The 97,313-nt window shown below is 65.9% G+C and carries 89 protein-coding genes and 1 tRNA gene (1 of these 90 only partly in view); 57 read left to right on the top strand and 33 right to left on the bottom strand.

The window, feature by feature from the left end:
- A protein-coding gene (locus AC1DYL_RS17480) for a TetR/AcrR family transcriptional regulator (protein WP_477174147.1) crosses the window boundary here: on the bottom strand, positions 1-6 show its 5' portion. Its footprint begins 627 nt before the window's first position; 6 of the gene's 633 nt are visible here — the first part of the coding sequence; it begins with the start codon at positions 4-6; the stop codon falls past the left edge of the window.
- 112 nt (positions 7-118) lie between these two features.
- Here AC1DYL_RS17480 and AC1DYL_RS17485 point away from each other — a divergent pair, with 112 nt between their 5' ends.
- The 13 genes from AC1DYL_RS17485 (at position 119) to hrpB (ending at position 15,338) form a co-directional block, all read left to right on the top strand.
- Positions 119-1,306 carry a Tm-1-like ATP-binding domain-containing protein gene (locus tag AC1DYL_RS17485; protein ID WP_477174148.1) on the top strand — a complete coding sequence of 396 codons (1,188 nt, stop codon included), beginning with the start codon at positions 119-121 and terminating at the stop codon, positions 1,304-1,306.
- Positions 1,307-1,314: 8 nt separating this feature from the next.
- A complete protein-coding gene (locus tag AC1DYL_RS17490; protein WP_477174149.1) occupies positions 1,315-2,151 on the top strand; it encodes a phosphoenolpyruvate hydrolase family protein in 837 nt (278 codons plus the stop codon).
- Between the two features lie 181 nt (positions 2,152-2,332).
- Positions 2,333-2,743: a cupin domain-containing protein gene (locus AC1DYL_RS17495; RefSeq protein ID WP_477150647.1), complete on the top strand. Its 411-nt coding sequence runs from the start codon at positions 2,333-2,335 to the stop codon at positions 2,741-2,743.
- Between the two features lie 80 nt (positions 2,744-2,823).
- Positions 2,824-4,587, top strand: coding sequence for an adenylate/guanylate cyclase domain-containing protein (locus tag AC1DYL_RS17500; RefSeq protein WP_477174150.1), 1,764 nt, complete (start codon positions 2,824-2,826; stop codon positions 4,585-4,587).
- Positions 4,588-4,687: 100 nt separating this feature from the next.
- The gene (ppk2, locus tag AC1DYL_RS17505) at positions 4,688-5,611 is read left to right on the top strand and encodes a polyphosphate kinase 2 (protein WP_477174151.1); all 924 of its coding nucleotides are present in this window, start codon (positions 4,688-4,690) and stop codon (positions 5,609-5,611) included.
- Between the two features lie 171 nt (positions 5,612-5,782).
- The gene (locus tag AC1DYL_RS17510; RefSeq protein WP_477174152.1) at positions 5,783-6,376 is read left to right on the top strand and encodes a TetR/AcrR family transcriptional regulator; all 594 of its coding nucleotides are present in this window, start codon (positions 5,783-5,785) and stop codon (positions 6,374-6,376) included.
- 94 nt (positions 6,377-6,470) lie between these two features.
- Positions 6,471-6,947 carry a tautomerase family protein gene (locus tag AC1DYL_RS17515; protein WP_477174153.1) on the top strand — a complete coding sequence of 159 codons (477 nt, stop codon included), beginning with the start codon at positions 6,471-6,473 and terminating at the stop codon, positions 6,945-6,947.
- Positions 6,948-6,974: 27 nt separating this feature from the next.
- The gene (locus AC1DYL_RS17520; RefSeq protein WP_477174154.1) at positions 6,975-7,142 is read left to right on the top strand and encodes a hypothetical protein; all 168 of its coding nucleotides are present in this window, start codon (positions 6,975-6,977) and stop codon (positions 7,140-7,142) included.
- 155 nt (positions 7,143-7,297) lie between these two features.
- Positions 7,298-7,585, top strand: a complete 288-nt coding sequence (locus AC1DYL_RS17525) for a GlsB/YeaQ/YmgE family stress response membrane protein (protein ID WP_477174155.1) — start codon at positions 7,298-7,300, stop codon at positions 7,583-7,585.
- A 371-nt stretch (positions 7,586-7,956) separates the two neighbouring features.
- The gene (locus AC1DYL_RS17530) at positions 7,957-9,201 is read left to right on the top strand and encodes an aminopeptidase (RefSeq protein WP_477174156.1); all 1,245 of its coding nucleotides are present in this window, start codon (positions 7,957-7,959) and stop codon (positions 9,199-9,201) included.
- Positions 9,202-9,353: 152 nt separating this feature from the next.
- Complete coding sequence (locus AC1DYL_RS17535) at positions 9,354-11,858, top strand: sensor domain-containing protein (protein WP_477174157.1); 2,505 nt, start codon at positions 9,354-9,356, stop codon at positions 11,856-11,858.
- A 70-nt stretch (positions 11,859-11,928) separates the two neighbouring features.
- Positions 11,929-12,813 carry a PAS domain-containing protein gene (locus AC1DYL_RS17540; protein ID WP_477174158.1) on the top strand — a complete coding sequence of 295 codons (885 nt, stop codon included), beginning with the start codon at positions 11,929-11,931 and terminating at the stop codon, positions 12,811-12,813.
- Positions 12,814-12,893: 80 nt separating this feature from the next.
- Positions 12,894-15,338: an ATP-dependent helicase HrpB gene (gene hrpB, locus AC1DYL_RS17545; RefSeq protein WP_477174159.1), complete on the top strand. Its 2,445-nt coding sequence runs from the start codon at positions 12,894-12,896 to the stop codon at positions 15,336-15,338.
- A 1-nt stretch (position 15,339) separates the two neighbouring features.
- Here the strand turns inward: hrpB and AC1DYL_RS17550 are convergent, their stop codons facing one another.
- From AC1DYL_RS17550 to AC1DYL_RS17600, 11 genes are all read right to left on the bottom strand, one after another.
- Positions 15,340-16,113, bottom strand: coding sequence for an N-acetyltransferase family protein (locus AC1DYL_RS17550; RefSeq protein WP_477174160.1), 774 nt, complete (start codon positions 16,111-16,113; stop codon positions 15,340-15,342).
- Between the two features lie 40 nt (positions 16,114-16,153).
- Positions 16,154-17,977, bottom strand: coding sequence for a DNA helicase RecQ (gene recQ, locus AC1DYL_RS17555; RefSeq protein WP_477174161.1), 1,824 nt, complete (start codon positions 17,975-17,977; stop codon positions 16,154-16,156).
- Between the two features lie 196 nt (positions 17,978-18,173).
- On the bottom strand, positions 18,174-18,974 hold the full coding sequence (locus AC1DYL_RS17560) for an alpha/beta fold hydrolase (protein ID WP_477174162.1): 801 nt from the start codon (positions 18,972-18,974) through the stop codon (positions 18,174-18,176).
- Between the two features lie 247 nt (positions 18,975-19,221).
- Positions 19,222-19,656, bottom strand: a complete 435-nt coding sequence (locus tag AC1DYL_RS17565; RefSeq protein ID WP_477174163.1) for a YdeI/OmpD-associated family protein — start codon at positions 19,654-19,656, stop codon at positions 19,222-19,224.
- Entirely contained in the window at positions 19,653-20,153 is a 501-nt protein-coding gene (locus tag AC1DYL_RS17570) for an SRPBCC domain-containing protein (RefSeq protein ID WP_477174164.1), read from the bottom strand. The genes AC1DYL_RS17565 and AC1DYL_RS17570 overlap by 4 nt, the downstream gene beginning before the upstream one ends.
- Positions 20,150-20,821 carry an SRPBCC family protein gene (locus AC1DYL_RS17575; protein WP_477174165.1) on the bottom strand — a complete coding sequence of 224 codons (672 nt, stop codon included), beginning with the start codon at positions 20,819-20,821 and terminating at the stop codon, positions 20,150-20,152. Before AC1DYL_RS17575 ends, AC1DYL_RS17570 begins: the two co-directional genes overlap by 4 nt.
- 26 nt (positions 20,822-20,847) lie before the next feature.
- On the bottom strand, positions 20,848-21,192 hold the full coding sequence (locus tag AC1DYL_RS17580; RefSeq protein WP_477150662.1) for an ArsR/SmtB family transcription factor: 345 nt from the start codon (positions 21,190-21,192) through the stop codon (positions 20,848-20,850).
- A 12-nt stretch (positions 21,193-21,204) separates the two neighbouring features.
- Entirely contained in the window at positions 21,205-22,014 is an 810-nt protein-coding gene (locus AC1DYL_RS17585; protein ID WP_477174166.1) for an alpha/beta fold hydrolase, read from the bottom strand.
- A 5-nt stretch (positions 22,015-22,019) separates the two neighbouring features.
- Positions 22,020-22,568 (bottom strand): SRPBCC domain-containing protein, encoded by a 549-nt coding sequence (locus AC1DYL_RS17590; RefSeq protein ID WP_477174167.1) that lies wholly within the window; start codon positions 22,566-22,568, stop codon positions 22,020-22,022.
- A gap of 79 nt (positions 22,569-22,647) precedes the next feature.
- Complete coding sequence (locus tag AC1DYL_RS17595) at positions 22,648-23,238, bottom strand: hypothetical protein (protein WP_477174168.1); 591 nt, start codon at positions 23,236-23,238, stop codon at positions 22,648-22,650.
- Complete coding sequence (locus AC1DYL_RS17600) at positions 23,231-24,391, bottom strand: hypothetical protein (protein ID WP_477174169.1); 1,161 nt, start codon at positions 24,389-24,391, stop codon at positions 23,231-23,233. Before AC1DYL_RS17600 ends, AC1DYL_RS17595 begins: the two co-directional genes overlap by 8 nt.
- A 158-nt stretch (positions 24,392-24,549) precedes the next feature.
- On the opposite strand from AC1DYL_RS17600, the gene AC1DYL_RS17605 reads away from it, so the two are divergent.
- The 18 genes from AC1DYL_RS17605 to AC1DYL_RS17690 all read left to right on the top strand — a co-directional run bounded on the left by AC1DYL_RS17605 (position 24,550) and on the right by AC1DYL_RS17690 (position 42,800).
- Complete coding sequence (locus AC1DYL_RS17605) at positions 24,550-26,145, top strand: OpgD/OpgG family glucan biosynthesis protein (RefSeq protein WP_477174170.1); 1,596 nt, start codon at positions 24,550-24,552, stop codon at positions 26,143-26,145.
- The gene (locus AC1DYL_RS17610) at positions 26,142-26,285 is read left to right on the top strand and encodes a hypothetical protein (protein WP_477174171.1); all 144 of its coding nucleotides are present in this window, start codon (positions 26,142-26,144) and stop codon (positions 26,283-26,285) included. Before AC1DYL_RS17605 ends, AC1DYL_RS17610 begins: the two co-directional genes overlap by 4 nt.
- A gap of 43 nt (positions 26,286-26,328) precedes the next feature.
- Complete coding sequence (gene mdoH, locus AC1DYL_RS17615; RefSeq protein WP_477174172.1) at positions 26,329-28,071, top strand: glucans biosynthesis glucosyltransferase MdoH; 1,743 nt, start codon at positions 26,329-26,331, stop codon at positions 28,069-28,071.
- The gene (locus AC1DYL_RS17620) at positions 28,064-29,293 is read left to right on the top strand and encodes an OpgC family protein (protein ID WP_477150670.1); all 1,230 of its coding nucleotides are present in this window, start codon (positions 28,064-28,066) and stop codon (positions 29,291-29,293) included. The genes mdoH and AC1DYL_RS17620 overlap by 8 nt, the downstream gene beginning before the upstream one ends.
- Before the next feature lie 311 nt (positions 29,294-29,604).
- Positions 29,605-30,435 carry a S1C family serine protease gene (locus AC1DYL_RS17625; protein WP_477174173.1) on the top strand — a complete coding sequence of 277 codons (831 nt, stop codon included), beginning with the start codon at positions 29,605-29,607 and terminating at the stop codon, positions 30,433-30,435.
- A gap of 25 nt (positions 30,436-30,460) precedes the next feature.
- Complete coding sequence (locus AC1DYL_RS17630) at positions 30,461-31,480, top strand: AAA family ATPase (RefSeq protein ID WP_477174174.1); 1,020 nt, start codon at positions 30,461-30,463, stop codon at positions 31,478-31,480.
- Complete coding sequence (locus tag AC1DYL_RS17635) at positions 31,455-32,387, top strand: DUF58 domain-containing protein (protein WP_477174175.1); 933 nt, start codon at positions 31,455-31,457, stop codon at positions 32,385-32,387. The genes AC1DYL_RS17630 and AC1DYL_RS17635 overlap by 26 nt, the downstream gene beginning before the upstream one ends.
- A gap of 20 nt (positions 32,388-32,407) precedes the next feature.
- On the top strand, positions 32,408-33,505 hold the full coding sequence (locus AC1DYL_RS17640) for a VWA domain-containing protein (protein ID WP_477174176.1): 1,098 nt from the start codon (positions 32,408-32,410) through the stop codon (positions 33,503-33,505).
- Between the two features lie 165 nt (positions 33,506-33,670).
- Entirely contained in the window at positions 33,671-33,838 is a 168-nt protein-coding gene (hemP, locus tag AC1DYL_RS17645; protein WP_477157798.1) for a hemin uptake protein HemP, read from the top strand.
- A 76-nt stretch (positions 33,839-33,914) separates the two neighbouring features.
- On the top strand, positions 33,915-34,631 hold the full coding sequence (gene tolQ / locus AC1DYL_RS17650) for a protein TolQ (protein ID WP_477174177.1): 717 nt from the start codon (positions 33,915-33,917) through the stop codon (positions 34,629-34,631).
- Positions 34,631-35,065 carry an ExbD/TolR family protein gene (locus AC1DYL_RS17655; RefSeq protein ID WP_477174178.1) on the top strand — a complete coding sequence of 145 codons (435 nt, stop codon included), beginning with the start codon at positions 34,631-34,633 and terminating at the stop codon, positions 35,063-35,065. The genes tolQ and AC1DYL_RS17655 overlap by 1 nt, the downstream gene beginning before the upstream one ends.
- Position 35,066: 1 nt before the next feature.
- Positions 35,067-36,155, top strand: coding sequence for an energy transducer TonB family protein (locus AC1DYL_RS17660; RefSeq protein ID WP_477174179.1), 1,089 nt, complete (start codon positions 35,067-35,069; stop codon positions 36,153-36,155).
- 8 nt (positions 36,156-36,163) lie between these two features.
- A complete protein-coding gene (locus AC1DYL_RS17665) occupies positions 36,164-36,961 on the top strand; it encodes a HugZ family pyridoxamine 5'-phosphate oxidase (protein ID WP_477174180.1) in 798 nt (265 codons plus the stop codon).
- Complete coding sequence (locus tag AC1DYL_RS17670) at positions 36,958-37,455, top strand: invasion associated locus B family protein (protein WP_477174181.1); 498 nt, start codon at positions 36,958-36,960, stop codon at positions 37,453-37,455. Before AC1DYL_RS17665 ends, AC1DYL_RS17670 begins: the two co-directional genes overlap by 4 nt.
- Positions 37,456-37,590: 135 nt before the next feature.
- Positions 37,591-39,888: a TonB-dependent hemoglobin/transferrin/lactoferrin family receptor gene (locus AC1DYL_RS17675; protein WP_477174182.1), complete on the top strand. Its 2,298-nt coding sequence runs from the start codon at positions 37,591-37,593 to the stop codon at positions 39,886-39,888.
- 62 nt (positions 39,889-39,950) lie between these two features.
- The gene (locus AC1DYL_RS17680; protein ID WP_477174183.1) at positions 39,951-41,660 is read left to right on the top strand and encodes an ABC transporter ATP-binding protein/permease; all 1,710 of its coding nucleotides are present in this window, start codon (positions 39,951-39,953) and stop codon (positions 41,658-41,660) included.
- A gap of 10 nt (positions 41,661-41,670) precedes the next feature.
- Positions 41,671-42,375, top strand: a complete 705-nt coding sequence (locus AC1DYL_RS17685) for a hypothetical protein (protein WP_477174184.1) — start codon at positions 41,671-41,673, stop codon at positions 42,373-42,375.
- Between the two features lie 98 nt (positions 42,376-42,473).
- Positions 42,474-42,800, top strand: a complete 327-nt coding sequence (locus AC1DYL_RS17690; protein ID WP_477150684.1) for an NIPSNAP family protein — start codon at positions 42,474-42,476, stop codon at positions 42,798-42,800.
- 195 nt (positions 42,801-42,995) lie between these two features.
- Here the strand turns inward: AC1DYL_RS17690 and melA are convergent, their stop codons facing one another.
- From melA to AC1DYL_RS17710, 4 genes are all read right to left on the bottom strand, one after another.
- Positions 42,996-44,312: an alpha-galactosidase gene (melA, locus tag AC1DYL_RS17695; protein WP_477174185.1), complete on the bottom strand. Its 1,317-nt coding sequence runs from the start codon at positions 44,310-44,312 to the stop codon at positions 42,996-42,998.
- Positions 44,313-44,365: 53 nt separating this feature from the next.
- Entirely contained in the window at positions 44,366-45,241 is an 876-nt protein-coding gene (locus AC1DYL_RS17700) for a carbohydrate ABC transporter permease (RefSeq protein WP_477174186.1), read from the bottom strand.
- Positions 45,238-46,128 carry a carbohydrate ABC transporter permease gene (locus tag AC1DYL_RS17705; RefSeq protein ID WP_477174187.1) on the bottom strand — a complete coding sequence of 297 codons (891 nt, stop codon included), beginning with the start codon at positions 46,126-46,128 and terminating at the stop codon, positions 45,238-45,240. Before AC1DYL_RS17705 ends, AC1DYL_RS17700 begins: the two co-directional genes overlap by 4 nt.
- Before the next feature lie 90 nt (positions 46,129-46,218).
- A complete protein-coding gene (locus AC1DYL_RS17710; RefSeq protein WP_477174188.1) occupies positions 46,219-47,472 on the bottom strand; it encodes an ABC transporter substrate-binding protein in 1,254 nt (417 codons plus the stop codon).
- Positions 47,473-47,646: 174 nt separating this feature from the next.
- Between AC1DYL_RS17710 and AC1DYL_RS17715 the strand changes: the two genes are divergently transcribed.
- From AC1DYL_RS17715 to AC1DYL_RS17725, 3 genes are all read left to right on the top strand, one after another.
- Positions 47,647-48,567 carry a helix-turn-helix domain-containing protein gene (locus AC1DYL_RS17715; protein ID WP_477174189.1) on the top strand — a complete coding sequence of 307 codons (921 nt, stop codon included), beginning with the start codon at positions 47,647-47,649 and terminating at the stop codon, positions 48,565-48,567.
- Positions 48,568-48,667: 100 nt separating this feature from the next.
- On the top strand, positions 48,668-49,807 hold the full coding sequence (locus tag AC1DYL_RS17720) for an alpha-D-ribose 1-methylphosphonate 5-triphosphate diphosphatase (RefSeq protein ID WP_477174190.1): 1,140 nt from the start codon (positions 48,668-48,670) through the stop codon (positions 49,805-49,807).
- Positions 49,808-49,931: 124 nt separating this feature from the next.
- Complete coding sequence (locus AC1DYL_RS17725; protein ID WP_477174191.1) at positions 49,932-50,729, top strand: alpha/beta fold hydrolase; 798 nt, start codon at positions 49,932-49,934, stop codon at positions 50,727-50,729.
- On the opposite strand, the gene AC1DYL_RS17730 is transcribed toward AC1DYL_RS17725, so the two are convergent.
- Positions 50,726-51,757, bottom strand: a complete 1,032-nt coding sequence (locus AC1DYL_RS17730; RefSeq protein WP_477174192.1) for a LacI family transcriptional regulator — start codon at positions 51,755-51,757, stop codon at positions 50,726-50,728. The genes AC1DYL_RS17725 and AC1DYL_RS17730 overlap by 4 nt on opposite strands.
- A gap of 283 nt (positions 51,758-52,040) precedes the next feature.
- Here AC1DYL_RS17730 and AC1DYL_RS17735 point away from each other — a divergent pair, with 283 nt between their 5' ends.
- The 9 genes from AC1DYL_RS17735 (at position 52,041) to AC1DYL_RS17775 (ending at position 64,658) form a co-directional block, all read left to right on the top strand.
- The gene (locus AC1DYL_RS17735; protein ID WP_477174193.1) at positions 52,041-53,360 is read left to right on the top strand and encodes an extracellular solute-binding protein; all 1,320 of its coding nucleotides are present in this window, start codon (positions 52,041-52,043) and stop codon (positions 53,358-53,360) included.
- Between the two features lie 91 nt (positions 53,361-53,451).
- Positions 53,452-54,339, top strand: a complete 888-nt coding sequence (locus AC1DYL_RS17740; protein WP_477150694.1) for a carbohydrate ABC transporter permease — start codon at positions 53,452-53,454, stop codon at positions 54,337-54,339.
- Positions 54,339-55,151: a carbohydrate ABC transporter permease gene (locus AC1DYL_RS17745; protein WP_477150695.1), complete on the top strand. Its 813-nt coding sequence runs from the start codon at positions 54,339-54,341 to the stop codon at positions 55,149-55,151. The genes AC1DYL_RS17740 and AC1DYL_RS17745 overlap by 1 nt, the downstream gene beginning before the upstream one ends.
- Positions 55,152-55,155: 4 nt before the next feature.
- The gene (locus AC1DYL_RS17750; protein ID WP_477174194.1) at positions 55,156-58,338 is read left to right on the top strand and encodes an alpha-mannosidase; all 3,183 of its coding nucleotides are present in this window, start codon (positions 55,156-55,158) and stop codon (positions 58,336-58,338) included.
- Between the two features lie 303 nt (positions 58,339-58,641).
- On the top strand, positions 58,642-59,952 hold the full coding sequence (locus AC1DYL_RS17755) for an ABC transporter substrate-binding protein (protein ID WP_477174195.1): 1,311 nt from the start codon (positions 58,642-58,644) through the stop codon (positions 59,950-59,952).
- Positions 59,953-60,050: 98 nt separating this feature from the next.
- Positions 60,051-60,956: a carbohydrate ABC transporter permease gene (locus AC1DYL_RS17760; protein WP_477174196.1), complete on the top strand. Its 906-nt coding sequence runs from the start codon at positions 60,051-60,053 to the stop codon at positions 60,954-60,956.
- Positions 60,953-61,792, top strand: coding sequence for a carbohydrate ABC transporter permease (locus AC1DYL_RS17765; RefSeq protein WP_477174197.1), 840 nt, complete (start codon positions 60,953-60,955; stop codon positions 61,790-61,792). Before AC1DYL_RS17760 ends, AC1DYL_RS17765 begins: the two co-directional genes overlap by 4 nt.
- 21 nt (positions 61,793-61,813) lie before the next feature.
- Positions 61,814-63,565 carry a glycoside hydrolase family 36 protein gene (locus AC1DYL_RS17770; protein ID WP_477174198.1) on the top strand — a complete coding sequence of 584 codons (1,752 nt, stop codon included), beginning with the start codon at positions 61,814-61,816 and terminating at the stop codon, positions 63,563-63,565.
- 13 nt (positions 63,566-63,578) lie between these two features.
- Positions 63,579-64,658, top strand: a complete 1,080-nt coding sequence (locus tag AC1DYL_RS17775) for a LacI family DNA-binding transcriptional regulator (protein ID WP_477174199.1) — start codon at positions 63,579-63,581, stop codon at positions 64,656-64,658.
- 161 nt (positions 64,659-64,819) lie between these two features.
- Here AC1DYL_RS17775 and AC1DYL_RS17780 read toward each other — a convergent pair whose 3' ends face one another.
- Together AC1DYL_RS17780 and AC1DYL_RS17785 are read right to left on the bottom strand one after the other, a co-directional pair.
- Entirely contained in the window at positions 64,820-66,139 is a 1,320-nt protein-coding gene (locus tag AC1DYL_RS17780; RefSeq protein ID WP_477174200.1) for a mandelate racemase/muconate lactonizing enzyme family protein, read from the bottom strand.
- Positions 66,140-66,181: 42 nt separating this feature from the next.
- Positions 66,182-67,105, bottom strand: coding sequence for a dihydrodipicolinate synthase family protein (locus AC1DYL_RS17785; protein WP_477174201.1), 924 nt, complete (start codon positions 67,103-67,105; stop codon positions 66,182-66,184).
- 213 nt (positions 67,106-67,318) lie between these two features.
- Here AC1DYL_RS17785 and AC1DYL_RS17790 point away from each other — a divergent pair, with 213 nt between their 5' ends.
- Positions 67,319-68,338, top strand: coding sequence for a hypothetical protein (locus AC1DYL_RS17790; protein ID WP_477174202.1), 1,020 nt, complete (start codon positions 67,319-67,321; stop codon positions 68,336-68,338).
- 16 nt (positions 68,339-68,354) lie between these two features.
- Here the strand turns inward: AC1DYL_RS17790 and AC1DYL_RS17795 are convergent, their stop codons facing one another.
- The 3 genes from AC1DYL_RS17795 to AC1DYL_RS17805 are packed head-to-tail and all read right to left on the bottom strand — an operon-like array spanning position 68,355 to position 74,784.
- On the bottom strand, positions 68,355-70,991 hold the full coding sequence (locus AC1DYL_RS17795; RefSeq protein ID WP_477174203.1) for a glycoside hydrolase family 38 N-terminal domain-containing protein: 2,637 nt from the start codon (positions 70,989-70,991) through the stop codon (positions 68,355-68,357).
- A gap of 25 nt (positions 70,992-71,016) precedes the next feature.
- On the bottom strand, positions 71,017-73,641 hold the full coding sequence (locus AC1DYL_RS17800; RefSeq protein WP_477174204.1) for a glycoside hydrolase family 38 N-terminal domain-containing protein: 2,625 nt from the start codon (positions 73,639-73,641) through the stop codon (positions 71,017-71,019).
- Between the two features lie 45 nt (positions 73,642-73,686).
- The gene (locus tag AC1DYL_RS17805; protein WP_477174205.1) at positions 73,687-74,784 is read right to left on the bottom strand and encodes a lactonase family protein; all 1,098 of its coding nucleotides are present in this window, start codon (positions 74,782-74,784) and stop codon (positions 73,687-73,689) included.
- A 143-nt stretch (positions 74,785-74,927) separates the two neighbouring features.
- On the opposite strand from AC1DYL_RS17805, the gene AC1DYL_RS17810 reads away from it, so the two are divergent.
- The 7 genes from AC1DYL_RS17810 (at position 74,928) to AC1DYL_RS17840 (ending at position 81,990) form a co-directional block, all read left to right on the top strand.
- Positions 74,928-75,713 (top strand): SDR family NAD(P)-dependent oxidoreductase, encoded by a 786-nt coding sequence (locus AC1DYL_RS17810; protein WP_477174206.1) that lies wholly within the window; start codon positions 74,928-74,930, stop codon positions 75,711-75,713.
- Between the two features lie 7 nt (positions 75,714-75,720).
- Positions 75,721-76,944, top strand: coding sequence for an enolase C-terminal domain-like protein (locus AC1DYL_RS17815; RefSeq protein WP_477174207.1), 1,224 nt, complete (start codon positions 75,721-75,723; stop codon positions 76,942-76,944).
- An 8-nt stretch (positions 76,945-76,952) separates the two neighbouring features.
- Complete coding sequence (locus AC1DYL_RS17820; RefSeq protein ID WP_477174208.1) at positions 76,953-78,041, top strand: ABC transporter ATP-binding protein; 1,089 nt, start codon at positions 76,953-76,955, stop codon at positions 78,039-78,041.
- A gap of 60 nt (positions 78,042-78,101) precedes the next feature.
- Positions 78,102-79,313 (top strand): ABC transporter substrate-binding protein, encoded by a 1,212-nt coding sequence (locus tag AC1DYL_RS17825; RefSeq protein ID WP_477174209.1) that lies wholly within the window; start codon positions 78,102-78,104, stop codon positions 79,311-79,313.
- Positions 79,314-79,375: 62 nt separating this feature from the next.
- Positions 79,376-80,320, top strand: coding sequence for a carbohydrate ABC transporter permease (locus AC1DYL_RS17830; protein WP_477174210.1), 945 nt, complete (start codon positions 79,376-79,378; stop codon positions 80,318-80,320).
- 7 nt (positions 80,321-80,327) lie between these two features.
- Complete coding sequence (locus AC1DYL_RS17835; RefSeq protein ID WP_477174211.1) at positions 80,328-81,215, top strand: carbohydrate ABC transporter permease; 888 nt, start codon at positions 80,328-80,330, stop codon at positions 81,213-81,215.
- Between the two features lie 7 nt (positions 81,216-81,222).
- Entirely contained in the window at positions 81,223-81,990 is a 768-nt protein-coding gene (locus AC1DYL_RS17840) for a GntR family transcriptional regulator (protein WP_477150714.1), read from the top strand.
- A 52-nt stretch (positions 81,991-82,042) separates the two neighbouring features.
- Here AC1DYL_RS17840 and AC1DYL_RS17845 read toward each other — a convergent pair whose 3' ends face one another.
- The 6 genes from AC1DYL_RS17845 to AC1DYL_RS17870 all read right to left on the bottom strand — a co-directional run bounded on the left by AC1DYL_RS17845 (position 82,043) and on the right by AC1DYL_RS17870 (position 88,258).
- Positions 82,043-83,227: an NAD(P)/FAD-dependent oxidoreductase gene (locus AC1DYL_RS17845; RefSeq protein WP_477174212.1), complete on the bottom strand. Its 1,185-nt coding sequence runs from the start codon at positions 83,225-83,227 to the stop codon at positions 82,043-82,045.
- Positions 83,224-83,934: a class I SAM-dependent methyltransferase gene (locus tag AC1DYL_RS17850; protein ID WP_477174213.1), complete on the bottom strand. Its 711-nt coding sequence runs from the start codon at positions 83,932-83,934 to the stop codon at positions 83,224-83,226. Before AC1DYL_RS17850 ends, AC1DYL_RS17845 begins: the two co-directional genes overlap by 4 nt.
- Before the next feature lies 1 nt (position 83,935).
- On the bottom strand, positions 83,936-85,018 hold the full coding sequence (locus AC1DYL_RS17855; protein ID WP_477174214.1) for a type III polyketide synthase: 1,083 nt from the start codon (positions 85,016-85,018) through the stop codon (positions 83,936-83,938).
- Between the two features lie 136 nt (positions 85,019-85,154).
- Positions 85,155-85,231, bottom strand: a tRNA-Arg gene (locus AC1DYL_RS17860).
- Between the two features lie 102 nt (positions 85,232-85,333).
- Entirely contained in the window at positions 85,334-86,743 is a 1,410-nt protein-coding gene (locus AC1DYL_RS17865; RefSeq protein ID WP_477174215.1) for a sensor histidine kinase, read from the bottom strand.
- 81 nt (positions 86,744-86,824) lie between these two features.
- The gene (locus tag AC1DYL_RS17870) at positions 86,825-88,258 is read right to left on the bottom strand and encodes a dihydrolipoyl dehydrogenase family protein (protein ID WP_477174216.1); all 1,434 of its coding nucleotides are present in this window, start codon (positions 88,256-88,258) and stop codon (positions 86,825-86,827) included.
- Positions 88,259-88,535: 277 nt separating this feature from the next.
- Here AC1DYL_RS17870 and rpmH point away from each other — a divergent pair, with 277 nt between their 5' ends.
- The 5 genes from rpmH to yihA are packed head-to-tail and all read left to right on the top strand — an operon-like array spanning position 88,536 to position 92,346.
- Positions 88,536-88,673, top strand: coding sequence for a 50S ribosomal protein L34 (gene rpmH / locus AC1DYL_RS17875; protein ID WP_477150720.1), 138 nt, complete (start codon positions 88,536-88,538; stop codon positions 88,671-88,673).
- 10 nt (positions 88,674-88,683) lie between these two features.
- Positions 88,684-89,079 carry a ribonuclease P protein component gene (gene rnpA / locus AC1DYL_RS17880; protein ID WP_477150721.1) on the top strand — a complete coding sequence of 132 codons (396 nt, stop codon included), beginning with the start codon at positions 88,684-88,686 and terminating at the stop codon, positions 89,077-89,079.
- Positions 89,079-90,938, top strand: a complete 1,860-nt coding sequence (yidC, locus tag AC1DYL_RS17885) for a membrane protein insertase YidC (RefSeq protein ID WP_477174217.1) — start codon at positions 89,079-89,081, stop codon at positions 90,936-90,938. Before rnpA ends, yidC begins: the two co-directional genes overlap by 1 nt.
- Before the next feature lie 18 nt (positions 90,939-90,956).
- Positions 90,957-91,658, top strand: a complete 702-nt coding sequence (locus AC1DYL_RS17890; RefSeq protein WP_477174218.1) for a hypothetical protein — start codon at positions 90,957-90,959, stop codon at positions 91,656-91,658.
- A 37-nt stretch (positions 91,659-91,695) separates the two neighbouring features.
- A complete protein-coding gene (gene yihA / locus AC1DYL_RS17895) occupies positions 91,696-92,346 on the top strand; it encodes a ribosome biogenesis GTP-binding protein YihA/YsxC (RefSeq protein ID WP_477174219.1) in 651 nt (216 codons plus the stop codon).
- On the opposite strand, the gene AC1DYL_RS17900 is transcribed toward yihA, so the two are convergent.
- The 5 genes from AC1DYL_RS17900 to AC1DYL_RS17920 form a co-directional block, all read right to left on the bottom strand.
- Positions 92,343-93,047, bottom strand: a complete 705-nt coding sequence (locus AC1DYL_RS17900) for a type 1 glutamine amidotransferase (RefSeq protein ID WP_477174220.1) — start codon at positions 93,045-93,047, stop codon at positions 92,343-92,345. The two genes, yihA and AC1DYL_RS17900, sit on opposite strands and share 4 nt — an antisense overlap.
- A gap of 124 nt (positions 93,048-93,171) precedes the next feature.
- The gene (msrB, locus tag AC1DYL_RS17905) at positions 93,172-93,675 is read right to left on the bottom strand and encodes a peptide-methionine (R)-S-oxide reductase MsrB (RefSeq protein ID WP_477174221.1); all 504 of its coding nucleotides are present in this window, start codon (positions 93,673-93,675) and stop codon (positions 93,172-93,174) included.
- Between the two features lie 148 nt (positions 93,676-93,823).
- Positions 93,824-94,387, bottom strand: a complete 564-nt coding sequence (locus tag AC1DYL_RS17910) for a fasciclin domain-containing protein (RefSeq protein ID WP_477150727.1) — start codon at positions 94,385-94,387, stop codon at positions 93,824-93,826.
- Positions 94,388-94,707: 320 nt separating this feature from the next.
- Positions 94,708-95,418 (bottom strand): anti-sigma factor, encoded by a 711-nt coding sequence (locus tag AC1DYL_RS17915; protein WP_477174222.1) that lies wholly within the window; start codon positions 95,416-95,418, stop codon positions 94,708-94,710.
- A complete protein-coding gene (locus tag AC1DYL_RS17920) occupies positions 95,415-95,963 on the bottom strand; it encodes a sigma-70 family RNA polymerase sigma factor (RefSeq protein ID WP_477150729.1) in 549 nt (182 codons plus the stop codon). Before AC1DYL_RS17920 ends, AC1DYL_RS17915 begins: the two co-directional genes overlap by 4 nt.
- Positions 95,964-96,104: 141 nt before the next feature.
- Here AC1DYL_RS17920 and argB point away from each other — a divergent pair, with 141 nt between their 5' ends.
- Positions 96,105-97,013 (top strand): acetylglutamate kinase, encoded by a 909-nt coding sequence (gene argB, locus AC1DYL_RS17925; RefSeq protein ID WP_477150730.1) that lies wholly within the window; start codon positions 96,105-96,107, stop codon positions 97,011-97,013.
- Positions 97,014-97,313: the final 300 nt, after the last annotated feature.

The following is a 97,313-nucleotide window of genomic DNA, read 5'->3' on the forward strand; positions in this document are numbered from 1 at the left end:
GTCCATATCGAAATGATACGCACATCTCAAAATGCTTTGCAATGGCGGCGGGGCTCTGCCATGACATGGCGGCGAGAGCATCGACGGGGTGACCTGAAACGGTGTCGGGAGGGGTGCGATGAAGCGCATCTACGTGGTCGGGACAGCCGACACAAAGGGCGAGGAACTTGCCTTCCTCGCGGAGAGAATTCGCGCGCTTGGCGCCGATCCGCTGGTGGTCGACGTGGGGACGCGCGCGCCGACGATCCCGCCCGAGGTCGGCGCGGCCGAGGTTGCTAAGTTCGGCGCGCCGGACCTGCTGGAGGGCAACGATCGCGGCGTCGCCGTGGCCGGGATGGCGGAGGCCTTCGCACGGTTTGTCATAACACGTGATGACATCGGGGGAATGGTGGGTATCGGCGGTGGTGGCGGCACCTCGATTGTCACCGCCGGCATGCGCAAACTGCCGATCGGACTGCCGAAAGTGATGGTCTCCACCCTCGCCTCGGGCGATGTCGGGCCCTATGTCGGGGTGAGCGACATCGTGATGATGCCCTCGGTTACGGACCTGGCCGGGCTCAACCGAATATCACGTGTTATCTTGTCGAACGCAGCGCTCGCTGTCGTGGCCATAAGCGCCAATCCGACGATGGTGGAACCCTCCACCAAACTGGCCGTGGGGCTCACCATGTTCGGGGTGACGACGCCGGCGGTGACGCAGATCGTCGAGTTGCTGACCGGGGCCGTCGAGCCGCTGGTCTTTCACGCCACGGGTACGGGCGGCAAGACCATGGAAATGCTGGTCGATTCCGGCCTCGTCGGCGGGCTGATCGACGTCACCACGACCGAAGTCTGCGACTATCTGCTCGGCGGCGTGCTGCCGGCCGGGCCCGAGCGGCTCGACTGCATCTCGCGGCGACCGGTGCCTTATGTCGGCTCGGTCGGGGCGTGCGACATGGTCAACTTCTGGGCGCCCGAGACGGTACCAGCGCACTATGCGGACCGCCTGCTCTACTCGCACAACGCCAACGTGACGCTGATGCGCACGAGTGTCGACGAGTGCCGGGCGATCGGGGAATGGATCGGCGGCAAGCTCAATGCTGCCATCGGGCCGGTGCGGTTCCTCATTCCGCTGCGCGGGGTCTCGGCGCTCGATATCGAGGGTGGCGCGTTCCGCGATGCGGAAGCCGATGCCGAACTGTTCGATGCGATCGAGCGGACCGTGCAGTGGGGGGACAACCGGCAGTTGATCCGGCTCGACTGCCATATCAACGATCCCAGCTTCGCCGAGGCGGCAGTGCGCGCCTTTCAGGAAATCACGTCATAGGAGACAGCATGGCTGCCATCGCGCGCGCCGAAATCCTCAGGAAATTCCACGATATGGTGGCCCGCGGGCAGCCGATCGTGGGCGGCGGGGCCGGCACCGGTATTTCGGCCAAGGCCGAGGAGGCCGGCGGCATCGACCTGATCATCATCTACAATTCGGGGCGCTATCGCATGGCCGGGCGCGGCTCGGCGGCGGGGCTGCTCGCCTATGGCAACGCCAACGAGATCGTCAAGGACATGGCGCGCGAGGTGCTACCGGTGGTGAAGCGCACGCCGGTGCTGGCGGGGGTGAACGGGACGGACCCGTTCGTCTTGATGCCGCAGTTTTTGGCGGAGCTCAAAGCCATGGGGTTCTCGGGGGTTCAGAACTTCCCGACCATCGGGCTGTTCGATGGGGTGATGCGGGTGAGCTTCGAGGAGACCGGCATGGGCTATGGGCTCGAGGTGGACATGATCGCCGAGGCGCACAAGCTGGACCTGTTAACGACGCCGTATGTGTTCAATCCCGACGAGGCGGTGGCGATGACCAAAGCCGGGGCGGATATCATCGTCGCGCATATGGGGGTGACGACGGGTGGGGCGATCGGGGCGAAAGCGGCAAAGACGCTGGAGCAGTGCGCGGCGGAGGTCGAGGCGATCGCGGCGGCGGCGCGCGGGGTGCGAGGCGAGGTGATCGTATTGTGTCACGGCGGGCCGATTTCGATGCCGGAGGATGCGAGGTTCATCCTCGACCGGGTGAAGGGGTGCCATGGGTTCTATGGCGCGAGCTCGATGGAGCGGCTGCCGGTGGAGGTGGCGATCAAGGCGCAGGTGGAGAGCTTCAAGGGGTTGCGGACGGGGGCGTAACCCGGGCGTTTGAGCGTAACGCACCCCCCACCCTAGCTTTGCTACGGCCCGTTGGGCCTAGCGGCGCTACCCTCCCCGCAAGGGGGAGGGTGGAGCGTGGGGCGCTAGCAGTCGTCTCCCTCCCCCTTGCGGGGAGGGATCAAGGGTGGGGGGTGGGGAGCCCCGATTTGGAGGAGGAACAATGACCGAGAACAACTTCGTCTATCCGCGCGATGTCAGCGCGTTCGGGTTCGATTGGGGAAAGCTGTCGCTCACCGTGGCGCCGGAGGTGAATGGGGCGAAGCGGTTTTCGGGCGGGGTGGTGGATCTGCCGCCGGGCCAGGGGCATAGCCGACACAACCATCCGGGGGCCGAGGAGATCATCTTCGTGATCTCGGGCGAGGGCGAGCAGATGGTGGAGACGCCCGAGGGCGTGCCGGTGGTGCAGAAGGTGGGGCCCGGGTGCACGGTGTTCGTGCCGGAGGACCGATTCCACTCGACGCTCAATACCGGGACCGGACCGATGCAGCTGTTCGTGGTCTATTCGCCGGCCGGACCGGAGCTCGGATTGCGCGATTTGCCGGATTTTCGGCTAATCCCGAAGGGAGAGTAGTGCTAACGTTTCCACTTCCAAGTAACACTGCCACGCTTTACCCTTCGACAGGGCGCGGAGACTCCGCCTAGGAAGCGGAAATGGAACAAGTTTTGTCTCGCCGCCTGGTGGCGGTGTTGTGTGCGGACATAGCGGGATACAGCGCCCTGATCGGCGCTGACGAGTCCGGCACCGTCGCTGCGCTGAAGGGACATCAGACGGCAGTGCTGCAGTTGCTCCAGCGCTATGGCGGTCGCGTCGTCGACCTCGCCGGCGATGGCATCGTCGCGGAGTTCAGCAGCACCGTGGGCGCCGTGGAGGCCGCCGTCGCCATGCAGGCGCTGATGGCGGAGCGGAACGCCGACGTGCCGGTCAACAAGCGCATGATCTTCCGCGTCGGCGTCAACCAGGGCGACGTGGTGCACGACGACGCCCACATCTACGGCGACGGCATCAATGTCGCGGCGCGGCTGCAGCAGATTGCCGAGCCGGGCGGGGTCTACGTTTCGAGCAAGGTGTTCGAGGAAGTTCGCGACCGGATGAAGACCGGGTTCCGCGACCTGGGCGAACGAGAGCTGAAGAACATCGCGCGGCCGGTGCGGGTGTTCGAAGTGGTGACCGGCAACGCCCGCAGCACGAAATCGCCGGAATTCGGCCCGGTGACGCCGCGGCGGCCATCCGTCGCCGTGCTGCCGTTCGCCAATATGGGCGGCGATGCCGAGCAGGAGTATTTCGCCGACGGGGTGGTGGAAGACATCATCACCGCGCTGAGCCGGTTCCGCGATTTCGCGGTGGTCGCCCGCAATTCGAGCTTCGTCTACAAGGGCCGCGCTGTCGACGTGCGGCAGGTGGCGCGCGAATTGGGGGTGCGCTACGTGCTCGAAGGCAGTGTTCGGCGGGCCAAGGATCGGCTGCGGATCACCGCGCAGCTGGTGGACGCGGCGACGGGCGCACACCTCTGGGCCGAGAAGTTCGACGGCAAGCTGGACGACGTGTTCGAGTTCCAGGACCAGATCACCAGCAAGGTGGCGTCGCTGGTGGAGCCGACCATCCGCTGGGCCGAGATCGAGCGCTCGCGGCGCGAGCGGCCGGACAGCGTCGAGGCCTACGATCTCTATCTACGGGCGCTGCCGATGCACCTGTCGCAGACGCGCGACGCCAATGCCGAGGCGATCGCGCTGCTGCTGAAAGCGATCGACCTCGAGCCGAACAACCCGACCTACCTGGTCTATGCCGGCAACGCCATGCTGCACCGCTCGACCATGGGTTGGCCGGCGATCGGCAATGACGACACCGCGCTCGGCATCGAGCTGGTGGAGCGGGCGCTGGCCAATGCGCGCGACGACGCGGTGGCGCTGTCGCTCAGTTCCATGATGCTGATCCATAACCTGCGCGACTACGATCGCGGGCTGGTGCTGACGCAGCGCGCGGTGGAGACCAACCCGAACAACCTGACGGTGATGATCTTTGCCGGCATCACCCACCTGCACCTCGGCAATCTCGATGACGCGATCGCCTTCAGCGAGCATGCGATCCGGCTCAGCCCCAGCCTCGACGGCGCGCACTGGCCGCTGACGGCAATTGCACACGCGCAACTGGTGAAGGGTAACTACGAGGAATCGCTGAACTGGGCAAAGCGCTCGGTTTCGGCCAATCCGAGCTTCGTCTGCACTTACTGGATGCTGGTCGCGGCAAACGCGCATCTGGGGCGGATGGATGAGGCGAAGCGGCACCTCGCAACACTGAAGCGATTGTCGCCGGGTGTCACCGTGGCCCGGGTATGGGCTGCGCAGCCGCAGAAGGATGCGTCGCGGCTCGAAGCGATGCTCCAAGGGCTGCGGCTGGCGGGCTTGGCCGAGGAATAATCACGCCAAAAGGCGCCCGCGGGCCAAGGCCCGGCATACGGTCACAATAGCTTCATATGGAACGGGCACCCCTCCCGCTACCAATCCATGGGTGCCCACAATGAACGACCAAGAGACCAAGACGCCGGCCGAGCTCGAGCGGATCAAGCAGGCGATCGCCGACGATTTCGACGAAGAGCTGGAAATGCAGATGGAGGACGACCGGCTCGACGAGCTGGTCGCCGAGGGCATGCAGGGTCCGGTGGGCGACACCATCGATCGCAAGGTGTATTTCCGCGAGCTGTTTCGGCTGCAACATGAGCTGGTGAAGCTGCAGGACTGGGTGGCCTACAAGAAGCTCAAGATGGTGGTGATCTTCGAGGGCCGCGACTCGGCCGGCAAGGGCGGGGCCATCAAGCGGGTGACGCAGCGGCTCAACCCGCGGGTAGCGCGCGTAGTGGCGCTGCCGGCGCCGACCGAGCGCGAGCGGCACCAGTGGTACTTTCAGCGCTACGTGCCGCATCTGCCGACGGCGGGCGAAATGGTGCTGTTCGACCGCTCCTGGTACAACCGGGCGGGCGTCGAGCGGGTGATGGGGTTCTGTACGCCGGACGAGCTCGAGGAGTTCTTCCGCACAGTGCCGGAGTTCGAGCGCATGCTGGTCCGCTCGGGCATCATCCTCGTCAAATACTGGTTCTCGATCACCGACGAGGAACAGGAATTCCGCTTCCAGATGCGGCTGCATGACCCGCTGAAGCAGTGGAAACTCTCACCCATGGACCTCGAAAGCCGGGTGCACTGGGAAGAATACACCAAGGCCAAGGAAGAGATGTTCGACCGCACGCATACGGCCGAAGCGCCGTGGTGGGTGGTGCAGGCGGTGGACAAGAAGCGGGCGCGGCTCAACTGCATCGCGCACCTGCTGAGCCAGGTAAACTACGAGGATGTGCCCAAGCAGGAAGTGGAGCTGCCGGCGCGCGTGCGGCATGCGGATTATGTGCGCCATGCGGTGAAGCCGGAGCTTTATGTGCCGGAGGCGTACTGAGGAGTTGCCCCCCACGCTCTGACTCTATTGGGCCGTTTCGCGCCAAGGGCGGACGGTGGCATGGGCCATCTCCGTTCCAAGAAAATCCCGAGCAAGCCAAACTGCACTACAGTGAATTAATGCACTGAAAGGCATATTTACACCGCGTGCAAAAAATGCCATGTCACGGCCATGGAACATGACGAAGTGAAGCGGGATGGCCTTCGGGAGCGGAAGCGTCGGGAAACCCTCAAGCGCATCGCCGACAAGGCGATGGTGCTTTTTGCTGCCAACGGCTACGAGGCAACGACGCTGGATGCGATAGCGGACGCCGCCGACATCTCGCGACGGACAATCTTCCACTATTTCCAGTCGAAAGAGGAAATCCTGCTTTCCTGGCAGAACGGGCTGGTTGAGGCAGTTCGCAGCGCGGTCCTCAGTCAGACAACGGAGTTGTCTCCGCTGGAGACGCTTCAAGCCGCACTTCTCACGCTGACGGCGCCTTTCGACTCCGAGCGGACCATCACCATTGCCCGCATTTTACGCTCGACCCCACAGCTGCTCGCGCGCAACCAGACGAAATACCTGATGATCGAACAAGCCGCGTTCGACGCACTTTCCCAATTGTGGCCAGACCCGGCACGCCGCATGGCGCTACGCATCGTGGCGATGGTCTGTATTGGCGCTATGCGCATCGCCGTCGACAATTGGTCCGATGACGGAAGACGAAAGCCTCTCGAAGGACACCTCAAAGAGGCGTTCGCAGGCACCAGGCTCCAACTCTAGATCCAGGTCCAGATTACCCCGCGGATCATTCCGGCCCTGCCTGGCAGGTACGGTCTGTCGCCCCATTCTTAACGATCGATGCAAGGAGAATATCATGACTGTCATCACCGTGAACGCCCCCAAGGGGCGCCTGACCCTGGAGCAGCGCCGTGAGCTGGCGGAGACGTTAACGGACGCTGTACTCGTACCGGAAGTCGGGCAGCATGCTCCGGCCGCCCGGCCCGGGTTCCAAGTGCATTTCGTCGAGCGCGAGCGGGACATGATGGCCATCGGCGGGCGGCTGCTCTCTGATGCCGACTCGGAACTCGACGTGATGGTGATCGACATCGCGGTCATGGATGCGGCCTGGCAGGAGCCTGTGCGGACCGAGGTCATCGAGCGCGTTCTGGCCGCGCTGGCAGCGGCCTGTGGATTGGAGAAGCCGGCGCCGTCCTGGTGGGTTAACTTCCGTGTAATCGACGAGGGTAGCTGGGGATCGTCCGGCGGCGTGCTATCCGTCATACCGCTCCTCGCGAGCGGGGTGTTTACGGACGAGAGGATCAAGGCGGTCCGCGCAGCGCTCGGCATCTGAACTGGTGGAGCTCCGGGCTGGACGCGGATGGGCGGGCAATGGCCCGAGGACGAGGCGGTGGATCGGCTCGCGGCCAAGCGGGCCTGGCTGCTCGGGATCGGTACACGGATCGAGACCGGCGATGACGAACTCCGGCATCTCGCCAGCTTGAAGGCGGTGGAAGCGAAGCTGTCCAGCGACGCAATACGCAACTGATTGTCTACGTGTTCTGACAACGTCGAGGCTGGAACGAAAGCCTGGTCTCCAACGTTCTCTACGTGACCTTTCAGGTCTACAGACCCCACGCCCTCGGGGACCTGTCGCCGCTCCGCCACCCGCGGGGCGGCTTTCTTCCATGTGGGGTTGGGAACATGCAAATGAGCACTGAAAGTCTGTTGGTCATACTCCTCGTCGGCCTGATCGCTGGGTGGTTGGCCGGCCTGATCGTGAAGGGTTCTGGCCTTGGCTTAATCGGCGACATGGCCGTCGGTATTGTCGGTGCATTGATCGGTAGCTGGCTGCTCCCGCAACTTGGCATCGCCCTGGGATCCGGCTTGGTCGCAGCCATAGTGAGCGCGACTATCGGTGCGGTCATCCTTCTCGTCATCATCGGGCTCGTGCGGCGCGGCAGTGGCGGTGGACTGTTTCGACGACGTTAGCCTTTGGGGGCTCGCAACGTCCGCTTCGGGCCACAGCGGGCACCCACACCCTGACCTCGGGCGTTGGCGCCCTGAATGTCCTCGCGACCACCAATCGGATGCCGATGCGCGTCGTCTGATGTCGATTCTCCAAAAACCAGCTCGACCATCTCTTGTGAGCACCACAGGAGATGGTCGATGGACTGGACGCGGATGGGTGGCCGGTGGCCCGAGGATGAAGCGGTGGAGCGGTTGGCGGCGCGGCGGGCTTGGCTGTTCGGCGCCGGCACGAGGATCGAGACTGTCGATAACGAACTCCGGCACCTCGCCAGCTTGAAGGCTGCGGAAGGCGGGGGTAACAGTCTTGCCTCCACTTTTGCGAAGGTTTTCCAATGGCTCAGGGTAGCTCCCCCATCGACCCCGTCAAACTCGACAAGCTCGCCGAGGTCGCGATCAAAGTGGGGCTCCAGCTCCAGCCCGGGCAGGATCTCGTCCTGACGGCGCCGATGGCGGCGTTGCCATTGGTGCGGAAGATCACCGAGCATGCCTACAAGGCCGGCGCCGGCGTGGTGCAGCCGATCTTTTCGGACGAGGAGATTACGCTGAACCGCTACCGCTATGCGGCGGACGCCAGCTTCGACAAGGCGCCGGGCTGGCTGTTCGAGGGGATGGCGAAGGCGTTCGACGGCAACGCGGCACGCCTCGCGATTTCGGGCGACAACCCGATGATGCTGGCGAACGAAGACCCATCGAAGGTGGCGCGAGCCAACCGCGCGACGTCGATGGCCTACAAGCCGGCGCTGGAGAAGATCACCGGCTTCGACATCAACTGGAACATCGTCTCCTACCCCAATCCGAGCTGGGCCAAGCTGGTGTTCCCGGACGATGCCGAAGACGTGGCGGTGAAAAAGCTCGCCGATGCGATCTTTGCGGCGAGCCGGGTCGATGTCGAGGATCCGATCGGAGCCTGGAAAGCACACAACGCCAAGCTGAAGGAGCGCTGGACCTGGCTCAACGGCCAGCAGTTCGCTTCGCTGCACTACACAGGGCCGGGCACCGACCTGACGATCGGGCTCGCCGACGAGCATCGCTGGAAGGGTGGCGCGTCGGAGGCGAAGAACGGCATCACCTGCAACCCGAACATCCCGACCGAGGAGGTGTTCACCACCCCGCACTCGCAGCGGGTGGAAGGGTATGTGCGCTCGACCAAGCCGCTGAGCCATAACGGCACGCTCATCGCCGATATCGAGGTGAAGTTCGAGGGCGGGCGGATCGTCGAGGCCAAGGCTTCGAAGGGCGAGGCGGTGCTGCAGAAGGTGCTCGACACCGACGAAGGCTCGCGCCGTCTGGGCGAAGTGGCGCTGGTGCCGCATTCGTCGCCGATCTCGAAGAGCGGCATCCTGTTCTACAACACGCTGTTCGACGAAAATGCCGCCTGCCACATCGCGCTTGGCCAATGCTACGCCGACTGCTTCATCAACGGCACCAAGATGAGCCAGGAAGAAATCGCGGCGCGCGGCGGCAACAAGAGCCTGATCCACATCGACTGGATGATCGGTTCGGGGCAGATCGACATCGACGGCATCAAAGCAGACGGCAGCAAAGTGCCCGTTATGCGCAAGGGCGAGTGGGCCTGAGATACACAGGTTTGCTGAGGACTACATTCAGCTAACCTTAACCACCGGGGAAGTTGCCTGTGCGGGGGCGGTCATTCGCCCCCGATCCGTATGATGCGATTAATCTTTTGGCCGACTTCGCTGCTTAGCATGCGGGCGAGGCTGAGGATCGCATGGGCAACAGAGGCACTGCGTCGACGGACGCGCAGCGAGGGCGGAGCGCAGAGGCTGCCGCCGAGACGCTGCGGCAGATCGGCAGTGCAACCGGCATTTCCGTGTGGACCTGGCACGGGGTGACTGACCGGGTCTTTCACCCGGCCACCGGCATCGGCGAGGCGGCCAGCAACCAGGGCGTGCCGCTGACCGACATGCTGGCAAGGCTGCATCCGTCGGACCGAGCGCGGGTGCGGCGGCGGCTGCATGCAGCATTGCGGAGCGGCAAATCCGGGACGTTCCGGTTTCGCGGCCTCCCCGACGGCGACCTGACCCTGCAGTTCAGCGCGGCGCACTTCCCGCTCGGCCCCGACGAAGTGCAGGTCATCGTGCAGGACGTTACGCGGACCACGCTCGCCGAACAGGCACTGCGCGAGAGCGAGGATCACTACCGCACGGCAGTCGACCTGAACCCCGAGGTGATGTGGCTGGCCGACCCCGAAGGCAACATCATCGAGTTCGGGCCACGCTGGCTCGAGATGGTGGAACTCAATGCCGAGGAGACGCTGGGCCAGGGCTGGGCCAATGCACTCCACCCGGACGACCTGGCGCCGACGATGGCGGAATGGACCCGTTCGCTCCGGAGCGGCGATCCCGTGGACCTCACCTATCGCATCCGGCTCAAGAGCGGCGAATATCGCTGGATGCGGGCGCGCGCCTCGCCCCGCCGCGACAAGCTGGGCCGGATCCTGCGCTGGTACGGCACGTTGGAGGACATTCACGACCGACGCATGGCCGAGGCGGCACTGCGGGAGAGCGAAGCGTTCGCGCGCTCGATCCTCGAGGCGAGCAACATGGCCATGGAGGTGCTCGATAAGGAGGGCCGGCTGATTTTCATGAACGGCCCGGGCATCCGGATCATGGAGGTCGACGACTTCGAGGCGATCAAGGGGCTCCCGTTCGAGCGGTTCTGGCCGAGCGAGGAGAGGCGGGCCATCCAGGCGGCGATCGCCGCGGCGCTGCAGGGCGAGACAGCGCGGCGTACGCTGTTCGGCCCGACCGCCAAGGGCAAGCCGCGCTGGTGGGATATCTCGATCTCGCCGATCCTCGATGGCGACGGCAATGTGACGCGACTGCTGGCGCTATCCAGCGATGTCACCGAGGCCAAGCAGAATGAGGCCGAAGTGGTGGCCAGCGCCACGCGCCTCGACTACCTGGCGCGGCACGACACGCTGACCGGCCTGCCCAACCGCATGCACTTCCAGGAAGGCATGGACCTGGCGCTGCTCAAGCTGCTCAACGGGATCACGCTGGCGGTGCTGTCGATCGACCTCGACGATTTCAAGCTGGTGAACGATACGCTCGGGCACCTCGCCGGCGATGTGCTGCTGCGCGAGGTGGCTGGACGGCTCAACCGCTGTGCCGGCGAGCGGGACCTGGTGGCACGACTGGGCGGTGATGAATTTGCGCTGCTGCTGGAAGTGAGCCAGCCGGAGGACGCGACGGCCACCGCGCAGGCGATCCTCGCGGCCCTGGCGACACCATTCGAGATCGACGGCGAAACGGTAAGCGTCGGCGCCAGCATCGGCATTGCGATTGCGCCGCGAGATGGGCGCGATGCGGACAGCCTGCTGCAATATGCCGACGTGGCGCTGTATCGCGTGAAGAGCGACAAGGGCCGGGACTATCGCTTTTTCGAGCCGTCCATGGACCAGGAGCTCCGAGCGCGGCGCGAGATGAAGCGCGACCTGTCGCTGGCGCTGGGGCGCGGCGAGCTGTCGGTGGTGTACCAGCCGCAGATCGATATCGGCAGCAACCGGTTGACCGGCTTCGAGGCGCTGCTGCGCTGGGACTGCGCGGGCCGCGGCTCGGTGTCGCCGATGGTGTTCATCCCGCTGGCGGAGGAAAGCGGGATCATCGACGCGATCGGGGCGTTCGTGCTGCAGCAGGCTTGTGCCGAAGCGGCGCGCTGGCCGGAGACCGTGTCGCTGGCGGTGAACCTGTCGCCCGCGCAGTTCCGTAACCGCGCGGTGGTGCAGGCGGTGGCCGCGGCGCTGGAGCAGACCGGGCTGGCGCCGGAAAGACTGGAGCTCGAAATCACCGAGTCGGTGCTGTTCGACGAAAGTGCTGAAGCGCTGGCGGCGCTCGAGGAACTGCACCGCATGGGCATCAGGGTGGCGCTGGACGATTTCGGCACCGGCTACTCGTCGCTGAGCTATCTGCGCCGCTTCGCCTTCGACAAGATCAAGATCGACCGCTCGTTTGTCGCCGACCTGCCGGGCGCCGAGGACTCTGCGGCCATCGTTCGGGCGATCATCGGGTTGGGGCGGTCGCTGAAGACGCGGGTGACGGCCGAGGGGGTGGAGACCTGGGAGCAGCTGCTGATGTTGCGCGCCGAGGGCTGCAACGAAGCCCAGGGCTACCTGTTCAGCAGGCCGCTGCCGCAGGCCCAGGCGCGCCGCCTGGCCGAGACCGGATTGGTGGCGCAGCCGCGGGCCGCCGCGGAGCAGCGCCAGCACGGCTGATACGAACCAATACTTAACTGCCGCAAGGCTAGCTTTCGGCTGCCACCATTCCTGCCCGTTACGGACCCCTATGTTCGACAAGCAGTTGATCGCCACCTCATCGCAGTCGCTGGCTGACGTGGAACCCATTCCGGCATTGACCGACGCGGACCGCGCGCTCCAGCTTTATGAGCTGCACGAAAGCTACGGACAGTGGAAGGTGATCTTCCCGGGCACGGTAGTGCTGTCGGACCGGGTCGCCGAAATGTACGGCCTCGTGCCCGATGGGTCGGTGCCACTGCAGGACATGGTGAAGCTCTATGTGCCTGAAGATCGCGGCAAGCTGCTGACGCTGATCGCCCAGGCACTGCAGGACCGGCGCGGCTTTCGCTGCCGGCTGCGGATCGAGCGGCGCGACGGCGCCCTGAGGATGATCGAGACCATCGCTGACCTGAGGGTGCGCGACGGCCGGGTAATCGAGCTGTTCGGCGCCAGTCGCGACGTGACGCAGGACATGGAGCGTGAGCTGCAGGTGCAGGGTCGACTGAAGCTGGTGCAGGACCTGGTCGCCGACATGCCGGCGCCGATCGCCGTGCTGGACGAGAAGCTCCGCGTGCTCGACTGCTCCGTGTACTGGCTGAAGGCGCACCGTTTCGTCGAGCGGCGCGAGGTGATCGGCAAGACCATCGCCCAGCTGTTCCCGGATACGCCGCCCGAGCAGATTGCCGAATATGAGGCGGCACTGAAGGGGCAGACCGTGAAGACGCGGCGGACCTTCGCCAGCCCGACCAGCGGCGCGGCGGTGCAATTCGCGACGGTGCTGACCCCCTGGTACGTGGCCGATCGCAAGGTCGGTGGCATCACGGTTGTCGTGGGGTGGTCAGAGATTGCCACCACCAAGCGCGCGGGCCCCGCACCCGCGCCCGTCGAGGACTTCGACGGCTCACTGCTCGATATGCTGAAGAACGTGAGCTGACGGGGCTGAGTTGAGGGGCCGGTGGCTGCGGACCCCCGCACCGGCTTGCGTCATACGCCCTTTTCCCCGATTGAAGCGGCATGAAGCTGCCGCCCCTCCCCATCGATGAGGCCCTGCCCCGGCTGACCGCTGCGCTGGCGGCCGGACCCTATGCAGTGCTGGTGGCGCCGCCCGGGGCTGGTAAGACCACGCGGGTGCCGCTGGCGCTGCTCGATGCGCAGTGGCGGGGTGACGGCAGGATCGTGATGCTGGAGCCGCGGCGGCTGGCGGCGCGGGCGGCGGCGCGGCGGATGGCGCAATCGCTCGACGACGAAGTTGGCGGCGTGGTCGGCTATCGCGTCAGGCTCGATGCCAAGGTGAGCAAGCGGACGCGGATCGAGGTGGTGACCGAGGGGGTGTTCACCCGGATGATCCTCGACGATCCCGAGCTCAGGGGCATCGCCGCGGTGCTGTTCGACGAGTTCCATGAGCGGAGCCTCGACGCCGACCTCGGGCTGGCGCTGGCGCTCGACGCGGCGGCGCTGCGCGACGACCTGCGGGTGCTGGTGATGTCGGCGACGATCGACGGGGCACGGGTGGCCGAACTGCTCGACGGGGCGCCGGTGATCGTCTCGGAGGGACGGGCGTTTCCGGTGGAGACGATCTGGCGCGACCGCGATCCGCTTTTGAAGATCGAGGATCAAGTGACGAGCGTGGTGCTGGAGGCGCTGCGGGCGCAGCCGGGTTCGGCGCTGGTGTTCTTGCCCGGGCAAGCCGAAATCGGGCGGGTGGCGGAGCGGCTCGCCGGCCGAGTTGCGGCGGATGTGGATATCGCGCCGCTTTACGGTCAGCTGACGCCGGAGGAGCAGGATCGCGCGGTGCAGCCAGCCCCGAGGGGACGCCGCAAGGTGGTGCTGGCGACCTCGATCGCCGAGACCTCGCTGACCATCGAGGGGGTGCGGATCGTCGTCGATAGCGGGCTCAGGCGTGCGCCGGCCTACGAGCCGGCGACTGGGCTATCGGTGCTCGAAACGCGGAAGGTGTCGCGGGCCTCAGCGGATCAGCGGCGGGGGCGTGCGGGGCGCGTTGAGCCGGGGGTGTGCTACCGGATATGGGGCGAGGGGCAGAATGCAGCGCTCATGGCGTTCGATGCGCCGGAGATGCTGGAGGCGGACCTTTCTGGGCTGGCGCTGGACCTTGCCGGCTGGGGAGTGAGTGATCCGGCGCAGCTGAGGTTTCTCGATCCGCCGCCGGGGCCGGCTTGGAACGAGGCGGTGGGGCTGCTGAAGGGGCTCGAGGCGCTGGGCGATGACGGGCGGATCACCGCGGAGGGCAAGGCGCTGGCGCGGCTGCCGCTGCATCCGCGGCTGGGGCACATGATCCACCGCGCGGCGGGCGAAGATGATGCGCTGACGGCGGCGCAGCTGGCGGTGCTGATCGGCGAGCGCGGGCTGGGCGGTGACGGCACCGACCTGACGCACCGGCTGGAGCGGTTCGGGCGCGAGCGCGGCAAGCGGGCCGACGAAGCGCAAGGGCTGGCGCGGCGCTGGGCCGGGATGGTCGGCAACACAGGTTCCGGCGGCGAGGTGGGACGGCATTTGGCACGGGCTTACCCGGATCGCGTGGCGCAGCAGGCGGGCGCGCGGGGACGGTTCCGGCTGGCCAATGGGCGGCAGGCGAGCCTCGAGGAGAGTGATGGACTGGCGAGCGCGCCATATCTTGTGGTGACCGACATCACCGGCGCGGCGGCGACGGGCCGGATCCGGGCGGCGGCGGCGATCGAGCGGGCGACGATCGAGGAACTGTTCGCCGGCGAGATCGTCGACGAGGTGGCGATGGCGTTCGATCGCGCTTCGCGCAGCGTGCGGGCCCGACGTGTGCGGCGGCTCGGGGCGCTGCGGCTGGATGAGGCGCCGGTGGCGATTTCCGATCCGCTGGCGGCGGCGGAGGCGCTGGCGGAGGGGATCGCTGGGCTTGGGGTCGGCGTGTTGCCGTGGACCAAGGAGCAGAAGGCGCTGCGGGAGCGGGCGAGCTATCTACGGGCGACGCTCGGCGAGGAGTGGCCGGACCTCTCGGATGCGGGGCTGGCGGCGGACATGGGCTGGCTGGTGCCTTCGATCACCGGCAAGACGGCACTGGCGGAGATCGGGGCGGACGACCTGGGCGGGGCGCTCGAGGGGCTGCTGCCGTGGGCGCGGCGGCAGGAGATCGAACGGTTGCTGCCTTCGCATTTCGATGCGCCATCGGGATCGCATCTGCCGATCGACTACGGGGCGGAGAACGGGCCGGCCCTGGAGGTGCGGGTGCAGGAGCTCTTCGGGCTGGACCGGCATCCGAGTGTTGCAGGTGGGAAGGTGCCGCTGCTTTTGGTGCTGCTGAGCCCGGCGCGTCGGCCGATCCAGACGACGCGGGATTTGCCGGGGTTCTGGCGGGGGAGCTGGAAGGATGTGGCGAAGGATTTGAAGGGGCGGTATCCGCGGCACTATTGGCCGGAGAACCCGCTGGAAGCGGCGGCCACCGCACGGGCGAAGCCTCGGGGGACTTGAGCTAGCGCCCGGGCGCGACCGCCAAGCGCAGCACAGTATAGCGCTCTCTCACCACCGTCGGCTCGAAGCCGCGGGTTTCGTAGAGCGAACGCGGGCCGCGGAAGTGGCCGGCGTCGTTCTGCTCCGGGGTATTGTGCGGGTAGGCCTCGACCCAGCCGGCGCCGCGTTCGGCCGCGTCGGCAATCACGCGATCGAGCAGAGCAGACGCAATGCCGTGCCGCCGATATGGCGGGGCGATGACGAAGCACGAGACGCCGATGACCCGGGCTGGCTCCGGCCCCGCCGGATCGACATCGCGATAGAGGCCATAGTCGGCGCGCAGCGAGGCGTTGACCCAACCGGCTGGCCGGCCATCGACGTAGGCGAGATAGCCGAAGGTGCCGCCACCGCGGAAGCGTTCGGCGAGGGTTGCTCGGGACTGGCGCCACGGGCGCTCCGGCATTTCGGGTGGCGCCGGAATATGCGGTTCGAGGCAATAGCAGGAGGCCCAGTCCGGATTACCGGCGAAGGCGTCGTGATCGAAGTAGCGCAGCCAGTCGTCGATGCGGTCGGTGGTGACCGCATGCACGGACACCTCCCCGATCTCGGGCAGCCGCTCGGTGTCGCCGCCGAGCCGGTCCACCGCTTCGGCGAAGTTGCGGGCATAGTTGCGGACCGCCTGCTCGGGGTAGGACCACGCATGCACCTCGGTGCCATGCGCGACGAAGGCGTCCTCGACGGCATCGGCAGTTGCGGCCTCGATTAGGGTACTGCACTCGAAGCATCTGGCCTGCACAGGCTCCTCCTCAGCAGAACCGGCACACTAACAACAGACGTTACGGCCCGGCCGTTCGCAACACCGCCAAAAACTCCGCCCCGTAGCGCTTCAGCTTGGTTTCGCCGATGCCGGGGATGGTGCCCAGCTCGGCCATGGTCTGCGGGCGTTCCAGGGCCATGGCGCGGAGCGTCGTGTCGTGGAACACGACGTAGGGCGGCACTCCCTGGGATTTGGCGATGGCGGCGCGTTCTGAACGCAACGCCTCGAAGAGGCCCTGCGCGGCGGGCGGCAGCGCCACGGCGTTCTGCAGGGCACGGCGAGTTTCGGTGGCTTTGCGCGGGCGGTCGCGGCGGAGGGTGATCTTGCGCTCGCCCTTGAAGACGGGGCGGGATTCCTCGGTGAGGTGCAGGGCGCCGAAGGCGTGGTCGACGATGATCAGGCCCATGGCGGTTAGCTGGCGGAGCACCGATTGCCAGGAGCGCTGGTCGAGGTCCCTGCCCTGCCCGAACACCGGCTGGTCCTGATGGCTGAACTGGGTGACCTTGTCGGTGACCTTGCCCATCAGCACATCGATGATGTGGCCCGCGCCGAAGCGCTGGCCAGTGCGATAGACGGCGGCCATGGCCTTGATGGCGGCGTCCGAGCCGTCCCAGGTTTCGACCGGCACGAGGCAGGTGTCGCAGTTGTTGCACTGGCCAGGGTGAGCCTCGCCGAAATGCGCGAGGATGGCCTTGCGGCGGCATTCCGGGGTTTCGCAGACGGCGAGCAGCGCGGTGAGCTTCAGGCGCTCGACGCGCTTCACTTCGTCGGGGGCGTTGCCCTCGTCGATCATGCGGCGGCGCTGCGCCACGTCGGCCATGCCGTAGCACATCCAGGCTTCGGCCGGCAGTCCGTCGCGGCCGGCGCGGCCGGTCTCCTGGTAGTAAGCCTCGATCGAGGACGGCAGGTCCATATGGGCGACATAGCGCACGTCAGGCTTGTCGATGCCCATGCCGAAGGCGACCGTGGCGACGAGGCAGAGGCTTTCCTCTTTCAGGAAGGCGTCCTGGTTGGCAGCGCGGTCGCGGGCGTTCATGCCGGCGTGATAGGGCAGCGCGCGGATGCCCTCCTTGTTCAGCCATTCGGCTGTGGTGTCGACCTTGGCGCGGCTGAGGCAGTAGACGATGCCGGAACTGCCGTTGTGGCGGGCGAGGAAGCTCTTCAGCTGCGAGCGGGCGTTGTCGCGCTCGACGATCGAGTAGCTGATGTTGTGGCGATCGAAGCTGGTCGTGAAGATGCGGGCATCGGTGAGGCCGAGCCGCTCGATGATATCGTCGCGGGTGGTTGGGTCGGCAGTGGCGGTGAGCGCGATGCGCGGCACGCCGGGATAATCGGCGGCGATCGAGGCGAGTTCGCGATATTCGGGGCGGAAGTCGTGGCCCCACTGCGAAACGCAATGCGCCTCGTCGATGGCGATGAGCGAGATCGGTACGCCCTGCATCATCGACTTGAAGCCGGGAAGCACCAGGCGCTCGGGGGCGACATAGAGCAGGTCGAGCTTGCCGGACTTGAGATCGCGGAAGGTGCGGGAGGATTCCTCGGACGAGATCGAGGAGTTGAGCGTCGCGGCGTTGACGCCGGCCTGCTTCAGCCCCTCGACCTGATCGCGCATCAGGGCGATGAGCGGCGAGACGACGATGCCGACGCCAGGGCGCGCCAGGGCCGGCAGCTGGTAGCACATCGACTTGCCGGCGCCGGTGGGGAACAGCACCACCGCATCGCCGCCACTGGTAACGTGGCGGACAACGTCCTCCTGCTGGCCCCGAAAACTCTGGTGACCGAATACGGTACGCAGGATTTCAGCGGGGTCGCGCGCCGGCGTGTCGAAGAGCGACTCAAGCATGGCGGCATAGAGCCGGGACCCGGGGGGTGGGGTCAAGGGTTTGTTAAGAATGTGAGGGGGCGCCGGCGCTCATCGCGCACCACCTCCGAGCTTCGCTAGTTCGCTGCGCTCACAAGCTACGCTTGCTTCCCCCGTGGAGGGGGAGGTTGGGGGCCGGTGGGTGGGCGGGACGGTGCCTCACCCGCCGGCCTTTCCGTCACTTCACGTCGATGAACGCGAGGGCGGTTTCGGCGAGCTTGGGTGAGGTCATCATGGTGTAGTGGGTGACGCCGGGGAGGATGGCGAGGCGGTTCTGGTTCATGCCCGAGCTGTCCCACAGGGCATCCTGCAGGCCGCCGCCGAGCAGCTCGAAGAACTTCGCGGCGTGGCTGGTGCGGACGGCGTCCCAGTCGCCGTAGACCAGCTGGGTGGGGACCTTGAGGTGCGGGACATCGGCCGAGAAGTCATAGTCCTGACCCATGTACTGCATCTGGTCGAGCAGCTTGGGGAAGTTCACCTCGGGGTCGGGGTTCACGGCGGCAAAGCCCTGGTAGAGCGGCGAGGGCTTCAGCATCTCGAACTGACTTGCGTTCAGCCCGCGCATGCCCTGCTGGTTGTAGTCATGCCAGCCGGCGAAGGCGAAGGGCGCCGAGGCGATGACCAGCTTGTTGACCAGCTCGGGGTGAGCCAGCGCCAGGCGCAGGCCAATGGTGCCGCCCATCGAGTAGCCGACGACGTCGACCTTGGCGTAGCCGAGCGACTTGATCACCTCGGCGACGTCGGCGGCCATGTTGTCGAAGCTCATCGGGCGGTCGAGCGGGCCGGTGCGGCCGTGGCCCTGCGCCTCGATTGCGATCACCTCGTGGGTTTTGGCGAGGGCGGGGAGGACGGGGCCGAAAGTCTCGATCGTCATCAGGCCGCCGTGCAGAAGAACCAGCGGGGATCCGCTGCCATAGGTGGCGTAGTAGACCTTGCCGCCGTTGACGGGGACGTAGCCGGACTTGGTGGGGGTGGGCATGGGAGCAACTCCTTGTTGGGCAATCGATGAAGTAACCGGCGACGCGAGAGCAAAGCTGGCGAGGACGGCGATGGCAAGGACGGTTCGGCGTAGCATTGGAAGTCTCCGGGTTGGATATGGCTCCGCCGGTCCCGCGGGAGTGCGGGTTGGTGGAGGGTGATCACTGAGGTTTTGGCCGCCCCCTCCACCAGCTTCGCTGGTCCCCCTCCCCCGCCACGCGGGGGAGGATCGGGGAGAGGCTGGTGGCTTAGGTCGTCAGCATTTCGATGGCTTTCTGGACGCGGCGGAGCCTCGTCTCGGGGGCCTTGGCGCCTTCGATGGCGGTGACGTGGGCCTTCTTGTGGCTGGGGGCCAGCTTGTTCCAGGCGGCCAGCGCGACGGGGTCGGCGTCGAGGGCGGCCTGCAGGTCGCCGGGGGCTTCGACGATGCGGGGCTGGTCGTCGAGGGTCAGCTCGACCTCGTGGGTCTCGCTGCCTTTTACGCCGGTGATGCCGCGGATCTCAGCGCTGACGCCGACCAGCAGCCTGTCGCCCATGGTGGCGACCTTGCTGCGCCAGGTGTGGCCGGCGAGGGTGACGACGACCAGCGGGTTCTTGCCGCCGCCGAGCTCGTCGCGCACCGCCGATGGCACGATGATGCCGGTGTTGTTGCCGGACCGCAGGATGGTGGTGGTGAACTTCATCGGGGTTCTCCAACGGTGGCGAGGTGTGCAGCGAGCTTGTCGAAGCTCTGTTCGGTGCCTTCGCGGAAGCCACGGCGAATGACGGCGTCCTTCTGGTCGGCAGTGTCGAAATAGGCGTTGAGCGTCAGCCGGGTGCGGCCGTTGCCGATGTCGTCGAGGGTGATGACGCGGACGAAGCTCGGCGGCGGGTTGTCGCCGAATATCTTCGGATCGGCCGCTGCGTTGCGGTAGACGATCCGCTCAGGTGGCGTCACCTCGATGAAGACGCTGTCGGTCGGCAGTTCCTTGCCGTCGGGCGCCCGCATGACGTTGTGCCACTTGCCGCCGACGCGCAGATCGATCTCGCAGACCGGATTGGTGTAGCCCTTCGGGCCCCACCACTGGCTGAGATGATAGGGATCAGCGAAGGCCATCCAGACCAGCTCGCGCGGGGCATCGAACTCGCGCTCGAGTTCGAGCCGGCGGTCGGAGGGCGTGGCGGCAAGCGAGTCGATCATTTCGCGGTTTCCTGTAGCTCGGCGAGCAACTGGTCCATGACCATGAAGCCGTGGCGCATCCCGATCTCCATGCCGGAGGCGACCATGCCGTCACGATCTTCGATGCTGTCGTAGTTGGAGACTGATTTGTAGTGCGTGATGGCTCCGTCTTCCTCGAAGGTGTGGGTTTCGACCAGGGTCTTGCCGAGGAACATGTTCTCCACGCCGAAGGTCCAGACGAACTTTTCAGGTGCGGTGACCTCGCGGTACTCGCCGGTGAAGATGTAGACGTTGCCATCGGGCGCGTGGGACTCGACGCGCCACTTGCCGCCCGGGCGGACGTCGAACGAGGTGATGACGTTGCGCTGGCCCTCCATGCCCCACCAGCGGGCGACGTGCTCCGGCTGAGTCATGACCTTCCAGACGAGGGCGCGCGGGGCGGCGAAATCACGGGTGGCGATGACGATGGGCTCGTTCGCCGGGGCTTCGATCTTCAGGTTGTCGAGTGCCATTTTCAGCTCCTTGAGTTTCATCAGGTAGGCGTCGAGGCGATCGAGGCTTTCTTGCCAATATCGCCAGTAAAGTACGAACCAGTGTTCCGTTCCGGCGCCCTGCCCCAATCGGCGCAAGGCTTCGCCGTCGCGCTGCCGGCGGTAGTCCGAGAGCGCTATGACCTTGGGTCGCTGCATTGTTGTTTCGGCCTGACGGCCCCGGGCTAGTTCCGGGAGCCGCCGGGGTCGCCCTTCTGTAGTTCGGCCAGGTAATCGCCGAGGCGATCGAGGCTCTCTTCCCAGAAGCGGCGGTAGTTCTCGACCCAGTCCGCGACCTCCGCCATGGGGGCCGCCTCGAGCTTGCAGGGACGCCACTGGGCTTCCTTGCCGCGGGAGATCAGGCCGGCCTTTTCCAGCACCTTTAGGTGCTTGGACACGGCCGCCATCGACATGTCGTAGGGCTCGGCCAGTTCACTGACCGTCGCCTCGCCCAGCGACAGCCGGGCGAGGATGCCGCGGCGGGTCGGGTCGGCGAGTGCGGATAGCGTGGTGGACAGGTGGTCGGTCATTCTCGTTGGTCCTCAGGCGGCGAAGCGGATGGCGTCGGCGCCGGTAAAGAAGTCGATCAGCACGGGGGCAACGATCTCGGCTGCCGCGTCGTGGCTCTGGCCGGGCAGCGAGGCGAAGCGGGCGCCGCGGATGGTCTCGCGAGCGAGGCGCACCGGCTCCTTCAGTTGCTTGAAGGTCTTGTCGCCACTCATGACGATGGTCGGGACGCGGATCGAGCGGGCGGCCTCGGTGGGGAAGCCGTAGCCCTCCATGACAGCGGTGTCGTGCGGCAGGCTGGGGGCGTTGTGCAGCATCGCCTTCCAGGCCGGGTTGAGCCGCATCAGCGGCATCATGATCGCGGGCATGCCGATCATCTTGACCATGAAGAACTTGGCGAGATCGGGCCGGCGATCTCCGGCGACGAGACGCTCGACTTCCGCCTGATAGCCCTTGGGCATCGGCTTGCCGCCGGGAACGTCGGTGAAGGGCGGCTCGAACAGGGCGAGCCGATCGACCGGCAGGCCGCGGGCTGCGGCGAACAGGGCCAGCGCGGCGCCGGACGAGGTGCCATAGAGGCTGGCGGAACCGCCGGCGATGTCGATCAGCGCGGCAAGATCCTCGTATTCACGGTCGGGCGAATAGTCGGTCGAGAGGTCGCTGTCGCCGCGGCTACGCCGGTCATAGTTGTAGACGGTGAAGTGCGGAGCGAGCAGCGGTGCGAGCTTGGGCATGGGGCCCATGTTGCGGCCGCACCAGGCGCCATCGATGAGGATGACGGCGGGACCGGAACCGCGCACGTCGTAGGCGATCTTCGTGCCGTCCTTGGAGGTGAAGCTGTTCATGGCGGTTACTCCTGCTGGAACGCCGCGGTGGCGCTGAGGGTGAAGAGGTAGAGGTCGAGCTTGTCGCTGCCCTGGCTGACGGTGGTCGCGAAGCCCTGCTTGACGGCCTCGTCGCGGGCGAGCAGCGAGGTGAAGCGGACGGTTACGGTGACGCTGGTGCGGCCACCCTGCTCGCTAAGGAACATCTCGGTGACCATGACCGCGGGCGGCAGGTCGTCGCCAAAGCGGTAACTGTCGGGGGCATCGCGCCAGACCAGCCGGTCGACCGGGGAGATTTCGAGATAGGCGCTGGTGTAGCCGTACTCATTGCCGGAGGCGAAGCGCATCACCTGTCGCCAGGCACCGCCGACGCGGAGGTCGACTTCGCTGACCGGATTGGTGGCGCCCTTGGGACCCCAGAAATGTACGAGGTGCTTAGGCTCGGTGTAGCAGCGCCAGACCAGGGTACGCGGCGCCTCGAAGCTGCGGGCGATCACGATCACCGGATCATTGGCCGGAGTGGTGATGGTCGACACCTTGGTCGGTGGGGCACCGGTGAGTTCAACGCAGTCCATCGCTCAACCCTTCAGTTGATAACTTATTGGTTGAATACTCCTCCCAATAATGGTTGTCAACCGATCGGTTAAGGAAAGTTCAGGTGGGGAGGAGAGCGGCGGAAAGCAGCTTGATCGAGCGCAGCCGGTTGTCCGGATCCGTGGGTCCCATCTGCACCGCGTCGGGGAAGCGCAGTTCGAGCTCGAGCTTGCCGTCGGCGGGAGCCGGGATCGGCAGGGAGACATCCTGCGGCGTGGGAGCATCGAGTGTCACGGTATCCACCAGGGTGCCGTTGGCGACGATCTCGACGCGCTGGGTGGTGAGTTGGCCGTCCTTCTGCACGGGGACCATGCTGAGCTTCAGGGTCAGGGCGGTGGCCGGCTCGGCATAGGCGAAGCGCAGGCGGGCGCTGGTGCCGACAGTGTGGGTGCCGTCGCCGGTGGGGCGCTCCCAACCGCAGACGCGGATCAGCTTGGCGGCATCGCGGCCCTCGGGGGTGAAGGGGACCACGGTGCCGAGGGTGTAGGTGCCGATGACCGGCTGGTTAAGGCAGGTGGTGGTCTTGTCGATGTAGTAGGCGCGGTAATCGGGCGTGACGTTCGGGTGCAGCATCAGCCACAGCACGACGAGCTCGAACAGGGCGAGGAGGCCGACCAGCAGATAGGCACCGAGGCGGAGGGGGTTAGACAAGGCTGAGATACCCCGTGAGCCAGCCGATCGTGGTGAAGTAGCCGGCGGCGAGGAGGCCGAGCAGCGCGACGGCGAACAGCCAGCGGCGGCGGGCCAGCAGTTCGGTCAGCATTAGCGGCATCGGCGCCAGCGCGGCGGTGAAGCGGAGCACCGAGGCCATGCCGGCGAACAGCGGCAGGGTCAGGCAGATCAGCGCATAGACGGCCATGCCGTAGCGCTTCTTCACCAGCAGAATGATGGAGAGGACGTAGCCGATGATCGTCGCCACGGCGAGCTGCTGCGATGGAGTGGGGATCCAGCCCTCCTTGGGGAAGCTGGTCAGCGCGTTCCAGACAAACACCAAGGGGTTGCCGGATGGCCGGGACCATGCGCGCTGCACATGGCTGAAGGCCAGGGCGTCGCCGATGTGGACGTGGAGGTACGCCATGTAGGCGAAGAGACCGAGCGGGGCGACGAACAGCGCCAGCAGGTGCGTCGGCTGCTTCAGCACGGCCGGCACGAAATCGCGCCAGCTGCCGCCGGCGGCGCGGTGCGGCTGCCAGATCTCGATGAGGATGGCGAAGACGATGAACACGCCGACGATGCGGGTGGCCGAGAGCAGCGCGGCGAAGAGGCCGGCGAGCAAGAACTGCTTCTTCTGCAGCGCCGCGAAGACGCAGAGGGTCAGCAGCAGGAACAGCACCTCGGTGTAGAAGGTGGTGAACCAGATCGAGAACGGCCCGGCGAGGAGGAAGGCTGCGAACAGGGTGTAGGCGCGCAGGTCCTTGCCGAGCAGCGGCCAGGCGACGCGGGCCGAGACGATGCAGAGGAGGATCGAGAGGCCGGTAGCGGCGACGATGGTCTCGAGCCCGGTCAGGGTGCGGACGATGGCGACGAGGATCGGATAGAGCGGGAAGAAGGCCCAGTTGCCGGCATTGATCATCGTCGGCACCGGGAACGGATCGTAGCCGGTCTGCGACAGCTTCACGTACCAGGCGCAATCCCACCGGCACATGCCCTGGGCGAAATTGGCGAGCGATGCGTCATGGACGGTGGCTGCAAAGGCCAGGTAGCGGATCGCCAACCCGGCGATCGCAAAGGCGAGCGGGATGAGCACCAATACAAGGCCTAGGGGTAGCGTTCGCGCGGGGCGCAACGCGACGGCGTCGCTCATCGGCTAAATCCGGGCAGGGAAACTGCCAGAACTCGTAACGCAATGCGGCGAAATCATATCCATTCCGTCGGTGCATAGCTCCTATGCGACAACTTTCGGCGCTCAACGGCGTTGCGGAATTCGTGTTTGGTGTCCCGATCCCTCCATAGCGACTGTGCATGTATTCTATTTCTCACCATCGGCTCGGTCGGCGAGCCTTTCTCCGAGCCGCCGTTGCCACGGCTGCGCTCCTGTCCACCACCTCCCTCACCCGCGTCGCCTTCGCTCAGGAGAGCGCAGCGGAGGCCTTCGACTATGAAGTGCTGACCGAACGCATGCGGGCGAAGGCGGCCGAGCCGTTCAATGCGGCGGTGCCGGAGCTGCCCAAGCTCTTCGCGGGGCTCGACTACGACGGCTACCGCAAGATCCAGTTCGACGCGCAGCACGCGCGCTGGCTCGACAACAACTCCGGCTTCCAGGTGCATGCCTTCCCGATGGGCTGGCTGTTCAAGGAGCCGGTGGGCGTGTTCGAGGTGGTCGACGGCAAGGCGACGCCGTTCGGCTTCTCCAACGCCGATTTCATGTTCTATGACGCGGTGATGGGCGAAGAGGCCGCTGCCGAGGCATTCCCCGGCATCGCCGGCATGCGCATCAACTACCCGGTGAACGAACCCGACAAGATGGACGAGCTGGTCTCGTTCCTCGGCTCGAGCTACTTCCGGGCACTGGGACGCGGCAATATCTACGGGCTCAGCGCCCGTGGCCTCGCCATCGACTCGTGGCAGGCAGGGCCGGAGGAGTTCCCGCGCTTTTCGGCGTTCTGGCTGGAACGTCCGACCGAGGGCAAGCCGCTGGTCGCCTATGCGAGCCTCGAGGGTCCGAGCGTCACCGGCGCCTACCGTTTCGAGATCACACCGGCCAGCGACGCGGCACAGGAAACGGCGATCGACATCACTGCCCGGCTGTTCTTCCGCGCCGATATCGGCGAGATCGGCATCGCGCCGCTGACCTCGATGTTCCTGTTCGCGGAGGCCAACCGCGCCGGCTTCGATGACTTCCGGCCGCAGGTGCATGACAGCAACGGCCTGATCATCGAGCGCGACGGCGGCGAAGTGTTCTGGCGGGCGCTCAACAACACGGCGCAGCTGGGCAACTCGTACCTGTGGGAGAACAACCCGCGGGCGTTCGGGCTCTACCAGCGCGACCGCAGCTTCGAGACCTACCAGGATGCCGGGGCGCATTACGAGCGCCGTCCGTCCGCACGCGTCGAGCCGGTCGGCGACTGGGGCCAGGGCAGCGTGCGGCTGATCGAGGCGCCGTCGCGGCTCGAGGCCGAGGACAATATCGTGGCGTTCTGGATCCCGGCCGATCCGATCAAGGCCGGCGCCGAACGCGAGTTCCACTACCGGCTGATCTGGGGCGACCTCTTGCCCAAGGCCGATGCGCCGCTGGCGCATGTGGTCGAGACACGCGCCGGCCAGGGCGGCGTGTCGGGTGTCGCGAACGACGTGAAGCTGAGGAAGTTCGTCATCGACTTCACCGGCGGCGAACTCGTGGAGATGCCGGCCGAAGCCAAGCTCGACGTCGTGGCGACCGCCGCCGGCGGCGAGATTACCTCGACGGCGCTATCGAAGGTCGATGCCAACGGCGCGTGGCGGCTGGCGCTCGACGTGATGATCGACGGGCAAGGCCCGGTGGAACTCAAGGCCAATATCGTCAGCACGGGCCGGACGCTCAGCGAAACCTGGCTTTACCAGTGGAGGGGACAAGCATGAGGCACGACCGTTCTGGTGACTTCTCGGGCGCGCTTCCTGATGCCCCCCTCGCGATGCCCAAGCAGGTGCTGGAGCGCCGGCGGAGCTCGATTTTCATGGTGTTGCGGCAGGCGTTCGCCGCGGCGTTGCCGCGATTCTGACGGCAGGGAGCCTCACCCCATGCCCTCCCCCGGTTTCTGACCGATGGCGCAAGCCCGTCTCACCCGCTCGCTGGCGCTCGCCGCGTCGGCGCTGCTGAGCCTTGGCGGCGGTTGGCTGTACGTGCAGTTCATCGGTGCCGACGGCACCAGTGCGCTGGACGTGCTGCGCACTGTGCTGTTCACGCTGGTCGGGTTCTGGCTGGTGTGGGGAGGCGTCGCCGGTATTCTCGGCGTGCTGGCTCCGCCGAAGCGGGTGCCGACGGCAGTAGCGCGGCCCGATGGCATGACCGCGATCCTGATGCCGGTCTACAACGAGGACGCTGCTGCCAGCTTCTCGCGCGTCGCTGCGATGAACCGCAGCCTCGTCGCGCTGGGCATCGCCGATCGGTTCCACTTCGCCGTGCTGTCAGACACCAATTCGCCGGAAGTCGCGGCCGACGAGATCATCTGGTTCGAGCAGTTGCTGCATGAGCCGCAGGCCGAAGGCCGGGTGTTCTACCGTCGGCGCGAGCGGAACATCGGCAAGAAGGCCGGCAATATCGAGGACTTCATCTCGCGCTCGGGCGGCGCCTATGACTATGCACTGATCCTCGATGCCGACAGCCTGATGGACGGCGCCACCATCGCCGCGATGGCGAAGCGGATGGACGACGATCAGCGGCTCGGGCTGCTGCAGACGGTGCCGCAGGTGATCCATGCGCAGAGCCTGTTCGGCCGGCTGATGCAATTCTCGTCGGCATACCTCTCACCCTATTTTGCGCGCGGCACGGCGCTGATGCAGGGCGAGGAAGGGCCGTATTGGGGGCACAACGCCATCGTCCGCGTTTCGGCGTTCGCCGCGAGTTGCGGGCTGCCGGTGCTCTCGGGCAAGCCGCCGGCGGGCGGGCACATCCTCAGCCACGACTATGTCGAGGCGGCGCTGTTGTCACGAGCCGGCTGGAAGGTCGAGGTCGATCCGTACCTGGGCGGCTCTTACGAGGAAGGGCCGGAGAACCTGATCGAGTATGCCAAGCGCGACCGCCGCTGGTGCCAAGGCAACCTGCAGCACCGCCGGGTGCTGGCCGCGCCGGAGCTGAAGTTCTGGAGCCGGTTCACGTTCGTGCAGGGCATCATGGCCTATGCCGCCTCGCCGCTGTGGCTGGCGCTGCTGGCGGCGAGCATTCTCGCCGCGGCACTGCCCAGCCGCTACTGGTGGCGCGACAACGAGGCCGGCATCTGGGTGCTCGCCGTCGCGGTGGCCGTGGCGCTGCTGCTGCCGAAGTTCCTGATCCTCGCCCGCTCGACGCTCGGCCGCCGCAACCAGGGTTTCGGGGGCACGATCAGGGCGGCGCTGTCGGTGATCAGCGAGGTGCTGCTCTCGACCCTCCTCGCGCCGATCATGCTGTGCTTCCAGAGCAAGGCGGTCATCGAGATCCTCCTCGGGCTCGATGGCGGCTGGCCGGCGACCAACCGGGACGAGGGCCGGGTGAGCTTTTCGACGGCGTTCGCCGCGAGTTGGTGGGTCACCGTCGCCGGCGCGGTCGTGCTGGCCATCGCCTCGGCCTTTGCCAGCGAGCTGGTGCCCTGGCTGTTGCCGGTGGCGCTGCCCGCGATCGGTGCACCGTTGCTGATCGCCGCGACCTCGCGCGGCGCGACCAGCCGCAAGCCGATCCTCTTCACCACCCCGTCCGAAAGCGCGCCGGCGCCCGTCATCATCGAGCAGCAGCGCATTTTCCTGAGCTGGACGCAGCAGGGCCCTGCCGCTGCCGAACCCGCCATTGCCGGAACGACGCCTGTCCATGCCTGAGACCCTCGCCACGCTGAAGCGCGCGCCGCTGCTCGAGCGCCTCAAGGCGCTGGTCGGCCTGCCAGCGCTCGACCGCGAGATCGCCGCGACGCCGCCGGTGGGACGTGACCCGCGGCTCGACATGTTCCGCGGCCTGGCGCTGGTGATGATCTTCATCAACCACGTGCCCGGCACTTTCTACGAGACCCTGACCAGCCGGAACTTCGGCTTCTCTGATGCCGCCGAAGCGTTCGTGTTCATGTCCGGGCTGGCAGCGGGGCTCGCCTATTCCGGCCGCTTCGCCAGCGGTCCGCTATGGCCGGCGATCGCCAAGGTCTGGGCGCGGGCGCGGCAACTCTATTTCGTGCATCTGAGCATCACCCTGATCGCGCTCGCGATCTTTGCATCGGCGGCGCTGTATTTCGGGCTCGACGAGGTACTGGAGAAGAACAACATAGCGCCGATCTTCGGCTTCCCGCTGCAGACCATGATCGGGCTCCCGCTGATGACGCATCAGCTGGGCTATCTCAACATCCTGCCGCTCTACATCATGCTGTTGCTGGCGACGCCGCTGATCATCGGGCTCGGCCTGCGCTGGCCGGTGCAGACCATGCTCGGCTCGATCGCGCTGTGGGTGCTGGCGGGGCAGTTCCGGCTGAACCTGCCGAACTTCCCGACGCAGGGCGGCTGGTTCTTCAATCCGTTCTCCTGGCAGATCCTGTTCGTCGTCGGCCTGCTGTCGGGAATGGCGATGAAGCAGGGGCGCCGTTTCGTGCCGAAAAGCCCACTGCTGTTCGGGCTCTGCGCGGCGTTCCTCCTCGTGGTGCTGCTGTGGGTTAAGGTGCCGCCGCTGGGCGATGCGGGGCGAAACATGCTCGGCTTCCTCAGCCGACTCGGGCTGCCGTTCTACGTCACCTGGTTCGACAAGACCTTCCTCGCGCTGCCCCGGCTGTTGCATGCGCTGGCGCTGTTCTACGTGCTGGCGTCGCTGGGCGTGATGTACCGGGTCGCACAATCGCGTTTCGCCGCTCCGCTGCGGCTGATGGGCCGGCAAGGACTTGCGGTGTTCGCGACCGGCACCGTGCTGAGCCTGTTCCTCCAGGCCGTGAAGACCGGCACCAAGGGCGGCCTGCTGCTCGACACGCTGCTGCTCGGCGGCGGGTTGCTGGCGCTCGTGGGGCTCGCCTATGTGCTGACCCGCACGCAGGAGATGACGCGCGCGGCGACCCGCGCAGCATCCTGACACAACTGTCACATTTCTGAGAGCGCCCACAACAGTTGCAAGCTTGCGCCTTGCCGCGCGGTCGCGGCTGGGACTAGCCTACTAGTCGAGGGAGGGGCCAGCCCACTCGAGCGCGGGAGCGTTTGGTGACCCGACGGCGACCACTCTATAGCCGGTCACAAAGGCCGCGGACCACGGCGGGTTCAGCTTGGGTCGCGCCGGATGGCGTAAGTCCCGTCTATGTCGATCTTCCAGATGAAACGACCGGTCCGACGCTTCGACGCCGCCTCGCTGCGTGGTGGAGCAAGCTCTATCAGCAGCATCAGGGTCCGGTGCTGGTCGGGCTCGGCGCGGTGGTCACGCTGCTGCTGATTGGCGCCTACGACCTGATCGCCCCCGACCCGCAGCGCATCAGCGACTGGCAGTTCATGACCGCCGTCAACAAGGTGGTGGACGAGCGGCCGCCCGGTGCATCGATCGAGTCGGTCGCCTATGCGACGGTTATCCGCTCGGTGGTGCGGGTGGATGGCTACGAGGATGCCACGGACAATCCGTCAGCCGCCAAGCCGGAGAGCGAGAAGGCTGAGTTGCCGGTGGAAGGCAAGGTGGAAGAGGACTTCCACGAGCGCTTCACCGCGGTCGGCACCGGCGTCGTCATCGACGACATGGGCACGATCCTCACAAATCTCCACGTCGCCGGGGCGGCCAAGAACCTGCGCGTGCAGTTCTGGGATGGCACCGAGTCCGAGGCGATGATCGTCGGCGCCCGGGCCGATAGCGACCTCGCCATCATCCGCCCTCGTGTGCTGCCCGATGACCTGCAGCCGGCAACGCTCGCCCCGAGTGCCGGACTCAGTCCTGGCGACGCGGTGGTGGCGGTGGGCTTCCCGTTCGGCATCGGTCCCTCGGCTTCGGCCGGCGTGGTGTCCGGGCTCGGCCGGGTGCTGGCGGAAGAAGGCCAGCCCAAGCTGCAGAACCTCATCCAGTTCGACGCGGCCGCCAACCCGGGCAATTCCGGCGGGCCGCTGGTCAATGCGGATGGCGAAGTGGTGGGCATCGTCACCGCCATCCTGAACCCATCCGGACTTCGCACCTTTGCCGGCATCGGCTTTGCCGTGCCGATCGAGAACGCCGCCGCGGCGGCAGGAGAAAACCCGCTGTAACTGTACTCGAACCCCGACGGAGAAAATGGACGACACATCGAAAGAGTCAGGCGCCGCCGTCGCTTCCTTGATGGAGCAGGTGCTGTACGAGGTGAAGAAAGTCGTGGTCGGGCAGGACCATTTTCTCGAACGGGTGCTGGTGGCGCTGCTTGCCAAGGGGCACCTGCTGGTCGAGGGCGTGCCAGGCCTCGCGAAGACGCTGACGGTCAACACGCTGGCCGACGTCATCCAGGGCAGCTTCAAGCGGGTGCAGTTTACCCCTGATCTCGTCCCATCCGACCTCGTCGGCACACGTATCTACAACCAGAAATCCGGTGACTTCTCGACCTCGCTGGGACCGGTGTTCTGCAACCTGCTGCTGGCCGACGAAATCAACCGCGCTCCGGCCAAGGTGCAGAGCGCGCTGCTCGAGGTGATGCAGGAGCGGCAGGTCACCATCGCGGGCGAGACCCACAAGGTGCCCAATCCGTTCGTCGTCATGGCGACGCAGAACCCGATCGAGACCGAGGGCACGTATCCCCTACCCGAGGCGCAAGTCGATCGGTTCATGATGAAGGTCCTCGTCGGCTATCCGAGCGAAGAGGAGGAGTTCGTCATCGTCTCGCGGGTCACCGGCCTTATGCAGGCGGTGGCGCGCGTGGCGACCACCGAGCAACTGGTCGGGCTGCAGGCGAAATGCCGGCAGCTGTTCGTCGATCCGTCGCTGATCCAGTTCGCAGTGAAGGTGGTGAGCGCCACACGCAATCCCGCGTCGGCGGGGCTGGGCGAGATGGAGCGGTTCCTCACCTATGGGGCGAGCCCCCGCGCTTCCATCAACATGATCGAAGCCGGCCGCGCCCTCGCGTTCCTTCGCGGTCGCGAATACGTGCTGCCCGAGGACGTGCTCGATGTCACCCCGGATGTGCTGCGGCACAGGATCGTCCTCTCGTACGAGGCGATCTCGGAGTCGATCACGCCCGACCAGATCGTCGGCCAGATTCTCAAGGCCGTTCCCGCACCCGAGAAACCCCTGGAGGCGCATGTCCGCATCGCCGCAGCAGGCTGAGAAGCTCCTCGGCCGACTCGAATGGACGGTGATCCGCAAGCTCGACGGCTTGCTGCAGGGAGACTACCGTACGCTGTTCCGCGGCTTTGGCCTAGATTTCGCGGACCTGCGCGAATACCAGACCTACGATGACGTCCGGCACATCGACTGGAACGTCACGGCGCGCACGCAGGTGCCGCACGTGCGAATCTACAACGAGGACCGCGACGTCACTGCCTGGTTCCTGCTCGATCTCAGCCCCTCGGTGGATTTCGGCTCGGACCAGGTGACCAAGCGCCAGATGCTCACCGAGTTCACGGCGGTGCTGACCCGGCTGCTGACGCGGCAGGGCAACAAGGTCGGGGCGATCCTGTTCAATGGCCAATCGGATTTCGTCATCGCGCCGCATACCGGACGGCGGCATGTGCTGCACCTCGTCGACAAGGTGTTCGCCAATCCGCGGCTGCTGCGCTCGCCCCAGACCGATCTCAACGCCTTCCTCGCGCGCGCGGCCTCGGTGATCAAGCGGCGCTCGATCTGCTTCGTGGTCTCCGATTTCATCTCGAAGCCGGGCTGGGAGCGCGGGCTGTTCCAGCTGAGCCGGCGCCACGAGGCGGTGGCGGTGCGGTTGCTCGATCCGCTCGACATGGCGCTGCCCGATGTCGGCATGCTGCTGTTCCAGGATGCCGAGACGGGCGAACAACTGTTCGTCGACACCGGCGACAAGGGCTTTCGCCGCCGCTTTGTCGCGGCGGCGCAACGCAACGAAGAGGCGCAGATGGAGGCGTTTGCCGCTGCCGGCCTCGATGTACTCGAACTCTCGACTTCGGACGATCTGGTCGATGCGCTGCTGCGCTTTGCCAACATGCGCAAGGTGCAGTCGCGACTCGGTGGAGGCGGCAATCTGCCCGCGATGGCGGGCGCGTAACTTAGACGACGGGTGACGACATGACCTTCATCTGGATGGACATGCTCTGGTTGCTGGTGTTGGTGCCGCTGTTGATCGGCGCCTACATCTGGCTGATGCGGCGCCGGAAGAAATCTGCCCTGCGCTACGCCAACCTCGCCATCGTCAAGCAGGCGATGGGCAAGGGGGTCGGCTGGCGCCGGCACGTGCCCCCGGCGCTGTTGCTTGGAGCGATCACCGTGCTGATCGTCGCCGTGGCCCGGCCGGCTGCGGTGGTGGAACTGGCGTCATCGCGCGCCACCGTGATCCTCTCGATGGATGTTTCGGGCTCGATGCGGGCCCGCGATGTCGAGCCGTCGCGCATCGTGGCGGCGCAGGAGGCGGCGAAGGCCTTCATCAAGAACCAGCCGGCCGACGTGCAGATCGGCATCGTCGCCTTTGCCTCGGCCGCGGTGCTGGTGCAGGCCCCGACCATCGACCGCGAAGCGCTGTACCAGGCGATCAACAGCTTCGACCTGCGGCGTGGCACTGCGGTCGGCTCCGGCGTACTGGTGGCGCTGGCGACCATCTTCCCCGAGGAGAACTTCGACGTCGACGGAAGCGGCGACCAGCGCGACCAACTGGGGTTGCCGAGCTTCGGGGGCGAGCGCGAGCGCATCGGCCGGACGCCCGGAGAACTGGACGGGTTGCTGGGCGCCACCACCGAGCCGCCGGCGGCCAAACACATGCCGGTCGAGCCGGGCTCCTACCAGAGCGCGGTGGTGATCCTCCTGACCGACGGCGCGACCACCACGGGCCCCGATCCGATCGCGGCAGGGCGTCTTGCCGGGGACTACGGCGTCAAGGTGTTCACCGTCGGCTTCGGGTCGGCTTCAGGCGACGTGGTGGATTTCGGCGGCCGCTCGATGCGGGCACAACTCGACGAGACGACGCTGCGGGCCATCGCCGACGCCACCGAGGGCGAGTACTACGCGGCAGGAAGCGCCGCCGACCTTGAGGGGGTCTACAACTCGCTCTCCACCCGGCTGATCAGCGAGAAGAAGCTGACTGAGATCGCCTTCCTGTTCGCCGGCGTAGGCGCGCTGCTCGCCATCGCCGCGGCGGGCCTGTCGATGCTGTGGTTCGGGCGCGTCGCCTAGCCGGACCGAGCCGTCACCGCCGATCGCAACAACCGCTGCCCTCCGCGACGGCCGGCGAAATTGTGGCGCTTGCGCGTCGGCGTAATTATGATAATCACAGTCATGTTTTAATGTTTTTGGCAGACGGCCGGGATGGCCACGATGCGACTTGAGGATTTGCGGGACATGACCGCTTCGCCCGATACGGCGGAAAAGCCGGAACTACCCGCCGGCCAGCCGAGCTTCACCACGGAGCAGCTGTTCGGTAGCGCGACCGAGATCGGCATCGTGCACCAGGGCTCGACCTACCGGCTCCGCATCACCCGCCAGGGCAAACTCGTCCTCAACAAATAGGAGCCGCCATGCGCTTCACGATTGCATGCTTCCTCCCCACGCTGTCGCGTCACCACCCCGCGGAGTTCGGCGTCTGATGGAAACGGTGGTCGAAGCCGTGGAGCCGGTGGCGGCAGCACACGACATGTCGATGTTCGCGCTGTTCATGCAGGCGGACTGGGTGGTGAAGTCGGTAATGTTGGGGCTGCTGTTCGCCTCGATCGCCTGCTGGGCGGTGATCTTCGCCAAGGCCGCTGCCTATGCCAGGGCGAAACGCGAGATGAAGGCGTTCGACAGGATCTTCGCCTCGGGCGAGCCGCTGACGCAGATCTACGCGCGGCTGAAGGATAGCCCGCGCACCGGGCTTGGTGCGCTGTTCGCCGCGGCGATGGAGGAGTGGAACGGCAGCCACGCCGAGAACGCCGCCAATTCCGGCGGCCTGCAGGCGCGGCTGCGCATCGTGCTCGACACCACGGTAGCCGCGGAGAGCGAGAAGCTTGACCGTAGCCTGTCGCTCCTGGCGACGGTGGGGAGCGCCGCGCCATTCGTCGGGCTATTCGGCACGGTGTGGGGCATCATGAACGCCTTCACCTCGATCGCGGCGGCGAAATCCACCAGCCTTGCCGTGGTGGCGCCGGGTATCGCCGAGGCACTGTTCGCCACCGCGCTCGGGCTGCTCGCCGCCATCCCGGCGGTGATTGCCTACAACAAGCTGAGCGGGGACGCCGGGCGGCTGATCGGCCGGCTCGAAGCATTCGCCGACCGGGTCTCGGTGCTGTTGTCGCGGCAGCTCGATGCGCGGGGGAACGCCTGATGAGCATGTCGCTGCAGAGCACGCGCGGCAAACGCGGCCGGCGTGGCGCGATCAACGAGATCAACATCACGCCGCTGGTCGACGTGATGCTGGTGCTGCTGATCGTGTTCATGGTGACGGCGCCGCTGCTCACCTCGGGTGTGCCGATCGACCTGCCGCAGACGAATGCGCCGGAGATGAAGGTCGAGGGGTCGAAACCGCTGACTATTTCGGTGACGCCGGAGGGCCAGATTTACCTCGGCGAGGACGAGATCACGCTCGAAACGCTTCTCGACTCCGTCGGCGCGGCGGCGGGCGAGGCCGGAGCACAGCAGCGGCTCTACATCCGTGGCGATGCCACCGCCGATTACGGGTTGATCATGCAGGTGATGGGCGATTTGAGCCGCGCCGGATACGCCCGCATCGGGCTGATCACCCAGCAGCGCGAGCAGTAAGATGAAGAAGGCCGCCCTCGCTTCCGCCAGCATCCATGTCGGCCTGATCGCCGGGGCGTTCCTGTTCCTCAGCCTCAATCCCGCAATCGACGAAACGGCGGTGGAGTCGGTGAGCGTCGATATCATCTCGATGGACGCCGTCACGGCCAACCCGACCGAGGAAATCACCGAGGCGACGGAGACGCTGGTTTCGGCCGGCGGCGAGGTCGAGGCGGAGGAAGTGCCGGAGACGGAAACCGAGCCGGTCGAGGTGGCTGAAGCTATGCCGGCCAAGGCCGTCGTAGCTGTGGCGGCGCCAGTCGAGGTGGCGCAGGTCGAGCCGTCGGAGAGCGAAGAGATTGCGTCAGCGGAGGTGCTGACGGCGGTGGATTCGATGGCACCCGCAGAGGCAGTGATGCCGCAGGTTGCGACCGCAACGATCGTCGCCGATAGCGTTGTCCCGTCGCTGTCCGATCCGCTCGAGGCGGTGCGCACTGCAACGATCGGCGAGCTGACGCCGGAGCCGCCGATCCAGCAGATTCCGCCGGCGCTGACGAAGCCGGTCGAGGTGGCGGAACCGCCGGAGACGGCGAGCCTTACGCCGGTGGTCGAGGAAGAGTTGCAGGTGGCACCGATCCCGAAGCCGCGGATCGTGCGCAAGCCGGTCGAGGCCAAGGTTGAGCCGCTGAAGGAACAGCCGAAGAAAGAGCCGACCGAGAAAAAGCCGCCATCGAAGCAGGCGAGCCTCGGGAACGGTGGCGCGGCCGATGCCGATAGCGCCGCCAAGAAATCCGGCGGCGGCGCCGGCAAGAAGAATGATGGCGGCAGCGCCTCCGCCAGCAAGTACCCCGGCCTGGTGCAGTCCAAGGTGACCCGCGCGGCGAAATATCCGTCCAAGGCAAAGGGCGACGACGGCGAGGCTTTGGTGAGCTTTACGGTCGGCGCCAGTGGTAAGGTGGTGAAAGTCGCGCTTGCCCGCAGTTCGGGGAACGATGCGCTCGACAATGCCGCGCTGGCGGCAGTCGACCGCGCTGCGCCCTTCCCTCCCATTCCCGAGGCAGCGGGGCGATCGACGTGGTCGTTCACGGTGCCGCTCTATTTCAAGAAGTGAGTTCGATAATGACCGAAGAAAAGAAGAAGGACGTGCTGCTCGAGACCACCGCCGATGCGGTACGCGAGGCCAAGACGCTGATCCGCACGGCGCGGTCGGGCTCGATTGCGACGCTCGAGCCGGGCACCGGCTGGCCGATCGCCACCCGAGTCGGCGTCTCGACCGATTTCGACGGCGCGCCGATCATCCTGATCTCGAAGCTCGCCGCCCATACCGGCGCGCTCCTCGCCGATCCGCGCTGCTCGCTGCTGATCGGCTATCCCGGGAAGGGCGATCCGCTGGCGCATGCCCGCGTCACTATCGCCTGTGAGGCCCGCGAAGTGGAGCGCGACAGCGAGGAACACGTGCGGCTCGACACGCGCTACCTGATCCACCAGCAGAAGGCCAAGCTCTACTCGGGCCTCGGCGATTTCCGCTACTTCCGGCTCGAGCCGAAGAGCGCCTCGTTCAATGCCGGCTTCGGGCGCGCCTATGCGCTGACGCGCGAGAACCTGCTCAATGCCAACCCTGCCAACCCGGAACTGGCAATGACCGAGCCGAGCGCCGTCGAGCACATGAACGACGACCATGGCGAGGCCGTCGGGCTCTATGCCGAGCATTTCGCCAAGGCGGCGCCTGGCAAGTGGCGGCTGATCGGCGTCGATGCCGAGGGCATGGACCTCGCCGATGGAGACGATATCCGCCGCGTCTGGTTCGAGACCGAGCTCACCTCGTCCAAGGACATGCACACGACGCTGGTGAGAATGGCCGGCGAAGCTCGGCGGGCCCTGAACCGGCCGCTCAAGGACGCGAGGGTTGCTTCGTGAAGCATCTGATCTCCGCCGCGCTGATGCTGATGGCATCGCCGGCGCTGGCGCAGCAGGCGACGCTCCCGGGCGGCGCCTCGGCGCTCAACGAGGCGCATGGCAGCTGGACGGTGAACTGCACGCTGGTCGAAGCCGGCAAGGATTGCGCCTTCTCCCAAGCGGCAGGCGCGCTGGTGGCGGTGGAGCTTGCGGCACCCGCGGGCAACAAGGCCGAGGGGATGCTGCTGACGGCGTTCGGGCTGCGGCTCGATGCGGGCGTGCAGCTCGGCATCGACGGCCATCAATTGGGCCAGGCGCGGCCCTTCCTCACCTGCGTGCAGACCGGGTGCCTTGTGCCGCTCGATTTCGACGAGGTGGCGCTCAGCGCCATGAAGGTCGGAACGACGCTCGAAGTCACGGGCGTGAAGGTCGACGACGGCCAGCCCGTGACGGTGACACTGTCACTTGCTGGCTTCACTGCCGCCTACAATCGCACGGCGGAGCTGGCGCAGTAGCATTTAATCTTGACTCATATACTCACCTTTAATAGAGCCTGAATGGATGGCCCGATCGGGCCATGAACAGCAAGCCACGCGGCGAGCGGCACGCCGACAGCCAGCCAACATCTTCGGTTTCTTTCGGGGGCAGGCATGTCTTATCGGCCGCACGGCGCGAGCGTTTTCGCGCGCGCATTTGTATCACCTTGGCATCTCGTCGGCGTCAGCACCGTGGCGCTGCTCTGCGCTATTCCGCAGCCGGTCTCGGCGCAGCAGCTGACCGAGGCGCAAAGCACCATCCTCAAGCGCATCGTGGTCGTCGCTTCGCGCGGTAGCAAGAACGTGCTCGACGTGCCGCAGAACATCGCGGTGATCGATGCCAAAACGCTGGAAAAGCACGTGGTCCGCGATATCCAGGACCTGGTGCGGTATGAGCCGGGCATCGCGGTGACGCGGCAGACTTCGCTCACCAATCCGTTCAGCCAGCTCACCGCATTCAACATCCGCGGGGTCGGCGGCAACCGCGTGCAGATGCTGGTCGACGGCAGCCGCGTGCAGGAAATCATCACCGACGGCAGCCGCGATTTCGTCGATCCGTGGAACATGAAGGCGGTCGAACTGGTGCGGGGGCCGAACTCGGTGCTGACCGGCTCCGACGCCTTGGGCGGCACGGTGTCGTTCCGGACGCGCGACCCGTCAGACCTGCTCGAAGGGCAGGACAAGCCGTGGGCGGTGGAGATCAAGACCGGCTGGGACAGCTACGACAACAGCTTCCGGAAGCAGGTGACGGGGGCCTACGATTTCGGCGACCTCGAGGTGCTGGCGAGCTTCGGGCACATGAGTGCCGAAGAGCCAAAGCTCTCCAACGCGGATCCGGACGGCGGCATCTGGGGATGCACGCGCCCAGCGTATTTCCGCTGCAACGTGCTCTTCCCGGCCGACACGAGCATCTACAATGGCCTGCTGAAGGCGGTCTGGACGCCGGGCGACGCGCACAAGTTCACCGGTACGTTCGAGCTGTTCGACGAGAACACGGTGATCGACCAGATCTGGGATTCGGGCTCGACGCAGGGTGCGCCCACCACGACGGCCTACAACTCCGAGAGCTATATCCGCCAGGTCGACATGACCCGTTATCGGCTGGCGCTCGAACATGAGTGGCAGGTCGGCGCGGACTGGCTCGACACGGTCAAGTGGAACGTCTCGTACTCGCCGCAGCGGCAACTCAAGACGTCGGACCAGCGGCGCATCCATTCGAACCGCGTCCAGGACCAGCACCAGATCCGCGACTACGGCGAGACCTTCCTCGAGGGCGATCTGCAGCTGACTTCGTCGTTCGGCTGGGGCGACACCTCACACACGCTGACCTACGGCTTCGACGGCGATATGACGATGACGCAGTACGAGGGGACCAACTACACGTACCGCTCGGATACCGGCGTCACCACCATCACCCCCAACCAGGGGTTCAACTTCCCCGAAGTTGAGACGGTGCGGGCCGACATCTACCTGCAGGACGAGATCAAGCTGCTCGATGAGCGCCTGACGCTTACTCCCGGCGTGCGGCTCGCCACCTATTCGATCGATCCGACCGGCGATGAGGACTACGTGCCGCTGCCCGGGTTCGAACCCGAGGTGCAAGAGAGCGTGCGGCTGATCAAGCGGATCGGCGCGGTCTACGAGGTCGACGACAGCTGGTCGGTTTATGCCGGCTATGGCGAAGGGTTCAAGATGCCGACGAGCCAGCAGCTGTTCGTTTCGGTCAACGACCCGTTCACCGGCAACCAGGTGATCCCGAACCCGGACCTGAAGCCGGAGGCGGTGGCGAGCTACGAGGCGGGTATCCGCGGCGAGTTCGAGCGGGGCTGGCTGTCGGTAGGTGGCTTCTACAGCGAGTACACCGACTTCATCCGCAGCTTTGCACCGGTGGCCGGCCAGCCGGCGAACGTCGTCACCTACGACAACCTCGACACGGTGAAGCTCTGGGGCATCGAGGCGAGCGCCGAGTTCGAGGTCTACGAAAACCTCTTTGCGTCCGGCGCCCTCACCTATTCGAAGGGCGTGCAGATCAACGACGGCGCTGCTGAGGTGCCGTTCGACGGTGCCATTCCGCTGACCGTCGTTGCAGGGCTGCGCTACGAGATGCCCGACCAGGGGCTCGAGTTCGAGGTCATCGGCACGTTCGCCGCCGGGGTTACCGAGCGGAGCGATCCCAATGCCTTCAAGCCGGATGGCTACTCGGTGTTCGACGCCTACGCCAAGTGGGAGCCGACCGACAATATCGAGCTCACCGCGGGCATCCAGAACATCCTCGATACCCGGTACTTCCCCAACACGCTGACCGGATACGCCAACACGCCGGCCTCATCGGCGGTTGCCAACCAGAACCCGCTCGAATTGCAGGTTGCACCCGGCCGTACTTTCAAGGTCGGGGCCAAGGTCACGTTCTAAGCGCCTACTCCGCGGGAGGGCCCCGTCCACGGCTCTCCCGCCTTCTTTCTCGGAGATTTCGCATGACCCGCGTCCTTGGTCAGTTCTGGCGGCTGTTGAAGCTCTGCATCGGCGGGCGGGGCGGAAAACTCGGGCTGGCGCTGTTCGTCGCCGTGGTGGCACTGAAGCTGGGCGGGGTCTACACGACGCTCAGGATCATCTCCTGGACCAAGGATTTCTACTCGGCGTTGGAGGCTGTCGATGCCGGCGCTGCGCTGACCCAGATCGGGGTGTTCGGCATCATCGTGCTGCTCAACTCGATCCGCGAGCTCAGCGCGCAATATCTCAATAAGCTGGTGCTGATCCGCTGGCGGCGGTCGCTGACCGAGGCGGTGCGCGACCAATGGCTCGCCGACAAGGCCTATCTCGGCATAGGCGGCAGCGGTGCGGGGGTGGACAATCCCGACCAGCGCATCGCCGATGACTGCCGGCTGTTCATCAACGGCATGCTGAGCGAGGCGCTCGACCTCATCACCAACATCGTTGCGATCTTCTCCTACGTGGCGCTGCTCTGGCAGCTCTCGTCCTTCCCGCTGTCGCTGGCCTTCATCGGCATCGACTTCGAGATCCCGCGCTACATGCTCGTCGCCGCCTTCGTCTACGTCGCGCTCTGCTCGCTGCTGACGCACGTGCTCGGCAGCCCGCTCAAGAAGCTCTATGTCGAGCAGCAGCGCCGCGAGGCGGACTTCCGCTTCGCGCTGGCGCGGATGCGCTCCAATGTCGACGAGATCGCGCTGCTCAATGGCGAGGAAGCCGAGCGGCGGACGCTGGACAGCCGCTTCGGCGCGATCATGGGCAACTGGCGCAGGCTGATCAACCGCGAGCTGATCCTCAGCTGCTTCACCTACCCTTACCAGCACACCGTGCTGCGCATCCCGCTATTCGTGGCGCTGCCGTCGTTCCTCGCCGGGGCGGTGAACTTCGGCGGGCTGATGGAAGTCAGCTCCGCCTTCTCCAGCGTGGTCACCACGCTCTCGTGGTTCATCTTCTCGTACCGCGATCTCGCCGATCTCGTCGCTGCCTCATCACGTCTCGACGGGTTCCTACGCGCCACCGAGAGCAGCGCGGCGGGCGAGGCCATCGTGCAGAGGGGCGATGGTCCGCTCAGTGTTTCCGGGCTCAGCCTCAGGCTGCCGGATGGCCGGCCGCTGCTGGATGTGGGCTCGCTCAGGGTCGAGCGCGGCGAGGCCGTGTGGGTTGCGGGCCAGTCGGGGCTGGGCAAGACCACGCTGGTCAAGGCGATTGCAGGGCTCTGGCCGCATGCCCAGGGCCGGATCGTGCTGCCTGCCGGACCGGCGCTGTTCCTGCCGCAGCAGGCCTATGTGCCGCTCGGGTCGATCCTCGACGCGGTTGCCTATCCCTCCAGCCCCGAGGCGTTCGCGCTCGAGCAACGCAGGGCTGCGCTCGAGGCGGTGGGGCTCGGACATCGGCTCGACGTGATGTTCATCGACGATGAGACGGCCAGCGGCGATCTCTCCGGCGGCGAGCTGCAGCGCCTGGCGCTGGCCCGGCTGCTGCTGCAACGCCCGCTGTTCGCCTATCTCGACGAGCCGACCAGCGCCATCGACGTGGCCTCCGAGACCGCGCTGTTCGAGATGCTCCGCCGGGAGCTGCCCGACACCGCCTTCGTCATCGTCGCGCATCGCAGGCCGCAGGGCCTGGGCATGCCGCGTATCATCGAACTGGGTGTCGCTCCGGCGCCTGCCGCTCCACTCGAACCCGTACTTGCCTAAGGATAGTTCAATGCTCGACAAGCCGACCACCCTGCCCCGCGCCCGCCTCGAGGCCAGCGCCCGCGACGTGCTCGCCACCCTCCCCGCCATCGGCAAGCTGATGGTGACGGCGCGGCACCTCGGCGCGACGCACGAGCGGATCGGCGCGGTCGAGAGCGTCACCCTCGAGGACGGCTGGGCGGTGATCGGCGGGGCCGAGCACGAGAGCCGGATCGAGCTCGCTGGTATCGCCGAGATCATCGTCGACCGCACCAGCGTGATGAAGGACAAGGCGTATCCGCGCATCGACTTCAACCGCGCCGATGGCAGCTACATCTGCGGCATCGTCGGCTTCGCTGGGATCGAGCCGTTCGACGCCGCGGTGGCGCCGCTCGGCGTCGGCACGGCGATCGAGGCGAAGCCCGATACCCCGCCGGGTGAGCGCATCGAGGCCAGCGAGACCGATCCCGGCCGTTTGCCACTTGAGGATGCGCAGGCGGCGCAATCGCCGGTGGTGATCGGCTTCCGCCGCGCCGGCTTCCAGCAGTTCTGGCGCGGCACCATCGAGGCGGTGAAGCCGGCGATGGGCTTCATCAACGTGATGCGCTCGGATTTCCACCTGCACCTCAAGGCTGGTGCGGTGGCCGAGTGGCATCGGGACTCGGTGACCGGCGAGCGCGAGGCATTCAACGCCGACGGCGAGCCCCTGGGCCTGACGCTGCTGCGCATCAACTGACGGGTTAGCCCAAAGCGCGATTGCCGTTCCGGGACGGATCATCCTATTGAGGCGGGCCCGACGGCCCACTGGCCGTCACTACGCTCAGGGGAGCCAGCATGATCTACGAGTTGCGCGTCTACACCTGCCTGCCGGGGCGCTTGCCCAACCTGATGCGGCGATTCAAGGACCATACGCTGGGCATTTGGGAACGGCACGGCATCGAGCAGGCAGGGTTCTGGACGACCGTGATCGGCAATTCGAACAACGATCTGACATACATGCTGCGCTGGAACTCGATGGCCGAGCGGGAGACCAAGTGGGCGGCGTTCGTGGCCGATCCGGAATGGCATGCCGCGCGGGACGCATCGGAAGCGGATGGGCCGCTGCTTGCCAATGTGTCGAGCCAGTTTCTGACGCCGACGGGGTTTTCGAGCGTGAAGTGACGGCACCGTCTTCCCCTCCCCACCGGCCGTCATCCCGGCGAAAGCCGGGACCCACTGCTCGGATGGTTGGGCTGGCGCGGCCCTCTCCGGTCCTTCACGGAAGGGTCGGAGAATGCGAGTTTGTGGGACGCTCGGCGCACTGGGCCCCGGCTTTCGCCGGGGTGACGGCCGGTGGATGGGGAGCCGCGAGGTTCCTCATCGATAAGCCGGCAACCAGTTCCCATGTGCCTCGATCAGCCGATCCACCAGGCTCCAGATCTCGTCCAGCGATAGCTCAGCCGCCGTGTGCGGATCGAGCATCGCCGCGTGGTAGATGTGCTCGCGCTTGCCCGTCACCGCCGCGGCAACGGTCTGCCGCTGCACATTGATCGAGAGCTGCATGATCGAGGCCAGGTGATCGGGGATGCGGCCGATGCGGGTGGGCTGGATGCCGTTGCGATCGACGTGGCAAGGCACCTCCACCACCGCATCGTCGGGCAGGTTGCTGATCAGTCCGCGATTGGGGACGTTGCCATAGATCAGGCCACTCTCGCCTGATGTCATCGAGCGGATGATGCCGGCGGCGTACTCGTTGGACTGCTCTACCTCCAGCGGAGCATCGCCCTCGAGGTCGCGGCGCAGCTGGTGCCATTCGGCGATCTGATCCTCGCAGCGGTAGAGGTATTCGCCGAGGCGCAGGTTGTACTTCTCGAGCAGGTCCTGGCGGCCACGCTTGATGAACCAGGAATTGTACTCCGAGAAGTGGACGCTCGACTCGGTGACGAAGTGGCCGACGCGTTTCAGCATGTCGAAGCGCACCCGGTCGTCGTCGGGGATCGGGCCGTTCTGGGCGATGGCCTTGAGGCGCGGATAGAGGTCCTCGAACTCGCCGTCGGGCAAGACCTTCCCAAACTTCAGGTAGAAGGCGACGTGGTTGATGCCGGCGCAGAGGTAGCTGAGGTCGGCCGGGTTCTCGCCCAATAGCTCCGCCAGCTGGTGCGAGGTTTCCTGCACCGAGTGGCAGAGGCCGACGGTTTTGATGTGCGGGAATTTCTCCTTGATGGCCCAGCAGTTGATGGCCATCGGGTTGACGTATTGCAGCAGCGTCGCGTCGGGGCACACCTCCTCCATGTCGCGGCAGATGTCGAACAGCACGGGGATGGTGCGCAGCCCGCGGAAGATGCCGCCGATGCCGAGGGTATCGCCGATCGTCTGGTTGAGCCCGAAACTGTCGGGCACCTTGAAATCGGTGACGGTCGCCGGCTTGTAGCCGCCCACCTGCATCATCAGGATGACGAAATCGGCGCCCTGCAGCGCATCGCGGCGGTTGGCCGTGGCTCCGACCTTGAGGTTGGTCAGCCCCAGCGTCTGGCCAATGCGGTTGGCGACGACCACCGAGGTCGAGAGCCGGGTCTCGTCGATGTCGTGGAGGCTGATGGTGGCGTTCTGGAGCGCGGGGTTCGACAGAACATCGCCGAGGATCGACTGGGCGAAGACGGTGCTGCCGGCGCCGATGAGACAGATTTTGAGCATTAGTTTTCCTTCATCGCGAAGCGATGCTGAGCGGTTGCGGGGGAGGTCAGGGGCTACTTGATGCCGGTCGCGGCGAACCCCTGGATGAACTGCTTCTGCGCGAAGAAGAACGCCACGATGATCGGGGCGATCGAAATGATCACCGCCGCCATCATCAGCGCCCATTGCGCGCGATAGAGCCGCTGGAACAGCGCCAGCCCCACCGGCAGCGTGGTCTTTTCGAGATCCGATGGCAGATAGATCAGCGCGCTGAACAGATCGTTCCACGAGCTCATGAAGGCGAAGATGGCGAGCGCAGCCAACGCGGGCTTGGCCAGCGGCAGGTAGATCGAGAAGTAAATGCGGAACAGGCTGGCGCCATCGAGCCGCGCCGCTTCGAGCAGCTCGATCGGGATAGTGCGGAAGTACTGGCGGAGGAGGAACACACCGAAGGCACCGCCAAGGAAGCTCGGCAGGTAAAGCGGCACATCGGTGCCGTAGAGGCCGAAGGTCTTGAAGATCAGGAACTGCGGGATGACGGTCATCTGGTAGGGCACCATCAACGTCGCGAGCAGGACGAGGAACAAGAGGTCGCGGCCCCTGAAGCGGACGATGGCGAAGACGAAGGCGCCCATCGAGCAGGTGACCACCTGGCCGATGGTGGAGAGCGCGGCGATGCGGAACGAATTCCAGACGAGGTACTGGAACTCCATCAGCTCCCAGGCCTTGCCGAAATTCTCGAAGGTGATCCGGCGGGGGATGAGGTCGCGGGTGAACTGGTCAGCAGCCGGCTTCAGCGCCGTCGACACCATCCAGACGAAGGGCGCGACCATCAGCAGGCCGCCGGCGATCAGGACGAGATAGAACCAGATGTTCTCGCGCAGGTGCTTGGCGAGGAACGCGGTGGTCGGCAGCTCGGTGGCGGGGGCCGAGGCGGTGACAACGCTCATTGGTGCTGCCCCCAGCGCTTGTTGAGCTGGGAATAGATCAGCGTCAGGCCGAGGACGATCACCGCCAGCACCACCGACTGGGCCGAGGCATTGCCCATGCGGAAGTAGTTGAAGCCTTCGCGATAGATGTTGAACACGAGCATGGGCAGGTTCGAGCTGCCATTGCTGGTCTGGGTGAGGATGTAGACGTAGTCGAAAGCCTGGAAGGCGTGGATGGTGCAGAGCACCGCCTGAAAGAAGATCGAGGGCAGCAGCATCGGCACGGTGACGGCGAGGAACTGCTGGAAGCGGCTAGCGCCGTCGATGGTCGCCGCCTCGTAGACATCGCGCGGGATGGCCTGCAAGCCGCCGAGGAAGATGATCATCCCCTCGCCGATGGCGCCCCAGACATTGACGATCACCACCGAGTAGAGCGCCATGTCGGAGCCGAGCCAATGCACCGGATCGCCACCGAAGGTCGTGATGATGGCGTTCAGCACGCCCTTGTCCTTCGAATAGATCCAGGTCCAGACGAGGCCGACGGCGGTGGGCGAGGTGACCACCGGGATGAAATAGATCAGCCGGAAGAGACTCACGCCCCGGATGCGCTGGTTGAGTAAGACCGCCACCACCAGCGAGATACAGAGCGTCGCGGGCACGTAGATGGCGGAGAAGGCGGCGGTGTTACCGAGCGCCTTGAGGAAATTGCGGTTCTCGGGCAGCGCCAGGTAGTTCTCGACGCCGACCCATTTGGCAGGGCTCAACAGGTCCCACTCGAAGAGACTGATGCCGATGGTGGCGGCGATCGAGCCGAAGGCGCCGAGCGCCAGCCCAAGCAGCGTGGGCAGCAACAACACGATGACCCAGAACCGCTCGGCACCGCGTGGCGATACTCCGATCTGCGTCATGCTGCCCTGCCCTTGCTTGCCCATCAGCATCGTGAGACCAACCCGGGCGTCCGGCAAGCCGGTGGAGATCGCCCGGGTCCCCTGGCGGGATTACTGGTTGTTGGCGAGCGCCGCGTCGGCGTTCGGGACGATCTCGGCCAGCGCGTCGTCGATGGTCATCTCGCCGTTCCAGACCAGCGCGAGGGCGTCGCCGACAGCGGCCGACCATTCCTCGTAGCCGCGGAAGCTCGGCTTGGTGTGGGCGTATTCCAGCGCATCGAGGAACACCTTGTGGCTGCCGCGCGCCTTCTGCTCGAGGAACACCGGGCTATTGGCCACCTTGTCGATCACCGGAATGGCGAAGCCGAGCTCGGTGAGCTTGCTCTGCCCCTTCTCGCTGATGACGAACTGCACGAACTTCCAAGTTTCGTCGGGATGTGCGGTCTTGGAGCTGATGACGATGCCGGCGCTGTTGACCAGCGTGGCGCGGCCGGCCGGGCCCTTGGGGAACGGCGCGACATCCCAGTCGAAAGCTAGATCGGAATAGGCCGGCACCACCCAATGGCCGGAGAAGGTCATCGCGGCGACGCCGGCGAGGAAGCCGTCGCTGCCGTAGCTCTCAAGGTCCTCCTGGCTCATCACCGAACTGTCGTTGAGGCGGAAATCGGCGAGGAACTTCCAGGCTTCAACCGCGGGGGCCTCACCGAGCAGAGTCTTCTTGTAGTCGTCGCTGATCGGCGCGCCGCCATAGCTGTAGACCACCGGGCCCCACATCGGCTCCATGTCCCAGAGCTCCGTGCCGAGGCCCCACTGGTCGGTCTGGCCGTCGCCGTCCTTGTCGATGGTCAGTTTCTTCGCCGCGGCGCGGAGATCGTCGAGGGTCCAGCTGTCGTCGGGATAGGCCACGCCGGCCGCGTCGAACATTGCCTTGTTGTAGAACAGCACGATGGTCTGGAAATCGCGCGGCAGGCCGAAGGTGCCGGCGCTCAACTGATAGGCTGCGAGCGGGCCGGGATAGACGCCGTTCAGCGTCTCCGGGGCCGCCGCGAGATAGGGCGTCAGATCGAGCAGGCTGCCGCGCGACTGCCAGTCCGGGTAGAGCGGCGCATCCATGGCGAAGATGTCGGGCGGGTTGCCGCCGACAGTGGTCACCCGCAGCTTGTCCCAGTAGCTGTCCCAGTCGGACACCTCGACCTTCACCTTGATGTCCGGGTTGGCGGCCTCGAACTCGTCGACGATCGCCTCCCACACCGCGATCTCCGGCGGATCGCCCCACATCATGTAGGTGAGGTTGGTCTCGGCGAGGCCCGCGGTGGCCGACAACGCGAGCGCGGTGAATGCGGTGGCCGAAAGCACTGCCTTCATGATGCTACCCTCCATCTGTCCCTGTCATGCCGGAGAGCGCTTTCCCTCTCGCCGTCCGGCCGTAGGGGTACTGTCCGGCAAAGCGGGCGCGTAATCTTCCGAAATTTTGGTGTTATTCTTCCGGAAAAGTAGCGATTGTGACGGTTGTCGTTGCCTCACGGGAGAAGGGAAGCCATGGCGAATGCACTGCGCACCACTCCCAGCGACGTGCCGATGTCCGACAATATCGATGTCCTGCGCCACGAGTTCTGCGTCGAGACGCATCTCGCCGATGCCATGCCCGAGAGCCACTGGCACGACCATATCGAGCTCAACTACCTGTGGTCCGGCCAGCTCACCTACCTGATCAACGGCCGGCGGCTGGTGCTGAATGCCGGAGAGCTCGCCATCTTCTGGGCGGCGACGCCGCACCAGGTGGTGGCAGTGGACGACGAACAGCGGCTCAGTTGCGCCTACATGCCGCTGTCGTTCTTCCTCAGCCTGCCGCTCGAGCCGGGCTTCCGTCAGGCCATTCTCGATGGCGAGGTGTTCTACAGCCATGAGCATGACGAGGGCGACCGGCACATGTTCGCGCGCTGGACCCGCGAGTGGCAGTATGCCGGCACGGCGCAGCGCCATATCCTCGAGGAAGAGGTGCGGCTGCGGGTGCGGCGGCTGTCGTGGTCGCAATCGATCGCGCGGGCGGGCGGCCGGGCCCCTGCCCCGGCGATGTCGCCGTCCGGGCATCGGGCAGTAGCGATGGCCGAGCGGATGACGCGGTTCATCCACGACCATCTCGATACGCCGGTCAGCGTGCGCGACGTCGTGGCGGCATCCGGCCTCCACGCCACCAATGCCGGCGCGGCGTTCCAGAAAGTGCTCGGCATGTCGATCGGCGAGTACATCCGCCGCCACCGCCTGCAACATGCGATGCGGCTGCTGGTTGATACGGACATGGAGATCGCCGAGGTGGCGTTCGAGTGCGGCTACACCTCGCTGGCCCGGCTTTACGACGCGTTCCAGAAGCGGCTGGGCAAGACGCCGCGGCACTACCGGCTGGAGTTCCAGCAGGGGCGCAGCACGCCGAAGCGGGAAGCGGCGCAGCTTGCCGGTTGACGTCAATTCGTCATGGGCATGTCATATCACGCATCGATTTTCGCCAGCCCGCGACAGCATGAGTCGCTGCGGCGCCACCCACATAATTTGGATCATTGCCGTGAACACGACCCTCAAGAACGCTCGCCTTGTGCTCGAAGATGCCGTTGTCGAGGGGGCGCTGAGCATCGCGGATGGGCACATCACGGCGGTTGGTGATGCGGCAAGCGGCAGCGACGAGATCGATTTCGAGGGCGATTACCTGCTGCCCGGTCTGATCGACCTTCACACCGACAACATGGAGCATCATTTCCAGCCGCGCCCGGGCGTGCGGTGGCCGTCGACACTGACGGCGGTGCTGGCGCATGACTGGCAGATGCTGGGCGGCGGTGTCACCACGGTGCTCGATGCGCTGTCGCTGGGTGATTATGACAGCGGCGGGGCGCGCACGGCGATGCTGGACGCGGCGATCACCGGGCTCACCGAGGCGCGCGAAGCAGGGTTGGTGAAGGCCGACCACTACCTGCATTTCCGCTGCGAGCTGTCGGACCCGGCGCTGCTCGGCATCGTCGAGCGCCATATCGACAACCCGGCGCTACGGCTGCTCAGCGTGATGGATCACACGCCGGGCCAGCGGCAGTGGCACAATACACACCTCTATCGCGAATTCCGCCGCAAGAAGAACTCGCAGGTGTGGACCGACGAGGAGTTCGCCGAGTACCTGGCCGGGCGGCGGGATGACCAGACCAAGTACGTCGTGCCGGGCCGTGCGGCCATCGGCGCGCTTGGGCGGGCGCGCAACATCCGCATCGCCAGCCACGACGACACCACCGTGGCCGATGTCGAGGAATCCTACGCCGACGGCATCGCCATCACCGAGTTCCCGACGACGCTGGAGGCGGCGCGGCGGGCCCGCGAGTTCGGCATGAAGATCGTCATGGGCGCGCCCAACGTGGTGCTTGGCCGCTCGCATTCGGGCAATGCCAGCGCCGCCAGCCTCGCCGATGCCGGGCTGCTCGACCTGCTCACCTCGGACTATGTGCCGGCGAGCCTCTTGCACGCGCCGTTCATTCTCGCCGATCGCGGCATGCCGCTGCATGAGGCGATCGCCAAGGTCACTACCAACCCGGCCGACTCGATCGGCATGAGCGACCGCGGCCGCCTGAAGCTGGGTCTCCGCGCCGATATGTTGCGAGTGCGCCTGGTGGGCGGGCAGCCGGTGATCCGGGGCACCTGGGTGGCCGGCCGCGCCTATCTCTGAGCTGCGCTTGACGGCTTGTCGGAACCCCGTCCAACTGGCGGCGCGTTTTTGCGTGTCCGGAATGTCGAATCCACGCCGGAGGCATCGACTAGTGCATCACGCGCTAGCAGGGATGGGTATCGACATGGCCTTCACCGACGACGAACTGATTACCTTTGAAGCCAGCGGAGCCGAGCTGCCGCCGGGTGGAACCTCCGCCTATGTCGACAATGACGGCGCGCATATCTGGCACGCGAGCTTCGGTGCCGGCGATGCGGTGATCCTGCTGCATGGCGGCATGGGCCACTCCGGCAACTGGGGCCACCAGGTGCAGCCGCTGGTCGATGCCGGCCGTCAGGTAGTGGTGGTCGACAGCCGCGGGCACGGCCGCAGCTCACGCGACGAGCGGCCCTACAGCTACGAGCTGATGGCGTCGGACGTGTTCGCGGTGATGGACGCGCTGGGGCTAAGGAAGGCCGCGATCGTCGGCTGGAGCGATGGCGCCTGCATCGCCATGATCATGGCGGATCGGCAGCCGGAGCGGATCAGCGGCGTGTTCTTTTTCGCCTGCAACATGGACCCGAGCGGCACCCTGCCGTTCGAGGCGACGCCGGTGATCGACCGGTGCTTCGGCCGGCACGTGAAGGATTATGCGCGGCTATCGGCAACGCCCGATCAGTTCAGCAGCTTCGCCGATGCCGTCGGCCTGATGCAGCGGACGCAGCCGAACTACACGGCTGACGACCTCGCGCGGATACGGGTACCGGTGACGATCGTGCAGAGCGCCGGGGACGAGTTCATCAAGCCCGAGCATGCCGAGTACCTCGCCCGCAGTATTCCCGGCGCCGGGCTCGCAATCCTCCCCGGCGTCACCCACTTCGCGCCGCTGCAGCGGCCGGAGCTGTTCAACGGCGCGGTGCTGACGTTCCTCGACCGGCTCTAGCTGCGCCAGTGGGCGACGGGTTCGCTCAATGTCTGCAATGACTCGGCCGGTTCGCCGTCGATGCGGCGGAGCAGCAGGCGCGTGAGCTCCAGCCCCGCTGCGTAGACGTCTTCCTCGATGGTATCGACGTTGGGGAAGACGGTCGAAAGGATGTCCGAGGTCTGCTTGCAGATGAAGCGGATGTCGCGGCCGAGCAGCACGCCGCCATCCTCGAGGCCGCAGAGCATCGAGATGGCGCGGGTCTCGCTGTCGCAGATGATGCCGTCGGGGCGATCCGGCTTGTCCGCGAGGTCGCGGCCGAACTGGCGCATCTCGGCGGAAGCAGGGCGGATGCTGTCCTGCACCACGACGCTGCCGTTGACGCCGAAGCGCGCGGTGGCGCGCTCGAAGGTGCGGACGATGTTGTGGTAGTTGTTGGTGGTCCCGTCCCCGACCGAGATCATGATGTCGCGAGCGCCGGTCGCCGCCAGCCGCTCCACGGCCAGTTCGGTGAACGCCTCGGAGTGGAAATCGTGGAAGGCGTGCGGGGTGAAGAACTCGGTCCTTCCATGACTTACGAACGGAAAGTCATGGTCCATCATCAGCTGGACGCGGCGATCGCGGGCGCCGGTGTGGGTGATGATCACCCCGTCGGCCGTACGGTTCTCGAGGATGTAGCGCACCGTCTCCACCGAGCGATTGCGGTCGAACTCCGGCATCACCGTCAGATGATAGCGGGTGCCGCCGATGGCGTCGCCGATGCCGCGGATCATGTGGCGGGAGAAATCGATGGCTTCGTCCGAGCCGTCGAGCACGAGGGCGATGACGTTGGTCTTGCCGGTCCGTAAGCGCACCCCTGCCCGGTCCGGCACATAGCCCACGGCGCGCGCCGCCTCGGCAACCTTGAGGCGTGTTTCCTCCTTCAACGACGCGCCGCCGCGCAGCGACAGCGACACCGTCGAGAGGCTGAGCCCAGTCAGCTCCGAGATGGTCTTGAGCGTCGCCCGCTGGCGGGTGCCGCCAGCAGCACGTGGCTTGGATTTCGTCATCGTGGTTTCTTCAGCCCCGGACCCGTCATACACCGGCAGCGGGATGCCGGGAACCACAGAAAATTGCATCGATACAATTGATCAATCCCCAGATTTCCGCTGAACGGCTTTCTCTAACTATCTGAATTATCACAGATAATTCATTCTGATGTACGTCACTCCGACAATTCTGCATCAATCATTGCAACGTTGCAATAAATGCGCTTAGCTCACCGCGCACTCAGGAGGTGCCGCGCAGCCCGCGCATGAGGGATGCGACGCCAAACATTTGGAGGAGGAATTCATGCTTAAACGGACTCTCTTGGCGTCTGCGGCAGCGCTTGCCCTGCTGGCCGCCACGGCTCCCGCGCAGGCGGTGAGCATCATGTACGCCGAGTGGCTGGCCTCGCTGGTCGAGCCCGGCATCGCCAATTACGAAGCCGCGACCGGCGAGAAGGTCGACGCGATCAAGCTGCCGGGCGATGGCTATGTGGAGCGCGTGGCGCTCGATCTGTCGGCCGGCACCGCCGCCGACGTCATCCAGATGGACAGCTTCGTGGTGTCCGAACTCGCCTCCGCCGGCTATGTACAGCCGCTCGACGAGCTGGCGACGACCTGGGACCAGTACGGTTCGTACATGAAGGGCCTGCTCGACGTGGTGTCCTATGACGGCCATGTCTACGCGCTGCCCACCGACACCGACGTGCGCATGCTGTGGTACAACCTGGAGCTGTTCAAGCAGGCCGGCATCGCTACTCCGTGGGCGCCCAAGACCTGGGACGACGTGCTCGCCGCTGCGCAGGCCATCAAGGACAAGACCGGCGTCGAGAACGCTTTCCTGATCCCCGCCGGCACCAAGCAGGGAGAAGCCGCCACCATGCAGGGCTTCTACATGGCGCTGCTCGGCGCCGACGTTCCGGAAGCTGGTCGCAACCGGCTGCGCGACTGGGACGCTGGCAAGTGGGTGGGCGACAGCCCGGCCCTGCGCCGCACGCTCGAGCTCTACAAGAAGGTCTACCAGGACCAGAAGCTGGCCGGTAAGGCGATCAACTACGCCACCGATATCGGCGCTGCCGTCCGTGCCGAAATGACCGGCAACAAGATGGGCATCCTTGCCTCGGGCTCATGGGAATATGCGTGCCTGTGGGACTGCAACGGCGTGAACCTGCCCTCGACCGAGGAGCGCGACAAGATCGTTGCGTGGACCCCGTGGCCCGGTTCGGGCGAGCCCGGCGCCAAGACCACGACCAACATCTCGGGTGGCTGGGCCATCGGCGTCAATGCCAAGGCTGCGGACAAAGCCGCTGCCGAAAAGCTGCTGACGACCATCTTCGACAAGGGCAATTTCGGCGACTGGACGGTGAAGAACAAGCGCATGGCCGTCCGCACCGATATCTCGGAATCGCCGGAATATACGGCTGACGCGTACCTCGCCAAGGCAACCGCCATGGCCGCCGACACGACCGGCCGCGATACCTACCCGGGCTACCAGGTGGTCTCCAAGCTGGTGCAGGAAATGACGGCCGCGATCCTCGACGGGTCGTCCGTGGATGATGCGATCGCCGAGTACAAGGCGGCGCTGATCGACGAGTTCGGCGAAGAGAACGTCATCACCTACGAATAAGAGCGGCCCCCACCCGCTCCTCCCGGGGCGGCGCGGTACTCCCAACCCGCGCCGCCCTTTTCGTAGGCCCTGGTATATCGGATCACGCTACATGCGCCAGATAAGTCCCTGGCTGGCCTCCAATGGCTGGTTACTGCTCCTCGGATTGCTGCCGGCAATCATCCTCATCGGCGCGCTGATCTACTTCACCGGCTGGGCCTTCGCCTTCAGCTTCACCGATCTCGAACTGGTGGGCCGCAAGTCGGTCAACTGGAGCTGGGTCGGGCTCGACAATTACGAGCGTCTGTTCACCCGCCGCGGCTTCCTCGAGGCGCTCGGCACCACCGTCACCTTCACCTTCTTTTCGGCCATTGTCGGCCAGACCGTGATGGGGTTCGTCCTCGCCTCGGCACTGCGCACCCAGCATGGGCTGCTGCGCACGGTGGTCGAGGTCTCGATCATGCTCGGCTGGCTGCTGCCCGACATTGTCGCGGCGTTCCTGTGGTCGGCGACCACCTCCCCGACCGGCCTGATCAACGGCCTCGTCGTCACCCCGTTCGGTCTCGCACCGGTCAATTTCATCAACGATTTCGCCCTGCAGGTCGTCATCATCGCCAATGTCTGGAAGGGCACGGCCTGGAGCTACCTGCTGTTCATCGCAGCGCTCGACTCCGTCGGCCGCGAGATCGTCGAAGCGGCCAAGGTCGATGGCGCGACGCTGTGGCAGCGGACCTGGCAGGTGATCCTGCCGATCATCCGGCCGCACATCGCGACCAACATGCTGTTCATCACCATCTGGACCTTCACCTACTTCCCGCTGATCTACGCAATGACAGGCGGCGGCCCCGGCCGGCAGACCCAGGTGCTGGCGATCCTGATGTACGAACAGAGCTTCAAGGTCGGCAAGATCGGCTATGGCAGCGCCATCTCGGTGGCCATGCTGGCCGTGGTCGGCCTGCTCTCAATCTTCTATGTCCGCCTGCTCCGGGAGCCCAAGTAATGGAACGTACCGCCCCTTCCCGCGGCATGGCGCTGGCGCTGAGTTTCCTGGCGCTGATCTGGGTCAGCCCGTTCTTCTGGCTGTTCACAAACGCCTTCGATCCGACGGCCAATGGCGCCTTGCGCATGCCGGCAGCGCTTGGTTTCGACAACTTCATCCGGGCGATCAGCGGCAGTGCCGGCCGGCAATTCCTCAACTCGCTGATCCTCGCCGCCGGCACTGCAACGCTGTCGGTGGTCGTCGCGGCGGCGGCGGCCTACCCGCTCGCCCGCATGACCATCCCGGGCAAGAACGCCTTCCTGTGGCTCTTGGTGCTGCTGCGCATGCTGCCCTCGGCCGGCGTGATCGTGCCGCTCTATTTCACCGCGCAGCGGCTCGGGCTGCTGAACTCCTATGGCGTCATCGTCGCGCTCACCATTCTCAACCTGCCGTTCACGCTGCTGCTCCTCAAGACCTTCTTCGACACGGTGCCGATCGAGCTCGAAGAGGCGGCGTATGTCGACGGTGCGAGCCTCTGGCACATCATCTGGCACGTGGTGCTGCCGATGTCGCGGGCCGGGCTCGCTGTGGTCTGGTTCTTCACCTTCACCGGCGCCTGGAACGAGTTCCTGCTGCCGCTGATCTTCACGCGGACGGAGGCCGGTTTCCCCATGTCGGTCGGGCTCTACTCGGCCTTCGGCCAGCAGGGGGCCATCGACTACGGCTTCCTCGCGGCCTTCTCCATCATTTACGCAGCGCCGGCGGTCGGCGTGTACTTCCTGTTGCGGCGAAACATGAACACGGGTTTCGCCGGCGTCGGTGTCAAAGGATAGAACGATGAATAGTCTCGCCACCAAGCTCGGTCTGCTTGATGACGACATCAAGCTCGAGGAGAAGCTGTTCCGGCTCTGCCGCGACCTTCACGAGAAGATCCTGACGCCGATCGAAGGTGCCTTCGCCTGGCGCTACCAGCCTGACGACATCGAAACGCCCGCGGCGCTCGCCGCCGACTGGCGGCAGTGGCCGAACTTCACGCCGACCACCGTCTGGGCCAAGCACCAGGGCCACACCTGGTTCGCCGCCGAAGTCACCGTGCCCGAGGCAGCGCGCGGCAAGACGTTCGTCTTGCGCTTCACCTCGCAGTGGCAGGACCGGCCGGGCTCGACCGACCCGCAATGCCTCGCGTATCTCGACGGTAAGATCGCCCAGGCGCTCGACGGCAACCACAATGAGCTGGTAATCGCCCGCGACGCGGTGCCGGGCACCAAGCGCACCCTGCTCGTCAATGCCTTCACGTTCTTCGACCGGCCGCTGGTCGGCTTCAAGGTCGAGCTGATGGTCCGCCATGCGCGCGCCGAGAAGCTCTATTTCGACCTGATGACGCCGCTCGAGGTGGCGACGCGCCTGCCGCAGAATGACGGCCGCCGCCACGCGGTGCTGAACCTCGTCGAGCAGTCGCTGCGCGCGCTGGACCGGCGCGGCGGCGTGACGGCAGAGTTCGAGGCCTCGCTGCCGGCGGCCGAGAAGATCGCCGAGAAGATCTACAAGCTGGTCGACACCGAAGTGCAGCCGACGATTTCGGCGGTGGGACACACCCACCTCGACGTCGGCTGGCTGTGGCGGGTAATGCACACGCGCGACAAGACCGGCCGGAGCTTTGCCACGGTGCTCAACCTGATGGCCGAGTACCCGCAATTCGTCTTCATGTACAACCAGTCGGTGCTCTTCAATTTCCTGAAGACCGACTATCCCGAGATCTGGGCCGGCCTGCTCGACAAGGTGAAGAACGGCCAGTTCGAGATCGAAGGCGCCATGTGGGTGGAGCCCGACGCGAACATCGTCTCGGGCGAGTCGATGGTCCGCCAGATCATGCGCGGCCGCCGCTTCCACCTCGAGCACTTCGGCGTCGTGCCGAAGACCGTCTGGCTGCCGGACACGTTCGGCTACTCGGCCAACATGCCGCAGATCCTCGAACGCTCCGGGCTCGAGTATTTCATCACGTCCAAGCTCAGCTGGAACGACACCGACCGGCACCCCTACGACACGTTCTTCTGGCGCGGCATCGACGGGACCGAGACCAAGGCGCAGCTGATCACGGCGCAGAAATTCGACAGCGAACAGATCTTCACCACCTACAATTCCGACCTCTCGGTCTCTGAAGTGATGGGCGCATGGAAGCGCTATGAGCCCAAGTCGGTGAACGACGAAGTGCTGGTCTGCTACGGCTATGGCGATGGCGGCGGCGGTCCGACCCGCGCCATGATCGAACGCGGCACCCGGCTCGAGCGCGGCATTCCCGGCGCGCCTAAGGTGAAGCTCGAAGGCATCGGGCCGTTCCTCAAGCGGCTCAGCAAGCGCATGGACGAGAACGCCAAGCGCTTCCCGACCTGGAACGGCGAGCTTTACCTGCAGTACCATCGCGGCACGCTCACGAACGTGGCGAAGAACAAGGCCAACAACCGGCGCGCCGAGCGCGTGCTGCGCGAACTCGAATTCCTCAGCGCCATGGCGATGCGGAGTGGGGCGCCCTACCCCAGCGAGAAACTCAACGAGTTCTGGGAGCTGGTGCTGATCAACCAGTTCCACGACATCCTGCCCGGCACCTCGATCGCCGAGGTCTATGTCGACAGCGACGCCGAGTATGCGGGGCTGTTCTCGACCCTGGCGTCGGGTAACGGCCCGTGGCACAGCGCGGCGAAGGCCGTCGCACCGACCGGCAAGGGCGGATTGCAGCTGTTCAACTTCACCGGCCATACGCGCGACAAGGCGCTGGTGCGGGTGGACGGGGCGGCCGATGGTTCGGCGTTGGCGCAGGGCGGTGCGGCACTGCCGTTGCAGAAGCTCATCAGCGCCGATGGCAGGTCGACGCTTGCGGCGCCGGCGAACCTCCCGGCGCTCGGCTGGGCTTCTGCCTCGCTGGTGACCGGCGGCAGCGCCCCGAAGTCGAGCCTTTCGGCTTCGACCAAGCATCTCGAGAACGAGTTCGTCCGCGTCGCTTTCGATGGGAATGGCGAGATCAACTCGGTGTTCGACAAGCAGCACAACCGCGAGTTGATCGCCAAGGGCGAGACCGCCAACCGGCTCGTCGCCTACGAGGACAAGCCGCTCAACTGGGACGCCTGGGACATCGATCGCTATTTCGAGGAGCAGTTCTGGCTGCTCTCGGCGAACAAGGCGAAGATCGAGGTGGTGGAGACCGGGCCATACCGCGCCGCGCTCCGCATCGAGCGGCAGTATCTCAGCTCGAAGGTGGTGCAGGTCGTGTCGCTCGAGGCCGGCGCAAAGCAGGTCGAGTTCGACACCTTCGTCGACTGGCAGGAGCGCCAGACGGTGCTCAAGGCCGAGTTCCCGTTCGACCTCAATATCTCGGAGATCCGCTCGGAGATCCAGTTCGGCCATGTGAAGCGCGCGACGCACCGCAACACCAGCTGGGACCGGGCGCGGTTCGAGGCGAGCATGCATCGCTGGGTCGATATCAGCGAGCCGGATTTTGGCGCCGCGCTGCTCAACGACAGCAAGTACGGCTACGACGCGGTGGAGCAACTGGTGCGCATCACCCTGCTGCGCGGCGCGACCTTCCCGGACCCGGCATCGGACCGCGGCGAGCACCGCATCAAGTATGCGCTGCTGGTGCATGACGGGGTCAGCGACCTTGCCGACGTACCGGTCGCCGCCGAACGCTTCAACAACCCAGTCGCGGTGATCGGCGACACCTCTGCGCGTGCCTCCGATGCCGGGGAAAGCAGCAGCTTCTCCTTCGCTTCGGTCGACAAGCCGAACGTGACGCTGGAGACGGTGAAGAAGGCCGAAAAGAGCGATGCGCTGGTGCTGCGGGTGTTCGAGCACGCCAATGCCCGCGCCAACGCCACCCTCAGCTTCGGCGTGCCGATCAAGTCTGCGAAGCTGGTGAACCTGATGGAAGAAGGCGGCGAGCCGGTTGCCGTCACCGGCAACAGCGTGACGCTGCAACTGCGCCCGTTCGAGATCGCGACGCTGATGCTGGAGCTGGAGGCCGGCTGATCTGCCGCCCATCCAATCGCCTGACATAGCTGACGCCTTTAAGGCCACCGCCGATGAAAATCGCCGGTGGCCTTGGTGTTTTGTTCGCCCCGCTCTGGTCAACCTCCACGACAAGCTCATTGCAGCATTTCTGCAAATTTACAACGAAGTATTGCAAGACGAAGAATCCGCTGCTAGCGTCCGGCACGATCGGACCGGAAGGACCGCAAGATCAGCCAGCGAAAAGCCTGGCGAGCGGCCGAACGGTACGATCGGGGACTGAGGATTCCTGAGGAGGAAAAACTGAAAAACACGGTAGGACGTTTGTTCACGGCAACCGGGCGCACCGCGCGGATTGCCCTCGCTACGACAACAGCCCTCGCGGCCCTGGCGACGGCAGCTTCCGCCGACGACCTCACGGGCACCATCACGGTGTGGAGCTGGACCGCTCCGGCCGATGGCATCGAGGCAGCGATTCCCGGCTTCGTCGCCCTGCATCCGGGTGTCACCATCAAGGTGGAAGACGTCGGCAACCCGGCGATCTGGGACAAGATCACCACCGGCATGGCCGCGGGCGGCGCCGGTCTTGCCGACGTGCTCAACATCGGCATCGACTACATCGGCAACTATGTCGAGACGTTCCCGGGCGGGCTCGCCAACCTCAGCACGATGGGCGCCGACGATCTCGCCGCGCAGTTCCCGTCGGGCATGTGGGCCAGCGGGTCGGGTCCGGACGGCGCGGTCTATGGTATTCCCTACGAGGTCAACACTTCGGGCTTCTTCTACCGCAAGGACCTGCTCGAGCAGGCCGGCATCGACATCAACTCGATTGCCACCTGGGACGACCTGATCGCGGTCGGTCCCGCGCTGAAAGCGGCGACCGGTGCGGACCTGATCGCCATGGACAAGGCGGCGACGGTCGCCGACTCCGCCGGGCTCTGGCAGTTGCTCACCAACCTCCAGGGCAGCTTCTACTTCAACGCCGCCGGCGAGATCACCATGAACGGGCCCGCCGGTCTCCGCTCGCTCGAGCTGATCAAGAAGGCCAATGATGCCGGCATCGTCGCCGACATTCCCGGCGGCTGGGACAACTTCATGATGCAGATCAAGGGGCAGACCAATATCGCCGTGATCCCGGCGGCGTCGTGGGCGGCCGGCGTGTTCGAGAACGAAGCACCTGACATGGCCGGCAAATGGGGCTTGCGCCTGCCCCCGTCGGTCGAGCCGGGCGGGCTGACCGCCGCGATCTCGGGCGGCACCTACCTGTCGGTGGCCGAGACCAGCCCCAACAAGCAGCTGGCCTGGGAGTTCGTGAAGTACGCGCTGGGTACGCTCGACGGGCAGCAGGCGGTGTACGAGGGCGGCGGCATGTTCCCCGGCTTCAAGCCGATGCTGGAGAGCGACGGCTTCGTCAAGAAGAGCGCCTATTTCGATGCCGAGGTGAACAGCTTCTTCATCGACGAACTGGGACAGGACACCCCGACCGTGAACTACACCACCGACTATGCGCGGGCGCTCAAGGCCTATACCGACGCGCAGACCCAGGTGCTGCTGAGCGGGGCTGACCCCAAGACCGTGCTCGACGAAGCGGCCGCGCTGGTCGCCGGGCAGACCGGGCGGACGATCGCCAAGTAGCTGGTGTCAAAGCAACACGCTCGTATGAGCGTGACGGCGGCAGGGCCGAGTTTCCTCCCACCCTGCCGCCGCCTCCCTGTTCCCACCGAGAGCCTGATATGACCGCGCCGACCACACAGCCTGCCGCACGCCGGCGCTGGCGGGGCTCCGCACCTCGCGCCACCCCCTACCTGTTCCTGCTGCCGGTGATCGTACTGTTCCTGGCGTTCAAGGTTTATCCGTACGTCTATGCGGCCTGGCTGAGCCTTACCAAGATCCAGAAGGGCAAGCAGGTGTTCGTCGGGCTGGGCAATTACGGCCGGCTGCTGACCGATCCGATCTTCTACAAGGCGCTCAGCAACACGCTGCTGATCCTCGTCATCCAGGTGCCGCTGATGCTGGGATTGGCGCTCCTGCTGGCGGTGGCCTTCAACTCGGCGCTGCTCAAGTGGCGGGCGATCTGGCGCACCGCGTACTTCGTGCCGATCGTCATGGGCCTCGTCGCCTATGGCATCCTGTTCTCGACGCTGCTCAACAACCACTACGGCCTGATCAACTTCGCGCTCGAGAGCATCGGGCTGCCACGTGTGCCGTGGCTGGCCGATCCGTTCTGGGCCAAGATTTCCATTATCATCGCGCTGACCTGGCACTACACCGGCAACAGCGCGGTGATCTACCTGGCACAGCTGCAATCGGTGCCGGGCGAGCTCTACGAGGCAGCGGAGATCGATGGCGCCACAGCGCTCCAGCGCTTCTGGCACATCACCCTGCCTGGGCTGCGCCCCGCCATCACCCTTACCGTGGTGCTCTCCACCATCGGCACGCTGCAGCTCTTCGACGAGCCTTACGTGCTGACCAATGGCGGGCCTAACAATGCGACGCTGACCATCGGCATGTACCTCTATCAGAACGGCTTCAAGTACTTCGATTTCGGCTACGCCTCGGCCATCGGTTACGTGCTCACCGGCATCATCGGCATCCTGGCGCTGATCCAGTTCTACCTCCTCAGGGAGAAGCGGACATGAGGGCCGACCGCTCCCCCCAGGCGAAGCTCGCTAGCACGGCGGTGACCACCGTCGTGGTGCTGGGCTCGGTGCTGATGCTGGCGCCGTTCTACTGGCTGATCGTCGCCAGCACGCACCGCTCGCGCGATATCTTCTCCAACCCGCCCAACCTGCTGCCGGGCGACCAGTTGTGGGCCAATCTCGGCAAGCTGTTCGGCGACGCCGGGTTCGGGCACGCGGTGCTCAACTCGACTTTGGTGGCGCTGCTCTATGCGGTGTTCGGGGGGATCGTCTGCACCGCTGCCGGCTATGCTTTCGCCAAGTTCCGCTTCGCCGGACAGGGCGTGCTGTTCGGCATCGTGCTGGTGATCCTGGCACTGCCGTCGCAGGTGACGCTGGTGCCGCTGTTCCAGGTCATGGTGCAGTTCAACTGGCTCAACACCTACCAGGCGCTGATCCTGCCCAACCTGGCGCTGCCGTTCGGCATCTTCCTGATGCGGCAGACCATGCTGTCGGTGCCGGACGAGCTGATCCAGGCGGCGCGCGTCGATGGCGCCGGAGAGTTCCGCATCTTCTTCCAGATCGTCCTGCCGACGATGCGGCCGGCGCTCGCAGCGCTCGGCATCTTCCTCTTCCTCGCGCAGTGGAACGACTTCGTCTACCCGCTGATCGTGCTGCGCACGTCGGACGCCTACACCGTACCGGTGGCGCTCGCCTCGCTGCAGGGGCTCAGCGACACCGATTACGGGCAGCTGCTCGCGGGCACGCTGGTGTCGGTGCTGCCGGTGCTGGGGCTGTCCCTTTTCCTTCAACGTCATTTCGTCGCCGGCATCCTCGCCGGCGCGGTCAAGCAATAGCAATCTCAGGAGACTGGCACCGTGCTGCTGGAAGACTACGCATCCGTCATGGCCCCGGCCGCCACCGGCATCCCAGGCGTCGAGGTGACGATCGGCACCGGCTGCCGGGTTGTCGGGAAGGAGACCATCGGCGAGCTCGAGATCACCACGATCGAGACCAACGGCGAGATCGTCCGGGTCTCGCTGGAAGTGCCGCTGGGCGACGTCGAGGGCTACTGGTATCCGAACGGCTCGATGCGGGCCCTGCCGGCCGACTGGAGCGGGCGCGACAAGACCAGCATCATCTCCTCGAGCCCGCTCGGTTGCGTCTACGACCGGCAGGGCCGCAACATCCTCGCCTTCTGCTTCGACCAGCAGATCGAGGAGAGCCAGCTGCGCTTCGGTGTTTCCGAGGAGCACAAGAGCTTCGTCATCTACTACGAGCACGACCCGAAGGGGCCGCGCACCATCCGCCTTGCGACGGCGCGCCCGGGTCTTGATCATGCAGAGGCCGTCGGCCTGCTGCGCGACTGGCTGCGTGACGACATCGGCGAGCCGCTTGCCGTGCCATTCGACGGAACCGTGCCGGTCTATTGCACCTGGTACGCCTACTCGCAGGACATCAGCGCAGCAAAGATCGAGCGCGATGCAGTGCTGGTACGCCAACTCGGATGCCGCGCCGTGATCATCGACGACGGCTGGCAGAAGCTGGGCACCGGCCGCTGGTATGCCGGGTGTGGCGACTGGGTCGCCGACCCGGTGAAGTTCCCCGACATGCGGGCGCATGTCGGCAAGCTGCACGAGCTCGGTCTGTCGGTCATCCTGTGGGTGGCGCCGCTGCTGTTGGGTGAGAACAGCGATGCTTATCCGCACCTGAAGCCGTTCGCGCCCTACTACAACGGCGACGGCTGGCGCTGTTCGGCGCTCGATCCGCGCTATCGCGAGGTGCGGGACCACTTCGTCGAAACCTGCATCCGGCTGGTCCGCGACTATGGTGTGGATGGACTGAAGCTCGACTTCCTCGACGGCGTCGTCGCCTACCAGGGCACCCCGACCGGCGGGGATATCCCCGATGTCGGGCAGGCGATCCACGCCACGCTGGCGCAGCTGCGCGAGGGACTGAAGCAGGCCGGGCTCGAGGAGGTGCTCATCGAGTTCCGGCAGAGCTATATCGGACCGGCCACCGCGCCCTACGCCAACCTGCTGCGGGTCGGGGACTGCCCAGTCGACGCCAACCAGAACCGCCGCGCCATCGTCAACATGCGCATGATCGCTGCCGGTCAGGTCATCCATTCCGATCCCACCGTGTGGGACCATCGCGCCGGAGCCGAGCCGGCGGCGCGACAGCTGCTCAACGCGTATTTCAGCGTGCCGCAGATCTCCATGGATCTGTCGAGCCTGCCGCACGTGCAGCGCGACGCCGTGCGCACGGTGCTGTCGAGCTGGATGGAGGATCGCGAAACCGTGCTCTTTGGTCAGTTGCAAGCGGGGTTGCCGTCGGAGGGCTATCCCGTGCTGCAGGCCCGGCATGAGGATCGGCTGGTCGTAGGTGTGTACCAGCCGCTGGTGGTGGATATCGACCTCGATGGCATTGACGAGTTGAGGCTGCTCAATGCGACTTCCCACGACCGGATCGTTATGCGATGGACCGGTAGGCGTGCGCGGCTGCGAGGCGTGGCCCACTCCGCCCGGGGGGATGCCGGCACGGAGATCGAAGTTGTCGCGACGCAGGGCCTTACCGAGCTGCAAATACCGGTCTCGGGCATCGCCACCTTGCATGTCTTGAACGAGTAACGATCGAGGACCAGTGGACAGGTCGGACGAGAGTGGTGGACCGGGCGGGAAGCGCAGCCGTGGAAGCGGCAGCGAGGCGTCTCGTCATCGCTCCCGTTCGCCGGCGGCCAACATTGGCCTTGCCACGGTCGCAGAGCTGGCCGGCGTCAGCGAGGCAACGGTCAGCCGCGTGCTCAACCGCAAGTACGGCGTCTCGCAGGCAACGCGTGAGGTGGTGGAGGCGGCCTTGCGCAAGGCCGGCTACGAACGTCAGCTCAAGGGCGAACTGGTGCTGCTGCTGGTGCCCGGCGTCGCCGAACAGATCTTCGCCGATTTGTGCGAGGCGATCGAGAACGAGATCGCGCCCTACGGGCTGCGCGCAGTGATCTGCCCCGGCACGCAGCGCGAGCGCGACTATGTCGAGGCGATGATCGACGCCGGCATCGCAGCGGTGGTCTTCCTGTCGTCCAGCAACACGATGCGCAACACCGATCCGGTGGCCCGCCAGTTGCTGCAATCGCGGGGCATCCCGTTCCTGTGCGTGAACGGCGGCTTTGCCGACATCCCCTCGCCGGTGTTTTCGACCGACGACTGGCGTGCCGCCGAAGTGGCGGTGGCTCACCTGTACGATTTGGGGCACCGACGCATCGGCATGTGTGCGGGGCCGGTGGGCAATACGCCGGCCGACCGGCGGGTGGAGGGGTTCGTCCAGGCGATGGACCGGCGCGACCTGCCCAATTCCGACGATTTCGTCGTCCGGCAATACTACAATATCGAGGGTGGCCGGCACTCGGCCGAGGCGCTGCTGCAGATGGGCGTCACTGCGATCGTCGCCTCCAGCGACGACATGGCGCTCGGGGCGATGCGGGCCATCCAGCGCAATGGACTGAAAGTGCCGTCCGATATCTCGGTGATCGGCTACAATGACAGTTACATGCTGGATTTCACCGATCCACCGCTCACCTCGGTGCGGCAGCCGGTCGAGCGCATCGCCGAGAACACCACCCGCGCCATCGTGGCGCTGACTGGAAACCGCGAGTTGCCGCTCACTGAAGTGCTGATCGAGCCCGAGATCCGGCTGCGCGGTTCGACCGGGCCGGTCGCAGTCCGCTAGCTCCAGAAAAATAGAGAGGCCCAGACTAGGAGGTGGAACTCCAGCTGGGCCTCAGTCATCGGGCGGCGAAGCCCGACAACGCGGTCCTGATAGACGCATGACGTCCGGGAGTCCAGCGGACAGATCGCCTCAGCGCAAAACTATCCGTGAACCTCATCGGCTCATTCCGGCCATCGGTCGTCGGGCCGCCAGAAGCCGAGCTTGGGGGTGTTCCACTCGTCGGTGGGGAGGAACATGGTGCCTGGGGTGCGGAGGTTCGCCTCGATCGCCTCGAGATTGAGGTCGACGCCGAGGCCCGGCTTGTCCGGCACGGTGACGTAGCCATCAGCCATGTAGTCGGGCGCAAGGCCGGTGACGAGGCTCTCCCAGAACGGCAGGTCGAGGCCGTGGTGCTCGCAGGCGAGGAAGCTCGAGATCGAGGCCGCGGTGTGAATGTTGGCCATGAAGCCGATGGGCGAGCCGGCACAGTGGAGCGCCGTCGGGATGCCCTCCTCCTCCGCGTCGTCGGAGATACGCTTGGTTTCCATCAGGCCGCCGGACGTCAGGAGGTCAGGGTGGACAATGTCGAAGGCGCGCGTGCGGATCGCCTCGCGGAAGCCGTCGCGCAGGTAGAGGTCCTCGCCGGCGGCGATCGGGGTCAGCAGGGCATCGGCAATCTTCTTGTGGCCCGGGATGTCGAAGCGCGACACCGGGTCCTCCATCCAGGCGAGATCGAACTTCTCGAGCGCCTTCCCAAGCCGGATCACCTCGTCGGAGGTGAGGTAGCCCTCGCCGAAGTGATCGACGCAGATCTGCACGTCGGCGCCGACCGCCTTGCGAACTTCGCCGACCACATGGGCGGCACGCTCGATGGTGACCTCGGTGAGCTTGACGCCGCGACCGTGCATCGGCGCCTTGAACGGCCTACCCTCTTCGTAAGCAAAGTCGTACTTCGCCTCGTTGCCGATCAGCGGGCTGTCGCCGGTCTCGAACAGTGACGGACGCAGGTCGAACTTGATCCAGGTCAGGCCGCGACCACGGCGGCCTAGCACGGCGTCGACGAAATCCTCCGGGGTCGGATCGTCGGGCGTCGGGGTATCGCCGTAGAGGCGGACCTTGTCGCGGTGCTTGCCGCCGAGCAACTGGTAGCACGGCACGCCGTAGACCTTGCCGATCAGGTCCATCAGCGCGATCTCGATGCCCGAGACACCGCCACCCTCGCGGCCCCAGTTGCCGAAGCGCTTGATGGTGCGGAAGATCATGTCGACGTGGCAGGGGTTCTGCCCGATCAGCATCGACTTGAACTGCAGCGCGTTCGACGCATGGCCGGCGTCGCGCACCTCACCGAGGCCGTAGACGCCCTGGTTGGTGTCGATCCTCAGGATCGGATAGTCGTAATTCGCCGCCACGACGGCGAGGCGCATGTCGGTGATGCGCAGTTCCGATGGGCTCGAGTGGGTGCTGACCGCGTCTTCCATTCGCCCCAGTTGGATTTCAGTCACGATTCCTCCTCGCTTAACACTGCTTTTCTGTTCAGTCTGTTGCTAGCGGCGGTGCGGGTAAGCGGGCAGCATCAGGTCCCGCAACCCGTCCATGATGGCCGCCGCCTCCTCCCGAGCGGCATCGTCAAGCGCCCGGAAACCGGACTGCCGGACCGCCGCGTGCGGGATCACGCCCCGCATTTTCAGCACTTCCTTCATCAGCAGCATGCCGTAGTTGCTCTCCATATCGAGCAGCGGCAGCAGGCGCTGGAAGATGTCCCGGGCGCGCTTGTCATCCTTGGCCTCGATGGCCTTCCACAGCGCCACGTGCACATCGGCGATCTCGCAGGCGGGCATGGTGCCGGACACACCGTGGCGGACCTCCTCCATCAGGGTCTTCCCCGCCTTGCCGCCCATAACGCCTTCGAGCTTGTCGCCGCAGAGCCGGATGATTTCGCCCACGGTCTGCGCCGGATAGCCCGACTCTTCCTTGACGAAGCGGGCCGTCGGGATGTCGTTGACCAGTTCGGCGATCAGCGCCGCGCCCATCGCCGAGGCGCCCTGCCCCGCGACGTTCTGGATCACCAGTGGCAGCGAGGTCGCAGCACCGATGGCGCGGTAGTGCGCCTTGATGTCGGCGGGGCTCGACGGGTGGAGCGTCGGCGGCAGCGACATCACCGCATCGGCGCCGATGCTCTCGGCATGGCGCGCATAGTCCGCGGCGAGCAGGTAGTGCGGCGCCGAAACGGCGACGATCGCCGGCACCTTGCCCTCGGCCTTGCCGACGACGACCTCGGCGGCCCGTCTGCGCTCGGGTTCGCTGAGGTAGCCGCCCTCGCTGGCCAGCGCATTGGCGACGACTCCGTGCACGCCCGCCGCGAGGCAGAAATCCATGGTCCGCTCCAGCGCTGCCTCATCCAGCCTGAAATCATCGGTGAACGGCGTCGTGACGATGACGAAGATGCCGCGGAAAGTGCTGCGATCCATGGGTGTTTGCCTCGTTGGGGGATCATGCGCCGGCGAGCGGCAGGAGCGGATGGTACCGGCCGCTTTCAGCAGTGACCAGTCGACCATTTGCTCATCCGCGATCGTCTCCGGTTCCAGTGATTTGGGCGCCTAAGCGGCTAAAAAACCTCACTCTTCGGTTGTCGCCATTGCCTCGATGCGCCACTGTCTCGGCAAAGAGAAACGGGGGAAACGATGACCAAGCTCGGCGAAACACGATCGCTGGTCTGGGCGCATGGCGTGGTCAGCGTCGAGAGCCTCGGCGGGATGATCGGGCCGACGCTGTTCGTTCTGCCTGACGGCCGCCAGGTGGCCCCGTTCCAGATCGCGCCATGGGCAAACGAACCCGGCGGCGAGGCATTGCCCGGTATCCTGAAGCGGTTGCGCGGTGAGTGGCCGTGTGTGCCATTCGGAGTGGATGGGGATCGCCCGGCGAAGGGCGAATGGCCAGGGTCGACGGCCAGCCCGACGGTCGATACCGATCCGCATGGGTTCAGTTCCAACCATGACTGGCAGTTCGAGGCCGGTTCCTACGGCAGCATCGCGCTCAGCATCGCCTATCCCGACAACCACCCGATCCGAGCGCTGCATCGCCGCGTGACGCCGGACCCGACGACCACGGCGCTGGACTTCGAACTGACCATCGACGTTCGAGCTGATTGCATGTTGCCACTCGGCCTGCATCCTTCGTTCCGGCTGCCGGCCAGGCCCGGCGCCATGCATATCGAGGTTGGCAGCGGCATCACCGGCGCCACGTTTCCCGGGCCCGTCGACGACACTTCGATCTTCGAGCAGGACCGGTTCGTCACGCCATGGCACAACATGCCGCTGCGCGATGGCACCCGGCTCGATGTCAGCCACGTACCACTGCCGCAGGCGACCGAGGAAATCCTGCAGCTGCTTGATATGACCGGCACGGCGTCGCTGTGGAACAGTGCCGAGGGCTATCGGGTTAGGCTCGAGTGGAACCCCGAGCACTATCCGAGCGCGTTGCTGTGGATGTCCAATCGCGGCCGGCAGATGGCGCCGTGGAATGGCCGGCACCTGGCGCTGGGGTTCGAGCCGATCTGCTCGGCGTTCGATCTGGGCCCGCAGATATCGACAGCCGATAATCCGATCTCGCGGCGCGGAACGAAAACCGCCCGCCGGTTCACTGCCGGCGAGCGGTTCATAACGCGTTATCGGATCGCTGTGGAGCCCGCCGATATCGTCTGACCGCGGCGGGTGGTCATCAGCCCTGCGGAGCGAAGCGTACCAGCACCGTTCGGATCTCGCGTGGTGCTAGTTCGACCGTCAGCGCCTTGCCCTTCAGTTCCAGCGCCTGGCCCGGATGCTCGATGGGGTCGGCACTTCGTGCGGCCGCCGGATTGCCGGTGAAGGTCACGGTCTGCTTCACGGGCTTGTCCGAGAGGTTCTGCAGCCGCAGCGCCACCCAGCCATTGTCCTCGCCCGGCTTGCACGTCACCAGCACCGGCGACTTCTCATCCGTGCCGAAGAAGCTGTCGCTGGTCTTGCCAGTGGGCTTGATGTCGCGCATCGCCACCGGCGGCACGGCGACTTCGGCTGCGAAGCGGGCGGCAGTGGCCGCATCCGCGGGGCCTTCGTGGGTGGTCAGTCGATAACGTAGCGGGATGCGGCCCGACTGCGCCGACTTGAAGTTCACCAGCCAGTGGTTGTTGAGGGCCCAGCTCATGATGGTGGGGCCTTCGGGCTGGAGCATGCGGTCCCACTTGCCCGTGGTGATCCCGCCCAGATGCAAAAGGGGGGCATCAAGCGGCACGACGGTTACACCGCGCTTGCTGTCGCTGACATCGACCCAGCGCCCGACCGGGTACCAGTCCTTGGCGGCGCCATCGAGCTGGTCCGTGTTGGGCACCGACGGGATGCCGTTGAGATCGAGCAGGAAGTTGTGTGCGTCGAGCTTGAACGGGAAGGCGACGAACACCGCCTCGGCGTTGGCATGCTCGAGCTTGTCGATGCTCCAGTCGACCACCACGCATTTGGTGTCGGCATCGAGTGCGTAGACTGCGCTGGCGGCGGAGACGCCGGGGGCTGCGATGTGCACGGTGATCGAGGCGCGGCCTTCGAAAATCACCGCAGGATCAAGGGTCACCTTCGTCGCCGTCTCACGCTTCCACGGCGTGTCCGTGTGGCCGGTGAAGAACTCCGGCTTGTCGAAGCTGATATCGGCGATGGCGAGGCGGTCATCGGGCGAGTCCACGGTCTCGTAGACGTACTCGCCCGGGCCCCAGCCTTGGTATTTGCCGGCGAAATCGTGGCCCTGCGCCTTGTCGAACAGCTCGGCGATGGCGCCGGTCTTGGCGTCGATGCGGATGCGGTAGTGCCGGTTCTCGATGGTATCGCCGTCGGCCTTGAGGTCGCTGGAGGGAACGCCCTTTTTCAGGTCGAGGAAGGCATAACCCATCGGCGGGATGGTGCCGGCAACGCGGCGGATCTCGGGAATGGGACGTGGCCCGCCCCAGGTGCTGCGGCGGTTGAAGAAGGTGTCGAGCATGCCGACCGGGGCGGCGCCGCCGCGCGGTTCGGGCTCCTCGACGATGACCTCGCGCTCCCACGGTAGTGTGTTGAACACCAGCAGTTCATCAATCCCCGAAGGCTTGAAGGCCTCTTTGGGATCGAGGTTGCCCAGGTTGAAGCTGCCTTCCGGTCCTTTGGTGCCGAGCGGTGCGGCCAGCGCGTTGGCGGCCTTGGCCACCGAGCCGTGGCCTTCCATGGCGGCGGTATAGGCGAAGCCGGCCTTGCGGTTCCATTGCGCCTGGCTGAACAGCGAGTGTGGCGCCTCCACGGAGGAATAGGCGCCCCAGGTGTGCTCGTCGAAGAGCGTCATCGACTCGTAGATGGCGGCGGCGCGATCGGCGTTCCACTCGCCCTGCCCTTTGCTGCGGCGCCAAGCCTCGAGCGCTTCGCCGATGCCGACGATCTCGTGGGCGGCGCGGTTTACGCCGACTTCGAAGGCGGAGGAACCGACGCCATCGGCCCAGTGATCGGTCCAGTCGCCGCGCTGGGTGCCGATGGATTGGTCATACTTGCTGTCCAATAGTCGCCCGAAGTCTGTCACGGTGATGAACTGCATCTGAACGTTCTTGCGTTCGTCATTCCACCGCCGGACGAAATCCGGCATGCGCGCATCCGGCGGGCCGTTGTCGACGCGGACCGGGTGGGTGGATTCGCAGTAGAGAAAGTCGAACGGGTAGCTGTCGTCGTTCTCGAGTTCGTCGATCCAGCGCGGCAATAGCCGATCGACCAGATCCCAGTTGCCGAGACCGGCCTGGCTGCGGCCGAACAGGTAGTGGTAGCCATTCCAGGCCAGCACCTTCTTACCGCTCGGACCCTCCCAGCGGAAGGCGCCGGGGAACGGCTTGGGACGGGCGCCGCGGATCGGGTTGATGGCGGCGGTGTAGAACTTGATGCCGAGATCATGCAGCAGGTCGGCATAGAGCCAGGAGACGCCATTGACGTCGTCCTGCATCGCCGCCTCGACGTGGAAGCCGAACTCGTCGCGCAGGGCCCGGAGCGGATAGAGCGAGCGGTGCATCTGCTCGATATTGAGCAGCGGCGTCATGTTGTACTGCATGCCGGCGATATCGATGCGGCCCTGCTCGTGCCAGTGGCGGAAGCGGGCGATCTCGGACTTGCTCGCTTGCCGCAGGTACTTGAGGAAGGGGCCGGTGGTCTCGACGGTCCAGCGATACTGCGCCTCGGCCGGATAGGCATCGGTCGCTTCGATCAGGTCGAGAGCCTGGCCGACGAACTCGCCGTGCTGGCGCAGCGCCAGCTCCTGATAGTCGGTGAACCCGATATCGGTGTGGGCGTGGTTGCAGATGTAGATCGTCTTGATCTTGCTCATGGCGTTCCTCCGTCGGCAGGCCGGCTTATGCCGGGTAGATGGCGACGCGGGTCCAGGCGCGTGGGGCGACCTTCAGCCGGACTTCGCCATTGGCGGGCAGTGCTTCCAGCACTTCGCCGGAGAGTGTCGTGCGATTGGCCTTGGCGGGGACAAGCGTGCCGGCGCCGATCCTCGCTTCAACCGTGTCGCCGCCCGGGTTGAGCAGGGTCAGTGCCACGCCGTTGCTGTCGGCTTCGATGCGAGTCAGCAGCAGCGGGCCGAGGTCGGGGTTGAGCAGGCTCGCGGCTGTCGACTTCACCGCACCGCGCTCGCCATAGACATGCGCCGCCAGCGGCTGGACCCGGGCCAGCGCGCCTTGTGCGGATTTGCCGAGCTCCTGCCGCGCGCCGGGCAGCACCCAGAAGCGGAAGCGGGTTTCGCCGCCCTGGTCTGCCTGGAAGTTGGTGCTCCAGTAGTTGTTGGTGAGCCAGGCGAGCAGCGTCGGGTTTTCGCGGACGACGCGGCCATCCGGATCGCCGAAGCGGCCGAAGGTGAAGCCGCCGATCTGCCACAGCGGCACATCGGGACAGGCGACGGTCAGCTCGCGCTGGGTGTCGGCGATGCGGATGAAGCGCTGGGTGGTGATGTAGTGGCGGCTGGCGTAGGGCAGCTGCTCGTCATCGAGCTTCACCACCGCGCCGCCGGTTTCGTAGTCGACGTCCCAACCGCTGCCCAGCGCCGCCGGCATCGGCAGGTAGATCGAGTGGGCCTCCGACAGCGGCCGCTTGGTGACCACCGCGTCGATCGACAGCGCCACGTCGTAGGGCAACAGCCGATAGATCACCTCGACCTTGTCGCCATTTGCCAGCACGAAGGACTGGCTGATCTTGGCACTGCCGCGCTCGACGGTCGCGCTAGTGCTGGCCACCTTTTCCGGCAGGTCGCGCCTGGCCTGCCAGTCGAGGTGCCAGGCTTTGTGCCAATCGGGCGACTCGAGCTCGACCACGTCGAACATGTCGGTGCGGATACCCGAGGCGATGCGTTCCAACACCGGCACGCCGAACTTCAGGTTTTCGGCGGCGGCACCGGCATACTCGACGCCATCGAGTTTCAGCGAGGTGACGCCGCCGCCCTGCTGGTCGAGGGTGACGGTGAGGCGGCCGTTGGACAGCACGCCGTCCTTGGCCGAGAGCTTGCCGTTGTCGTTGGGCACGACACCCTCGGCGGGCATCGTCACGTAGGACAGCGCGGGGACGGCGATGGGCTTGGTCCAGTAGGCACGTTCGTCCGAGAGGTCGGACATCACCACATCCTGGCGCTGGATGCGGTGCGAGGACGGCCCGGTCGGCACAAGGTCCTCGAGGCCGAAGCCGCGCTTCGGATCGGGGGCGCCGGCGAGCGGCGGCAGGTAGGGCAGCCGCAGCGACTGGGTGACCGGGAACGGGTGCGGGTTGAATACCAGCAGGGTCGGATCATCTCCACCGGCGTCGATCGCCAGCTGCTCCAGGGCATCGCGGCGCAGCATGCGGGCGACGCTGGCGCCCTCGGCCGCGGTGACCAGCTTCAGCAGCTGCTGGGTGCGGGTCTCGGGTGAATACGGGTGGCTGATCGAGCGATCGGCGCCCCAGGTGTGCTCGGCATAGAGCGCGAGGCCGTTGCGGGCGACGTCGTGCAGCATAGCGCGGCGGCGCGGTTCGGCGCCCGGGTGCCAAGCTTCACCGGCAAATGCCGCATCGAGGTCGCGTTGGCCGCGCAATGCCTGCGCCGTTTCGTGCGCGGTGCTGCCGGCGCCGAAGTTCCACCAGTCGGTCCAGTCACCGCGGAGGGTTGGCAGCGTGTCCTTGGGCTGGGCGCGCACCCGGTCGAAGAACTCGCTCAGCGTGCCGAAGCGCAGCTTGATGCCGCCCGACGGAGCGTTGCCCTCGTTGAAGCGGCGGATGAAATCGGGGAGCGCGGCCTGCGGCGAACCGTTGTCGTGGTAGCGGATGTTGGTGATCTGCATCATCAGGAACGGATGCGGGTAGCCGTCGTCCTCGAAGCGCTTGGCCCAGTTCGGGACACGCATACGTGCTTCGTCCATGTCGAGCGGGATGCGCAGGCTGCGGTCCGAGGTCACGCCGTAGATGAAGCCGTTATAGGCCGTGATGGTGCGACCGCCGGGGGCTTCCCAGTTGAAGGCCCGCGGCCACGGCTTCAGGGCGTGGCCGTAGTGCTCGTTGATGGCCATCGAGACGCCGGTGATGCCGTGGTCGAGCAGCGCATCGACGACGCCCCAGGGCAGGCCGTTGACGTCGGTGTTCATGGCCGAGCGCACCGGAATGCCGAGATCGCGGAAGAACTTCACCGGGCGCAGCACGTCGACCACCATCGAGTGGTCCATCAGCGGAGTCATGTGCCAGCCCATGCCGGCCACTTCGAACTGGCCGCGCTTCACCGCCGCCATGAAGCGGTCGCGATCGGCGTTCGAGGCATGCTTCCACCAGTCGACGGTCACGCCGGTGATCTCGCAGGTCCAGCGGAACTTCGCGTCATCGGGGTAGTCCTGCGTGCGCTCGGCGATATCGAGCGCCTCGTCGACGAAGCGGCGGTGCAGTTCCATCACCACCGGCTGCGGGTGGGTGTAGCCAATGTCGGTGTGGCTGTGATGGACGAAGAGGATTTCTTTGATCATCGGGTGGCTCGGATCATCGGGTTGAGATTGGGAGGAGTGGACCGCCTAGAAGGCGGCGAGCTTGACCGACATCGGCGTGCCGACATCGAAATGCTGGAGGGGTTCGGAGAGGGTGCCGGCTGCGGTATCGACGGCGAACACCGTCAGCCGGTCGGAATCCTGGTTGGCGACCACGAGGTGCTTGCCCGAGGGCGAGAAGGCGAAATCGCGCGGCGTGGTGCCACCGCTGGGCCAGCGGCCGGTCTGGGTAAGCTTGCCGGTAGTGGCGTCGACTGCGAGGCCGAGGATCTCGTTGCAGACGCGCAGACCAACGAAAAGATGCCGGTCATCGGCGGTCAGCAGGATGCCGGCGGGCTGCACGATGCCGCCGTCGAGCAAGGGGATCGAGAAGACGTCCCGCTGGGTGAGAGCGCCCGTGTCCGGGTCGACTGCGAGGCTGACGACGGTGGGGATCAGCTCGCTGACCATGAAGATGGATTGGCCATCGGCAGAGAACACTAGGTGGCGCGGGCCAAGGCCGGGCGGCAGGGTGAAGTCGCGTACCGGTTCGTGCGTCAGACTACCGTCGGCTCCGAGGCGGTACGCCACCAGTTTGTCGATGCCGAGATCGGCGACATAGACGATGTCGCCTGACGGAGCCGGGACGACGCAATGGGCATGTGCTGCGGTTTGCCGTGCAGGGTTCGGGCCGCTGCCTTGATGGCGGACACTGGCCACCGCCGCGCGGAGCGAACCGTCGCTGGCGATGGGGAAGACGCCGAGAGAATGGTCCGGCCAGCCTGCGGGATTGGCGCCGTTGTAGTTGGCGACCAGCAGGAATTTGCCGTCCGATGAGAGGCTGGCGTGGCAGGCTTCGTTGCCGAGGGTCGGCTGGCGGTTGAGCAGCCGGAGGCCGGCGGGCTCGACTGCGTAGGCGGCGATGGCGCTTTCGCCGGTGCCGGTGATCTCGCAGGTCGAGTAGAGGCGGCCGCGCGCCGCATCGGTCACCAGCCACGCGGTGTCGTCGACTCCCTCGACGAGATCGAGGGCGCTGAGTCGGACCGCCTGTTCGTCGAACGCGAGCCGCGTGATGCCCTGCCCGTTGGCCGCGCCGTATTGCGGCATCGGGCGCGTCAGGCTCCCGGTGAATGCGTAGACCGCCAACTATTCCCTCCCCTTTTTCCTCAGCCATCGCCCCTGCGCCCTGCCGGCGCTTGCCAACCCTGTCGTTTAGATACAGGATCGATGGCGATTGACACAACTAGTATGGTAGACCTACAACGCCTTGGCAAGGGAGGACGATGCCGGTGAACGACACAGCCAAAACCGCAGCGAACACAGTGCTGGTGACCGGCGCCGCGATGGGCATTGGCCGCGCCGTGGCTGAGGTCTTGTCGGCTGAGGGACGCGGTCTCGTGCTGTTCGACCTCAACGCCGAGGCGCTGCAGGCGACGGCGAAAGAGCTCGGCGGCAAGCATGCGGTGCAGGTTGGTTCAGTCTCGAATCTTGCCGACTGCGAGGCCGCGGTAGCACTCGCGGTAGAGCGCTTCGGAGGGCTCGCGGGCGTCTCCCACAACGCCGGCATCCAGACCTACGGTGACGCGGTTTCGACTACGCCCGAACTGTGGGCCAAGACGCTCGATACCAATCTCACCGGTGGCTTTTACGTCGCCAAAGCGGCGATGCCTGAGCTGCGGCGCAACAAGGGCGTGATCGTCCTGACCGCATCAGTCCAGGGCATGGCCGCACAGAAGGGTGCGCTGGCCTATGTGGTCGCCAAGCACGGTCTGATCGGCCTCGTCACCGGCATGGCAATGGATGAAGCCGCCAATGGCGTACGCGTCCTCGGCGTGGCGCCAGGCTCGGTCGAAACGCCGATGCTGCGCTGGGCCATCAATCTCGATCCGAACCCCGCGGCCCTCGACGAAGAGATCGACGCGATGCACCCGATCGGCCGCCGCGCCCAGCCGCGCGAGATCGCCGAGGTCATCACCTTCCTCCTCTCCGACAAAGCCTCGTTCATGACCGGGGAAACCGTGCGCGTCGATGGCGGCATGCTGGCGCGCATCCCCGGCGCTCCCCGAAAAAGCTGAGACCACTATGAAGATCGTCGACATCAAGGCCACCACCGTTGCAGTGCCGCTCGAGGCGCCGCTGCGGCACGCGTCGGGCGCCCATTGGGGGCGGTTCGTGCGCACCATCGTCGAGGTGGTGACCGACGAGGGCATCTCCGGCTGGGGTGAACTTGGCGGCGGCGGCGAGAGCGCCGAGAACGCGGTGAAGGGCCTCCTGCCCTACCTCAAAGGGCATGATCCGCTGCAGCTGGAACAGCTGCGCTGGAAGATCATGAACCCGGTGGCCAGCCTCTACAATTCACGCATGCAGGTGCATGCGGCGCTCGAGATGGCGTGCATGGACGTGGCCGGCAAGGCGCTCGGCGTGCGCGCCTGCGACCTGATCGGCGGGGCGTTGCGCGAGTCGATCCCCTTCGCCAGCTACTTGTTCTATCGCTACGGCAACGAGAAGAACGGCTTTGGCGACGAGTTCTCGGCCGACGCGCTGGTGGCCGAGGCCAAGCGCCAGAAGGAACTGCACGGCTTCAAGTCGCACAAGCTGAAGGGCGGCGTGTTCGCCCCCGAGCACGATGTCGAGGTGTTCTCGGCCATCGCCGACGCACTGCCCGGTGACCGCTTCCGGCTCGACCCCAATTCGGTGTGGTCGGTGGAAGAGTCGATCTGGGTGGCGAAAGAGATTGGGCACATCCGCAACGACTATTTCGAGGACCCGTGCTTCGGCCTCGAGGGCATGCGTCGGCTGCGTGAACGCATCTCGATCCCGACCGCAACCAACACCGTGGTGGTCAATTTCGAGCAGCTCGCAGCCTGCATCAAGCACGACGCGGTCGACGTGATCCTCCTCGACACTACGTTCTGGGGCGGGCTGCGGCAGGCCTACAAGGCCGGCCAGGTGCTCGAGACCTTCCAGTTCGGCGCCAGCGTCCACTCGTCGGGCGAACTCGGCATCCAGCTCGCCTCGATGCTGCACCTGGGCGCGGCGCTGCCCAACATGAGCTTTGCCGCCGACGCGCATTACCACCACCTGCTCGACGACATCATCGTGGGCGGGAAGCTCAAATACGTCGATGGCGAGATCGCGCTGCCCAAGGGCCCCGGCCTCGGCGTCGAGGTCGATCGAGACAAGCTCGCCCAGTACGCCGCCTACTACCGCGAGGTTGGCGGCTACACCTACGACCGCGATCCGCAGCGCCCGGACTGGTACTCGATCCAGCCCGAGATGCGCTACGCCGACCCAGCCGGACGATAAGAGGCGCCATGGCAACCGTTACCCTCCGGGACATCATCAAGATCTACGGCGAGTACGTCGCGATCAAGGGCGTCGACCTCGACATCGAGGACGGCACCTTCGTGGTGCTGGTCGGGCCATCTGGCTGCGGCAAGTCCACCATCCTCAGGATGATCGCCGGGCTCGAGACTATCTCGCATGGCGAGCTGAAGATCGACGGCAAGCTGGTCAACGACCTGCCGTCGCGCGACCGCGGCATCTCGATGGTGTTCCAGTCCTACGCGCTCTATCCGCACATGAGCGTCAGCGACAATCTGGGCTTTGGCTTGCGCATCAGCGGCGTGCCGAAGGCGGAGATCGCGCGGCGGCGGGGCGAGGCGGCGAAGATGCTGGGGCTCGATCCGTACATGGACCGCCGGCCAAGCCAGCTATCGGGCGGGCAGCGGCAGCGCGTCGCCATCGGCCGCGCCATGGTGCGTGAGCCCAAGGTGTTCCTGTTCGACGAGCCGCTGTCGAACCTCGATGCCAAGCTCCGCAACCAGACGCGCATCGAGATCAAGCGGCTGCAGCGCCAGCTCGGCGCGACGGTAGTGTTCGTCACCCACGACCAGGTCGAGGCGATGACGCTGGCCGACAAGATCGTGGTGCTGAACGACGGCCGGGTGGCGCAGATCGGCACGCCGCTCGAGGTGTTCGAGCGGCCGGCGAACATGTTCGTCGCCGGGTTCATGGGCGCGCCGTCGATGAACATGCTGAAGGCCGAGGTCGGTCCGGGCAACACCATCCGGGCGGCCGGGCTCGATATCCCGGTGCCCGCGGATCGGTTCGCCCTGCCCGCCCAGGGCACGGCGGTGACGCTGGGCATCCGGCCCGAGGACATCGTGCCCGAGGGGCACGGCACTCGACCCGACCTTGGCGCCGATTTCAGCGCCGAAGTGAGTTTCGCCGAGATGCTCGGCAACGAAAGCCTGCTGTTTGCCGACCTCGGTGGCACCGAGATCGTCGCACGCATGCAGCACCCGCGCGCGCTCGAGCCGAACCAGTCGGTGCGGTTCCGCATCGACTGCACGCGCGTCCACGTCTTCGACAACGGAAGCCAGAATTCGCTGCTCCGCTAGGGGGCAGCGGGAACAACGACAAGGGAGAGAGACATGTCGTTTATGAGGACTATGACTAGCGTGGGCCTAGCTGCCCTCGTGTCAGCCAGCGCCGCGCAGGCCCAGGACCTGATCCTCAACTCGGACAAGACCGAGTGGAACCCGGGCATTACCGCGATGATGGACGCTGCCGGCGCCGCCGCGGGCGTCAAGGTCACGGTGCAGGACATCACGCCGACCGACAAGTATCAGGCGTACATGCAGACCTCGATCGCCGGCAACAATGCGCCGGCGTTCTTCACCTGGTGGAACGGCCAGCAGTTGAGCGACCTGGTGGCGACGGGCATTCCCGCCGACCTCAGCGCCAACTGGGATGCGGCCATCGCCAACGGCGACTATTCGGAAGCGCAGCGCGAGCTGGTCAGCGTCGACGGCAAGCCCTACGGCGTGCTGCTGAACGTCGCCAACTGGGTGGTGTTCTACAACACCGCAGCGTTCGAGAAGGCCGGCATCGCAGCGCCTCCCACCACCTGGGAAGAGCTGATGGCCGACGCCGACAAGCTGAAGGCGGCGGGCTACACCCCGTTCAACGGCCCGACCTCGGGCGGCTGGATGCCGTTCATCTGGTTCAGCCAGCTGGTGCTCGGCGGCGATCCGGACGCCTTTGTCGGGCTGACCGACGGCACCGTGCCCTATGACGGCCCGGCCGTGCAGAACGCCTTCAAGGTCTGGGGCGACATGTACGCCAAGGGCTACTTCACCGACCCGCGCGAGCAGGACGACCAGAAGTTCTTCGTCGACGGCACGGCCGCCATGTACCTGATTGGCGACTGGCACTCGGGCTCGTTCGCCGAAGCCGGGATGGAGCCGGGCAAGGACTTCAAGACCTTCCTGATGCCGTCGCTGTCGCCGGATGTGCAGCAGTCGGTAATCGTCGAGGCCTCGCCGATCGTCGTCTCGAAGGCGGCGCTCGATGCCAACCCTGAACTCACCAAGGCCGTACAGTCGATGATGGGCGTCGACGCCTCCAACGCGCTTGGCACCAAGATCCAGGTCTACAACGGCAACCTCAAGGCCGCGGCGCCCAACGCCACGATCCAGGCCAACAAGGACATGGTGGCCGCCGCCAAGCCGCGGGCGCTGGTGCGCTGGTGGGAAGCCGTGCCGTCGCAGATCCAGGGCGACCTCGTCGCTGCCATGGGTGCCTTCATGTTCAACCCGACCCCCGAGCAGGCGGCCGAGTCGATGAAGACCATGCAGACCATCAACGCCGACTACTGGGCCAGCAAGTAAGCCAGTTCCTCCCGCCGGTCGCGCTCTCGGGCGCGGCCGGCACCCCGATTGGAGCACCTCAGATGATTGCCACCGCCTCGGCCCTGCTCTCGCCGCAAGTGTTGAAGGAAGCGCGCCGCCGGGAGCGGCGGGTCGCCTGGCAGCAGACGCGCGTCGCCTGGCTGTTCATCGCGCCGGCGGTGATCATGGTGACGCTGTTCCTGCTCACCCCGGTGGTGTTCAACGTCATCCTCAGCTTTACCAAGTGGCAGAAGTTCACCGGGCTCGACCAGTTCGCCGGCTTCAACAATTACGCCCGGCTGTTCCGCCTGCCGTATTTCTCGGAAGCGCTGTCCAATACCGCAGTCTGGGTGGTGGGCGCCGTCATCTTCCCGTTGGCGGTCGGCCTCGGGCTGGCGCTGCTGCTGCGCAACATCCCGTTCCAGGAAACCTTCAAGAGCCTGTTCTTCCTGCCGCGCGTGCTGGCGCCGACAGCGGTTGCCGCGATCTGGTACTACGTCTACGCGCCGCGCGGCGTGCTCAACTCAGCCGTTTCCGGGATCACCGGCACACCGTTCGATTTCGGCTGGCTGTACGATCCGGCGACCATCACCGGCTCGGTGATCGTCACCTTCGTCTGGCAGACCGTCGGCATCACCATGGTGCTGCTGCTGCTCGGGCTTGCCGCGATCCCCAAGGATCCGGTTGAAGCGGCGCGCGTGGACGGCGCCTCGAACTTCCAGATTTTCCGCCACATCGTCTGGCCGCTGCTGCTGCCGACCGTGCTGGTCGTGACCATTCTCAACGTCGCGGCGGGCTTCACCACCTTCGACCTGCTGTGGGTGATGGCAACCTCGTTCCCCGGCAAGCGCACGCTCTCGCTCGCGGTTTACATGTACTACGAGAGCTTCTCGAACGGCGCCTGGGCCTATGGCTCGGCAGTCGCGGTGGTGCTGGGCGCCATGGTGATCACCGTCAGCGCGTTGCTCGCCGTGGTGCAGGCGCGCGTCAGCAAGAACATCCGATAGGCAGATCATGGCAGTCGATATCACCGACAAGGCGTTCATCTCGGGCCTGATCGCGAAGGAGAAGCGCACGCAGCGCCAGGGCGGCCGCTGGCTGGTGCTCCCGATCCTGGCGCTCACCATCGCCTACCTGACGCCGCTCTATTACCTGTTCGTCACCATCTTCAAGACCTCCGAGGAATACGCCAAGAAGGGTGTGCTGGAGCTGCCGGACAGCCTCGCGCCGCTCGCCGACAACGTCGTGCAGGCCTGGACCATCGCCAACCTCGGCCAGGCGGCGATGAACTCGTTCAGCTACGCACTGGTCGGGGCGGTGCTGTCGGTGTCGTTTGCCGCGGCGGCGGCCTACGGCATGACGCGGTTGCACCTCCTCGGTTCGAACGGCTGGTTCATGCTGATCTTCACTGGCACGCTGTTCCCGTTCCAGATGTACCTGGTGCCGCTGCTGTTCGGTTATCAGCGGCTTGGACTGGTCAACACTTGGTTCGGCATGCTGCTGGTCTACGTAGCGATCTGCATCCCGTTCCCACTGCTGGTGCTGCGCAACTCGTTCTCGGCGATTACACGCGAGGTCGACGAGGCGGCACGCATCGAGGGGGCGAGCGAATGGCGGGTGTTCACCTCGATGATCGTGCCCAACGCTATGGGCCCGCTGATCGCGCTGTTCCTGTTGCAGTTCACCTTCATCTGGAATGACCTGCTGTTCTCCTCAATTCTCGCCAACGGCATCGAGGTCCGTTCGATCATGGTGGCGTTGCAGTCGCTGCAGGGCACCTATTCGACGCTGGGGCCAAACGTGGTGATTACCGCGACGCTGATTTCGAGTATCCCCACGGTCTTGCTGTTCATCGCCCTGAGGAAGTACTTCATGGCTGGACTGCAGCTGGGGACCAAATGACGGCAAAATGGCAATGAAGGCGCCCAAGGCGATATCAGCTGCGAAAACGGCAGCAGCGGAGTTGGGGAGCGACAGCGTCTACAGCCCGCGCCAGGATGGCGGCTCGATCGCCAGCCAGGTCTACGAGCACCTGATGCAGCAGATCCTCGATATGCAATTGCAGCCGTTCCAGGAATTGTCCGAGGCCCGCCTCGCCGCCGAGTTCGGGGTCAGCCGTACCCCGGTGCGCGAAGCCTTCGCCCGCCTCGCCCGGCGCGGGCTGGTGGAAATCCTGCCACAGCGCGGCACCGTGGTGTCGCCGCTCAGCGAGAACCTGATCGCCAAGTCGCGTTTCATCCGCGAGGCGCTGGAGCGCCCCCTCGCCCGCCTCGCGGCCGAGCGGCTGACACCGGAGATTGCGGCGCTCCTGAAGCGCGAGATCGTGCTGCAGCAGACCTTCGCGGGGCTCGGCGACGACCAGGATTTCCTCAAGTCGGATGACCGCTTCCACGCGCTGATCGCCAAGGCGGCCGGCTTCGAGACGATCTGGGACGACGTGCGCGAGGCGAAGTTCCACATGGACCGCATCCGCCGGCTGTCGTTGCTCAGCCAGGAGCACATGTATTTCATCGTCGGCGAACACGAGGAAATCCTCGCCCGCCTGCAGGCAGGCGACGCCAAAGGCGCTGACGAGAGCATGGCGGTGCACCTCGTCTCGGTGATGCGCGAACTCGACGTCATCCGCTCGGCGCACCCCGAGTATTTCGTGCGCGTGGCCGCCGCGGCGGAGCACTAGAGGCCGCGCTTCGACGATATCGGCACGTGGATGGTGCCCAACGTTCGGGCTGTTATCCGCCGAGGCCTGGTATTGCCGCGACCTTGCCGCTAAGGCGGGCCCCGAGGAACAGGCTCGCGGGGAAGGTGCGGACAAAGCGGCGCATCAGGCCGGCGGTCATGGGCCGGGAAGCGAGGCCAGCCAGCGCCGATGCCGTGAGGATCCGCAGGGCGAACTGCTTGTGCCAGGCGGCCGCATAACGCTGCCCGGCCTGCTCGCGCCCGGCTTCGTCCCACCTGCGAACACCGGCCAGTTCCGATGCCAGCAGCCAGCCGGACTGGAGCGCCATCGAAATTCCCTCGGCAATGATCGGGTGGGACTCGCCGGCGACGTTGCCGACGCGGAAGATGTCGGCCGCGTAGCAAGCGCGAATGCCGGGGCGGATGGGGCCTGCCGCCAGCCACCCACCATCGAGACTGGCGTCGCGCAGCACAAGGGCGGCGCCGGGACAGGAGGCAAGGATGTGCTGATGGACCACCTCGCCCGCAGACAGGCCCCGGCTGGCGGCTCGGATGGTATCCAGTTGATCCCGCTGGACGCAGCAGGACAATGACATCCGCCCTTGATCGGCCCAGACCATGCCGCCGTAGCCGCCGGGAAAGGCCAGCAGGGGCATCAGGTCAGGCGGCAGGGCCGAATCCCGAAAATGCGCCTTGAAGCCGAGAAAATCGGACGGGCGGTGCTGCTTTTTCGACTGGGTCGGGAGGCCACCTGGCTCCCACGACCCATGGGCGGCGATGAGCGCCGGGGCGGTCAGGATGTGCTGCTCGCTGCCGCTTTCGATGCGGATGGCCCAATCCTCGCCATCGCGGAACGCTGCAACCGCCTGCCAGGGCTGCCACACCGTCGCCCCCGCTTCGGCTGCCACCTCGAGCAGCAGCGTATCGAGCACATCGCGCCCGAGCGCCCGCCCGAACGCGTCGGACGCGGCCCGCGGCATCATGGCTTCGATACCTCGCCCCGCCGCAAACAGCGCGAGGCGCCGCACCTCGGGCCCGGCGAGACTGCGCACTCTGTCGCCGACCCCTAGCCGGTCGAGCAATGCGAGGTTCACCGGCGAGATGAACTCGCCGCAGACCTTGCTGCGCGGGAAGGCACTCTTTTCGACAATGGCGACCGCGCGCCCCTGCCGAGCGAGCGCGATCGCAGTCGAGGCGCCGGAGGGACCACCACCGATGATGATGGCGTCGTACCTCACGGCGCGGCCTCTACTGCTGAGAACAGGTGGGTGAACGGCCCTACGGCTCGTTCCCGAATCTTCATGCGGTCGGCGTCCGGCCATAGGCGGGACAGTTCCTGGCCCGCGAAGCCGGCTTGGACGCTGACGGCGGCATCGTGCAGCGTGACTGCGTTGGCCCCGATCACTCGCAGCAGTCCGGTTGCCGCCAGCGCCACCGCGCGGCGTCTTGGTTCGGTCGCCACGAACGCCGGGGCCAGCCGCCTTGCGGCGGCCAGCAGCCGCGTCAACTGGGCTTCGTCAAAGTGGTGCAGGAACAGGTTGGCAGTGACGAGGTCGAACTCTCCTGCCGGGGCCTGCTCCATCCAGGCCAACGCATCCGAGGTGACGGTGTCGATCCGCCAGCCGAGCTCGACGAACCGCCGTCGCCGCTCGGATGGAACCAGGTCCTGCTGGTCGAGAAGCACGACCTGCACGTCGGGCCAGTGGCGCGCCATGCGCCTCGCCACCGCTAGCATGAAGGCGCCGTCGCCGCAGCCAATCTCGAGGATCCGCCGCGGAGGCCTCGGCAGGTCCTTGCGCAACCGCCGGGACATGATGGCGGCCTGGAACATGATGGCATTGATCCAGACCAGGTCGCGGCGCGACCCGATCGCTTGCGCGTTGCTCGGCGGCAGGTGGTCGAGCAGTTCCGGCGTGAGCCGGCGCTGCGCCAGGACGCCGGCCATTTCAGGCAGCGTCGGCGGTGTGGAACATGAAGGTCTCGGCCGTCAAACCCGGGCCGAAAGCCATAGCGCAGCCGATCTGGTCCGCCTGCCGATGTTCCAGCATGTCGGCCAGCACGAACATCACCGTCGCCGACGACATGTTGCCGTTCTTGCGCAGCACCTCGCGCGACGGCCGCAGCGCTTCGCCGTCGAGGCCAAGCGATCGCTCAACGGCGTCGAGCACGGATTTGCCGCCTGGGTGGATGGCCCAGAGGTCAACATTGTTCAGCCCGCGATTGCCGAGGATATCCGAGATGCCGGTGCCGAGCGTCTCGTGAATGGCAGCGGGCACCTGGCCGGACAGCACCATATCGAAGCCGTCGTCGCGGACCGTCCAGGTCATCAGGTCGCGGCTGCCCGGCGCGACGATGCCATGGAAGCTATCGAGCGCGATGCCGGTCGGCTCGGCGGTAACCAGCGCCGCCGCTGAGCCGTCGCCCCACAGGAGGAAGGTGAGCAAGCGCTCGAGATCGGTGGTTTCCTTGAGATGCAACGTGCAGAGCTCGATGTTGACGGTGAGGACCCGCGCATCGGGAGTGGACCGGACGATGTGGCGCGCCAGCTTGAGCGCGTTGACCGCGGCGTAGCAGCCCATGAAGCCGATGATCGTCCGCTCGATCGACGGGTTCAGCCCGCAACGTGCGATGATTTCGAGGTCGACTCCCGGCGCGGAGAAGCCGGTGCATGTGGTGACGATGAGATGGGTGATCCGCGCGGCATCTTCGCCAAGGTTGAGCCCCTCCACTGCCCTCTGCGCCAATGCGGGGGCGGCCTCGGCGAACAGGTCCATGCGCACCGCCGTCCCCGGGAATGCACCGCGCCGGAACCGGCCAGCGGCGTCGACGGTCGGGCCATTGGGGTCGGCGGCCGAAGGATAGCAGGCGAAACGATGCTCAATGCCGCTCTTGGTCGCCATGCGATTGAATATGGCCTGGCGGCGCGGATCGTCGGCCAGTTGCGAGCTCGCGAAACCGAGCGAGAACTGGTGGACGTCGTGGTCGGGAACCGCGGCGGAAATCTTGTTCACGTAGGCCTGGGTAGACATCACGGCTCCTTGGTTAGGCCCAAGGGACCGGGGAGCGGACGCTTACCCCTGGGCTCTCAGGGGTAACACTCGCGGTGTCGGTTTATTCCACCGGCCGCTGGCGGCCGTGACGCAATATCAGCAGCGAGTGAAGGATTGGCGCGCCCTAAGAGATTCGAACTCCTGACCCCCAGATTCGTAGTCTGGTGCTCTATCCAGCTGAGCTAAGGGCGCGCACGGCCGGGATAGCGTTCCGGCGGACGGCGTGACCCATACATTGCGTTCCGCAGCATTGCAAGCAGGGTTGCGACGACAATTTTGACGCGTCCGTGACAGTCAGGCGATACGGATCGCGCGGGGCAGCGTTACGTCGAAGCGGGTGCCCACCGGCTGGTCGACAAAGCTGAGCTTGCCGCCATGCGCTTCGGTCAGTTCGCGGGCGATGGCGAGGCCGAGGCCTGTGCCGCCGGCGCGGGCGGAACCTTCGAAGGCGACGAACAGGTTCTCGCGCGCCCGTGGCGGCAGGCCGGGACCGTTGTCCGTCACCGACAGGGTCAGCCATTCCGGGGTCTCGGTCAGGTCGACCTCGACATAGGGCGCCTCGATCTTGCCGGCGGCGGCTTCCAGCGCCTCGCGGGCGTTCTTGAACAGGTTGTCGAAGATGCGGGCGAACTGGTCGGGGTCGGCCGAGATCGAGACGGCGTCGGGCACGCCATTGGTCCAGCGGATCGAGGGGTGGCCGACGAGGCCGGCATCGAATGCCGCTTCATCGAGCAGCAAATGCAGGTCAACCGGCACCGGGCGCGGCGGGGTGGCGCTCTGGCGGCCGTAGTCGAGCACCGACTGGGCAAAGCCGATGGCCTTGTCGATCGACAGCACGAGGCGCGGCGCCAGGCGCTGCACCTTCGGGTCGTCGAGATTGGCCACCTGGTCGGAGAGCAGTTGTGCCGAGGTCAGGGTGTTGCGCAGGTCGTGGTTGATCTTGGCCACGGCGAGGCCGAGGTCGGCGAGGTGCCGGCGTTGGCGCAGCATCGAGTAGATGTCGGACTCCATGTCGGCCAGCTCGCGCTCCATGATGCCGATCTCGTCGCGCCGGTCGCTGGGGGTGACGATCAGCGCCGCATTCTCGGGCGCTTCGGAGAACTCCACCATGTTGCCCGTCAGGCGGCGGATCGGGGCGATCAGGATGCGCGATACGAAGACGTAGAGGACCGCCGAGGTGATGATGGCGAGGATCAGGGACAGGAAGAACAGGTTGCGCGAGTAGAGCAGCAGCTCGGTGCGCAGCGGGGCCTCCGGCATCAGCACCTCGATGACCCGGTCGGGCATGCCGTCTTCCTCGCCGACGATGCGCAGGGTCCGGTTGGAGCCGAGCACCAGCGTCTCCAGCGCACCGAGGATCAGCGTTGCCGGGTCGCGCTGGCGCAGGTCCACCGTCACCGCTTCGCGCGGCATGGTGACGTTCTCGAGCTCGATCAGCTGGCTTTGGCCCTCGCGGCGATAGACGATGGCGAGCGCCCCGGCGGAGGTCAGCAACCGGTCGGTCAGCATGCGCGGCAGGTTCATGGCATCGGGGACGGCATCGAGCACGCGGGCGGCGACGACGCCGACGCGCAACCGGTCGTTGAGCCAGCTCTGGCGGAAGTTGGCGGCCGACGGCAGGTAGATCACCACCTCGACCGCGAGGATCACCACGATGAGGGTGGCGATGATCTTGACGGAGAGCCCCGAAAACGGGTCCGGCATCGCGCGGTTTGCTGTGGCCATTGATCGATGATTAGCGGGGAAAGGCGCCGCTTTCCAGCGGCAACACGCGACAAATACCGCTTACCCGAGCAGCTTGTTGAGGCTGATCCACTGTTTGACCAGCGGCTTCTGCGTCTCGCCGCGGCGGAACTCTTCGCCGAGGCGGACGACGATCTCGGCAAACGAGGGGTAAGGGGCCACGAGCTCGGCGAGTCTGCCGGCAGGGAGCCCCCCCGTCATGGCGAGGGAGAACATCGAGACCAGTTCGCTCGCACCGGCTCCGACGACGCCAGCGCCGAGGATGCGGCCCGAGCGATCGGTGATCAGTTTTGCCAGCCCATAGGTCTCACGTGTGGCTCGGGCCCGGTCATTGTCGGCGTAGGACCACCGGGTGACGCGGAAATTGACGCCGTGCCTGGTCCGCGCCAGGGCTTCGTTGAGCCCCACCTCCGCGAGTTCCGGGTCGGTCGAGACGACGCGCGGCACCCGCAGCGCGTCCGGCTGCGCGAGGACGCCGAGCAGCGCGTGGCGCACGACGATCTGCGCTTGCCGCACGGCCGCTTGCACCGACTGCCCGCCGGCGGCATCGCCGACAGCGTAGATGCGCGGGTTGCTGGTCTTCAGCCCCCGCGACAGCTGCGGCAGACGCGGATCGCCCTTGTTCATCTTGACGCCGGCCTTATCGAGTTCGAGGCCGGAGAGATTGGGGATGCGCTCGGGGGCGACGAGGATGTGCGAGGCGTCCAGCAATTGGTCGACATCGCCGTTCTGCAAGGCGACGCCGATGCCCAGCGAGCGCGGCTGGATGGCGGTAACGACCGCGTGGGGGCGAAGGCTCACCCCCTCCTCGACCAGGCGCTTCAGCGCTACCGCGGCAAGCTCGGGGTCGAAGCCGGCGAGCATGGGGCCGTTCTCGACCACTGTGACCTCGGTGCCGAGCCGGCAATAGGCCTGCGCGAGTTCGAGCCCCAGCGGTCCGCCACCGATGACGACGAGATGGGTGAGCTTTCGGGTGTTGTCGAGAATTGTCTCGCTGGTGAAATACGGGACCGCGTCGAGCCCGGGGATCGACGGCACGGGCAGTCTCGCACCGGTGGCGATGACGAAACGCCTGGCGCGGATCTCGATGTCGCCGACCGTCACCGCGCGGCGGTTGATGAAGCGCGCCGTGCCGCGGACGATCTCAACCCCCAGCGCTTCGAGGCGACCGGCGGCGTTCTGCGGCGACAGCGCGGCGATTACCTGATCGACATGATCGTGAACGCGGCGGAAATTGATCTTGGGGTCCTCGGCGGTGATGCCGAAAGCTGCGCCGTCGCGCATCGCCTGCGCATGGGCTGCGGCAGCAGCGAGGGCCTTGGCCGGGATGGCGCCATGGCTCAGGGCGTTACCGCCCAGCTTCGCCTTCTCGACCAGCACCACCGAGGCACCATAGGCGCGGGCCAGTTCGGCCACCGCCAACCCGCCCGATCCGGCCCCGATGACGCAGAGGTCGGGAGTAAGGATATCGGCCAATCTCGCCCTCTCGGTGCCCTGGGGACTAAGGCCCCGCGCCTCATTATCACCGGCTTCGTGCACGACAATAGTGGGCGAGATCAAGCCAGTGTGGAAATCGGCAGTTTTCGTCGCCCGGAAAAGCCTTTCTGCCGCAGCGCCGTCGCGTTGACTTCACCGAACCAATTCCCTATAAGCCGCCCCAATCTGCCGTAGGCGCCCTTTCGAGGGCTCGACCGGCAAGCACCTTGCTGCAGTCAAGAATAAGAGGAACCGCGCGCCGGCGTGGTCAGATCGTATGTCGAAACGCACTTTCCAGCCGAGCGTACTCGTTCGTACCCGTCGCCACGGCTTCCGCGCCCGCATGGCGACCAAGAACGGCCGCAAGATCCTGAACCGCCGCCGCGCTGTCGGCCGCGCCAAGCTCTCGGCCTAAGGCATTGGCCGTGAACACGGCCAACCCGCAGGAAAGCGCTTTGCCGCACGAAAGCGCTTTGCCGCAGGAGGTCGCTTTGCGGCGCCTCAAGAACCGGTCCGAATTTCTGGGAGCCGCCCGAGGCAAGCGCGTCGGGCGCTCTGCGTTTTCGCTGCAGGCGAACGCGCGTGACCTCGAGGAGCCGGGCATCGGCTTCACGGTCACCAAGCAGATGGGCAATTCGCCACAGCGCAATCGTATTCGCCGTCGCCTCCGGGCGGCCGCCAAGGCTTGCGCCAGCGGGTTCGAACCCCAACATGACTACGTGCTCGTCGGGCGCCGCGAGGCGTTGAGCATTCCGTACGGCCAGTTGGTCGATGACCTCGGTGCCGCCATTTCCAAGATTCATCTGAAGAAGAAGAGCTGATGCAGTCCGAAAACAACCGCAACATGATCATTGCGATCGTGCTCAGCGTCGTGGTGCTGTTCGGATGGCAGTTCTTCATTGCCGGACCACAGCTGGAGCAGGCGCAGAAGCGCGCCGCCCTCGAGCAGGCGGCGCAGCAGCAGGCCGGTACGCCTGCCGCGACGGACACCAGCCTCGCGACGCCCGCGGCCAATGGTACGGCCCCGGCCGCAGTTGGCGAGGGCGTCGGCAATGCCACCTTTGCCGACCGCAACGCCGCGCTGGTCGCGACGCCGCGCATCAAGATCGATACCCCGGCGCTCAGTGGCTCGGTCGCCCTCATTGGCGGCCGCCTCGATGACCTGCAGCTCAAGCGCTACACCGAGACAGTCGACGCCAGCTCCCCGATCGTCACTCTGCTGATCCCGCCGGGTGCGCCGGGTGGGTATTACGTCGAGCAAGGCTGGGCGCCCGTAGGCAGTGCAACCACGGTGCTCCCGGGCGCCGACACGGTCTGGGCCGTCGAGGGCGACAACCAGACCGTCACGACTGCGACGCCGGTGACGCTGGTATGGGACAATGGCGCCGGGCTCATCTTCCGCCGCACGGTCGGCGTCGATGAGAACTACCTGTTCACCATCACCCAGTCGGTCGAGAACAAGACCGGCGGCGATGTGGCGCTCTACCCCTACTCGCGCATCGTGCGCCAGGGCATCCCACACGTGCAGAACTTCTTTGTCCAGCACGAAGGCCCGCTCGGCGTGCTCGGACCCAACAACCTGGTGTCGAAGAAGTACTCTGACCTCAAGGCCAACGAGCCGGTGGACTATACCAGCCCGACCGGTGGCTGGCTCGGCATCACGGACAAGTACTGGGCGACGGCCGTGCTGTCGGAACCCGGCAAGCCGCTCAACGCGCGCTTCTCGCGGTCGTTGTCCGGCGCGCTCGATATCTTCCAGACCAGCTTCGTCGAGAGCACCCCGGTGGTCGTGCCGGCGGGCGGCAAGGCCGAATCGAAGTCCTTCGTGTTCGCCGGCGCCAAGCAGACCCGCATCATCGATGCCTACGACAAGAACTACGGCTTCGATCGGCTCGAGCTGCTGATCGACTGGGGCTGGCTGCACTTCATCACCCGCCCGATGTTCGAGCTGATCCAGTTCCTCTACGGCATCCTTGGCAATTTCGGCCTCGCGATCCTCGGGGTGACAGTCATCGTCAAGGCGCTGTTCTTCCCGCTGGCCAACCGCTCCTACGCCTCGATGGCGGCGATGCGGCGCGTGCAGCCGGAAATGAAGGCGATCCAGGAGCGCTTCAAGGAAGATCGTCCTGCCCAGCAGCAGGCGATGATGGAGCTCTACAAGAAAGAGAAGATCAATCCGCTCAGCGGCTGCTGGCCCGTGCTGATCCAGATTCCGGTGTTCTTCTCGCTCTACACCGTCATCTTCATCTCGCTCGAGATGCGCCACGCGCCGTTCTTCGGCTGGATCGTCGATCTCGCGGCGCCCGATCCGACCAACATCTTCACGCTGTTCGGCCTTATCCCGTGGAACCCCACCACGCTGCCGTTCGTCGGCAACCTGCTGCACCTCGGCGTCTGGCCGCTGCTCATGGGCATCACCATGTGGGTGCAGATGAAGCTCAACCCGCCGCCGCCGGATCCGACGCAGGCGATGATCTTCAACTGGATGCCGATCATCTTCACCTTCATGCTGGGCTCGTTCCCCGCCGGCCTCGTAATCTACTGGGCCTGGAACAACCTGCTCTCGGTGACGCAGCAGTATTTCATCATGAAGCGCCACGGCGCCGAGGTGAACCTGCTCAGCAACATCGCCGCCACCTTCAAGCGCAAGCCGAAGGCTGCGGACGGCAAGGCGAGCTGACGCAACAAGGGTGATCAGGTGCTGGACACCATCTGCCTGATCACCGGGCCCCGCACCGGGGCCAACCACCTGATGCAGCTCGGCGGCAACTTCGCCGAGCTGAAGACCTTCCCCGAACTGTTCGAGAGCCTTGCGGAGCGCATCGAGCCGGACAACGTGCTCGAGCGCGCGGCGGCCGAAGCGCAAGCCGAACGCAAGCGGGTCCTCACCTTCAAGCTCTGGCACGATACACTCGAAGCCGAGACGGTGGAGCAGCTGGTGCTGTCCCGCCCGGGCACACGGGTGATCTTCGTCGTCCGCCGCCAGATCGATGCCTACATCAGCTGGTGCAAGGCGATTGAGCTGGGCAAATGGCAGGGCGTCGATACCTCGGGCGTCCATCTGACTCTCGATGCCAACGACTTCGCCGCGTGGATGGAGGCGCAGGAGCGCTGGTACGACCGCTGGCGCAACTGGCTCAACCGGCGGTTCCTGCCCGCCCCGATCCTCCGCTACGAGACCGATCTCGACCAGCCACCGGAATGGGCGCTGCGCCGTTTCGCCGCTGCCGCGGCACAGGTCGGAGTGACGCTGCGGGTGCCGGCGAGCCTTCCCGTCGCCGGGCTCACCAAGCAGGACCGGATCAAGGCCGCCGCCGACAAGGTCGACAACTGGCCGGCTTTCTCGAAGGCGCTGGTGGCGCGCGACCTCGAGAAGCGCGCCTTCGGCTATCCGGTCTAGCCTTCCCTTCCGGCGCCGCCTCCCCTATGGGAAGGCAATGAGCGAGACACAATCGAAGTTCAGCGAAGACCAGATCGAGGCCGGGCGGCTGTTGTTCGCGCGGCCGTTCGTCTTCATCAAGGGGTGCGTGCGCATCGCCGACCTGCCGCCGGCCGACCGGATGGAGATTGCCTTTGCCGGCCGCTCCAATGTCGGCAAGTCGTCGCTGATCAATGCGCTGACCGGCACAACTGCCCTCGCCCGCACCTCGAACACGCCGGGCCGGACGCAGGAACTCAACATCTTCGAGAGCCAATCTGACGAACTCCGCATCGTCGACATGCCCGGCTATGGCTATGCCAAGGCGCCCGAGGACAAGGTGAAGCAGTGGACGCGGCTGATCCACCAGTACCTCACCGGCCGACCGAACCTCCGGCGCGTCTACGTGCTGATCGACGGCCGCCATGGGCCGAACGCCAACGACGCCTCGGTGATGAACGAGCTCGACAAGGCGGCGGTGAGTTACCAGATCGTCGTCACCAAGGCGGACAAGCCGAACAAGACCGAACTCGACGCGGCCCTCGCCAAGACGCGCGCGGCGATTGCCAAGCGCCCGGCGGCGCATCCCGAGCTGATCCTCACGTCGAGCGAGACCAAGCTGGGCGTGGAACAGCTGCGGGCCGAGATCCGGCAGCTGATGGAGCACTAGCGGGCGAGGAACGCCCCTAGCCAGCCGGCAACGTCCTTGCTGTGCGACGGCTTTGCTACCGATCCGACCGCCGTGTCCACCACCTCGTCTGGTGCCTTGCCGCGACGCAGTTCCGCCAGCGCCAGGGTGTAGTCGTCGAGGAATTCGGGGTGCGGCTGGAGGCTCAGGGCCTTGCCGTTCTTGTAGACGAGGCCGGCGTTCGGGGTGAATTCGGAGCCGAGGAACACCTCCGCGTCCTTTGGCGGGACGATCACCTGGTCCTGGTGCGAGCAGGCGATGGAGAGGGTTGGCAGGTCGGTGGCGAGGAAGGCGGGGCGTGCCTTGACCTCGTAGGTGTGGCGGCCGAGGCCCCAGCCCTTCTCGGACTTGCGCACGTCACCGCCCAGGGCGTCGGCCATGATCTGGTGGCCGAAACAGATGCCCAGCATCGGCGTATCGGCGGCGTAGGCCGAGCGGATGAAGGCGCGGAGGGGATTGAGCCAGGCGTAGTCGTCGTAGACGCCGGCGGCGGAGCCGGTGATCAGGATGCCGTCGAGCTTGCTCGCATCGGGGAACGCGGCGCCGTCGTAGACTGGCACGGTCTCGTATTCGAAGGGCTGCCCCGCCTCGTCGAACATGCGCTTGAACATTGGCGGGTAGGCGCCGAACTGGGGGCGCAGGGCGGCAGGGACGTCGCCGGTCTGGATGATCGTGAGCTTCATGGCGAACGAGAAATGGATCGGTTCGCGCGGGGACGCAAGATGGCGGGTAGCGCGGCTGGGTTGCGCAGAAAAAGGGGCCCGCGCTTCTGTGCGAGCCCCAGTTTGGAGAGTTCGGTGATCGGGATCAGCCCTCGGCGGGGGTAAAGGTCAGCGCCAGGCCGTTCATGCAGTAGCGCAGGCCCGTTGGCTGCGGGCCGTCGGTGAAGACGTGGCCGAGATGGCCGCCGCAGCGGCGGCAATGAACTTCGGTGCGGGCCATGCCGAGCGTGTTGTCGGTGGCCTCGCCGACGGCGTTGTCGAGCGGCTGATAGAAGCTGGGCCAGCCGGTGCCGCTCTCGTACTTGGTCTTGGAATCGAACAGCGGCAGTTCGCAGCCGGCGCAGTTGAAGGTGCCGACCCGATGCTCGTTGAGCAGCGGCGAGGAGCCTGGCGCCTCGGTGGCTTCGTGGCGCAGCACCTCGAAGACCTTTGGCGGAAGCTTGGCCTTCCACTCCTCTTCGGTGAGCGTGATTTCGAAAGTGCCTTCCGCGGCGCGGCTGGCGCCCATCGGGCGGAACATCAGCGCTGCCGCGCCGAGGGCGGCTACGGCGGTGCCGCCGAGTAGAAAAGTACGGCGATCGACTTGCATGGGGTGAGGCCTTTTCAGCGGTTGCCGGCAGTTTATCCGCCCTGTCGGCCAGGAGCATTCAAATGCTCGTGTCCCGCAAGGCAACCCCAGCGGGACACGAAACAGGCAAGGCCCATCTTGCGGCGGACAGATGGGCCAGTGCCGAAGGTTACATCTTGGGCAGAAGCACCTTGTCGATGACGTGGATCACGCCGTTCGACTGGACGACGTCGGCGATGGTCACGTTGGCGACGCCACCGGCTTCGTCAGTGATGGTGACCTTGCCGCCATCGGCCTTCAGCCACAGCTTGCAGCCGCCCACGGTGGTGACCTCGTGGGTGCCGCCATCGTCCATCGCCATCTTGGTGATGTCGGTCGACATCGCCTTGGCGGCGATGACGTGGCAGGTGAGGATCTTCACCAGCTGGTCCTTGTTCTCGGGCTTCAGCAGGTTCTCGACAGTACCGGCCGGGAGCGCATCGAAGGCGGCATTGACGGGAGCCAGCACGGTGAACGGACCAGCGCCTTTCAGCGTCTCGACCAGGCCAGCGGCCTTCACGGCGGCGACGAGCGTGGTGTGATCGGCCGAGTTCACGGCGTTGTCGATGATGTCCTTGGTTTCCGACATCGGCGCGCCGCCGACCATCGGGTTCTCGGCAAAGGCAACACCGGAGATCGCGGAGACCGACAGCATGGCCGAGACAGCAAGTGCGCGAAGAGTGGAGAGCTTCATTGTTTGGTTCCTTCCTTTGGCAGTGTCCGCGTTGTTCTCTTGGCGGGACAGCGTGAGATACGGAGGGAACTTCCGGCCGGTTTCGGATCACATTTCGCTTCTGGCGGGATTATTTGGGGGTGGTGGCGAAACTTCTTGGATGGAGTTTTCGTAGCCGCGCGGGAGGGGTTGCTGGCGTAGACGGCCCCCTCCCGGCCTCCCCCATGAAGGGGGAGGTGAAGAGTCGAGGCTGTGGTTCGGTCGTGCCCGATGCTCGATGCGGCACCTCCCCCATCATGGGGGAGGCCGGAAGGGGGCCGTCTGCTGGTGGATGCGACCGGTCAGATCGCGGTCGCCATGCCCTTGGCGACGATGGGCCCCTGGGGGGCGCCGGTGGGCGAACCGCCCTTCTGCTCGAGGGTGACGGCGAGGACGGTGCCTTCGCCGAACTCGCCGGGCATGGGCGGCATCTTCATGTCGGAGCGGCCCATCGGCACCACGCCCATCGAGATCGGGGCGTTGGCGCCCTGGATGGCCCAGAGCTCGTAGTCCTTGTCGGGCACCGCATCGCCGCTCAGCGCGGTGAGCCGGACGCTGCCGGTCATCGGGTTGTAGAGCGCGACGAAGCTGACATTGCTGCCCTGCTCGCTCAGCGCCGCCACCAGCTGGTTGGCGAACATCTGCGGGTCGAGCCGTGGCGGCTGCAACAGGTTGACGCCGATGGCGACCACGGCGACCGCTGCGGCTACCCCGGCCAAGCCGCGCCACAGGGCCAGCGAATTCCACCAGCCGCCGCGCGCTTCCGGCTGGCCGCCGAACAGCCGCGCTTCCAGCCGGGACAGCCCGCCGGCGGGCGCCGTCACTTCGGCGAACTCGTTGTCGAGCGTCGCGAGCCGGGTGCGCCACAGGCGAAGGTCGATGGCGAGGTTCGGCTCGGTGGCGATGCGATGCGCGACGGCGGTCAGCTCGGGGCCCTCGAGCAGGCCGAGCGCGTATTCGGCGACCAGGACCTGGTCGTCTTCCCTACCGCCGCTGTGACCTTCCGTGCTCATGCCGACAGGCACTCTCTCAGTTTCAACAGGCTGCGCCGCAGCCAGGTTCGCATCGTGTTCAGCGGCACGCTGTGGCGCGTCGCCAGTTCCTCGTAGCTGAAGCCGTCGAGATAGGCCCCGCGCACACAATCGGCCTTGTCGCTCTCGAGCTCATCGAGGCAGCCGTCGATGCGCGTGCGCTCGGAACTGTCGATGGTTGCCTGTTCTGGATCAGGCCCACCATCGGCAAGGTCGAGCACGAGGTCGATATCATCGCTCACCGGCTTTCGCGCCCGGAGTGCATCCAGGGCATGGTTGCGGGCGACCGCCACCAGCCAGCTGATCGGGCTGTAACCTCCGGCCACGTAGCGGTCGGCGCGTTGCCAGATCTTGACGTACACTTCCTGCAGCGCCTCTTCGGCTTCCGCTCTGTCCTTGAGGATACGCAGCGTTACGCCGAAAAGTTTCGCGCTGGTGCGGTCGTAGAGATCACGAAAGGCCGCACGATCCCGCAACGCGATGCGGGCAATGAGGTCGGCGATCTCGGCGCTCGCGGGGCTGCTCATGGCGCGAACTTAGCCAAAGGCTCGTCATATGCCTATCCCTGCCCCCGCCGGTCACGAAATCTTCGTGTTTGTTTTGTTGATGCGCGCCGGGGCTCAAAAGCGCTTTCGACTCCGGCGGAATGCGCTATAGGACGAGACACAATGGATACACAGCGCAAGATGCCCGATATCGAGAGCTTCTCCCGGGACGCCGCCGTCCTGTCTCAGGCACTGCCTTACATGCAGCGCTACGAGGGCAAGACCGTCGTCGTGAAATATGGCGGGCACGCCATGGGCGACAACGCGCTGGGCCAGGCCTTTGCGCGCGACATCGCGCTGTTGAAGCAATCGCGCGTCAATCCGATCGTGGTGCATGGCGGCGGGCCGCAGATCGCCTCGATGCTGAAGAACCTCGGCATCGAATCGAAGTTCGAGGGCGGGCTGCGCGTCACCGACAAGCGGACCATGGAAGTGGTCGAGATGGTGCTGGCCGGCTCGATCAACAAAGAGATCGTGGCGCTGATCAATGCCGAAGGCGAATGGGCCATCGGGCTTTGCGGCAAGGACGGCAACATGGTCTTTGCCAAGAAGGCCACCAAGACCGTCAAGGACCCCGGCTCGAACATCGAGCGCGAACTGGATCTCGGCTTTGTCGGCGAGCCGGTGGAAGTCGACCGCACGCTGCTCGACCAGCTTGCCCGTTCCGAGATGATCCCGGTGATCGCGCCGGTGGCGCCAGGGCGCGACGGCAATACCTACAATATCAACGCCGATACGTTCGCCGGCGCCATTGCCGGATCGCTCGGCGCCAAGCGCCTGCTGTTCCTGACCGATGTCGATGGCGTGCTCGATGCCAACAAAAAGCTGATCCCCGAGCTGTCGATGCGCGATGCCAAGGCGCTGATCGCCGATGGCACCATCAATGGCGGCATGATCCCGAAGGTCGAGACGTGCCTCGAGGCGCTCGACAATGGCGTCGAGGGCGTGGTGATCCTCAACGGCAAGACGCCGCACGTGGTGCTGGTCGAGCTGTTCACCGAGCATGGCGCCGGAACGCTGATCGTCCGGTAGGGCGAGCAGAGGCGCCCGACAGCCCTTCGGCTTCGGTAGATTCAAAGAACGAAGCGGGACCGGCGAGGCGTTTGCCCCGTAGCGGTAGTCCGCAGATGAAAGAGGCTCACGCCTCGCCGGCCGGCCGGGGTTTTGGGCCTATGCCACCAGGGCCGGGGCGCATCCCCTGCCGCATCGCGAGAAACGTGGGACCTCGGTCGGCGGCCGGAATGCCAGCACCGCGTTTCCTTGCTCCCGCCCGGCTCATGCGTGCCAGGCTTCGTCCCTTGGGCCACTCCGCATCGAGCGACCCTCGCGTGA

It is taken from the genome of Devosia sp. P1_H9, from assembly GCF_056405135.1.

What these genes read in the sequence shown, in the direction of transcription:
- AC1DYL_RS17485 (WP_477174148.1), top strand. Translation starts at nt 119, where the DNA reads ATGAAGCGCATCTACGTGGTCGGGACAGCCGACACAAAGGGCGAGGAA.
- AC1DYL_RS17490 (WP_477174149.1), top strand. Translation starts at nt 1,315, where the DNA reads ATGGCTGCCATCGCGCGCGCCGAAATCCTCAGGAAATTCCACGATATG.
- AC1DYL_RS17495 (WP_477150647.1), top strand. Translation starts at nt 2,333, where the DNA reads ATGACCGAGAACAACTTCGTCTATCCGCGCGATGTCAGCGCGTTCGGG.
- AC1DYL_RS17500 (WP_477174150.1), top strand. Translation starts at nt 2,824, where the DNA reads ATGGAACAAGTTTTGTCTCGCCGCCTGGTGGCGGTGTTGTGTGCGGAC.
- ppk2 (WP_477174151.1), top strand. Translation starts at nt 4,688, where the DNA reads ATGAACGACCAAGAGACCAAGACGCCGGCCGAGCTCGAGCGGATCAAG.
- AC1DYL_RS17510 (WP_477174152.1), top strand. Translation starts at nt 5,783, where the DNA reads ATGGAACATGACGAAGTGAAGCGGGATGGCCTTCGGGAGCGGAAGCGT.
- AC1DYL_RS17515 (WP_477174153.1), top strand. Translation starts at nt 6,471, where the DNA reads ATGACTGTCATCACCGTGAACGCCCCCAAGGGGCGCCTGACCCTGGAG.
- AC1DYL_RS17520 (WP_477174154.1), top strand. Translation starts at nt 6,975, where the DNA reads ATGGGCGGGCAATGGCCCGAGGACGAGGCGGTGGATCGGCTCGCGGCC.
- AC1DYL_RS17525 (WP_477174155.1), top strand. Translation starts at nt 7,298, where the DNA reads ATGCAAATGAGCACTGAAAGTCTGTTGGTCATACTCCTCGTCGGCCTG.
- AC1DYL_RS17530 (WP_477174156.1), top strand. Translation starts at nt 7,957, where the DNA reads ATGGCTCAGGGTAGCTCCCCCATCGACCCCGTCAAACTCGACAAGCTC.
- AC1DYL_RS17535 (WP_477174157.1), top strand. Translation starts at nt 9,354, where the DNA reads ATGGGCAACAGAGGCACTGCGTCGACGGACGCGCAGCGAGGGCGGAGC.
- AC1DYL_RS17540 (WP_477174158.1), top strand. Translation starts at nt 11,929, where the DNA reads ATGTTCGACAAGCAGTTGATCGCCACCTCATCGCAGTCGCTGGCTGAC.
- hrpB (WP_477174159.1), top strand. Translation starts at nt 12,894, where the DNA reads ATGAAGCTGCCGCCCCTCCCCATCGATGAGGCCCTGCCCCGGCTGACC.
- recQ (WP_477174161.1), bottom strand. Translation starts at nt 17,977, where the DNA reads ATGCTTGAGTCGCTCTTCGACACGCCGGCGCGCGACCCCGCTGAAATC.
- AC1DYL_RS17560 (WP_477174162.1), bottom strand. Translation starts at nt 18,974, where the DNA reads ATGCCCACCCCCACCAAGTCCGGCTACGTCCCCGTCAACGGCGGCAAG.
- AC1DYL_RS17565 (WP_477174163.1), bottom strand. Translation starts at nt 19,656, where the DNA reads ATGAAGTTCACCACCACCATCCTGCGGTCCGGCAACAACACCGGCATC.
- AC1DYL_RS17570 (WP_477174164.1), bottom strand. Translation starts at nt 20,153, where the DNA reads ATGATCGACTCGCTTGCCGCCACGCCCTCCGACCGCCGGCTCGAACTC.
- AC1DYL_RS17575 (WP_477174165.1), bottom strand. Translation starts at nt 20,821, where the DNA reads ATGCAGCGACCCAAGGTCATAGCGCTCTCGGACTACCGCCGGCAGCGC.
- AC1DYL_RS17580 (WP_477150662.1), bottom strand. Translation starts at nt 21,192, where the DNA reads ATGACCGACCACCTGTCCACCACGCTATCCGCACTCGCCGACCCGACC.
- AC1DYL_RS17585 (WP_477174166.1), bottom strand. Translation starts at nt 22,014, where the DNA reads ATGAACAGCTTCACCTCCAAGGACGGCACGAAGATCGCCTACGACGTG.
- AC1DYL_RS17590 (WP_477174167.1), bottom strand. Translation starts at nt 22,568, where the DNA reads ATGGACTGCGTTGAACTCACCGGTGCCCCACCGACCAAGGTGTCGACC.
- AC1DYL_RS17600 (WP_477174169.1), bottom strand. Translation starts at nt 24,391, where the DNA reads ATGAGCGACGCCGTCGCGTTGCGCCCCGCGCGAACGCTACCCCTAGGC.
- AC1DYL_RS17605 (WP_477174170.1), top strand. Translation starts at nt 24,550, where the DNA reads ATGTATTCTATTTCTCACCATCGGCTCGGTCGGCGAGCCTTTCTCCGA.
- AC1DYL_RS17610 (WP_477174171.1), top strand. Translation starts at nt 26,142, where the DNA reads ATGAGGCACGACCGTTCTGGTGACTTCTCGGGCGCGCTTCCTGATGCC.
- mdoH (WP_477174172.1), top strand. Translation starts at nt 26,329, where the DNA reads ATGGCGCAAGCCCGTCTCACCCGCTCGCTGGCGCTCGCCGCGTCGGCG.
- AC1DYL_RS17620 (WP_477150670.1), top strand. Translation starts at nt 28,064, where the DNA reads ATGCCTGAGACCCTCGCCACGCTGAAGCGCGCGCCGCTGCTCGAGCGC.
- AC1DYL_RS17630 (WP_477174174.1), top strand. Translation starts at nt 30,461, where the DNA reads ATGGACGACACATCGAAAGAGTCAGGCGCCGCCGTCGCTTCCTTGATG.
- AC1DYL_RS17635 (WP_477174175.1), top strand. Translation starts at nt 31,455, where the DNA reads ATGTCCGCATCGCCGCAGCAGGCTGAGAAGCTCCTCGGCCGACTCGAA.
- AC1DYL_RS17640 (WP_477174176.1), top strand. Translation starts at nt 32,408, where the DNA reads ATGACCTTCATCTGGATGGACATGCTCTGGTTGCTGGTGTTGGTGCCG.
- hemP (WP_477157798.1), top strand. Translation starts at nt 33,671, where the DNA reads ATGACCGCTTCGCCCGATACGGCGGAAAAGCCGGAACTACCCGCCGGC.
- tolQ (WP_477174177.1), top strand. Translation starts at nt 33,915, where the DNA reads ATGGAAACGGTGGTCGAAGCCGTGGAGCCGGTGGCGGCAGCACACGAC.
- AC1DYL_RS17655 (WP_477174178.1), top strand. Translation starts at nt 34,631, where the DNA reads ATGAGCATGTCGCTGCAGAGCACGCGCGGCAAACGCGGCCGGCGTGGC.
- AC1DYL_RS17660 (WP_477174179.1), top strand. Translation starts at nt 35,067, where the DNA reads ATGAAGAAGGCCGCCCTCGCTTCCGCCAGCATCCATGTCGGCCTGATC.
- AC1DYL_RS17665 (WP_477174180.1), top strand. Translation starts at nt 36,164, where the DNA reads ATGACCGAAGAAAAGAAGAAGGACGTGCTGCTCGAGACCACCGCCGAT.
- AC1DYL_RS17675 (WP_477174182.1), top strand. Translation starts at nt 37,591, where the DNA reads ATGTCTTATCGGCCGCACGGCGCGAGCGTTTTCGCGCGCGCATTTGTA.
- AC1DYL_RS17680 (WP_477174183.1), top strand. Translation starts at nt 39,951, where the DNA reads ATGACCCGCGTCCTTGGTCAGTTCTGGCGGCTGTTGAAGCTCTGCATC.
- AC1DYL_RS17685 (WP_477174184.1), top strand. Translation starts at nt 41,671, where the DNA reads ATGCTCGACAAGCCGACCACCCTGCCCCGCGCCCGCCTCGAGGCCAGC.
- AC1DYL_RS17690 (WP_477150684.1), top strand. Translation starts at nt 42,474, where the DNA reads ATGATCTACGAGTTGCGCGTCTACACCTGCCTGCCGGGGCGCTTGCCC.
- melA (WP_477174185.1), bottom strand. Translation starts at nt 44,312, where the DNA reads ATGCTCAAAATCTGTCTCATCGGCGCCGGCAGCACCGTCTTCGCCCAG.
- AC1DYL_RS17700 (WP_477174186.1), bottom strand. Translation starts at nt 45,241, where the DNA reads ATGAGCGTTGTCACCGCCTCGGCCCCCGCCACCGAGCTGCCGACCACC.
- AC1DYL_RS17705 (WP_477174187.1), bottom strand. Translation starts at nt 46,128, where the DNA reads ATGACGCAGATCGGAGTATCGCCACGCGGTGCCGAGCGGTTCTGGGTC.
- AC1DYL_RS17710 (WP_477174188.1), bottom strand. Translation starts at nt 47,472, where the DNA reads ATGAAGGCAGTGCTTTCGGCCACCGCATTCACCGCGCTCGCGTTGTCG.
- AC1DYL_RS17715 (WP_477174189.1), top strand. Translation starts at nt 47,647, where the DNA reads ATGGCGAATGCACTGCGCACCACTCCCAGCGACGTGCCGATGTCCGAC.
- AC1DYL_RS17725 (WP_477174191.1), top strand. Translation starts at nt 49,932, where the DNA reads ATGGCCTTCACCGACGACGAACTGATTACCTTTGAAGCCAGCGGAGCC.
- AC1DYL_RS17730 (WP_477174192.1), bottom strand. Translation starts at nt 51,757, where the DNA reads ATGACGAAATCCAAGCCACGTGCTGCTGGCGGCACCCGCCAGCGGGCG.
- AC1DYL_RS17735 (WP_477174193.1), top strand. Translation starts at nt 52,041, where the DNA reads ATGCTTAAACGGACTCTCTTGGCGTCTGCGGCAGCGCTTGCCCTGCTG.
- AC1DYL_RS17740 (WP_477150694.1), top strand. Translation starts at nt 53,452, where the DNA reads ATGCGCCAGATAAGTCCCTGGCTGGCCTCCAATGGCTGGTTACTGCTC.
- AC1DYL_RS17745 (WP_477150695.1), top strand. Translation starts at nt 54,339, where the DNA reads ATGGAACGTACCGCCCCTTCCCGCGGCATGGCGCTGGCGCTGAGTTTC.
- AC1DYL_RS17750 (WP_477174194.1), top strand. Translation starts at nt 55,156, where the DNA reads ATGAATAGTCTCGCCACCAAGCTCGGTCTGCTTGATGACGACATCAAG.
- AC1DYL_RS17760 (WP_477174196.1), top strand. Translation starts at nt 60,051, where the DNA reads ATGACCGCGCCGACCACACAGCCTGCCGCACGCCGGCGCTGGCGGGGC.
- AC1DYL_RS17765 (WP_477174197.1), top strand. Translation starts at nt 60,953, where the DNA reads ATGAGGGCCGACCGCTCCCCCCAGGCGAAGCTCGCTAGCACGGCGGTG.
- AC1DYL_RS17785 (WP_477174201.1), bottom strand. Translation starts at nt 67,105, where the DNA reads ATGGATCGCAGCACTTTCCGCGGCATCTTCGTCATCGTCACGACGCCG.
- AC1DYL_RS17790 (WP_477174202.1), top strand. Translation starts at nt 67,319, where the DNA reads ATGACCAAGCTCGGCGAAACACGATCGCTGGTCTGGGCGCATGGCGTG.
- AC1DYL_RS17795 (WP_477174203.1), bottom strand. Translation starts at nt 70,991, where the DNA reads ATGAGCAAGATCAAGACGATCTACATCTGCAACCACGCCCACACCGAT.
- AC1DYL_RS17800 (WP_477174204.1), bottom strand. Translation starts at nt 73,641, where the DNA reads ATGATCAAAGAAATCCTCTTCGTCCATCACAGCCACACCGACATTGGC.
- AC1DYL_RS17815 (WP_477174207.1), top strand. Translation starts at nt 75,721, where the DNA reads ATGAAGATCGTCGACATCAAGGCCACCACCGTTGCAGTGCCGCTCGAG.
- AC1DYL_RS17820 (WP_477174208.1), top strand. Translation starts at nt 76,953, where the DNA reads ATGGCAACCGTTACCCTCCGGGACATCATCAAGATCTACGGCGAGTAC.
- AC1DYL_RS17830 (WP_477174210.1), top strand. Translation starts at nt 79,376, where the DNA reads ATGATTGCCACCGCCTCGGCCCTGCTCTCGCCGCAAGTGTTGAAGGAA.
- AC1DYL_RS17835 (WP_477174211.1), top strand. Translation starts at nt 80,328, where the DNA reads ATGGCAGTCGATATCACCGACAAGGCGTTCATCTCGGGCCTGATCGCG.
- AC1DYL_RS17840 (WP_477150714.1), top strand. Translation starts at nt 81,223, where the DNA reads ATGGCAATGAAGGCGCCCAAGGCGATATCAGCTGCGAAAACGGCAGCA.
- AC1DYL_RS17850 (WP_477174213.1), bottom strand. Translation starts at nt 83,934, where the DNA reads ATGGCCGGCGTCCTGGCGCAGCGCCGGCTCACGCCGGAACTGCTCGAC.
- AC1DYL_RS17855 (WP_477174214.1), bottom strand. Translation starts at nt 85,018, where the DNA reads ATGTCTACCCAGGCCTACGTGAACAAGATTTCCGCCGCGGTTCCCGAC.
- AC1DYL_RS17865 (WP_477174215.1), bottom strand. Translation starts at nt 86,743, where the DNA reads ATGCCGGACCCGTTTTCGGGGCTCTCCGTCAAGATCATCGCCACCCTC.
- rpmH (WP_477150720.1), top strand. Translation starts at nt 88,536, where the DNA reads ATGTCGAAACGCACTTTCCAGCCGAGCGTACTCGTTCGTACCCGTCGC.
- yidC (WP_477174217.1), top strand. Translation starts at nt 89,079, where the DNA reads ATGCAGTCCGAAAACAACCGCAACATGATCATTGCGATCGTGCTCAGC.
- yihA (WP_477174219.1), top strand. Translation starts at nt 91,696, where the DNA reads ATGAGCGAGACACAATCGAAGTTCAGCGAAGACCAGATCGAGGCCGGG.
- AC1DYL_RS17900 (WP_477174220.1), bottom strand. Translation starts at nt 93,047, where the DNA reads ATGAAGCTCACGATCATCCAGACCGGCGACGTCCCTGCCGCCCTGCGC.
- msrB (WP_477174221.1), bottom strand. Translation starts at nt 93,675, where the DNA reads ATGCAAGTCGATCGCCGTACTTTTCTACTCGGCGGCACCGCCGTAGCC.
- AC1DYL_RS17910 (WP_477150727.1), bottom strand. Translation starts at nt 94,387, where the DNA reads ATGAAGCTCTCCACTCTTCGCGCACTTGCTGTCTCGGCCATGCTGTCG.
- AC1DYL_RS17915 (WP_477174222.1), bottom strand. Translation starts at nt 95,418, where the DNA reads ATGAGCACGGAAGGTCACAGCGGCGGTAGGGAAGACGACCAGGTCCTG.
- AC1DYL_RS17920 (WP_477150729.1), bottom strand. Translation starts at nt 95,963, where the DNA reads ATGAGCAGCCCCGCGAGCGCCGAGATCGCCGACCTCATTGCCCGCATC.
- argB (WP_477150730.1), top strand. Translation starts at nt 96,105, where the DNA reads ATGGATACACAGCGCAAGATGCCCGATATCGAGAGCTTCTCCCGGGAC.